The sequence below is a fragment of the Flagellimonas pelagia genome, from assembly GCF_003584135.1.
Lineage (GTDB): Bacteria > Bacteroidota > Bacteroidia > Flavobacteriales > Flavobacteriaceae > Flagellimonas > Flagellimonas pelagia.
Window position 1 is genome coordinate 115,343 of sequence record NZ_QXFI01000026.1, and the last position, 115,343, is coordinate 230,685.

Here is a 115,343-nt window from a genome sequence, read left to right on the forward strand (position 1 = left end):
GACGCTTCCTGTGGTTGAATTGATAAGATTGTTTACCATGGCAATTTTCCCTTTGTGGGGGTAAGTTTCGCCATTGATCATGACCAGTTCCACTTCTGGGGAGGCATCCGCGGAAATTCCCGTGCCGGTGGAGGCCATTTGCTTTTTCATTTCCAAAAGTTCTTTTTCGTTCATGGAGAAATAGGCACGCACACTACTGATGTCGGAAACCATGGTCAAGGGTTCCCCCATGTTACTGCTGACCAAGGCACCTACTTTGTAGGGAAGCTCCCCAATATATCCGTTGACCGGACTGATGATGTTGGAATATCCAATATTGGCGGAAATACTGTTATAATTGCTCTTGGCCTGTTCCAATTGGGCTTTTGCCGTTTCCAATTGCACATTGCTGATGATGCCCTTTTCTACCAAGGGAACCAATTTGTTAACCTCTACCTGGGCCACATTCACGGCTGCTTGGGCTGCTTTGGCATCTTGGGACAGGGTCTGTGTCTCCAGTTTAAACAATAACTGTCCCTTTTTCACCTTTTGGCCTTCTTCCACATAGATGTTTTGGACAAATCCTGAGACTTTGGGCCAAATTTCAACGTTCTGTTGTCCTTGCATGGTGGTGGAATAGGTGTTGTATATGGTGATGTCCTCTTTTTTCAGGGAGGTCACTTTTAGCGAGGGTACCGGGGCAGCGGCCTGCTGTTGGGTCTTACCACCACAGGACATGAGTACTGCCATTCCTGCTAATACAAATATTGACTTGATTGTTTTCATGTACGGTCTAACGTTGTTAGGGTTATTGTTGGGTTTTATCGTTGGGTGTTCAATTTTCTTTTAGTTCTATGGCCTCAAATTTTGCAATGGACTTTTGCAGGAGTTTTTCACTATCGGTCATATAATCCAGATAAACGCCTGTTCTTTCCTTGCCTTCTTCAAACTTTTTTGGACAATGTTTTTTATGATAGTCCATGACCAAGGTGATAACGGATTTTTCAGCCTCCAAACGTTTAAGGAATTCCTGCAGCTTGGTAAGGAAAAAAGTCTTCTTTTTGGCCAAGGTGAAATAACGCCTTCGATCTCCAGGCTTTGTGAAATAGGTAATGATGCCCATTTTGAGTAATAGGTTCAAGGAAGTGGAAGTGGAGCTTTTACTCGCCCCTCTTTTTTCCAAGCAATCCTCAAAGGTGAGCCCATCTTCATCGGACAAGACCATGATGGCATAAATACGTGCCGCCAAAGGAGGTAAGTTCTGTTGCTCTTCCAAATGGAGCCCTAAGGTCTCGATGATTTCTTCCTTCGATTTTTCCATAAAAGGATTTTTGAAGAAGCAAAATTAATTTTGGTTCGGAACAAACAAAACCAAACGAACTTAAATATTTGTTAAATAAAATTCCGTGTTCAAAATCAGTACTCGGAAAGAATACCTTCTTGACCCATAATTGGGATGTTGGTAAGCTTTTCTTCAGTTATGGTATGCTTGGGGAATAGAAATCTTTTTTCGAACAATTTGTTTTCGGCAAAAAAGGTAACAAAGAACTCATTGTTAAGTGCCAGCACATCTTCCTGGATCAATTCAACCTTTCTAAAAGTTTTCGGTTCAAGATAACCAATTCCATGCCGCATTGTGGAGGTTTTTATATCCCCATCAAAGCCTTTGGAAACTACAATGGCCATTTCAATGGCGTCATTTCTGTTATTGATCAGGTAGGCATTCCAATCTTTGGATAGAAACTCATCGTTCCACTCACGAATGATCACAATGTGGACCTCCTTAGCAACGGGAATTTCAATATCCTTTTTCATAAAGTTGGTCTACAAGGCACTTTTAAACTGCTCCAAAAAGCGAACATCGTTCTCACTGAGCAAGCGGATGTCCGAAATTTGATGCAAAAGCAAGGCAATTCGGTCGATACCCATTCCGAAGGCAAAACCGGAATACACCTCTGAATCGATACCACAATTTTTTAGCACGTTCGGGTCCACCATACCGCAGCCCATAATCTCCAACCAACCGGTTCCCTTGGTCATACGGTAATCGGTTTCAGTCTCTAGGCCCCAATACACATCTACCTCGGCACTGGGTTCCGTGAACGGAAAATAGGATGGTCGCAATCGGATTTTCGACTTGCCGAACATTTCGGAAGTGAAGTATTGTAGGGTCTGTTTCAAATCCGCAAAGGATACGTTTTTGTCCACATACAAGCCCTCAACCTGATGGAAGAAACAATGGGAACGTGCAGAAATGGCCTCATTGCGGTATACCCTTCCCGGGGAAATGGTCCGGATGGGCGGCTTATGGCTCTCCATATACCTTACCTGCACCGATGAGGTATGGGTACGCAACAGGATATCTGGATCGGTTTGAATGAAAAAAGTGTCCTGCATGTCCCTTGCCGGATGGTATTCGGGAAGGTTCAATGCGGTAAAGTTATGCCAGTCGTCCTCAATTTCGGGTCCTTCGGAAACATTGAACCCAATCCTTGAAAAAATATCGATGATTCGGTTCTTGACAATGGAGATTGGATGTCTCACCCCAATTTCCATGGGTTCACCAGGACGGGTAAGGTCTCCATATTTTCCTTCTTCAACTTGACTTTCCAAGGCTTCCTTAAGGACATTCACCTTGTCCGTGGCAGAATTCTTCAACTCATTGATGACCTGGCCAAATTCCTTCTTTTGGTCGTTCGGTACGTTCTTGAACTCCGCAAAGAAGCTATTCAACAGACCTTTCTTTCCCAAATATTTGATTCGGAAAGCTTCTATTTCTTCTTTCGAGGTTGAAGTGAATTTTTCTACTTCTGCAAGGTGTTCCTTTATGGTCTCAATCATGTTCGATGGCACTATTGGCCGACAAATTTAGCAAATTGTCCTTGAATATATAGGCCATTAGGAAATGTACCGCAATTCCACCGAAAAAATGCCACAACCAATGTGTTCCCATAGGGAACAAGGTTTGCGATTTGTCCAGGATCCTGAACGTGAGGGCAACCCCAAAAATTCCAAAGGCAAGGATGACCAAGTATAGATTCCTGCCCCGGGTCCTTACCAAGTACCATACAATGGGCAACAAGATGGTCCCCGCGCTGATGACATAGCCCAAGGAAATCCGAAGGCCCGGGGGAATGGGAAGTATCCTCAATAGGTACGAGGCACCCAAAACCAAAGCGATGAGCAAGATTCGTTTCCACCAAGTACCGACCAGTTTGAAAATAAAATAGACCACCAGTGCCACACATAGGAACAAAATGGGCATCCAATCCAACCGCAACCAAAATTCATGACTCCTTGTGGCGTGATAAACGGTGCCGCCCACGTAACTAATGGCGATTATGGGAATCATCCAAGCCAAAAACAAATGCTGCTTTGGATTTTTATAGACCTTGATTCCCCAGTAAATGATGAGGGCCAAGAAAACCAGGTTGCTGAAGGTATTGAAAGGTTCCACAGGAAAGCGACCTTCCATGGTTTCCAGATAAATGGGACCGGAGTCATTCGGAAATTTTAGTGCAAACATGGTTTTGGGGAATTCTTTTGAAAAGATAAAATAAGGGATTGGTCAGATAGGGTGCAAATTATTTGAGTAGAAAAGACTCTAAACAAAAAGGCCGGTGAACTTGTTCACCGGCCTTTTTAAGATCTTCAATTTTATAAAAAGGTGACCTTACCATCAGAAAGGTCGTACATGGCACCAACAATGGCGATTTCCCCTTTTTGTTCCATTTCTTTCAGGATTACGCTTTGGTTCCTAATATTTTCCAAGGCCATCTCCACATTCTTTACTGCTACGGCATCCACGAATTCCATATTTTTGGAGTTACGAAGCTCTTCGTCCTTGGGTTCCTTGGTGGCAAACACCGCAGGTTCAATCTTATTAATCAAGGCGGTGAGGTTACCCAACCGAGCATGATCGCAGGCGCCTTTTACCGCCCCACAACTCGTATGCCCGAGCACGACTACCAATTTGGTGCCTGCCAATTTACAGGCAAATTCCATGCTCCCCAAAATGTCTTGGTTCACAAAATTCCCTGCGATTCTAATACTAAAAATATCTCCCAAACCTTGATCGAAGACCAATTCGGCCGATACCCTAGAGTCGATACAGCTTAGGATGGTGGCAAAAGGAAATTGCCCATCCTTGGTTTCGTTCACTTGCTGTAAAAGGTTTCTGTTGGCCTTAAGATTATTTTGAAAACGCTCATTGCCCTCTTTCAAAAATTGAAGGGCTTTTTCGGGCGACATGGTCGATTGCGTTTCTTTGGTATGTGCTTTCATTTGCTATTGTTATGCTGGTTTTTTGGTTTCTTAAAAAATTGGATATAGTCTTCCGGATTGTCCACAATGCCTCTTTCCGAGACCAATTTAATGTGAATATTCCTGTTTTTTGCCTTACTCCCAAAATCTTGTAGTATTTCAATGATGTCATTGTCCAAATATTTGGTGTTGGCAACATCCAATTCAAGATATGAATTTTCCGGAATGCGATCCAATTCTTTTAGGATTGCCCCTTTATTGAAGAAAGTGACCTCCTCGGCCAAAGTCATTTTAATGCGATGCCCATCATTCCCCTTTTCTTGGATATGAAGAAAGTGGGAGTTTTGGTAGCTTTTGATCAGAATTACAATGATACCCACACCCAAGCCAAGGGTAATGCCCACCAAAAGATCCGCAAATACGATTCCGACCACGGTCACGATAAAAGGAATAAATTGTTTCCATCCTGCTTTGAACATGGTTTTGAACAAACTGGGCTTGGCCAGTTTATAACCAACAATAAAAAGTATGGCCGCCAACACAGAAAGGGGAATCATATTAAGTAGCCTCGGAATGATCAATACAGAAGCAAGAAGCAAAAAGCCATGCAGAATGGCGGAAAGTTTGGTTCTCCCTCCAGATTGGATATTGGCGGAGCTGCGCACAATTACTTGGGTAACGGGCAAACCGCCAATGAGACCGGAAAGACTGTTTCCCACTCCTTGGGCCACAAGCTCACGATTGGCAGGGGTTACTCTTTTTAGAGGGTCGAGTTTGTCCGTGGCTTCCACGCACAAAAGTGTTTCCAAACTGGCCACCAAAGCCATGGTAAAGGCCGTGATCCAAATTTCGGTATTGGTTATGGCTGAAAAATTGGGAAAACTGAACAATCCGATAAAAGATTCAAAACCTTCAGGAACAGGTACTCTTACCAAATGTTCATCTGCAATCCCCCAAATAGCCTCACCTTTGGTGAAGGTATAATAAAGTATGCCCAATACCACGGCAACCAATGGACCTTGGACTAATTCGAAAATCTTTGCTTTTTTGCTCAATACTTGGTTCCAAAGGATTAAAATGCCCAGGGCAATTATAGCTATAAGGGAAGCGCCAGGGCTTATGGAATTGATAGTATTGACAATTTCACTGAAGGTGTTTTCACCATCCACTTGAAAAAAGGCCCAGTCTCCTTCGGGATCGGCATCGTACCCAAAAAAATGGGGAATCTGTTTTAAGATAATGATGATTCCGATACCTGTGAGCATTCCCTTAATAACGGAAGAGGGGAAGTAATAAGCAATAATCCCCGCCCTTAGAACACCAAACAGTATCTGGATGAGGCCACCGATTACCACAGCGACCAAAAAGTTTTGATACCCACCCAAGGTCCCGATAGCAGTAAGTACAATGGCGGCCAAACCGGCAGCCGGTCCACTTACCCCAATCTGTGAACCACTAAGGGCGCCCACCACAATTCCTCCTATGATTCCGGCAATGAGCCCTGAGAACAGAGGTGCCCCGCTGGCCAGTGCGATGCCCAAACAAAGTGGAAGGGCCACAAAGAACACCACGATACTGGCTGGCAAGTCATTTTTAATATACTTGAACATGAATAAATAAGTTAGGTTCTCCTTGGGAGGTTGACCCTAAGAGAAGGTTAGAGATTGATTTAAATAAAGATGGGTCTTAGATCAATTTCTTGGGAGGAGGGTCAAGGATCTCCATGGAAAACTCCAGGGAGGGGAAAACATACCCTGCAGAACAGATTGTACGTTGTTGTGGGACCTGAAAAAAGGAAACATCAATATAATTCTTCAGGTAAAGGTCCAATTCATCAAAGTTCTTTTCGGCTTCTTCTTTTTTATTGCTTTTCTCCTCTTCGGATGAGCCAAAAGCCATAGTCTTGCCCAATTCTTTATCCAAAAAAGGTATCAGTGGCGATGCCAAAAGACAACCCATCAATAACATGGATAAAATAGGAAAAACCAATTTTTTTAGCACAGGACCATTTTTTGTAAAAATAAAGAAATATGAATACCAAGATACTTTTTTGACTAAAAGTCCTTGATTTTCTTAATATTATCGCTCAAAAGCCACCCGGTTTGCCCATCAGCAATCCATATTTTTTCCCACCCATCCAGCTCTTCAAGGACATTTACCTTGGTGCCTTCATGAAGGGTAAAGACAGCCTCACTGTTTTTATTGGGCTCCGAAGAGACTTTTACTTCCTTGCTGAACACAATGGCGGGGTCATCTTTTTTCTCCTGTTGCTGCTGAAGATATGCCATCAACACACAGAACACACCAAGCGTTATGGAAAATATACTCGCTATAAAAGAAATCCGCTTTTTGTTGGCACTTCTAAGAAAAAAGTAGGTTAGATAGAGGATAACGAACAGCAGGACCAACGCTACGGCAAGATATGCCCATTGGTTGCAGGAAAAAAGATTTATAATACCGTTGTAAATCTTGGAAATCTCCGTTTTGGGCATTTCCTCAATGGCGTCCAAACGCATGTTTTGGGCATAGGTCAAGTTGTTGAGGATCTCACTATCGTTTGGGGCCAATAAAAGGGCTTTTTCGTAATAGTAAATACTCGGGCCTATATTGTTCAGTTTGTAATAACAATTCCCCATATTAAAGTAGAGGGATGCAGAATGTTCGCCATTTTCCAAGATGGCCTTATAGTTTTCAATGGCCTTGGAATATTGACCATTGTTATAATATTCCGTGGCTTGTGAGAACAAGGTCTCATTTTGAGCGAACCCTGTGGACAAATAGAAAAGGGACATCCATATGAATAACGTCTTTATGCTCATAATTGCTTGTCCAATTTAGAGATTACTTCACTTGCTTTGTCATAATCGTTCTGCATCTGCACTTGTGTGTAGGGGCTGTAACGGGCCATTTCACAACTGGTGAGCAGACCAATGAACCCTTGGATATCTTCTTGGTCCACTTGTTTTCCTTTCAAAATGCCAGTAATCTTTTCTTTACTGAACTCGGTAGTCTCGATGTTCAACTTGGCTTTGAGATAGTTGTGCAAGCCTTTTTCGAGCGCTACATAAAAGGCTTCTTTGTTGCCAAGGTCTCTTTTGGCTGCAGAGAGGTATTTTTTGGCCAATCTGTTGGCCTGTTTGATCTTGTTTCCAATCACATCACTGGCCATGGCCTCCCTTTTCTTAAAAACTAAAATGGCAAGAGGAATCAATAGCAGCGGTAAGAACAACCACATATAGAAGGCCTTGGAACCAAAAAAGCAGGATATTTTCAAAGGACCTAGATTCGGGTTTAATTTTAGGAAGTGAAACTGCTTGCCCGTTGGCACCACCAATTGCTTGTTGGTCGATGAGCCAGTAGCGAGGTTGTCCGCAGAACTTACAGGGCCTTCCATCACCTCAATATTGATTTCGTCGGAATGCAAGGTCACATACTTGCCTGTTGCAGGGTTGAAATAACTGAACGGAATACTGGGAATGGGATATTTACCCCTAAACGAGGGTACTATGGTGTAGTTGTCAACCACTTTACCTTCCATTCCTGTGCTATATGTATTGATGTCCTCCTCGTGTTCTGGGTCGTAAACTTCCAACGAACTGGGTAGTTCTGGTTTAGGCAATTGGAATAGTTTCAAATTTCCTTTACCGGAAATCTCAACTTTGGCCTGAAGCGATTCCGAGGCATTCAATTGGTCCTTGCTCGTGGTCACACTGAATTCAAAATCACCTACGGCACCACTAAAATCTACTGGTTTTCCAGCTTCGGGCAGGGGCTTCACGTTGATGGTCCTATTACCTGCCGATACCGTTTTACTGGTCTGGGTATAGATTCTTCCACCAAAAAAGTCCCTTCGATTGGTGGGAACATCCACAAAAATTTCCAAGGAAAGTGGCTCGATCTCCAATTGACCCGACTTTTGTGGATATAGTACCACGCGTTTCAGCACCACATAGCGAAATGGCTTCCCTTCATAAGTGCCATTTTGCGCGGTGTGTTTGGTAACAGGTATATCTTGGCTCCAAAAATTGTTGTAAGTGGGATTGTCCAACGGGCGATAGTTGGTCACGCTGATATCCGGACTAACGTAAAGCTTGTAGACCACGGTCACGGCTTCGTTCAAATAGGGGTTGTCCTTTGAAACCTCTGCCACCAAGTGAAGGCTTTCGTCTGCGACATCGTCCACTGTCTTTTCACCATTGGGCCTATCCACCGCCGCGGTGACCTCCACAGTTTTTGGGGTTGTTTTATAGGTTTCGCCTGCAATTTCTATTGTAGCCTGTTGAATCGTAAAATTTCCCCTCGCAGTAGGTAAAAGGATGTATGTGTAGGTTTTGGAAAAAGTGCGTTTACCATTGATCCAAGAAGAACTTATGGATTGTGAAGGGCCCATGACCACCTTGAAATTTTCAAAGGCAGGCGGAGTAAAATTATCCCCGTCCTTGTTCATGGTAAAATCGACACGGAGGCGTTCATTTATCCCGAGCTTCTCCTTGCTGAGGTTCATGGTAAAGGTAACCTCATCGTCCTGGGCATGGACCATGGAACCCGATAGGAACACCATCGCCAAGAAAAGTAATATGTTGCCCCTTAGCCTCTTCATTACCAGTCTTTTTCGTTTTTAACTTTTTGTCCACGTACCTTTCTGGCCTCCATCTTTTCCTGCACCTTTTTCTCTTCGTTCTGCATGGCCTCTAGCAGGTTTTGTATCTGTTGCTTGGACAATTGGTTGGGTCTAGGCTGCTGTTTTTGGTCTTGGGGCTGATCTCCTTCGTTGGGTTTTTTCTCCTGCTCTTTCTTTTGGTCACCGTCTCCCTTTTGGTTCTCCTCGGGCTTGTCCTCCCCATTATCTCCCTGATCTCCCTTGTCCTTGTTCTCGTCCTCGTTCTGTTTGCCCTCGTCCTGCTTGTCGTTGTCGCCGCCTTCGTTTTTCTGGTCCTGCTTGTCTTGGTCCTTGTCTTTTTGGTCCTGCTTGTCCTGGTTGTCCTTGTTTTGGTCTTGGTCGTTCTTTTGCTCGTCTTGTTGTTTTTCCAACATTTTCTTGGCAAGGGCCAGGTTGTAACGGGTTTCCTCGTCGTTGGGATCGTTCCGCAAAGCTTCCTTGTAGGCCTCCACGGCTTTTTCGTATTCCTTGTTCTTCATGAACACGTTGCCCATGTTATGGAAGGCCTTATGTTTTTCGGCTTTGTCTTCTGCAGCCTCCCCTGCTTGTTTGTATCGGCCGAAAGCTTCACCATAACTTTCCCTGTTATAGTATGCATTTCCCAAATTAAAGGGTGCTGCTGCGTTTTTGTCGCTTTTGGAAATAGCCCTTCTGTATTCGGATTCAGCACCCACAAAATCATTGGCGGTAAGCTCTTGGTTGGCTTCGTATGTGAGATTCGTGGAAGCCCTCAGGGCCTTTTCGGCTTCTTTTTGTGCCTTTTCGGCTGCATCATCCTGTGCTTGTACCCACCCAAAACAAAGCAATAGTCCAAACACCAATCTTATCTTAGTCATCATCATGCTCATTAAAAAGATTTAGTTTTTTCAACCATTGGGTTTTTCTGTCCAGAACGAAGATGTCCAAAAATAGAAATAAAAATCCAGCAGCAAGGAACCATTGGAATTGATCCTTGTATTCCGCGAACTGCTTGGCCTCAAACTCGGTCTTGTCCATCCTGTTCAGTTGTTCCTTGATGTATTCCACGGCCTCGTCGGTGTTGGAACCATCAATATATTCCCCATTGCCCCTTTCGGCAATGTCGGTAAGAATGGCCTCGTTCAATTTGGTGATGACCACTTCCCCCTGATTGTCTTTTTTCAGGCTTTCCACAATACCATTTCTTTTGATGGGAATCGGTGCACCTTTCGCCTTTCCCACCCCAATGGTGAAGATCCGGATGCCATTTTGGGTAGCATTTTCAACTGCCGCCGTTGTGGAACTTTCAGAGTGATCCTCCCCATCGGAAACAATGAAAAGTACCCTATTGGTCTGTTGGGAATCATCATAATAGGTGCTTGCCAGATCAATGGCTGCATCAATGGCTGTCCCTTGGGAGGAAAGCATGTCGGTGTTCATGCTCTGCAAAAACATTTTGGCCGCCCCATAGTCCGTGGTGATCGGAAGTTGCGGATATGCTTGCCCGGCATAGGCAATGATACCGATACGGTCACTTGCCAGTTGGTTGATGATTTCGGAAACAATTCGTTTTGCTTTTTCCAATCGGTTGGGGGCAATATCCTCGGCCAACATACTTTTGGACACATCGATTGCGAAAACAATATCGACCCCTTCCCGTTTTACCGTCTCTAATTTGGTTCCTATCTTGGGGTTCACAAGTCCAAGGATCAAAAAGGAAAGCCCCGCCAAGAGGAAAGCCAATTTAACCGCTGATTTGAAACTGGAACGATTAGGTGCCAAACGCCTGAGCAATTTGGACTTGGCGAATCGTTTTTGGGTCCTTTTTTTCCAGATTTGAAGAAAAAAGAAGGCCAGAACCATTACCGGGATAATGGCCAAAAGGTAGAAATATATTTTTTCGTCGAACTGAATCATTCCTTAAATAAAACTTTTAAATATGGAATTGCGCAATCCCCATTCCAACAATAGAAAAATGCCTGCCAAAAATATCAAGGGGCGGAATTTTTCCTCGTACTTGTAATATTTGAATTCCTCTATTTCCGTTTTTTCCAATTTATTGATCTCGTCATAGATTTCTTCCAAGGATTCGTTGTCCGTTGCCCGGAAATATTTACCGCCGGTAACATTCGCAATTTCCTTGAGCAGGTCCTCGTCGATTTGCACCTCTCTCATGCCATATCGGTACGAACCATCACTGTTATAGGCGATGGGCGACAGTGCGTTTCCGTTGGTACCCAACCCAATGGTATAGGTTTTGATCCCGAATTCCACGGCAAGATCGGCTGCGGTCTTGGGTTCAATGAAACCGGAGTTGTTCACCCCATCGGTCAATAGGATGATGACCTTACTTACCGCTTTGCTTTCCTTCAATCGGTTTACTGCCGTGGCCAACCCCATTCCAATGGCCGTGCCGTCTTCCAGTTCACCATAGGTGATATCATTGAGGGCGTTCAATACGATCGTCTTGTCGCTGGTGATCGGGGTCTTGGTATAGCTTTCCCCGGCATAGCCCACAATACCGATACGATCGTTGGGACGTTCCTTGATAAAGTTGGCGGCAACTTCCTTTAAGGCAGAAAGCCTATTGGGTTTCAGGTCGCGGGCCAACATACTGGATGAAACGTCGATGGCCATCACAATATCAATACCCTTGGTGGTCTTGGTACGGGTGGAAATGTCCTCGGTCTGTGGCCGTGCAAGTGCCGTTACAATGGCAGCCAGTGCCAACAAACGCATAATGAAAAGAACCGGCTTGGCCTTGGAGGCCCAATTGTTCACCGTAAATCCCTTGATGCTCGAAATGCGAAGGGACGCCATTTCATTTTTCCGCTTGAAAAAATACCATAGCAAAGCCAGTGGCAGCAACAAAAGCAGCCAAAAGAACTCAGGATTTGCAAATTCTATATTTTCAAACATCTATGCCTGTGTTTTTACGTCCAAACTGTTCAATATTCGATCTACGATCTGTTCCGCATACTCATCGCCATCTTCCCAAGTGATTACCACTTGTTGCATAAAACCTTTGCCACCAAACGACAGAATGTTATACTTGGCCTTTTTGCCCGCCTGTTGTGCAGGGGGCTCAAAAGTTCCGGTGCCGTAGGTCTTAATACCCTTTACGCCAGATTGTGTTGTGAATTCTTCCTGTTTGGTGATGATGTTCTTCAGACCCAATTTTTCAAAATTGGACAGAATGGTACTAATGGCAGCATCAAAATTGGGATCAGATTCTTCTTTATAGGTGATGGAACTTGTGCTTACCGAAAATATACCTACATAACTACCGTATGAGAAGGCTTGGAGCTGTTTGATCAGATTCTCGGTCTCTTTTGGCAACTTCACATCCTGGCGTACCAAAACATCCGGTGTCTCCAATTGAATAGGCGGGAACCCGTACGAACTGGAAACCCATTCCCCTTCCAAAAGGTCTTTTGTGGGATAGCCAAAAACAGTGTCTTTTACCTGTTTTAATCCAAAATAGGCCACAGAGAAGGCACCTCCCAAAAAGATGATTCCTGCGAATATGGCCGCCGCCAAATAAATTCTCTTGCGTTGTTTTTTCTTGGCGAGTTCAGCCAAATATTCCTCATTGAGCATGAGGTCTTCTTCGGTGGGTTCGGGAAGTGCCTCGTGGGTCTTTACCACGATTTCCTCTACCAATTTCCGATCCTGTTCGGCAACGAATGTGGCGGGTTTGGACTTGGCAAACTTCACCAGATCCGCCGTCTGTAATATTTTTTGAAACTGATCAATGGTATTATCCTCCAACTTGAGTTCGCCCGAGTCCTTCAGCATCTCCAACTTGGCAATAAGTTCCGAGGTGGTACTTTCCATGGCGGTCAGGTGCACATCTTCCTCTAGATACATCCGAACGATATTGGTCAGTTCGGAGTAGTATTGTTTATACTCGTCTTGGATAAGGTATTTGGAATTTTCCAATTTTTTGAGTTCCAAAAGCGCCCGATCATAAGGGGGCAGCAAAGCCACTTTTTCCTCTTCGGTCAGTGGTTTTTTTCTGATGAAGAACCAATAGACCAATCCACCGACCACGATTAGTCCCAATAGGATCCATAGTGCTGTTAGCCACATGTCGGCCGTACTACGTTCCACTTGGATGAGCGGTTTGATGTCGTACATCTTTTGTTTGGTGGTATCCACGGCAACATCGGCTACCTTAACGCGGAAGGAATCCGTAAAGATTTGGCGTTCGTTGATGGTTACGATCTGTGGCGGAATGGTGTAGGCACCACTATCGAACTGGGTAAGGGCATAGATTCGTTGCAGGGTAACCCGATCCTTGTTCCTTATGGTATCGGCCATGATGGCATCCACGGTCTCCAAAGGAGAAAAGGTCTGTCCTTCCGGAAAATTCACCACCGCGGTAGAATCGGCATCCACGGTAATGGTATAATGGATTTGTTCCCCAATCTTGATGGCAAGGGTGTCCACCTTTGCTTCAACTTTTGGTTCAGTTTGGGAATGACCCATCAAAGGCAGCAGTAAAAGAACGCCAAAAAGGGCCGTCGTGAAGACGCCTAGGATCTTTCGCTTTCTGCTATGTAAAAATTCACTCTGCATTATGCCCTTCGTTTAAAGTAACCCAACAGTTTTCGTACGTAACTTTCGTCGGTACGGCAATTGATCACCCCGCAACCTGACTTGGTGAACGAATCGGTGTAATAGGCTACTTTGTCTTTATAATATTGTCCGTAAGCGTATCGAACGCGTTTGGATTGGGTGTTCACCAATTGGTATTCCCCGGTTTCCGCATCTTGCATCTGTACCATGCCCAAATTGGGGATGGACTCCTCCCTTTCATCGAACACCCGTATGCCCGTCACATCGTGTTTATTGCCCACAATACGCAGTGTGTTCTGGTAATCGTCGGCTATAAAATCGGACAGTACGAATACGATGGCTTTTTTCTTCATCACATTGGTCAGGAACTTAAGTGCCTCTGCAATGTTCGTCTTGCTGCTTTTTGGGGTGAATTCCAACAGCTCCCTAATGATACGGAGCACATGGCTCTTTCCTTTTTTCGGAGGGATGAAAAGTTCCACTTCATCGGAAAAGAGAATCAATCCCACTTTGTCGTTGTTCTGCAAGGCGGAGAAAGCAAGTGTGGCTGAAATCTCCGTAACGATCTCCTTTTTGAACTGGTTAGAAGTTCCGAACAATTCGGATCCACTGACATCGACCATCAGCATCATGGTCAATTCGCGTTCCTCCTCAAAAACCTTCACAAAAGGTTCGTTGTAGCGAGCGGTCACGTTCCAATCGATACTCCTTACATCGTCCCCGAACTGGTACTGCCTTACCTCACTGAAGGTCATACCCCTACCTTTGAACGTAGAATGGTACTCCCCACCAAAAATATGGTCGGACAGACGCCGGGTCTTTATTTCAATCTTACGTACTTTTTTTAGTAGTTCCTTTGTATCCATCTGGTTCAAGAAATAGGTTTTCGGGTTGGCTTAAAGTATGGCTACTTACACCGAGAAACATTGAACCGCTACGGCACTTCTACCTCGTTTACGATCTTGTTGATGATTTCTTCCGAAGTAATGTTTTCTGCCTCCGCTTCATAGGTAATGCCGATCCTGTGTCGCAGTACATCGTGTACCACGGCCCTAACATCCTCAGGGACCACGTAGCCCCTACGTTTGATGAAGGCATAACACTTGGAAGCATTTGCCAAGTTGATACTACCCCTTGGTGAAGCACCAAAACTGATCAGGGGCTTCAAGTTTTCCAAATTGTATTTTTCAGGGTAACGTGTGGCGAAGATCAAATCAAGAATATACTTTTCAATTTTCTCGTCCATGTACACGTCCCGTACCGTATTCTGTGCCCTTAGGATCTGCTCGATGGAAACCACCGCTTTGATGGGTTCGGTTTCGCCTTTCAGATTTTGCCTGATGATGAGTTGCTCCTCGTTGAGCTTGGGATAATCGATTACTGTTTTCAGCATAAAACGGTCTACCTGTGCCTCGGGTAGAGGGTAGGTTCCTTCCTGCTCCACGGGGTTTTGGGTGGCCATTACCAAAAAGGGCGCATCCAATTTAAAGGTTTCGTCCCCAATGGTCACCTGCTTTTCCTGCATGGCCTCCAAAAGGGCCGATTGCACTTTAGCTGGGGCCCTGTTGATCTCATCCGCCAAAACGAAATTGGCAAAAATGGGTCCCTTTTTGATGGAGAAATCGTTCTCCTTGATGTTGTAAATCAATGTACCGATCACGTCGGCAGGCAAAAGGTCGGGGGTAAACTGAATCCGGCTAAAACTTCCTTTAACGGCTTTTGCCAATGTGTTGATGGCCAATGTTTTTGCCAGTCCGGGGACACCTTCCAAAAGAATATGTCCTTTTCCCAAGAGACCGATCAACAATCGTTCGACCATGTGGTTTTGGCCAACGATGGCCTTGTTCATTTCAGTGGTAAGAAGATCGATAAAGGCACTTTCTTGGGCAATTTTCTCATTCACAGCACTAATATCGATAGTAGTGTTTTCTTCCATTATAAGCTCCTGTTGTTTGGTATTACTGTCAGTGATTTTGCTAGGGTGTGCAAAATGAAAATTTATTTAAAACCTACCTGTTAATTAATGGTTAAAAAAAACGCTAAACCCCTAGTTTTATGAAGGATTTAAGGGTTTAATTTTATACTTTCATCCGATATGCAAAAGAACAAGAATTTTTCCAGAATCATCTCTGGAACCATGACGTGGGGAAGTTGGGGAAAGAAACTTTCCAAAAAAGAAATGATCGAACTGATGCACCATTGCATCGAAAATGGATTGACCACCTTTGACCATGCCGACATTTATGGCAGTTATTCCACCGAGGCTGATTTTGGAAAGGCCTATGCAGAAAGCGGGATAAAAAGGGAGGATATCCAGTTGATTTCCAAATGTGGGATCCAATTGACCCGCGGAAGGGACAACAAGATCAACCACTATCAGTACGACAAGGAATACATCATCTGGTCCGCGGAACAAAGTTTGAAAAAACTGAATACCGAGTATTTGGATCTGCTCTTGATGCACAGGCCAAGTCCTTTGATGGAACCTTTTGAAATGGCAGAGGCCCTTCAACAGCTGCTCGATAGCGGAAAGGTTATGCAGGTCGGGGTTTCTAATTTCACCCCAACCCAAGTGGCCATGCTGGAAAAGGCGATTCCCGTTTCGGGCAATCAGGTGGAATTTTCCCTGACCCATGACGAGCCTATGTACGATGGAACTTTTGATGATTGCATCGCCAACAACCGATTGGCCATGGCATGGAGTCCGTTGGGGAGCTATTTTAGGGACAGTGACAAGCAAACCAAAAGGATCAAAAAGGCAATGGAACCTTTGGAGGAAAAGTATTCCGCCAATGAAAGCCAGTTGCTGTTGGCCTGGCTATTGAAACATCCTGCCAAAATTTATCCTGTTATTGGCACAACTGACAAGAAAAGAATAAAACAATCCGCCAAAGCTGCGGAGATAGACATGGAACTTCAGGATTGGTTTTCCCTTTTGGTGGCAAGCCAAGGCCATGATGTACCTTAAGATAGAAGGGAATGAGTAAAACAGCTTTGATCACAGGAGCCACCAGTGGCATAGGAAGAGCTACGGCAGAACTTTTTGCCAAAGAAGGATTCAAATTGATTCTTTGTGGACGAAGACAGGAACGATTGGACGAACTTAAAGAAGCACTTGGGGAGGAAACGGAAATCCTCACGCTAAACTTTGATGTCCGGGATCGGGAGGCGGTCTTTTCGGCCATTGAAAAGCTACCGGATGAATTTTCAAGGATCGATATTTTGATCAACAATGCCGGTAATGCCCACGGTCTTGACCCCATCGACAAAGGTAACCCCGATGATTGGGAAGCCATGTTGGACATCAACGTGAAGGGATTGTTGTATATGTCCAAAGCGGTACTGCCCCAAATGGTAGAGCGCAAGTCCGGGCATATCATCAACATTGGATCCACTGCAGGCAAGGAAGTTTATCCCAACGGAAATGTGTACTGCGCCAGTAAACATGCCGTGGATGCGATCAACCAAGGGATGCGCATCGACCTGAATGCCTATGGCATCCGCGTTGGGGCCGTGAACCCAGGATTGGTGGAAACAGAGTTTAGTGATGTTCGGTTCAAAGGGGACAAGGAAAGAGCCTCCAATGTTTATAAAGGGTTTCAGCCCTTAAAGCCGCAGGATATTGCAGACATCATACATTTTGTGGTCACAAGACCGTATCACGTCAACATTGCGGACTTGGTGGTCATGCCCACGGCCCAGGCCAGTAGCACAATCGTCAAGAAGGACCTATGATCAATAAACGCCTACTCGTAAAAAACTTATTGGCACACAACGACGAGAACAGTTTTTACGATAAAAAGCGTTTTATATCCATCGGGGAAAAAGAGGGCAAGGCCAAGTTCTTGAAGCACGTCTGCGCCCTGGCCAACAGTAATCCCAAGAACAACTCCTTTATTGTAATCGGTGTGGAAGATGCCGATAATGAAATTGTAGGTGTGGACTTCTTCGACGACAGCAAGATTCAAAACCTTGTGAATGCCTATTTGGAAAATCCACCGATTATTTCCTATGAAAATATCCCATTTCCCCAGTTACCTGAAGGGAAGGTAGTGGGTTTGGTCACCATCCGATCCAATGGAAAGGTTTGTGCCCTCCGTAAGAACATTTGGAAGTATTACGGTGGGTCTGTTTTCTTTCGGGAAGGAAGCATTAGTTTGCCCAAGGCCTATGGGGTGGAGTTGAAGGACATCAATTCTGAAAAGGTGGCCACTATTGAACAACACGCACGAAACAATATCGAACTTACCCTGGATGCGGTGATCAATTTCATCAATACGCGACATCCCGATCTAACCAGTGACTATAAGGTATTCAAGGAGCAGTTTGTGGTTTGCTGGGCGGGCAATAAGAAGAAGGTAAAGAGCAAGACCTATTACTCCCGTGTGGATATTGAACTCATCAACGAACAGGTAAAATTGTTTTATTCTGCATTGGACGAGATTACGATCGAATACAATGAGGATTCCTTTAGTACGGTGGAATATGTGCAGCTAGGTTTGGGGACACAACAAAAGTATTATCCGTTGGAAGAAATGATGATTACCTTTTCAGAGAACGGGAAATACACCATTAACAGCAAGCTGATATTTGAACCGCCCCAGTTTGATAAAAAAACGCTGTACCATGTCTATAATACCAACAATTCCCTATTGAAGAAATTGGAGAACAATATTCCCCTCACTGCATCGGAACATGTAGATGTGACCCACCTTCCTGCGACCTATCTTATCTGTTATCTGAACGGTTTTGAGGAGGCCAAGGAGCAAATGGACCGATCGCGGGATATCCTGAAAGAGTACGACAGAAATGTGTACCAATCCCTTAAGGAATCGCAACGTATTCTCAGAAAAGTGAAGTACAGTTAATCCCTTTTCAACCAGAGGAGTTGGTAGGGGGCAATTTCCAGAAGGCCACTTTTCATGACCAATTTATTGCCCGATACCAGATCAATGGGATCCCCTTTGGCAAAATAACCAAGTCTTTTGATCCAGCCCGTTTCAATAACCTGTGCGTTTTCGTCAAAATTGCAAACGACCAAAAGACCTTCACGACCGTTGCCTCTTTTTTCAAAGACCAGGATATGATCATTGCCCGTGTGGCAAAGCGAAAGGCTATTGTTGTCCGCAAAAACGGGATTGGTCTTTCTTATGTTGATCAATTTTTGAAGCATATGATAGATCTTGGATTGGGGCAGGTTCCCGTTATCCAATTTTGAAATGATTTCCCAATCCTGCATGGGTCGGTTTACCCATCGGCTATCATCTTTTTTGGAATTGTCATTTCGAAAGGAATAATCGTTGAGTGTTCCGATTTCGTCCCCGGCATAGATCAAGGGAATACCCCCAAAAGCCAAAATGATGCCATGCATCATAATAATCTTGTTGATGGATTCCGTAATCAATGCATCATCCTTCAGTTCCAGTGCTTTTTCCAGCCCTAACAATGATGCCGCACTACCGGTAATGCGCCCATCCCCTGTTTTGGGGTTATACATGAACATGAGCCCTTTGGATGGCGACCAATCCAAATGTTGGCAATAATAATCTAGCAGAAACTTGCGGTGCATATTAGGGTTCCATCCTAATTCTTGGATCAACTGGTTTTCGTAACCAAGGCCAATATCATCATGACAACGGATATAGTTGATCCATGTACAATCTACTGGTTTTGGTGGCACATGGTCCAAACTTTTGTAAAGCAATGATGTTCTTTTGGTGGCAATGGAATTCCAGAGCAGAGCCATCAGGGAGGCGTTATAAGCTACCTCACATTCGTTGCCCATTTTTTGGTCCTCGCCAAAATATTTGATGATATCGGTTGGTGCCACTATGGCCTCAGCCAAAAGAATCACCCCTGGAGCCACCACTTGCAGGCACATTCGGAACAAGGAAACCAGATTATGGGCCTCGGGGAGGTTTTGGGAGATGGTTCCCATTTTTTTCCAAAGGAAAGCGAGTGCATCAAAACGGACCACATCGACACCAAGATCGGTCAATTTCACCAAATTGGTCAGCATTTCCAAAAACACTTCGGGGTTGGTATAGTTGAGGTCCCACTGGTAACTGTTGAAAACGGTCATGACCCACCGATCCATTTCGGGGACATAGGTAAAACTGCCTGGGGAGGTTTCAGGAAACACTTCGGGAAGGGTTTTTTCAAATTCCGAAGGAATGGTGTAATCCTCAAAAGTGTAATAGTACCCTTGGTATTTTTTATCGCCTTTCATGGCTTTTTTGGCCCATGAAAATTCGTTGGAAGTATGGTTCACCACAAAATCCAGCATTAGGTACATGCCTTCTTTCCGAAACTCGGAAGTAAGGGCCAATAAATCTTCTTTGGTGCCGTATTTTTTATCGACCTGAAGGTAACTGTTTACGGCATATCCGCCATCACTTTCACCTTTGGGGCGAGTGGTGATGGGCATCAAATGCAAAAAGTTCACCCCCAAATCCTTAAAATAGGGCAACTTTTCCTTTAGACCGTTGAGGTCTTTGTTGAAGTGCTCCACATAGAGCTGCATGCCCATTATTTTTTCGGACTGGTACCAATTGCCCGAGTCCAATCTTTCAAGATCCTGTTTTTTTAATTCTGATGGTCTCGACGCATACAATCTGGAGAGTAGGTCCATCAACTTTTGAAAATGGTTTATGTGGTGTTCATCAGGATAAAGGGATGAAAACAATTTTTGGATTAAGGGAAGATTTGCTGCCAACCGAAGGTCGAAAAGGGCATCGGCATCCTTTTGTTTGAGCTGCGTGGCAACCAATCTATGTATATTGGCCTGGTTCATTTATGCTTCAAGCTGGTCCTTTGTGGGCAAAGCCACAATGGCCCCAAAATTGGTCGTGGTTATGGCACCTGCTTTGTTGGCCTTGGCGACCATTTTTTCAAGAAGGGCAAAGTCTTCAAAAACGGGGTCAAAGTTCCCAAGATTCGAAATCTGGTTCAATAGGCATCCGATGAAAGCATCACCGGCCCCAGTAGTATCCACAGGCCTTACCTCGATACTGGGGATGATTTTTTTCATTCCTTGGGCACTCAAAAGGGTTCCTTCGCCGCCCAAGGTTACCGTTATGATCTGTGTCCCCACTTCGTGAAGGACATTGCAGGCTTCGTGGATATCCGATTTTCCGGAAAGCAGTTGGGCCTCTTCCTTACTGAACTTGCACAAATGGGATTTTTCTATGAAGGGCATGCATTTTTTGATGAAGACTTCCTGTTCATCCTTCCAAAGGTCTTCCCGATAATTGGGATCAAAACTGATGAACATTTCCTTGGTGAGTCCATCGAACAGATATTTGCCATAGGCCTTTTCCAAAGAACCTCCCAAAAGGGCCGTAGCGGCACCCAAATGTAGAATGTTTCCTTTTAAAGTTTTTCTAAGGTCATGGTCGTATTCCAGTTCTTTATCGGCTCCTCGACTAAAGACAAAATCCCGCTCTCCATCTTCTGCCAACGAAACAAATGCCAAGGTGGTAAAGGTTCTGGACAATTGGACGAGGGAAATATCGACCCCCTCATGTTTGAGCACATCAAGAAGGAATTTTCCAAAAGGATCGTTCCCAACGCATCCTACAAATATTCCCTTTCCCCCAAGTTTGGATATGGCACAGGCCACATTGGCAGGGGCACCCCCTGCTTTTTTGGTGAATTGTACAGCTTTGGAAAGATCACTTCCCTGTTTTTCGGCAACAAAGTCGATCAATGCTTCACCAATACAGAATACCTTCTTCATTTTTTATGGAATTATCCTAAGGTACATAGAATTTTATACCACGGCCAAAAATAGGCATCGCTTTTTAAATGACCTGTAATAATCCGTTGATAAACTTTGCCGTATTTGTTTAGCATCCCGGTCATTTGTGTGTAATATTGCCAAAAACTTCTCTATGCGAACACTGGTTGTGGGCGATATCCATTCAGGGCTAAGGGCTTTGGAGCAGGTTATGGACAAAGCCAAGGTAACACCAAAAGACCATATTATTTTTTTAGGGGATTATGTGGATGCCTGGAGCACTGCTGTGGAAACGGTGGATTTTTTAATTCAGTTGAAGGATGCTTTCAACTGTACTTTTATTCGGGGCAACCATGATGAACTTTGCAGGGATTGGCTCTTGACGCAAAAAGATAACCCTCAATGGTTGGCCCACGGAGGTACTGCTACCAGACAATCCTATTTGGATGCCAATCGGGACAAGTGGGAAGCACATCTTCAATTTTATGCAAACTTGGAAAACTACCACCTCGCGGAGGACAACAGACTTTATCTGCATGCAGGTTACACCAACCTAAAAGGCATTGATTTTGAATATTTTGTGCAATCCTACTATTGGGATAGGACCTTGTGGGAACTGGCCACTGCGCTTAATCCTCAATTGGAACCCACCGACCCCAAATTCCCAAAAAGACTCACTCATTACAAAGAGGTTTTTATTGGCCATACGCCTTTGTCCAAGACCCAAGTGGTAAAACCCCAAAAAGCGGCCAATGTATGGAATGTGGATACCGGAGCGGCATTCAAGGGAGGGCTCACTATTCTGGATGTGGAGACCAAGGAATTTTGGCAAAGTGATCCCGTGCATACTTTTTATCCGGGCGAACGGGGCAGAAATTAGGATAAATCCATCCCAAAATAAATTTTAATCGAGACCTTTGTAAAAAACAAGTTTATGTCGATTAAAAATGTGCGTTTGGAGGTGATGCAGGCCATTGAACCCCAGGTAAAGGGTTTTATGGATGAGTTTCTTATACCAACCGAGAAAATTTGGCAACCCACCGATTTTTTACCCGATTCCCAATCCGATAACTTTTTTGATGAAGTGGAACAGATAAGGGAAGAAGCCAAAGAACTCGGTTACGATTTTTGGGTGACCCTTGTGGCGGATACCATTACGGAAGAGGCGTTACCTACCTATGAATCTTGGTTAATGGATGTGGAGGGAATCGACCAGCACAACGGAAAGGAAAACGGATGGAGCAAATGGGTGAGGGCTTGGACCGCCGAAGAGAACCGCCATGGCGATGTTTTGAACAAGTACCTTTACTTATCAGGAAGGGTGAACATGCGTGAAGTGGAAATCACTACCCAACACCTAATATCGGATGGATTTGATATTGGCACGGATAGAGATCCCTACAAGAATTTTGTATATACTTCCTTCCAAGAGTTGGCCACCAACATCTCGCACAAAAGGGTAGGTAAAATGGCCAGACAAAAGAGCAACGGTCTGCTGGCGAAAATGTGTACCATCATCGCTGGGGATGAAATGAGGCACCACTTGGCCTATCGTGAATTTGTGAAGACCATTATGGGACAGGATCCTGATGGTATGGTGCAGGCTTTTGCCGATATGATGAAAAGAAAAATCGTGATGCCGGCCCATTTTTTAAGGGAATCAGGTGGAAGTATTGGTGCCGCATTTGAACACTTTTCCAATTGTGCGCAGAAGTTGGGTGTGTATACCGCTCAAGACTATGTGGACATCTTGAAGAAATTGAACAGCTATTGGGAAATCGGCAATCTACGTTCCCTTACCGAACAGGGAGAAAAGGCAAGGGATTATTTGATGAAACTTCCGGAACGATTGGAGCGTATCGCGGAGCGGATGAAATTTCCCCAGACCCAACAGACCTTCAAATGGGTGGAGGCCAACGGGTCGCTTTAAGATAAGATTAGAATTTTCCGGCGCGATGTTTTTCTTGCCATTCCGCTAATTGCTTCCAGTGGCCTTCATAGGCCATTTTTGCCTGCATGGGCCATGAGGCGGGGTCGTGGATACGGTATCTCTTGCCTCCGGAATCCAATACTTCTTGACATTTGTCCGCAGAGGTTTCTGATAGTTGCTTCCATGTTCTGATGTTGAAATTGTGGAATAGGCCCTCGATTTTTGGGCCAATGCCCTCCACGATTTTAAGGTCGTTGTCCTTGACTTTGGTGCCGAATGCAAGTTTGGCTTCGTCGGCATTAAATGCCGGTACATGATTTGCGGCTATAGAAGAAGAAAGCTCTTCGGAAATTTTGGGTTGTTTTGTTGAGGACAATCTTTTTTTACAAGTATCCAGATCGGCCTTTAGCTTGGCATTTTCAATTTCCAACATGTTGAACTGTTCCGAAAAGTCAGGGGCAGATGGAGCATCTGATTTTCCAAAAAAGTAGCCTAGAATGGCGGCTATGATACCCACTAGGGCGAGTATGATCCAGTACCAAATGTTAGCGCCTTCCAAATCCATTTTGTATGAGGTTAATTTGCCGCACAACAGCCCATCCAAAATATTAAAAAAATCTTAAAATTTTGAATTTAAACACTGGAATTTGAGCAATTTAGAATCAGTTTTAAGCAATGTGCACCAATTCACGAACTGAAAAAGGAACAAAAAGAACCAACCATACACTATTTGTGACCACTTGTAAGATACTTCCTAAATTCTAGAACAATATTTGAGAAATTGCAGGCAATAAAAGACAAACAACCCTATTTCTCCCGACAAAGATCGGCATTGGAGTAGGGTTTAAGTTAAGTTTGAGTTAGTTAAGTTGGTTTTAAAGACTGCCCATCTAGTGTTCATCCTAGTTGGGCGGCTTTTTTTATAGATCAAACTTAATGCCTTGCGCCAAAGGTAGTTCCGTGGTGTAGTTTATGGTGTTGGTCTGTCGGCGCATGTATACTTTCCAAGCATCGGAACCGCTTTCACGTCCACCTCCAGTTTCTTTTTCACCACCAAAAGCACCGCCTATTTCTGCACCCGAAGTACCGATGTTCACATTGGCAATACCGCAATCACTGCCCGCAGCCGAAAGGAAACGTTCCGCCTCCCTTAGGTTGTTCGTCATGATGGCAGAAGAAAGTCCTTGGACCACGCCATTTTGTTGTTCAATGGCATTCTCGACCCCACCGGAATATTTCAAAAGATATAGGATGGGGGCAAAGGTTTCTTCCTGTACGATCCTGAAGGAATTATCAGCCTCCACAATGGCTGGCTTTACATAGCAACCCGTTTCGTAGCCTTCACCTTGGAGTACCCCACCTTCAACTAAAATATTTCCTCCTTCTTTTTTGGCCTCTTCCAAGGCTTTGAGATACATCTTTACGGCATCAGTATCGATCAATGGCCCCACGTGGTTGGATTGATCTAAAGGATTTCCGATTTTAATCTGTTTATAGGCCGCGGTCAAGGCATCTTTCACTTGATCATAAATGGATTCGTGTATGATCAATCTTCGGGTTGAGGTACAACGTTGGCCTGCGGTACCCACGGCACCGAATACAGCACCGATTACCGTCATTTTAATATCCGCATCCGGAGTTACGATGATGGCATTGTTGCCACCCAGTTCCAAAAGGGATTTGCCCAATCGGGATGCTACGGCCTGTGCTACAATCTTACCCATTCGGATGGACCCTGTTGCAGAAATCAAAGGGACTCTTTTGTCGTTGGTCATCAATTCACCGACCTTATAATCACCGTTGATAAGGCACGAAATTCCTTCGGGAAGGTTATTTTTTTTCAACACTTCGGCAATGATGTTTTGACAGGCAACCCCACAAAGCGGAACTTTTTCGGAAGGTTTCCAGATACAGACATCACCACATACCCAGGCCAAAGCCGTGTTCCAAGCCCAAACCGCCACAGGGAAGTTAAAGGCCGATATGATGCCGACCACTCCCAGCGGATGGTATTGTTCGTACATGCGGTGCCCCGGTCTTTCGGAGTGCATGGTCAATCCGTGCAATTGTCGGGAAAGGCCAACGGCAAAATCGCAGATGTCGATCATTTCCTGGACCTCGCCCAACCCTTCTTGGTACGATTTGCCCATTTCATAGGACACCAGCTTTCCTAGGGGTTCTTTAAGCTCACGCAACCTTTCGCCGAACTGCCTAACAATCTCCCCTCTTTGCGGAGCAGGAACCAATCGCCATTGCTTGAAGGCAGTTGTTGCCGTTTGCATCACTTTTTCATAGTCCTCGGGCGAGGTGGCCTTCACCTTGCCGATAAGGGTACCATCAACAGGTGAGATGGATGAAATGATCTCACCCGACCCGAAGTTTTCCGAACCGGTGGATGTTCCATTGCTTATCTCTTGAAGCCCAAGTTGTTTTAGGGCTTTATCCATTCCAAAATCTGTGGCAACTATCGACATTTATAACTTTTTAAAGGTGAATTGTTATATTTTCACAAAAATACAAATAATACTTCACAGGAAAATGAAGATTTTCTAAAGCATTTGATACGCTAGTAACAAGGCTATTCCCAAGAGGGCTGGCAATGCCTGAACGGTAAAAATTTTCTTTGACGCGGTCAGTGCCCCATAAATTCCTGCAACGGCCACACAGCCCAAAAAGAAAAGGGCCACATACACCTGCCACGTGGGGTCTTCGATTAACAAAGACCAAATCAATCCAGCAGAAAGAAACCCATTGTACAGCCCTTGATTGGCGGCCAAGGTCTTGGTAGGTTCAAACAAGTCTTCAGGAAACTGGCGGAACACTTTTTTTGCCTTTGTGGTCCATGCGAACATCTCCAGCCATAAAAAATAGAGATGGAGCAGTGCCATAATGGCCACAATGATCTTGGCTAGCAACAGTATCATTCTTCTTTGGCTACAAAACGTTCATCCACAGGCATCACAGTGCCGCACTTGTCGCAGGTGCGGAGTTCTTCCGACCCATAAAAATGTTTAAAATGGCCCAAAAAGTCCTTTTCGATATCGTTCAGGGGAAAATAGACCTCGTAAAGTTTATGATTACAGTTATCGCAGAACCAGAGCAAGCCATCTTTGGCATCAAGTTCTACCCTTTTCCGTTCCACAACCAGTCCGATGGAACCTTCCTGGCGTGCTGGGGAATGGGGTACTTTGGCGGGATGTAGGTACATATCCCCGGGCCCCAGTTTCATGGTTTTCTTCTGCCCGTCTTCTTGGATATGCACTTCAATATGGCCTTCCAGTTGATAAAAGAGTTCCTCCGTTTCGTTATAGTGATAATCCTTTCGGGCATTGGGGCCGGCAACGATCATTACGATATAGTCATCCGATTCTTTATAAAGATTTCTGTTGCCCACGGGAGGTTTAAGGGTGTCCCGGTTTTCCTCTATCCATTTATTCAAGTTGAATGGGGCCTGTATCATAGTCTAAGATTTTACGAAAGGTAAAAAAAACCTAGGTGGCAGCATAGCATACAACAAAAAAAGCCTGCAATTTTGCAGGCCTCTTTTCATAAATATTTTGGTTTGATTATTCCACTTTTATGAAAATCTGGGTAAAGTAGGGCCTACCTTCCTTGTCCAACTCAACGCTGAGGGTAGTATGGGTATAATCCCCTTCCATGGCTGCTTTGTGTGATGAACTATTGAGCCAACCCTCCAAGGTTTTTTCGGCAGTGGTGTAATAGCGTGCCACATTTTCTGAAATGCTCACTGCATTAGTCACCTCTGCAATTTTGGTTGCCCTATTTTCAAAGTTATCGTGGCTCAAAGAGTTTTTGGAAATCATATAATCGTTGTGCTCTTCAGCATATTTATAGGAAACGGTGCTGTTCTCCAATGCATTCAATCCGATATCTGAGCGATGCTGGTTCACCAAAGCCAACAAATCTGTTTCCATGGCCACAGGATCAATGGTTACTTTATCGTTGCCCAAGGTAGCCTCGGTATACTGTTCTTCTTCTTGGGTGGATGTTGTGCTGCATTCGCTTAAAGTAAACAAGAGCACTATGACCAATACTATGCCATATACTTTTTTCATTTTCGGGGTGTTTTCGGGGGTGTTCTGAACTCCCTAGTGTTCTGGTTGCTAATCTAATGGACTGTGCGGGCATTACCATAAAATATCCGCATAAAGGCAATTTCTTACGTTGAATTGCACTAACTGAATTCTACCCTTGCAAGTTGTCGAAAAATCTTGCTTTTTGTCTTTTGGTATTGCTTGCTAGATGACTTCTTGGTTCACCTCAACTTTCTCCTCTGGTTCGGCTTCATCATCGTCATCCAAAACCAATGAGAAAACAAAGGCACCTATATCCCTTACAGGTTGGTAAAACACGGAGTTCTCTCTGGTCTCTTCCTTGATCATGTTCATGGGACCCGCAAGTTTCTCCAAGAAAATGAGCAGCGCGCCCAAGATGACGGCCACTTTCAACATACCGAAAAGTCCACCGGCAATCTTGTTCAATAGCCCCAACATGGCAAAATCGGCAATTTTGGTCAAGAACTTTCCTGCGAGGTTCACCACAATGATGATGGCAAAAAAAGTGATGAGAAAAGCGGCCAGTTTCAGGTACTGCTCACTCCAATCGAACCGTTCGGCCAAATATGCACCGGTAATGTGCGAAAAGTGGATGGCCCCGTAAATTCCTGCAATAAGGGCCACCAAGGAAGCCACTTCCACAAAAAGTCCGTTCTTAAGGCCCTTGTACAGGCCCCAGACCAACAATATTCCGATGACGATATCAAAAAAGCTCATAGGCAGGTTTTAACAAATATAGAATATTGATTTGTACCTTTGGATTTCTTACAAAAACTTATGTCCAGAGACGAAAAATTAAGGGAACGCTGGGATGATTTGGTGGTAAAACTGTCCGCTCAGTTTTCCGATGGGGATCCCTTGGAGTTGGACGGCATCATCTATCTAGTAGGTGTGCAGGAACTGGGAAATTACCATCGCAGTTTCAAAAAAGATGAAAAGGTGAACTTGATGCACATTGCCATTTGTAGGTTGTTGGAACCTTATGGGTACTATGATTTCGAATTTTTTGATGACGAAGGTTGGCCCCATTACAAAGTAAAGGAGCAATTGCCACCTTTAAAGGCCGGGGAACAGACTGTACTAATGAAAGAGGCGCTTGTCAACTATTTCCTTGAAAAAGAATACATCATATAATGGAACTGCAAAAACCCTATTACGCCATTATTTTTACTAGCTTACGTACCGAGGGAGACCAAGGTTATGCCCAAATGGGTGCCGAAATGGAAGAACTGGCCCGGCAACAACCCGGTTTTTTGGATGTTGAAAGTGCCCGTGACGGACTTGGGATTACCGTGAGCTATTGGGAAAGTTTGGAAGCCATTGCCAATTGGAAGGCGAACATGGACCACAGGCAGGCCCAAAAAAATGGAATAAAAAAATGGTATTCCTGGTACAAGGTGAGGATTTGCCGTGTGGAAAGGGAATACGAATTCAATAAATAATCTATGAGCCAGGACATTGCTTTTTCCAACATTGGCCGAAAAGAAAAACTTCAAAAAATAGCCACCGACACGTATGATCTTATTGTGGTGGGAGGCGGAATAACCGGTGCGGGAATAGCTTTGGACGCCTCTTCGCGAGGATTGAAAGTCCTCTTGTTGGAAAAGAACGATTTTGCATCGGGGACCAGTAGCAAATCCACTAAGTTGATCCACGGTGGCTTGCGGTATTTGAAGCAGTTCGACTTTTGGTTGGTGAAGGAAGTAGGTTCCGAAAGGGCCATTGTGCACAAACTGGCTCCCCATTTGGTCATTCCCGAAAAAATGTTGCTCCCCTTGATCGAAGGGGGTTCCTATGGCAAATGGCTTACCTCCATCGGGTTGAAGGTGTACGATATTTTAGCCCAGGTCACCGGGGATGATAAAAGACAAATGTTGGAGAAAAAGGAGGCCATGAAATTGGAACCTCTTTTGCCCAAAAAGATATTGAACGGTGCAGGCTACTATGCCGAATACCGAACCGATGATGCCAGGCTAACGTTGGAGAACGTCAAGACCAGTCTAAAATTTGGCACCCAAGCCCTTAACTATGCAAAGGTCACCGATTTCGTGTATGAAAACGAACAAGTGGCTGGCGTTATTTTCAAGGATGAGGTTTTTAGGGAGGAATACAGTGTTTCTTCCACCTATGTGATCAATGCGGCTGGGCCTTGGGTAGATGAACTTCGAAGCGTGAACCATTCCAAAAAGGGAAAACGTTTGCATTTGACCAAAGGGGTGCATTTGGTGTTTCCAAAGGAAAAACTGCCCGTACAACAATCCGTTTATTTTGACATTCCTGATGGCCGGATGATGTTCGCCATTCCCCGTGGCAAGGTCACCTACATTGGCACAACCGATACCAATTACAATGCTGATAAGGACCATGTAACCACCGATATTGCCGATGCCATTTACTTGATTACAGCGGTAAACCATATGTTCCCAGATATCCATTTGGAGCTGGACGACATTGTTTCCTCCTGGGCCGGATTACGTCCGTTGATCCACGAAGAGGGCAAATCCGCTTCGGAACTTTCGCGTAAGGATGAAATCTTCACTTCGGATACCGGATTGATCAGTATTGCCGGAGGAAAACTGACAGGCTACCGAAAAATGGCGGAACGAACGGTTAACCGCATCGCCAAACATATGGAAGAGGACCATGACCGAAAACTGGAACCTTGCACCACGGACAAAATTCCGCTTTGTGGAAGTGATTTTAAAAAGTACAAACACGTAAAAAAATACATTGCCACGGTTTTTGATAGGCTGCATGACAATGGCTTTACGGAATACGACGCTTGGTACTTGGTGACTACGTATGGCAAGCAGACCGAGACCATTTTGGAACTGTATGCCCAAATCAAGGCGGAAAATCTACAGGAAAGAATGATCCGTGCCGAAGCCCAGTTTACCATTGCCCATGAGATGGCCTTGAACCCTCTGGACTTTTTCATAAGAAGAACAGGCAGACTTTATTTTGATATTGATAGTGTCCGGAACTTTATGGAACCCATTTTTGATGAATTCCAAAAGGCGTTTGGTTACACTTTGGAGGAAATGGATGCGTTCAAAAAAGAGTTGGAAGAAGAACTGGAAGATCATTCCAATTTTTCGTTGGATAGAGCCTAATCCAACTTCTCCGTCAGCTTTTCAAAAACCTTTTTGGGATCCTTGTTTTTGTATAGGATTTGGTACACCGCATTGATGATGGGTGTCTTGGATTTCTTCTCCAATTTTTCCATCAATAAGTGGGCGCTTTTGGTGGCATAATATCCTTCGGCCACCATGTTCATCTCCATCATGGCGCTTTTTACGGTATAACCCTTGCCGATCATATTGCCGAACATGCGGTTTCTACTAAAAACGGAATAGCCTGTTACCAAAAGGTCTCCCAAATAGGCAGAGGCATTGATGTTGCGTTTCATTTTGTAGACTTTGTCTATAAAACGTTTCATCTCCCGAATAGCATTGCTCATAAGCACACTTTGAAAATTGTCGCCATAACCTAAACCGTGGGCAATCCCTGCAGCAATGGCATAAATGTTCTTCAGCATGGCGGCATACTCGGTTCCGATGATGTCGTCAGAAATTTTGGTGCGGATGTATTCGCTCTTTAAATGTTGGGCAACCATTTTGGCCTTTTCGGCATCGGCACAGGCTATGGTCAAATAGGATAAACGCTCCAAGGCCACCTCTTCAGCATGGCAGGGTCCTGTGAGTACCCCGATGTTCTCAAAGGGGATGTTGTACTTTTCATGAAAATGCTCCCCCACGATCAACCCACTTTCGGGGACAATCCCTTTGATGGCTGAAAATATGACCTTATGCTTCAAAGAAGCCGTCAATTTTTGAAGTTCGCCCTCCAAAAAAGCGGAAGGGATGGCAAAGATCAACACATCACTGGCTTCCACAATTTCATTGATGTCATGACTCAAATGAAGTTGTTCCACCTCAAATTCCACCGAACTCAAATAATTGGGGTTATGCCCCTCTTTAATGATGTGCCTGATGGCCGAATCACTCCGCATATACCACCCAACACGGTCCCCGTTTTCCGTCAACATTTTTACAATGGCCGTTCCCCAGCTCCCTCCACCAAAAACACCGAATCGTAGTTTGTCTTGCATGCAACCAAATTAGGCTGTAAAGCTAAAAAATAAAATCATGGCTTCATTATCAATTGATTATCAAATAGTTAAAAATTTTGGCACGGTGCTTGGTTTACATGAGGTGAACTTTAAAGCCTCGATTATGAAAAATGGAAAACTACTCTTTGGAATTTTAATGATAGGCCTTTTGGCCAGTTCGTGCTACACCGAGGTCATCGTGGACGATGGATATATTGAAGAATCACCCATCAACACCGCCTTGGTTTTGGAATCCTATGATCTGTGGTATATCGATATCAATGCCACCAAAGGAAACGGGGAAGTTCCTTTCCTGCAACGGGCCTTTACCATTTCCTTTGATAGGGGAATCGTGTATGCCAACAACAATTTGGTGGGAATCGGTAAAACCGGAAATGGATTGGGTATCGATGTGGGAACCTACGGAACCTTCGTTGGACAAGTTGAGGTGGACCATGATGTGGACGGACTATGGCTCCTTGATGTATATGCCGTGAACAACAACACCTTGGAATTATACGATGCCAGGAGCAAAACTTCCTATATTCTTCGTGGCTTCCAGAGAAGCACCTTCGATTACGATCAAGTGTTCTATGATAACATCCACTATTTTCTACAGGAATACCAGGTTTGGGAGAAAACGTACACCAGTGAAGTTGGTGCAATCAACGAGTTTGACGAGGAAAATTACCTTCAGTTCTTCTCAGATGGCGGTGGATATTTTAGATCTTCCATTGATGGACAGGGCATCCCGATTTCGAACATTCAATGGGACTATGAAGGGGATTACGAAGTGTACGATGTGGCCAACGATGCAGCCCTAAAAACTTTAACACTGGATTATGACTTCCTGGGCAATGATTATTTTGAGTTGTACGTTATTAATGACAGTACAATAGAGTTGTACCATGTGTCCAGCGGAACGGTCTATGAGTTTACAGGTAGAGGATACATGCAGTTTTTGAAATCAGGAGATACGGGCAAAAAACGTTCTAAGATCATTAACCCGACCATGAACGTAACCCGACAACGAGATATGTAAGGAAGAACAGAAATGTTCGACTATACTAATAGTTTTTTTGGTTGGTTATTTAGTTAAGTGCCGCCCCAAGTATTACTACTTGGGGCGGTTCTTTTTAGGACTGTTTCTGTTTATAGGTCGATGGATTTTCCCCACTGATCTTTTTAAAGGTCCTATTAAAATAGGAAAGGCTCTCAAAACCACATTCGTAACAGGTTTCGGTGATGTTTCTTCCGGCCAACAAAAGGCGCTTGGCCTGCGTAATACGGTATTGGTTTAAAAATTGGGTGAACGTACTGCCCGTGTTCTGCTTAAAGTACCTACAAAAAGCCTCCTTGCCCAAATTTACCTGCTGGGCCATATCGTCCAATTCAATTTTTTGGGAATAATGTTCATCAATATAGGAATACACCTGCTGCAACCTTTGTTGCTGTTTGTTCGCCTTATTGTTGATGATGGGGTTGGCATGCAACAATTCAAACTCCTTGCTCTTCGCCAAAATTTTTAGCAATTTCAAGATTTCCAAAAACTGTCCGAACCGGCTCATGGGCTGTAATTGTTTCATGATCTGCCCGACGGATTTTTTCGTCTCCCCATAAAAGGCAATACCGTGTTGTGATTTTTCCAACAGTTCATAAACATCTTCCAATTCCTCGATCTCACTGAAAACTTTTTCCTTAAAAGATGCACTGATGTGCAAAACCTCCTTGTGGTATTCCGTCCGGATGCCATGATCAAAATTCAAATGGGGAATGTTGGAACCGATCAGTACGAGGTCACTTCCGGTAAAGTTGGACAAATGATGTCCCACATGACGTTTCCCGTTGGCTCCTTCAATATAGACCAGTTCAAACTCAGGATGAAAGTGCCAAAAGAACAAATCGTTCAACTTGGGATTGTGCAACAAATGGAAGGAACTCTTATCATTCGGTTGTATGTTTTCGAGTTGAATTTTCAATTTATTGTCATTTATGTTTTCAATATAAGAAATAAAAGTCAATAAAGTTCAAATATTGGTCAATGTCACGGTGGAAACCCATAAACCATCCCCCTAGTTTTGAATAATTCAATGTTGAACCTAAAAAACAGAAACGATATGATGCAACAACAAATGAAGGTGGAAATGGCGAACAAGGCCCACGAAAATATTCCGGGCAACCCTTCTACCGCTACCAGTAGTAAGATCAGATTGAACGACCGATCCAACGGAAAACCCTTAAGGGTTTTATCCGAAGAAGATTGGGCTTTTTGGATAGAGAACGGATACATCGTGATCAAAAATGCAGTGCCGAGAGAACAAGCCCGGGCAACGGCCGATTTTATTTGGGAGTTCGATGAAAAAGACCCCAACGACCCAGAAACTTGGTATGCCCCTGCCCGTGCCGAAATGAAGATGAAGGAATTGACGGGAACCGGGATGGTGGAAGTCTATAACCATCAACATTTGTGGAACAACCGACAGACCCAAAAGGTGTACGATGCCTTTGTGGACATTTGGGGCACCGAAAAATTATGGGTGACCATCGATCGGGCCAATTTGAACATTCCCCAACGACCCGGAGAAAATAGAAAAGGGTTCATCCATTGGGATTACGATCCAGAGACCCGGCCCCAAAACGTTCAGGGAGTTTTGGCCTTGGCCGACCAAACGGATGAAAACATGGGAGGCTTTCAATGTATTCCTTGGTTGTACCGAAATTACGATACCTGGAAACTGACCCAACCCGAAGACCGCGATCACTTTCAACCTGACGTTACCGGATTGGAGGATAAAATCGTAAAAGTGAAATTGGAAGCAGGGGACCTTATGATCTTCAACAGTACCCAACCCCACGGCATCCGTCCGAATAAATCAGGGGACAAAGTGCGCATTGCCCAATACATTTCCATGATGCCTGCCGAGGAGAATAACGACGAAATGCGGCAATGGCGCATCAATTCTTGGAAGAACCGAATTGCTCCAGAGGGCTACGCCTTTCCAGGGGATCCCAGAAAATGGGAGCAAACCAGGTATGAAACCGCAAAATTAAGTGCGCTTGGCGAAAAGTTATTGGGTTTGACTAACTGGTAGATTGTCAAATCCTTAAAAATGGGGAGGCCATTAGGGTCTTCCCTTTAATAACCCTATTTTTGCCGGCTTCAAGAACGAAGCCATGAAAAAGTACCTCAACCTTTTTGATTTTTCCCAAAAGGTAAACTACCGAACAGAGATCTTATCGGGCCTTACCGTGGCCTTGGCACTCGTGCCGGAAGCCATTGCATTTGCCTTCATTGCAGGTCTGTCCCCATTGACTGGATTGTACGCCGCCTTTGTGATGGGATTGGTCACCTCTATTTTGGGAGGTAGACCAGGGATGATCTCCGGGGCTACGGGGGCTGTTGCGGTGGTTATTGTGAGTCTGGCCCAGCAATATGGGGTGGAATACGTGTTTGCCACAGTGGTGTTGGCGGGAATTTTGCAGCTTTTGGCCGGATTCCTTCGGTTGGGGAAGTTGATGCGCTTGGTACCCCATCCGGTAATTTTCGGATTTGTGAACGGCCTTGCCATCATCATTTTTATGTCGCAATTGGCTCAGTTCAAAACCCCAGAAGGGGATTGGTTGACAGGCAGCACGCTGTTCATTTTCTTGGGATTGGTATTGTTGACGATGGTGATTATTTGGGGATTGCCCAAATTAACGAAAGTGGTTCCTGCATCCTTGGCCGCTATTTTGGTAGTGTTCGGGATTGTATTTTTCTTGGGATTGGACACCCGTACCATTGGCGATATCGCCTCCATTCAGGGGACATTTCCTCCATTTCATATTCCCGATCTTCCTCTTACTTGGGAGACCTTGAAAATCATTTTTCCCTTTGCGGCGGTTGTGGCCGGGGTTGGCTTGATCGAGAGTTTGTTGACGCTTAACATTGTGGATGAAATCACTGAAACCCGTGGCAGGGGCAACAAGGAAGCTGTGGCCCAGGGTACGGCCAATATCTTATCCGGATTTTTCTCCGGGATGGGCGGTTGTGCCATGATCGGGCAAAGTTTAATCAACACTTCCAATGGGGCAAGGGCCAGACTTTCAGGGATTTTTGCAGCCTTGATGCTCTTGGTATTCATCATGTTTGGTTCCAGCTTGATTGAAAAAGTACCCATGGCGGCCCTCACCGGGTTGATGATCATGGTGGCATTGGGCACCTTTGAATGGGCCAGCTTAAAAACCTTCCGCCGTATGCCCAAATCGGATGTGTTGGTGATGGTACTGGTTACCTTGGTGACCGTGTTCCTCCACAATTTGGCCTTGGCCGTGTTGGTAGGAGTGATCATTTCCGCTTTAGTGTTCGCTTGGGACAATGCAAAACGGATCAGGGCGAGAAAGTATGTGGATGAAAAAGGCATTAAACATTACGAGATCTATGGGCCGCTCTTCTTTGGTAGCACCACCCTTTTTGCGGAAAAGTTTGATGTGTTGAACGACCCCGAAGAGGTCATCATCGATTTTGCGGAAAGCCGTTTGGTGGACATGTCCGCCATTGAAGCCGTGAACAAGATTACGGAACGCTACCGCAAAGTGGGTAAAAAACTCCACCTGAAACATTTAAGCAAGGACTGTCAACGCCTTTTGGCCAATGCCGATGATATTATCGAAGTAAACGTTTTGGAAGACCCCACCTATAAGGTTGTGGTCGATAAAATTGACTGATTATCATTACCTCTTAATCAAGGAAAAGCGCATAAAAAAGGAAACCCAGAAAAACCAAAATCAGAAGGGCAATAAAGTAGTTTTGAATTTCAAGCCATCGATCCCTTTTGGCCTGTTGAATGATCTTGTCACGGATTTTCTTTTGCTCAAAAGGGGTTAGCTCCTTGAACTTTAGTTCTGTATCGTTCACATAGCCTTCGTAAGCTTCTCGAATTTCTTTGAAACTACGCCGTTTACGCAATAAAGCGCGGTTGGCCTTGACCACTAACATTGGTTGACTTGCAGAACCCATAGACCAAAACGTTTAATTATTGGTAATGGATTTTCAAGAAATGTTACAAAGAAGAGGGCTTAATCGCCTTTGGTCTGTCCCAAAAACGGGTTTACGTTGGGGTTTTGTGGGTTGCCGCTGGCCCTTCTCATTAATGTGATCTGTCCGGTGTGGTAGATGCAATCCGAGATCATGCCGTTGATGAGGTTCCAAAAGGCAAACTCCGATTCTTGCTCCCCTCTTTTAAAAATCACCTTGAATTTTTCCAGGTCCTCGGCACTTTTACCCGATACTTTACCACTTGCAGCCTGCAGGTTTTGCAAGGTTTTGGCCCGGAGTTCCTCATACGGAAGGTTGGTGGGGAACAACGCTTTTTCAAAAGGTTGGGCATCCGGAGCCAGCAAAATGTTGTTGGACATGGTATAGATATGCTCCATGGTTTCCAACACAGTCCTGCCGTCCGGAGAGGGTTTGTAGGCCAAATTTTGTTCCGTTAATCCTTCCGTGGCCCAATAAAACCGATAGCCCAGACCGTCTATCATTCTGGCAACCAAATTACCGGGTTCATATGCTTGGGGGTGGGCAGGGATTTCTTTATAGGGAAGTTCCATGGTTTGTGCTTTGATGGATGTGATGGTTAGCAATAAGCAAATTAAGGCAATGGTATTGAAGTAGGATTTTTTCATTGGGTGCAAAGGTATTATATAAAGGATTTTCAGAAGTAGCGAGTACAAGCAATTACTTATAGCTATTGTTGGCACTAGTATTTTATATTAATTTTCTTTTAGTTAAATCCGCAATTATTTGATTAATACATCTAACACAATGAGTCAATAAGTCTTGTGAATCATCAGAGCTATATATCAAATGTGGGTGCTGTGTTTTGTTTCTGTAGAATTTTCTCAATAAGTCTAGGTTAGTCATTAATTCTTCACTTGGTTTAGGTTTTATCTTATTGGCTTTTGATTCTTTATTAATCTCATCTATAAAGTTGTACCAAGTTTGTTTGTCGTTAGCAATGTTTTTCGTCAATTTCTCATAGAACAGCTTAATTACATCTTCAGTACCTCTTAAATAATGAAATGCAGCTGCAGTATACCTGTCAAATGCCAAACATTTACAGCCTTCTTCAAAATCATATCTGGCTACATCGGGCAGTTTATTAAAGCAATTTTTTGAAAAAATCTTTTCTACTGTATCTGTCAACGTTTCGTTAGAAAATCTTTTTTCTTCTAAAATAAAGGCTTGGCGAATATTCAGTTCCGCATCAAGAGTGATGTCAGCATTATTTATTTTTTCAGATATTTTATCAAGTAAGTCTTCATCTACCGTTTCTTTTTTCTTCTTATATCCTTTAGATAACTTTTCTAGTTTATGAAGGTCGTCAATGATTCCTTTCATTTTGAGAGTTTCTTTAGTCACTCTTAAATCTAATTCATTGATGAATTCAACATATTCTAAAATACTCTCAAAGTATTTCTCATTAGTTATATCAGGAGTCTGAAAACGAAGTCCACGATAGTTGTAACCAAATTGATAATATCTATATATACTTACTTTTTTCATATTAGTGCCAACGGTCTCGGCTATGATTTCGTTGTGGCTGGCGGCTGGTGAGCGACGGCGCGGGCCGGTGCGATTTTCCAGCGAACCATAGCCGCGGTACAAAATCATTCCTTTGGTTAATAGTTTTCTTAAAATTAGGGAATTTAGTTCAAGGCAGTAGGGAACAATAAATTATAGCCAGTGTTGGCAATAGTTTTTATGCAACCCAAAGGAAAAGTCTATTCACGATTCTCCATTTTCCATTTCTTATTTCAATAAAAATAAGTTCCCCATAACCGCAGTCCCCCTCGCATAAGTAAGAACTGTAAAAAACCCCTTTTGTAGAATTTGAATTGAAATAAACATTTGAAAAAAAGTAACTTCTGGCAATTTCAACCGATAAGCTTCCACTTTTTTTCTTTGGATATTTTCTCTTTATTTTTTCAAATGACAAAACTTCAATATTACCAAGGGAATTTAATGAATCCGTTTCAATAGTATAGGAGTCAGATTTCTCTCTTTTTATTAAGTTGTCCAAAGGCTCTAGGAAATCGATTGAATCTTGTTCACTTTTTAAATTATGTCCTAGATAGTTCCTAATACTTTTGATTGTTTCTAAATCTGTAGGCAATGGGTAGGCTAGATTTTTTCTATATCCAATTAACGTTTTCCTTGATAAGGAATCATTGATATTTAAATCTGCTGTGTCAACGATTTCCGAAATCAAGTCGTTAAAAATGGGCTCATTTCTAATCAACCGTTTTTTACAGTTATTTGAAATAAGAAGAACCATTAAAATTGGGAGTAAACCTCTCATTTTTAAAATTATTGCCAACTTGTTTATAGAAACGTAAAATACATCTCTATACACCCAATATGGTATACAATCAATGTATTTGATTTTATTCTAACCTGATAATACAATTCGATCAAGGTTCACAATCCGTTTTGGACAACGGCATGGAAGAACTAAAACTTAGCGCGTTTTTGTCCTTAAAGGCCGTACCGATCTCGTCCAGTTCGCCATATCCCTCGATCAATTGCCCATCCTTAAACAAAAAGGCCACCTCGCGGGTATTGCCTTGGGTCCCTTCGGACATAAAGGTGTATTTGCCAATCAGCACGCTGTCCAGCAGCTCACCGGCAAAGGTCCCGGCATTGGCATCTTTTTCAGAAAGAGCATAACTCAGGTTGCCCAGTACGGCATTGTTGATCTCTGTAATTTCCAAAACCACTTTGTTGCCGTTCGCTTCATAGGTATAGCAACCTACTTCCAATGTAGGAACCGGTTGGGGAGGGGCCACAGTTTCCGGTTCTTCGCTGTCCACTTTTTTAGTCTCCTTGGTCTTACAGGCGAATACCAAAAGCAGGACTAGGGATGTAACAACTATTTTTTTCATGATCAGTCTATTTTTTTGAAGGTGAGCAAATTGGTTTCGGAACCATTGGAAAGATATAGTCTATTGTTCTCCACCTTGTATTGGGTACTGGCTTGCAGGGCGGTCAAAAATTCAGATTCCTTTTCCATGTTGGGGCAGGCCATTCGGGTAGAGGCCACTTGGGAAAAACGTAATAGGTCCTTTTCATAAAAAAGGCTGCCGGTCATGCGGTTGCACCCTGAAAATCCAGAGAACCGGTTGCTGTTGATGTTGATTTCCATATTGGGTACCTCCTGTCCATTAAAATTGGCTTTGGACACCTTGGCCCCCTTCATTTCTTCCAATACCCAAATATCGTGCAGCCTATAATCGGTAACATAGGTGCCGCAACCTTCCAACGCTTGACTTTCATCCGATCCCGTCGATTTATAGGAGATGGTCACCGTGTAAGGGGAAACTTCGCCCGACATAGCATTGGTGCATTCCTTGTGGGCTATGATGATGTCCATATGAGTGGCCTCGGTCTGGATACGGAACATTTTAATGTTGGCATCCTGTGCCAAAATAGGGGGGGATGGCGGTGTAACGATGGTGTCTTCCATGGTTTTGAGTTCCACCTTGTTGTCATAGATCTTTAGGCCCCAAAAAGGTTCGGTGCCCGTAGCCTTAAAATAACTGCCATCGATGTCCATGGCGATGGGTTCCATTTTTCGCACCGTTGTGGAATCCATTTTTTCTTCAGTGGCGGGTTCCATTTCTGGTTTTTCTTTCTTCTTTTCCACACAACTGGAAAAGCAAACGAATGCTGCGATTACAAAAAGGATCTTTTTCATGGCTGCACTTTTTTGAATCGCATCATGGGAATTTTGCCCAATAAAAGATTTAGCTTGCCATCCTCAAACGAAAAACCATCTATTTTTTGCATCATTTGAAGGAACTGTCGCTCGCTGCCTCCACAGAACATCATGGTGGTAGGGCCGGGTTCCCCAAAGGAAATAGCGTTCTCTTCGATGACATAATCAGCGGAATAGCCATTACAGCTATCGGTTCCGGAAACTTTTTGGGTTTCCTGATCAAAGGTAATCTGAGGTTTTTTTTCAGGGAACAGGCCTTCAAAGGCAATGCGGGGCCCCGAAATGTATTCCAGTTCCCATGTAGTGCCATAAAGCTCATCGGCACTGGATGCAGACCTATTGCAGGAGTCTGCCAGTACCATGGCCAAAATGGCAATGATAATTGAGGTTTTCATTGTACGGAAATTAATGGTTAATGTTTCAGAAAAGTACTAAAAAATTGATTTTTAACCCGTAAATCCCTCTGTTAATAAATGGACAAGATTCGTGATCAAGGATTTCTAAGGCTCCACACTTCATAAATGGGATCGCCTTTGCTGCTCAGTCCGGAATGATGCCAATCCCCATCTTGTAGCTCATAATCAAATTGTAAACTTGCCCCTACCCTGGAATCGTCCCTGGAAAAGAAACCAATGTTTTCGGTATACTTTCCATCAACAGTGGTGTAGGTGCCGCCCCCAGTGCCCATAAATTGTTTGGTCTCGGTATTGTAAGCGATCCATTGAAAGCGGGTACCGGATAGGATCTTCATGGTTTTTCTCGGACCGGAAGTATCGCGTTTTACAATTTCACCATCCCGTTTTCTGCCGGAAATGAGCCAAGCGCCATGTAAATCTCCTGGGGTGCCATCGTCCAATCGTTTCCAAGTCCATTCGCCCAGTTCAAGTGCTTCACCGTTTATTTTGAAGGCAACGGCATCGGTCGTTCCGACGGATTCTGGATCAGTCGTGGAGTATTCGTAATGGAGGTCCAGTGCATCGCCGTTGGATTTGAAGCTTCCTCCTTTGGTGCCCAAAAATTTTCCTGTGGATTTCTCAAAGATGCCTTTGGAAAAGTAATCTCCTGCAAAAATGAGAACGTGTTCTATTTCAATTCCATTGCTTGACTGAGTGGTGGTCCATGCTCCCTGTATGCTTTGGGCATGGATGGCGGGTAAACATAGCAAACCCAAAAGGGTAAAAAGTATTTTTTTCATGGCTTTTGTATTTACCCTAAAATAAAAAAATGCTGTCGCTTAAGCAATTAAACAACAGCATTTCAATAATATATAAGTTCGGTTACTAGAACGTTCTCAAGTATTCGGCAACGTCCCTTGCTTCATCCTCGGTAAGGTTTTGGTTGAGCATGATCGCATTGTTGTATTCTTTCAGCAAAGCCTTGGCAATAGGATCTTCCTTCAACATACCATCAGGATTTAAGATCATGTTCATGACCCATTCAGGACTTCTTCTGTCATATACACCTTTAAGTGCTGGACCAATCATACGTTGATCGATCATATGGCAAGCCACACAGATGGACTCGAATTTTCCTTTACCCCTGTCGGCCATGGCTTGGTCAATTTCAGCACCAAATTCCACGCTCTTGATGGGACCAACTCCCTTATTGCTCAAATCCACAGGGATTTCTTGACTGGTTGGAGCTTTGGCATCCTCGGTTTTGGTTCTACTTACCTCAAAACCATCTTTCTTTTCTTCCTTTTTTCCTCCGCAACTTGCAATCATGGCGCCCAAGGCCAAGAATAGAACTACTTTTTTCATTATTTGCTCAATTGATGTTTGTTTGTGTAAAAAATGCAGCTACTAAGATAGGGATTAGACACTAATAATCGGGCAGTTTTTTGTTTTGAATCTCACAGAGAAGGCATTTCAAAGGGACTCGAAAAAATCCAAGGCCCGTTTCTCGGTATAGGTGATGTTCTTTTTACCCCAAAAACCCACATGCCCCCCATAATTTGGGGTTTCCAGATATAGGTTGTGATTTCGGTCTACTTCTTCAAAAGGATAACATTCCGGACCCAGGAAAGAATCATCCTTGGCGTTGATGATCAAGCTTGGAACAGCGATGTTAGGTAAAAATTGAAGCGAACTACATTGCATATAATAATCCAGGGCATCCTTAAAATGATGGGCCCGACTGGTGTAGATATCATCAAAATCCTTTAGGGTCTTAATCTTTTTGATGTCGGCATTGGTAATGCGCTCCGGGAACAATTGTTGCTTTTGCCTAAGCTTGTCCAACAGATTTTTTTTGAAACGTTGGGCATACAATACATTTTTAGGACTGAGCAATTGTGTACAGGAATTGTGCAGGCTACAGGGCACGGAAACCGCCACGGCACCCTTCATTTCCTTTGGAATCTGGTTGCCTTCACCCAAATATTTCAACAAAAGGTTACCGCCCAAACTGAAGCCTTTTAAATAAATCTCACTGTAGTTTCTGGTGTTGAGAATGTGGTCGATGACTTCTATCAGATCTTCCGTGGCCCCACTGTGATAGGAGCGGTACAAACGGTTTGTTTCCCCGCTACACCCTCTATAATTCACAGCACAGGCATCGTAACCATTTTCATTGAGGATTTTGGCGCTGCCGGTAATGTAGGGTCGTTGTCCGTCACCTTCCAATCCGTGTAGCAGGATGACCAGTTTTTGGGTCGATTGCGTGGCTTCGCTCCAGTCCAGATCCAAAAAATCCCCATCGGAAAGGATCAATCGCTCCCTTTTTTGCACCACTCCGTTCACGGATCGGATGATTCCCGAATAAATGGTGGCCAAATGACCATTTCGGAAAAATAAGGGTGGTTTATAATTGGAGGCGATTTGTGGCATGGGGCTGTTTAATCTTTGGCGTAGGTTTCAAGGAGTTTGGCCTGTTCTTCTATGGCCGATTTAAACTCGCTCTTCAATTTTTCTACGAGTTTGGAAACAGGAAGCACATCATCTATGGCTGTGGCCCCTTGTCCTGCGGACCAAATGGTTTTCCAAGCTTTGGCCTCGGTGTTGAGTTCTTTCCCAAAATCAATTTTGGTATCTTTCTTTAAATCCTCTTCGGTAATGCCCGCAGCTTTAAGGCTGGCAGCCAAAAAATTGGCATGTACCCCAGAAATGGCAGCCGTATAGACAATGTCACTGGCCCCGGCATCCATGATCATTTTTCGATATTCCTCCGTAGCCTGACTTTCTTCGGTATTGATAAAACGGGTACCCATATAGGCCAGATCAGCACCCATTTGCATGGCAGAGGCAATGTCCCGTCCCGTGCTGATGCATCCCGAAAGCAAAATGGTCTTATGGAAGAATTTTTTCACTTCGGTGATCAAGCTCATGGGATTGATGGTCCCGCCGTGCCCACCGGCACCAGCCGATACGAGGATCAGACCATCCACTCCAGCTTCGGCCGCTTTTTCGGCATGTCTTTTTTTGATGATATCATGGAAAACCAAACCGCCATAACTGTGAATGGCATCGACCACCATGCTTACGGCACCCAAGGAGGTAATGACCAAGGGGACTTTATGCTTCATACAGAGTCTTACATCGGCCTCTAAGCGTGGATTGGTAGGATGCACCACCAAGTTCACCCCAAAGGGAGCCGCTTTTTTGCCCGTTTCCTCCTCAAATTTTCGGAGTTCCGATTTGATTTCTACCAACCATTCCTCAAAACCTTCGCTGGTACGTTGGTTCAGTGCCGGAAAGGTGCCGACGATACCGTTCTTGCAGCATTCGATGACCAATTTAGGCCCAGAGATCAAAAACATGGGGGCGGCAACAACGGGTAAGGAAAGGTTTTGGATGAATTCGGCTTTTTGGCTCATGGTGTGATGTTAAACTATGTTTAAAAATAGGAACTATTCTGCTACTCAATGGAAACAGTATTCAAAACTATGGTATTTTTACAATTATTATGCATGCATAACAAAATAACCTGCTATGTTTTTTAAAGAGTTCGAGATTCGTTGGAGCGATTTGGATGCCAATCGCCACATGGCCAATTCGGCCTACATCAATTTTATGAGCCATACCCGGATGGCGTATTTGGGTCAGTTGGGCTTCAACCAGGTGAGCATGGCCATCCACAATATCGGCCCCGTGGTTTTCTATGAACATGTCTATTATTTTAAGGAGGCCTTCCCTGGTAGACCAGTGAAAGTTTCCTTGGAATTTGTTGGGATGAGTGAGGATGGGATGTTCTTTGAGTTCCGGCACAACTTTTACGATATTAAGGGTAAAAATTTTGCCCGTTGTGAGATGATGGGTGCTTGGATTGATTTGAAGGAGAGAAAGTTGATAGGTCTTCCCGTAGAATTTTTGGAAGCGTTCCAAGCTATGGAACAATCCAAGGATTTTAAGGTTTTGACCAAGGAGGACACCCGGAAGTTTGTTCAGGTTCCCAAAGACCTGTAACAAATCCAAAAGACCTTTTTTATAGCTACCCTATGTTGGGTTTAGGCTTTTTACTGGCGAGGTATACCCCGACCAATACAAAGGTCGTAGCCACTATTTTGATAAGGGTAAGATGGTCTTTGCCTGAAAAAAGGGCAAAAACGATGCCGACCAAAGGTTGCATGTATACAAACGCCCCTACGGTCGAGGCCTTGAGTTGGGTCAGTGCAAATACGTTGAACAAATACGTCAGGAACGTGGTTCCGATGACAACGAACGCAATGGATCCATAGGCCCAGAGCGGCATGGCACCCCAGTCCATCTCCAGCACATCGGGGAGGGTAATGGGTAGGTTGATGATAATGGCAATGGTGAACAGCCACTTCATCAAAGTAAACGGGTGGTACTTTTCAATCAGTTTTTTTACCACGATGAGGTACGCGCCGTAAGCGGTAGCATTCACTACGAACAAAAAGTTGCCCAATGGAATGTTGGGGGCATCATGGCGAATTTCGGCCCCAAAAAGAATAAGTCCAATGGCCCCAACAAACCCCAAGAACACGCCAAGCCCTTTGTTGAGGGTAATCCGTTCGCTCAAAAACAAAGCGGATAAAATCACTACAATGATAGGGGTAATGGTGACCAAGACCGCACTGTTGATCGGGGTAGATAGTTGCAGGCCCTTAAAAAAGGAGAGCATGTTCACGACCATACCCAAGATAGCACATGCCAGAATTCGGCCCCAGTCCCTTTTCTCTATTTTTTCCTTGGGACCAAAAATGGAGATGAGCCAAAAAAGGATGGCCGCTCCGGTAACCCTGAACAATATAAACCCAAAGGGTTGTACATACATGGGCATGACCCCCTTGGCTACGGTATGGTTGATGCCATAGATGGTGGTGGCCCCTATGGCAGCCAGTATGGCCAAGGTTCTTTTACTCATGGATGCAGGGCTTCCTTGGCCTCTTGGGCCGTTTTCTTGGAATTGCCCACAAAGATCTGCCCATCCACAAGGATTACCGGCCTCTTCAAAAAGGTGTAATGCTCCAAAATCAATTCCTTATAGTCTTTTTCGGAAAGTTCTTTTTCATGGAGTCCTTTTTGCCGGAACAACATGGCCCTTTTGCTGAACAACGATTCATAGCTTCCGGAAAGTGCCTTCATTTCATCAACTTGTGCGGCTGTCATGGGTTCCGATTTTATTTCTTGAAGTTGAACCCCGTCCAAAGGTTCCAATTCCTTAAGAATGCGTTGACAGGTGGAACAGCTGCCCAAGTGGTAAATTTTTTTCATGATCTAATAGTGATGAATTGCTAAAGGAAGTCAAAATTACGCCAAATCATATTAAGATAGTGCTAATTCAATGGCTTTTCGGGCATGGATCTTGGTGGTGTCAAATGTTGGGAGTGCAGCTTCATTGGCGGGAGTGAGCAAAGGAAGTTCGGTGCAGCCCAAGATGGCACCTTCCGTTCCTTCTGCCTTCATTTTTTTGATGATGTCCAAACAAACTTGTTTGGATGTGTCTTTAAAAACCCCTTTCACCAATTCATTATAGATGATGGATTGAAGGGATTCCCTGTCCACGGCATTTGGTATCAACACTTCCAAACCAAAGTCTTCTTCCAAAATCTTGGTATAAAAATCCTCCTCCATGGTAAACTTGGTCCCCAATAGAGCCACCCTTTTCATGCCTTTTTCTTGAATGGCCTCGCCAGTAGCGTTCGCGATATGTAAAAAAGGAATGTTTATGGCCTCGGTGATATAATTGCTCACCAGATGGATGGTGTTGGTACAGAGCAAGACCAAGTCCGATCCTGCGGTTTCCAACTTTTTGGCTTCTGTGGCCATAAGTTGCCCGATCTTGTCCCAATCCCCGGAAAAGGAATAACGCTCAATTTCATCAAAGTCCACAGAGGAGAGCATACATTTTGAAGAATGTGAACCTCCTAATTCTTCCCGTGTCATTTCATTAAGGTGTTGGTAATATATTTTGGAAGATTCCCAACTCATTCCCCCGATCATTCCGATTGTTTTCATGATTTATTTTTTTAAAGGTTGGCCCATGCATCGCGCAGTTTCTCCAAAGGAGATCTATTTAAAAAATTACAATTCGTTTTGTATGGCTTCGATGTATGCTTTGATTACATCCTCATTTCTTTTGTAATAGGTCCATTTGCCATGTCGGGTCGGGATGACCAGATCGGCATTCTGCATGGAGTTCAAATAGGTTGAAATGGTGGATTGGGACAACCCGGTCTTATCTTGGATGTATCCCACACAAACGCCATCGTTAAAATGGTCAATGTCCTGATGGGGCGGAAAATTTAATTCAGGGTTTTTCAACCATTTCAAAATATTAACCCTAGTTTTATTGGACAGAACCTTATTGATTTCAATGATATCCATAAGGCAAATATAATTAAATATTTACATATCTAAAAATATAGATATGTTATGGTGACTTAACCTTTTGATTGATGATATGGAAAAGTTATTTGACATTCTACTAAAGAACAGGAAAATACTACATGGCTATTTGCAGAATACCCCAAAGGAGGATTTATTCAGGATTCCTGAAGGGTTCAACAACAATATTTGGTGGAACATCGCCCATGTGGTAGTGACCCCGCAGTTATTATTGTACGGGTTGAGCGGTCGTGACTTTACCATAGAGGAGGAATTGATCAACAAATACCGAAAGGGAACTTTCCCTGATGGCGAGCCTTCCAAAACGGAAATGGAGAAAATAGACGCCTACTTGTTCAGCACGGTCAAACACATTCAACTGGACTACGACCATGGGAGGTTTAAAAACTTTCAGGAATACATGACCTCACCGAAAATCGGGTTGAGCAGTCCAGAGGATGCCATTGCGTTCAATGTCTTCCACGAAGGATTGCACCTTGGTGCCATAATGGCTTTAAAACATGCCTTGGAAAGGGACCGTTAGGATTTTATGGTCTTAAATTTCAAGTACTTGTTGATGTCATCAAAAGCAAGGGTCAATACAATAGGCCCATCGGCATAAGATGCCACCTCGTACTGGTTGTACACCATTTGGATTCCGTTTGGGGTATAGCCCACATTTTGGGCCAAATGGAACGCATCGCCTTCGAACATAAATCCCGTGGCATTGATATTCTTGTCCTGTGGAATTTTTTCTTGGTCCCGGAATTGGGCTTCAGCAAATTGGGCAAACCCTTCATAATCTTCAAACAGATCGTAGTTTTCTAACTCTTTTCCTTCCATTTTGTCAAAATTCAAAAAAGTGGTTGAGGCATAGCCGTGGGCACCGCCAGTGAAGGAATAGGAATTCAATTTGATGGTCACAATGTTGGTATCCTCATAAACCACTTCCCCATTGATTTGGGCTTCCCAGGCCACTTCCTCCGGAAAATTTTCCTTGAGCTCTTTGTAACTGTCGGTAAAAGATGCAATGGCCTTATCTACACTGTCAATGGTTTGGTCCTCGCTGAATGATAATAACGAAATGATTTCCTCCCTTAAAGACCTGTTGATGGCCGTGGCCACGGATGATTCATCCATGGCATTGGGGATGTTGATTTCTATTGTAGGACAATCGGTGCAGTTTTCTCCTGCCAATTGAAGGGTATCGAAGGTAAGTTTACTTTCAGTTTCACAACCTACAACAAAAGCAAGTATCAAGAATACACCAAGGCATTTTTTCATGTTATGGAATTTTAGGGTCATCAAAAATAACACATCGTTGAATACGCCGAAAGATAACGATACATTTGTAGCTAGAATTGACCCGTATGAGCAAAAAAGAGTTAAAATTCAACAGTAAGACCATACACGGTGGACAACAGCCAGACAAGGCCTACGGTGCCGTGATGCCTCCGATATATCAAACCTCCACCTATGCCCAATCCACCCCTGGAGGACATTTGGGATACGAATATTCCAGAAGTGCCAATCCCACCCGGACGGCTTTGGAAAAAGCCTTGGTCAGTATTGAAAATGGGGAATATGGCATGGCCTTCGCAAGTGGATTGGCAGCCATTGATGCCGTCATGAAATTATTGGAACCCGGTGATGAGGTCATTTCAACCAGTGACCTTTATGGAGGTAGTTACCGACTTTTTAAGCGGGTCTATGAAAAATTTGGCATCACTTTTCGGTTTGTGGACATGGGCCATGTGGACAACATTGCGGTGCAGATCAATGATAAGACCAAATTGGTTTGGGTAGAAACGCCAACTAATCCCATGATGAACGTTATCGACATAAAAGCCGTTTCCGAAATCACCAAAAAGCACGGTTTGTTGTTGGCTGTGGACAACACCTTCGCTACGCCGTATCTGCAAAAACCGCTGGATCTTGGAGCTGATATTGTAATGCATTCCGCCACCAAATATCTGGGCGGGCACAGTGATGTAGTCGTGGGAGCCTTGGTGGTTAGCGACAAGGAGTTGGCAGATCGATTGTATTTTATCCAGAATGCCAGCGGTGCCGTTTGTGGCCCTATGGATAGTTTTTTAACGCTACGGGGTATCAAAACGCTCCACGTCCGCATGCAGCGGCATTGCGAAAATGGAGAAGCCGTTGCTCACTTTCTCAAAAACCATCCAAAAATAGAAAAGGTGTATTGGCCAGGTTTTAAGAGCCATCCCAATCATGAAGTGGCCAAGGCTCAAATGAACGGATTTGGTGGGATGATTTCCTTTGTGCCCAAAGGTGGAAGCTATGACGATGCCATAAAAATTGTGGAGAAACTGAAAATATTTACCCTAGCGGAATCGTTAGGGGGTGTGGAAAGTTTGGCGGGCCATCCTGCCAGTATGACCCATGCGAGCATTCCCAAATCCGAACGTGAAAAAAGTGGTGTAGTGGATGCTTTGATCCGGTTGAGTGTGGGCATTGAGGATAAGGAGGATTTGATGGACGATTTGGAACAGGCGCTCGCATAAACTTTTTGAAAAATTTATAAAAAATAAATATTCAAATTATGGAAATAATATAATTTTGCCGTCAAATTCATAATTCACTAAAAATCACCCCGTAGCCAGCGCGAGGGGACAACTAATTTTAATCCGAATATGGAAGAAAAAATCAAAGCATTTATGGATGAGGTGAAGGCCAGAAACGGTCATGAACCTGAATTCATTCAAGCCGTACAGGAAGTAGCGGAAACTGTGATCCCGTACATTGTTCAGCACGACATTTATCATGGGAAGAATATCCTATTGCGTATGGTGGAGCCCGAGCGATTGATTTCGTTCCGGGTAGCATGGGTTGATGATGCAGGGGAGATCCATGTAAACCGTGGGTACCGTATCCAAATGAACTCCGCTATCGGCCCATATAAAGGGGGACTTCGTTTTCACCCAACCGTGAATGCCAGCGTATTGAAGTTCTTGGCGTTTGAACAAGTCTTCAAAAATAGTTTGACCACCCTTCCAATGGGTGGAGGTAAAGGGGGTTCCGATTTTGATCCCAAAGGAAAATCGGATGATGAGATCATGCGTTTTTGCCATGCCTTCATGACCGAGCTTTGCCGTCATATTGGTCCGAATACCGATGTTCCCGCAGGGGATATTGGGGTAGGTGCCCGTGAAATCGGGTTCCTTTTCGGGATGTACAAGAAAATCCGCAATGAGTTTACAGGGGTATTGACCGGTAAGGGTCTTTCTTGGGGTGGATCTTTGATTCGTCCAGAAGCTACCGGTTATGGAACCGTTTACTTTGCCGATAGCATGCTAAAGACCAAGGGAGAGTCATTCGAAGGAAAGAAAGTGGTCATTTCCGGATCAGGAAACGTGGCCCAGTATGCCGCCGAAAAAGTGCTTCAATTGGGAGGTAAGGTATTGACGCTATCCGATTCCAGTGGTTATATTTTTGATAAGGATGGTATAGATGCGGATAAGTTGGCCTTCGTTATGGACTTGAAGAACAACAAACGCGGTCGAATCTCCGAATATGCGGATAAATATCCTTCTGCTTCTTTCCATAAAGGGGAAACCCCATGGAAGGTGAGCTGTGATATTGCCCTTCCGTGTGCTACCCAGAACGAGTTGAATGGTGACGATGCGGCTGCATTGATCAAAAATGGTTGTATTGCCGTGGCCGAAGGAGCCAATATGCCTTCAACGCCGGAAGCCGTACATGCTTTCCATGATGCCAAAATTTTGTTTGCACCAGGTAAGGCATCCAACGCAGGTGGTGTGGCTACTTCAGGTTTGGAAATGTCACAGAACTCGCTTCGCATCAGCTGGACCCGTGAGGAAGTTGACGAACGATTGAAGGGGATCATGGCCGGAATCCATGACGCTTGTATCCAATACGGTCAAGAAGAAGGCGGATATTGTAACTATGTTAAAGGAGCCAATATTGCAGGTTTCGTAAAGGTTGCAGACGCCATGTTGGCCCAAGGGGTCATATAGTTTAGACCGTCTAGAATGGTTTTTGGTTAGCAGTTGCCGGAAGTTGTGTTTATTTTTACACTTCCGGTAACTGCTTCTTTTTTTAGCCCATGCAAGTAACAACCAAGGCCATTGTTCTCTCTTCCCTAAAATATGGGGATACCAGTTTGATCGTTCGCGCCTTTACCGAATCGGATGGGTTAAAGTCCTATTTGTTGAAAGGGGTCTTGGCCTCCAAAAAAGGGAAGTTGAAATCAGCCTATTTTCTTCCATTGATGCAATTGGAAATAGAAGCCTACCACAAGAACAAGGGCACTTTGGAAAGCATACGTGAGGTAAAGGTGGCCGTTCCCTACAAAACCCTACATACCGATATCGTAAAGAAAAGCGTGGTGCTTTTTTTGGCCGAAATGTTGGGAAACAGCATACACGAACAGGAGCAGGACCAAAGTCTGTTCAATTATTTGGAGTATAGCTTGCAATGGTTGGATGCGCATACCTTGCCACCCGATTTCCATATCCTGTTTTTGCTCAATCTGAGCAAGTATTTGGGGTTTTATCCGGACACATCCCTCCGAGATTTGCCTTTTTTTGATCTTCAGGAAGGAGAATTCTGCCCATCACCATCACTTAACCCACTGATTCATAGTGAAAACCTGTTAGATTTTAAGAAATTTTTAGGCATGAATTTTGATGCATTAAATGCGATAAAACTAACTAAGTCTAACAGGCGGGAACTCTTAAAAATGGTAATACTGTACTACCGATTGCATGTGCACGGATTCAGGGAACCGAAGTCCCTTGCCATACTAAATGCAGTGTTTAATTAAAATGTACAACCTAAAACCAACCTCAACCTTAATCCTTTTCTTTTTTTCTGTTGCCGTTTTTGCCCAAGAAGTGACTGTTTTGGATGCAGATACTGGAATCCCTATTGACAATATTGCGGTTTTCAACAAGGACCAGTCCAAGACCACGGTTTCAGATGCCAATGGAAAAATTAATCTGGACGTTTTTTCGGATGATGAAAAAATCACTTTCAGGCACATCAGTTATGAAACGTTTATCACCACCAAATCGCAGCTTGCCAAAAGAGGTAACCGAGTGTATCTTCACCAAAAAACGGAACAGCTACAAGAGGTAATCATGTCCGTTTCCAAATGGGAGCAGCAAAAAAAGCAGATTCCTCAAAAAGTCGAAACCCTCGATGACCGCAGCATAGCTTTCACTACACCACAGACCTCTGCCGACTTGTTGCAGAACAGCGGAAAAGTGTTCGTGCAAAAAAGTCAATTGGGAGGCGGTAGCCCCATGATCAGGGGGTTCTCCACAAACCGCTTGTTGTTATCAGTGGACGGTGTTCGGATGAACAACGCTATTTTTAGAGGTGGAAACCTTCAAAACGTGATTTCCATTGATCCCTTCACCGTTAAAAAGACCGAGATTACCTTCGGTCCTGGTTCTGTTATCTATGGCAGCGATGCCATTGGCGGGGTGATGAGTTTTTACACGAAACAACCCCATTTTTCCTATACCGATAGCCTGACCATCACAGGGAATGCCGATTATAGGTTTTCCACGGCCAACAATGAGAATACGGCCCACATCGATTTAAATTTTGGGCAGAAAAAATGGGCGTCCTATACCAGTTTCACTTACAACAATTTTGATGACTTGAAAATGGGCAAACACGGTCCGGATTCGTATTTGAGAAATAATTATGTCATCACCGAGAACGGGACCGATGTGCTTGTCGCCAATGACGATCCAAGGAAACAGGTAGTTACGGGTTATGACCAATTGAATTTTCTCCAAAAGTTTTCCTACAGGCCAAGCAGCACCTGGAAATATGATCTGGGACTCTATTATTCGGAAACCTCGGATTATTCCCGATATGATAGATTGATCCGTCCTTCCCGTGATGGTCTTGGACTTCGTTCCGCCGAATGGTACTATGGTCCACAGAAATGGTTCATGGGCAATTTTCAGATTACTCAAAAAGGCAAGAACAAGTTCTATGATGGGGTAAAACTTACCACGGCCTACCAATTTTTTGAAGAAAGCAGACACGACAGGGGATTTCAGGATGTGGAATTGTATTCTACCAAAGAAAAGGTGGATGCGATTTCCGTCAACCTCGATTTTGAAAACAAAAAAATAGGCAATTTCCGCTTGTACTACGGTGCCGAATATGTGTTCAATAAAGTACATTCATCAGGAAGCGTAAAAGATATTGAGACCGATGAAGTGGAGCGCACCGCTTCCCGTTATCCTGATGGGGCCACATGGCAGACCTTGGCGGGGTATGTAAACAGCGAATATCAGATAAAACCCAATTTTAGCTTGTTGTCAGGAATCCGATATAGTCAGGTTTGGGTAGATGCAGAGTTTGAAAAGACCTTTTACCCCTTCCCCTTTGATGAAGCGGATATTGTGACCGGAGCGTTAACAGGAAGTTTGGGATTCAGTTGGTTTCCGTGGTCCGATTTTCAGGTGACGTTGAATGGCTCCACTGGCTTTAGGGCCCCCAATATTGATGATATTGGCAAAATATTCGATTCCGAACCTGGCTCTGTCGTGGTGCCCAACCCCGATTTGGAACCCGAATATGCCTATAATGGCGAGTTGGGTTTGAGGAAAAATTTCAATGATGTTTTGGTACTTAAGGGAGCGGCTTATTACACCTATTTGGTGGATGCCTTGGTACGAAGGGATTTTTCCTTTAACGGTGAAACAGAAATTGAATACAATGGAGAGCCGAGCAATGTCCAGGCCATCCAAAATGCAGCCAGGGCCTATGTGTATGGGTTCGAATTTGGACTGGATGCCTACTTTACCGAGAACTTGTCCTTGACTTCCAATCTCACCATTACCGAAGGAACCGAAGAAGACGATAACGGAACCGACAGCCCGGCCAGGCATGCCCCACCACTTTTTGGTGATGCCCATGTGGTTTGGCAGAATCAAAAACTGAAAGCGGATGTTTTCTTGAATTTCAATGGTGAAGTAAGCAACGAGGATTTGGCACTTTCCGAACAGAGCAAGGATTATATTTATGCCAGTGATGCCAATGGCAATCCGTATTCCCCATCGTGGTACACTTTGAACTTTAGGTCGCAATACCAGATTACCAATGCCTTAAAGGCGAGTGTGGGATTGGAGAACATTACCAACCAAAGGTATCGGATGTATTCCTCGGGTATTGTGGCCCCGGGCACCAATTTGATTTTGGGAGTGGGATACGTATTCTAAAAATAAAGGCTCGGAATTTTCCGAGCCTTTTTCTTTATCCTTTTTTAGGGTTTAGATTTTGATGCTGTCTATGGCCTTCTTGGCCTCCTCCTTCACCTCTTTGCCCGCTTTTTTAAGACTGTCAATGGCTTGTTCCCCTAGTTCCTTCGCATCCTCGCCAGCTTCTTTCAGCGCGTCGGCTGCATCATTGGCGGCTTCCTTTAGATCTTTGCCTGTTTCCTCCAAGGCCTCACTGGCTTCTTCGGAGGCTTCTTTTGCTTTATCCGAGGCTTCCTTGCAGGATGTCAATACCGATAGGGACATGGCAAGGGACAAAACCCCGATTACTACTTTTTTCATTACAAAATGGTTTAGTGTTTAGGTGGATGAAGGTACAGAATTATGCCCTATTTCAACCCGGAAAGGGTATCATATTTAGGTTAAGGCTGTTATGTGGATTCTTAGGCGATTGGGTAGCCCATAATTCCATCTAAATTTATAATTTTGCAAACTTGAATTCGAGAAGAAGTAGCAGGTTATGAAGTTTGCGGAATATAAAGGATTGGATTTGCCTAAAGTATCGGAAGAAGTTCTGGGCTTTTGGAAGGACAAACAGATTTTTGAAAAGAGTGTTTCCACCAGGGAGGGCAAGGAAAGTTATGTGTTTTATGAAGGCCCCCCCTCCGCAAATGGTATGCCCGGGATCCACCACGTCATGGCTCGGACCATCAAGGATATCTTCCCAAGGTATAAGACTATGAAGGGGTTTCAGGTAAAAAGAAAGGCCGGTTGGGACACCCACGGACTTCCTATCGAAATTGGTGTGGAGAAAGAACTCGGCATCACCAAGGAGGATATCGGCAAAAAGATTTCAGTTGAAGAATACAATGCCGCCTGCAAAAAAGCGGTCATGCGCTATACCGATGTCTGGAATGACATGACCGAGAAAATTGGGTACTGGGTAGATATGGATGATCCCTACATCACCTACAAGCCCAAGTACATGGAGTCGGTATGGTGGTTGTTGAAACAGATTTACGACAAAGGACTTTTATACAAGGGATATACCATCCAGCCGTATTCGCCAAAAGCAGGTACTGGATTGAGCTCGCACGAGCTTAACCAACCCGGCACCTATCAAGATGTAACGGATACCACGGTTACCGCGCAGTTTAAGGCTAAAAAGGATTCGCTCCCTGATTTCTTGAAGAATGTAGAAGGTGATATCTATTTTTTGGCATGGACGACAACCCCATGGACCCTTCCCTCCAACACAGCATTGACGGTTGGACCCAAAATCGAATACGTTCTGATAAAGACTTTTAACCAATATACTTTCGAACCCATCAATGTTGTGTTGGCCAAACCTTTGGTGGGCAAACAGTTCAGTGGTAAGTTTTCTGCTGTTGAAACAGAGGCGGAACTTGCCGACTTCAAAGAAGGGGATAAAAAAATCCCATATTGGGTAGGAGATAGCTTTTTGGGTAAGGATTTGGTCGGAATCCGATACGAACAATTGATAGACTACGTGCAGCCGTATCAAAATCCTGAAAATGCCTTTAGGGTCATTGCCGGGGATTTCGTGACCACTGAAGATGGTACTGGTATTGTACACACGGCACCCACCTTTGGTGCGGACGATGCCTTGGCCGCCAAACAGGCCGAGCCTGAAGTGCCACCGATGTTGGTCTTGGACGAGAACGGCAATCCGGTTCCGTTGGTGGATCTTCAAGGAAAGTTCCGTCCCGAGTTGCGGGAGTATGCCGGCAAGTACGTTAAGAACGAATATTATGAAGATGGTGAGGCCCCTGAAAAATCAGTGGATGTTGAGATTGCCATCAAACTAAAGGAAGAGAACAAGGCATTCAAGGTGGAAAAATATGTCCACAGCTACCCAAACTGTTGGCGAACCGATAAACCCATTTTGTACTATCCTCTTAACTCATGGTTCATCAAAGTGACCGATGTAAAGGATCGCATGTTCGAACTCAACCAGACCATCAACTGGAAACCCAAGGCAACTGGGGAGGGTCGTTTTGGCAACTGGTTGGCCAATGCCAATGACTGGAACCTTTCCCGCTCCAGATATTGGGGTATTCCATTGCCTATCTGGAGAACGGAGGATGGCAAGGAAGAAATGATCATTGGCTCCGTGGAAGAATTGAAGGCTGAAATGGCCAAGGCTGTTGAAGCTGGAGTTTTGGACAAGGATGTGTTCGCAGATTTTGTGGTGGGCGATATGAGTGAGGACAATTACGACAAGATCGACCTACACAAAAACATTGTGGATGGCATCACCTTGGTTTCTCCAAGTGGTCAACCCATGAAAAGGGAATCAGATCTTATCGATGTTTGGTTCGACAGCGGCTCCATGCCCTACGCGCAATGGCACTACCCTTTTGAAAACAAAGAATTGATAGATGAGGGAATTGCTTTTCCGGCCAATTTTATTGCCGAAGGAGTGGACCAGACCCGCGGATGGTTCTATACCCTGCATGCCATTGCCACCATGGTGTTCGATAGTATTGCCTACCGAAATGTGGTCTCCAACGGATTGGTACTTGATAAGGAAGGGAAAAAAATGTCCAAAAGATTGGGTAATGCCGTGGATCCCTTTGTGGTATTGCCAGAACATGGCCCGGATGCCACCCGTTGGTACATGATCTCCAACGCCAACCCTTGGGACAACCTTAAATTTGATATTGATGGAGTGGTTGAGGTAAAGCGAAAGTTCTTCGGAACCCTTTACAACACGTATTCCTTTATGGCCCTGTATGCCAATATTGATGAATTCAGCTATGCTGAAGCCGATATTGCTTTGAAGGACAGACCCGAAATAGACCAATGGATTTTGTCCGAACTTCACACGTTGATCAAGAATGTGGATGAGGCCTATGCGGATTACGAAGCAACAAAGGCTTCGCGCATGATCTCTGATTTTGTGCAGGAGAACCTGAGCAATTGGTATGTACGTCTAAGCAGAAGACGTTTCTGGAAGGGAGATTATCAATTGGATAAGATCTCAGCCTATCAAACCTTGTACACCTGTTTGGTTACGGTCGCCAAACTTTCGGCACCAGTGGCCCCTTTCTTTATGGATCGACTGTACAAGGATCTGGATGCGGTGACCGGCAAGGAAGGTTTTGAAAGTGTCCACCTGGCAGTGTTTCCCGTTTACGAACCAACCATGGTGAATAAAAAATTGGAACGCAAGATGCAGTTGGCCCAAAAAATATCATCTTTGGTGCTTTCCATCCGTCAGAAGGAAAAAATCAAGGTACGCCAGCCGTTGCAAAAGATCATGATTCCCGTTTTGGATGCGGAACAAAAAGAGGATATAGAAGCGGTGTCCAATTTGATCAAATCCGAGGTGAATGTGAAGGAAATCCAGTTGTTGGACGATGCATCGGGAATCTTGGTAAAACAGATAAAGCCCAATTTTAAGGTCTTGGGCCCGAAATTTGGTAAGGATATGAAAGCCATTGCTGCCCAAGTATCGCAAATGGGCCAAGATGACATCCAAAAAATGGAACGTAACGGAGAATTAACACTCCAATTGGAAAATAAAAGCGTTAATTTACAGTTAACCGATGTAGAAATTAGTTCCCAGGACATTGAAGGGTGGTTGGTAGCGAGCTCCGGCCCGCTTACGGTAGCGTTGGATGTAACCATTGATGAAACCCTTAGAAAAGAGGGGATAGCAAGGGAATTGGTGAACAGGATCCAAAACCTACGGAAGGAATCAGGATTCGAGGTGACCGATAAGATCGACATCAAAATATTGAAGGACGGCTTTGTGGAAAGTGCCATTTCGAGCAATGAGGAATACATTAAGACCGAAACTTTGACCGCAGAGCTCAATTTCGAGGAAAAATTGGAAGAAGGTGTAGCAGTCGCCTTTGATGAAGTGAATACAAAATTGTTTATTCAAAAGCATTAGACCATGGCAGAAGAACTAAAAGTAAGATACTCAGACAAAGAGTTGGAGGAATTCAGGACCTTGATCGAGGAAAAAATGGAGAAGGCAAAAAGTCATTTGGAACTTTTGAAGAGCTCCTACATGAACGATGGTAATAATGGAACGGACGATACCTCCCCGACGTTCAAGGCTTTTGAGGAAGGTTCCGAGACCATGAGCAAGGAAGCCAATACCCAATTGGCCATCCGTCAGGAGAAATTCATCAGGGACCTTAAAAATGCCTTGATGCGAATCGAGAACAAAACCTATGGCATTTGCCGTGTTACCGGTAAGCTCATCAATAAGGAGCGATTGAAATTGGTTCCACATGCCACGTTGAGCATTGAGGCGAAGAACATGCAGAAATAATAAAAACGCCTTAGGGCGTTTTTTGTTTATGAAACGATCCGTTGCCATATTGTTCTTGTTTGCCATGTTGTCCATGAACGGACAGAAACTGGTGAAGAAGGCTTTTATAGACCCTAAGATCGACTTCATACAGATAGATTCTGAATATTGCTACCATATCGATTTAAAAACAGCCAAGACCGATGAGGTCAAGGTATCTGCCAGTATCGAGGGGGAATATGCCAAAGATTTATTGATTGCCATTGAGGAAACAGGTACAACGGCACTGATCAGTGCCGGGTTTCAGCCCCTGTTCATCAACCCGAATGATAAGTTGAGCGCCCATAAAGTGGTTTCCATTGCATTGGAGATCAGTGTGCCCGAATACAAAAGTGTTGCTGTTTATGGCACCAATTGCGATGTGAGGGTTTCGGGTAACTATGAAAATCTCAATGTTACCCTATCGGATGGTAGGTGTACCTTGGAGAATGTGACCGAAACCGTGGAAGTCGTCACCCAAAAAGGCGATATTTGGCTTACTGCTCCAAGTGGGGATATATTGGCCGAAAGTTCTTACGGGCAGGTGGAACAGGAAACCATTCCCTTTGGGAATGACCAATTTGTGTTAAAGACCGTTGAGGGCAATATCCATCTTAGGAAAACAAAATAATATCCATATTTTTGCAACCGCTTTATTAAAAAGATGAATCAAAGAAAATCCCTGTTAATCATTGTTCTGATTCTTTTGGTAGACCAATTGAGCAAGGTCTATATCAAGACCCATTTCATTTTGGGGGAATCCCATGATGTGCTTGGCTGGTTCAAGATTTTGTTCATTGAGAACGAAGGAGCTGCTTGGGGAACCAAATTGAGCGATTTGTTACCGATTTCGGAATCTTCGGGGAAATTGATTTTGACCATTTTTAGGATTTTTGCCGTTTTCGGCATTGGGTACTGGTTGTGGGACATCATCAAAAAACAATCGACCCGGACCTTGATATTGGCCGTGTCCCTCATTTTCGCAGGAGCAATGGGTAATATCATCGATTCCGTGTTTTACGGATTGCTCTTTGACCATAGCAACGGGCAGGTGGCCACCTTGTTTTCCAACCAGCCTTATGGCAGTCTATTCCATGGCAAAGTAGTGGACATGCTCTATTTTCCATTGATAGATACCACTTGGCCGGATTGGGTACCCTCTGTGGGAGGTCAAAGGTTCCGATTTTTTGAGCCGGTCTTCAATATTGCCGATACGGCCATCAGTACCGGGGTAGGTATTTTGATTGTTTTCAATAAAAAGGCATTTCCAAAGCATGCCGAAAAAAAGCAGGAAGTGGCAGATCAGAATGCGTAGACCTTTTCAGGAGTGATGCAGTAATCCAGTCGCACATCGTTTTCATGTACATCTGAGATGAGGTCGTTCTCGGCTGGAAAAAAGGAAAGACCGATTTTTATGGTTTCCTTTTTACATTTATGCAAAAAGGTGTCATAGAAACCTTTGCCATACCCTACACGGTTTCCTTTGGAATCAAAGGCCAATAAGGGGACAAAAACCACTTCAATTTTGTTTTCGGGGACAAGAAAGCCATCAACAGGTTCTGGAATGCCCCAACTGTTCTTTTTTAAAGTGGTACTGTCGGTAAGCAGATAGTTGTCCATGGAGGTGCTTCCCGTCATTTTGGGGACGATTACATGCTTGTCCCTTCCCTGGAGGAGGGTAATCAACGGAAGGGTATCCACCTCGTTTTTATCTTCGATACTCAAAAAGATATGGAAATAAAAAAAATCCCAGATTGGGATTTGGAGTACATGATTTGCTAAAATCAAACTAAAATCCGAAGCTTGTGTAAGATTGATTTCAGCTCTCAGATCTTTATATTTCTTTCTTAGTTCATGTTTCAACATTAAATGTTGAAGATTTAGGGGTTGTTTTGGGGAAACAAAAATTTATTCTCCTTTGTTGGTTGCAACGGAGAAAAAGATTTTGAAGAACAACATCAAAATCAGGTACATTCCCAAAACGATCACATAGTTTTCCATAGGATTGTATTTATAGTTTTAAATGTATGTAAAAGAATTGAAAAATCCACCATGAAATGCAGATTTTATCGATGAACGACACCTTTTTTAGCAACAGTTTAACAATTTAGACTGAATCTTTGTTGTGAAACCGGGGTTTTTCCATAGTTTTTCTAGGGGAAATCCACAGTTGAAAGGAATGGGTCAAAAATCGGGGTAAAAATCTGGTTGACTGCGTTTTCCAAATATGCTATAGGGAAACCTAACATATATCAATACAAAATGGGAATAGATCAAGTTTAACAGGAAACACCACATTTAAAACATAACTTTGTGTAAAGTCGAACCGGACCATTTTCAAAAGGCCATATGTCCAACCCTACATCCATTGCCGTACAACTTAGTGCTCTGCCCGATAACCCCGGAGTATATCAATTTTATGACAAGGAGGGAAAGATTTTATATGTGGGGAAGGCAAAAAATCTCAAAAAAAGGGTTTCTTCCTATTTCAATAAGACCCAGGAATATGGCAAAACCAGGGTATTGGTCAAAAAGATCCAGACCATCAATCATATTGTGGTTCCTACGGAGTCGGACGCCCTGCTCTTGGAGAACAACCTGATCAAAAAGCTGCAGCCCCGCTACAATGTAATGTTGAAGGACGACAAATCCTATCCGTGGATTTGCATCAAGAAAGAACGGTTTCCGAGAGTCTTCCCCACACGCAAACTGATCAAGGACGGATCGGAATACTACGGTCCCTATACCAGTATGAAAACCGTACGGACTCTATTGGAATTGGTAAAAAGTCTTTATCCGCTCCGTACCTGCAATTATGACCTTTCCGAAGACAAGGTTGAAGGGGGCAAATACAAGGTATGCCTGGAATATCATTTGGGAAATTGTTTGGGACCGTGTGAAGGATTTCAGACCGAACAAGAATATCACGGACAGATTGAGGACATACGGCAGATCATCAAGGGAAACTTGCGGGATTCGTTGCAATCGTTCAAAAAGCAGATGAACGAACTGGCCGAAAAAATGGAGTTTGAAAAGGCGCAGCGTGTAAAGGATAAGATCGATATCCTGGAAAACTATCAGGCAAAATCAACCGTGGTAAACCCCAAGATCAATAATGTTGACGTATTTACCATCATTTCGGATGAGACCCATGCCTATGTCAATTTCTTGCAGCTTTCCCATGGTTCCATTGTGAGATCGCATACCTTGGAGATCAAAAAGAAATTGGAAGAAACGGATGAGGAACTATTGCAGTTGGCCATTACGGAGATACGGCAACGATTTCATTCCAAATCCAAGGAAATCTATCTTCAGGTACCGGTGACCGTGGAGGAAAACGTGAAGGTGACCCTGCCCAAATTGGGAGACAAACGGAGGATTTTGGAGCTTTCGGAACGGAATGCCCGGTTTTATCGGCAAGACAAGTTAAAACAGATCAAGATAACCGATCCCGATAGGCACACCAAACGCATCATGGCCCAGATGAAGGCCGATTTAAGGCTTTCCGTGGAACCCAGACATATTGAATGCTTCGACAACTCTAACATACAAGGGAGCAATCCAGTAGCTGCCTGTGTGGTCTTTAAGGACGGCAAGCCCTCCAAAAAGGACTACAGGCACTTCAATATTAAAACAGTGGAAGGTCCGGACGATTTTGCCAGTATGGAAGAGGTGGTGCACAGAAGGTACAAACGGCTCTTGAGCGAGGATGAACCCCTGCCACAGCTTATTGTGATCGATGGGGGAAAGGGACAATTGTCGTCTGCCCTAAAAAGTTTGGAACTTTTGGACCTGCGTGGAAAAATTGCCATTGTCGGGATAGCTAAAAGACTGGAGGAAATCTATTTTCCTGAAGACCCAGTTCCTTTGTATTTGGACAAACGTTCCGAAACCTTGAAGATAATTCAACAGTTGCGGAACGAGGCCCACCGTTTTGGGATTACCCATCACAGGAACAAAAGGAGCAAGGGTGCCATTAATTCGGAGTTGGAGCGCATTGAAGGTGTTGGGGAAAAGACCGCGGAACAATTGTTGAAAAATTTCAAGTCCGTAAAACGAATCAAGGAAGCTTCGTTGGAAAGCCTTGCAGAATCTGTGGGTATGGCCAAAGCGAAGAAAATATATAAAACATTTCATTAGTCACTATGTGCATCAGGAGTACAATAACCACGATTATATTCATCTTGTTAGGGGTAATTGGGATGGCCCAGACCACAACCAATGAACCTCCACCAAAAGTAGGTCTCGTGCTCAGTGGTGGTGGGGCCAAGGGATTGGCACACATCGGTGCACTGAAAGTAATAGAGGAGGCCGGCATTAAGGTGGATTACATTGGAGGGACCAGTATGGGGGCCATCGTGGGGGCACTGTATGCATCGGGATACTCTGCCAAAGAACTAGATTCCATTTTTAGGAGCACCAATTTTACCGATCTTATCCAAGATCACGTGCCCAGAAGTGCCAAGAATTTTTATGAAAAGGAAGATTCGGAGCGCTATGCCCTCACCTTACCTTTTACCGATTTTAAAGTGAGTTTTCCCCAGGCCATTTCCGGGGGACAGAACATCTACAATATGTTGGTGCAATTGCTCTTTCATGTAAAGGATGTGCAGGATTTTAAAAAGTTGCCCATCCCATTTTTGTGTGTGGCGACCAATGTGGAGACCGGGGAGCAAGTTTTGTTGGACCATGGCTATCTGCCCGAGGCCATTGTGGCCAGTGGTACGTTTCCGTCACTTTTTGAACCATCGGAAATCGATGGGGATATTTTGATCGATGGAGGAGTGGTGAACAATTACCCCATAGACCAAGTGAGGGCCATGGGTGCAGATATTATTATTGGGGTCGACGTGCAGCACGATCTTTCCACCCGTGAATCGTTATCATCTGCCACTGAGATCTTGCTCCAGATCAACAATTACCGTACGGTGAACGACATGAAGAAGAAATCGGCCCAGACAGATGTGTACATTAGGCCAGATATAGATGAGTTTTCCGTAATCGATTTTGATCGCGGCAAGGCTATTGTGGATAGTGGTGAAAAGGCGGCGCGGACTAAAATGGGAGAACTGGAAAAAATAGCCGCAACCCAGGATTATACCCCAAGACCTAGAAAACGTGTCCGGGTGATGGACAGTTTAACCATCAACAGGATGATCATTGAGGGGAACGATCGTTATACCCGAGGGTATATCAAGGGGAAATTACGTTTTAACCTAGCCGAAAAAATAGCCTTTGAGGATTTGAAACAAGGGATCAACAACCTATCGGCTACAGGAAACTTCAAGGCGATTCGGTACGATTTGGTTTCCAATGGCTTGGGGACCGACCTGATCTTGAAAATTAAGGAGAACCCCAACAAGATGTTCATCAAAGTATCTGCCCATTATGATGACCTGTATAAAAGTGCGGCCCTGTTCAACCTTACCAAGAAGAACTTTTTGATGAAGGACGATGTAGCTTCCTTCGATTTTATCCTTGGCGACCATATCCGCTATAATATGCAATACTATCTGGACAAGGGATATTACTGGAGCTTTGGGCTTAATTCCAAGTTTACCGATTTTAATTCGGAAATTGATTTTTCCCTGATTAGAGGCAATTTTAATGTTCCGAACGACCCCAATATTAGAAGAATAAGCTTGGATGTGACCGACTTGACCAACCAGATATACCTGCAGACCGTTTTACAGGAAGAATTTGCCTTTACCATTGGGGCTGAGCACAAATTTTTACGTTACAGCACCAGAACGCTTGGTGAGGGAACCGTAACAGAGGCTACTTTGACCGATGATGATGGCAGGACCACTTTTGAGAAATCAAACTATTTCAATGCGTTTTCCAAAATAACGTTGGATACTTACGACGATAAATATTTCCCCACAAAAGGGCTCATTTTCGACAGTGATTTCCACGTGTATTTGTTCTCTTCTGACTATAATAAAAATTTTAGGGAGTTCTCTATTGCCAAGGCAAGGTTGGGTGCCGCTATTCCCATACTGCATAACCTCAGCTTTAATATAGAGGCAGAAGGAGGCGTAAAGTTGGGGACTTCCGATGTAACCTCTTTCGATTTTGTACTAGGGGGGTTCGGCAATGATTTTGTGAACAATTTTGTTCCTTTTTTTGGCTATGATTTTTTGAGCCTGCCTGGTAATAGTTATGTAAAAGCATATGGGAGGGCTGATTACCGGATCGCACCCAAGCACCACCTTATGTTTTCCGTCAATTTTGCCAATGTGGACGATGACCTTTTCCGGACGGGGGACTGGTTTACTGAGCCCAGTTTTTCAGGTTATGGTGTGGGGTATGGATTTGAATCGTTCATAGGTCCCATCCAAATTTATTACTCTTGGTCCCCAGAGATAAAAAATGACAGTATTTTCTTTAGTGTCGGGTATTGGTTCTGATTGTTCAGGATTCATCAAACCGCCTATATTTCTTAATAATTTGCCAAAAAAGCATACAAAAGACATCAATTTATAGGAGGTTAAGTTAAAGTCCGTTAAAAACTCAATTTCCTACAAAAGCATGGTGTATATTTGTCTCAGATAAGGGGTGGTTCCCTTATAACTTTAAGTATTGGTTTTTCATAATTTAAAGTTTGGTTGGTTATTTAGGAAAAGCCCAGTTTTAAGACTGGGCTTTTTTTATTTATACTATTTTGGAACAAGTTTTGTTTAAGTATATGTAAACCAAGTGCCCCCAACATCGTTTTTGCTAATTTTATACCAATAAAATTGACTATGAAAAGAATACTGCCCTTACTTCTCCTACTTTCGGTACTACCCGTAATAGGGCAAAATTCCACCCCGGCCTTTAAAAATGGGGAATGGCTTAAGTTTAGGATACATTACGGCATCCTCAACGCCAGTTATGCGACCATGCACCTTACCTCCAAGACTTTGGAAGGTGTTCCTGTGTACCATGTAGTTGGCCAGGGCAAGACCACTGGTTTTGCAAGTATCTTTTTTAAGGTGGACGATACCTATGAAAGTTATTTTGGCAGGGGAAACGGAAGACCGTATAAGTTCATCAGGAAAATTGATGAAGGAGGATATACAAAAGACATGCAGATCGAATTTGATTATGATACCCGCAAAGCGGTGTTGAAAGACCACAAAAATGGAACACAACAGGATTTTAAGATCCATGACCAGGTACAGGATTTGATATCGGCGTCCTATTTTTTGCGGAACAATTACAACTTGGATGAGTTTGTGGAAGGCCAATCCATTGATCTGGATATGCTTTTTGATGATGATGGCATGTTCAGGTTTCAGTTGAAATATTTGGGAAAAGAAATCCTTAGGACCAAGTTTGGCAAGGTGGAATGTCTTAAATTTAGGCCACTGGTACAGTCTGGCCGGGTTTTTAAGGAAAAGGAGAGTTTAACGCTTTGGGTGTCCAATGATTTGAACAAGATTCCTATCCGTATTAAGGCAGATTTGGCGGTAGGATCTTTAAAGGCAGACCTTGAGGCCTACAACGGACTAAGAAACCAGTTTAAAATTATCATGAACTAGCGTAGATCGGCATTGATGGAGCAGAATCCTAAAATTCAGTCCCAAATCAACAAACTTGAAGAAAAGTATAAAAATTCCGGTCAGGACCTGAGTTCCTATCTCGACGGCCTTCTTTACCAAAAATACCTTACCTATTGGGATTACATTCACTTGGACACACTGTTGAGCCTGCAAGTGCCCAGAACGCATTTTCCGGATGAGGAAATCTTCATCATGTACCACCAGATCACGGAGCTCTATTTCAAGTTGATCTTGCATGAACAAAAGCAGATTGTTGAGGACAAATCCCAGGACCCTGTCTTTTTTATTGAAAAGGTCAGGAGGATCAACAGTTATTTCAAGGCCCTGATCTCATCGTTTAGCATTATGATCAAAGGGATGGAAAGGGAGCAGTTCCTTAGGTATCGAATGGCATTGCTTCCGGCAAGTGGGTTTCAATCAGCACAATACAGGATGATAGAGATTTATGCCACCCCCTTGGAGAATCTGTTGCACCACAGCGAAAGAGGCCATCACTCAGGGGAGGACAGTATAGAAGAACTTTTTGAACATATCTACTGGAAGAAAGGTGCCACCGATTTGAAAACAGGTGAAAAAACCTTGACCCTGAAACAATTCGAGATCAGATATACGCCCAGATTGTTAAGGATAGCCAACCAGATAAAGGAGAGTACCGTTTACCAAAAATATCTTCAATTGCCAGACGATTCCAAGAACAATGAAGAACTGATAAATGCGTTAAAGAAATTGGACATGAATGCCAACGTGAATTGGCCGCTCATGCACATGGGTTCGGCCTACAGGTATTTGGCCAAGGAAGGCAAGGATGTGGAGGCAACCGGAGGCACCAATTGGAAACAGTATTTGCCTCCTAGTTTTCAGAAAATAATATTTTTCCCAACTTTGTATTCAGAATATGAACTGGATACATGGGGAAAGGAATGGGTAGATCATATATTTAATCCCGCAAACAAGGAATACAAGGAATAGAACAAAATGCAAAAATTTATTGGGGCAATCTTGACACTGATGGTATTGGTGTCATGTAAACAGACAAAGGAACCGGTTGATGTAGTGGCTAAAGTAGAAGTAATCGAAAAGCCTCCCGTACTGCATTATGGTTTTAACTTCGATGATTTCAATGTGGTGCACGACACCGTAAGAAGCGGGGACAGCTTTGGGGAGTTAATGCTCAAAAACAAAGTGGACTACCCAAAGATTGCTGCCATTTCAGAAAAGTTTAGAGATACTTTCGATGTACGAAGAATAATGGTTGGCAAGCCCTACCTTATATTAAAGTCAAAGGATACTTCCGAAGTGGCCAAAGTCTTCATCTATCAAAATGACAAGATCAATTATACCGTAGTGGATCTACGTGATAGCGCTGCAGTGGCCTACAAGAGCAAGAAAAAAGTAAAACTCGTGGAAAAGGAAGTGGGAGGTATTATCAACAGTAGTCTTTCCGAGGCGATGGACAATTTAGGAGTGGATTACGGAGTAACCATAGCACTTTCCGAAGTATATGCATGGAGTATCGACTTTTTTAAACTGGAAAAGGGGGACAAGTTCAAGGTCATCTTTGATGAACGCTATATCAACGACAGCATTTATGCCGGGTACGGCCCTATAAAAGCTGCACTTTTTGAGCACAAGGGTAGGACCATTTATGCCTTTCCATATGTGACAGATTCCCTTAAAAATATTTTGGACTACTACGATCAGGATGCCAACAATCTAAGGAGTACCTTTTTAAGGGCTCCCATTAAGTTTGGGTATAGGTTGTCCTCCCGCTATAATCTAAAACGTAGAATTGCCTATTACGGCTACAAGGTTAGACCTCACAAGGGAACGGATTATGCCGCGGATATTGGAACACCCATCATCGCAACTGCGGATGGGACCGTTGTGGAATCTACCCGAAGGGGAGGTAATGGGAAATATGTGAAAATCAAGCACAATAGCATATACAGTACCCAATATTTGCACATGAAGGCCCAAAAAGTGAAGAAAGGAGATTTTGTGAGACAGGGTGATGTCATCGGATGGGTCGGAATGACAGGAAATACTGGAGGTCCCCATGTATGCTACCGATTCTGGAAAAATGGTAGGCAAGTGGATCCCCTTCAAGAAAAGCTTCCAACCGCCGAACCGATTGCCGATTCGTTGCGTGCAGGATATATGTCGCATATTGAACCTTTGCGGTGGCAACTGGACTGCATAGAGTTTGTGGATCCCGCCCCGGAACCCGAAGAAACGTTAATCACTTATAACCAGTAATGGCACTACCCACAATCAACCCTACTACTACGGAAGCTTGGAAAAAGCTCCAGGAACATTATCAAGAAACAAAAGACAAACATTTAAGGGAACTGTTCGCTACCGATACCGATCGGGGCGGCAAGTTCTCATTGGCTTGGAACGACTTTTTGGTGGACTATTCAAAGAATAGGATTACCGACAAGACCATTTCCCTACTGCAGGATTTAGCTGAGGAAGTTGGTTTGGAAAGTGCCATAAAAAGCTATTTCAGTGGGGAACACATCAACCAAACTGAAGACAGGGCCGTGCTCCATACCGCTTTGCGTGCTACCAAGGATGACAAGATTTTTGTGGATGGGGAGAACATTGTGGATGAAGTATATGCCGTAAGGGAAAAGATCAAAGCTTTTTCCCATGCCGTAATCTCGGGGGAAAAGAAGGGCTATACAGGAAAAGCCTTCACGGATGTTGTCAATATTGGTATCGGAGGGTCAGATTTGGGACCTGTGATGGTCACCGAGGCACTCAAGTTCTACAAGAACCACTTGAAAACCCATTTTGTGAGCAATGTGGATGGGGATCTTGTGTATGAGGTGTTGAAGGAACTCAATCCGGAGACCACTCTTTTTGTAATCGTTTCCAAAACCTTTACTACCCAAGAAACTTTAACGAATGCCCTTACCATTAAAAAATGGTTTTTAAAAAGTGCCTCAGAAAAAGATATCGCCCATCATTTTGCAGCCGTTTCCACCAATCTTGAAAAGATTAGCGAATTTGGGATTGCTGACGAAAATGTATTCCCCATGTGGGATTGGGTCGGAGGCCGTTTTTCGCTTTGGAGCGCGGTAGGTCTCTCTATTGCCATCTCAGTAGGCTATGACCATTTTGAGGAACTGTTGGATGGCGCCCATGAAATGGATGTACATTTTAAGGAAACCCCGTTCAACAAGAATATGCCGGTGGTACTGGCCATGATCAGTGTGTGGTACAACAATTTTTATGGTGCCGAAACCGAGGCCATAATCCCCTATACCCAATACCTGCACCGTTTTTCTGCCTATTTACAACAGGGTATTATGGAAAGTAACGGAAAAAGTGTGGATCGGGCTGGTAACCGGGTGGGTCATCAAACCGGGACCATTATTTGGGGCGAGCCCGGGACCAATTCCCAACACGCCTTTTTTCAGTTGATACACCAAGGGACCAAATTAATTCCAACGGACTTTATCGGTTACAAGGAATCCCTACACGGTGATGTGGACCATCACAATAAGTTAATGGCCAATTTCTTTGCCCAGACAGAAGCTTTGATGAATGGGAAAACACCAGATGAGGTCAGGAAAGAACTGGAAAACCAAAAGCTTTCAGCCGCCGAGATAGAAGCCTTGCTTCCTTTCAAGGTATTTGAGGGCAATAAACCCACCAATACCATCTTGGTGCACAAGCTTACGCCTAAAAGTTTGGGGGCCTTGATAGCCCTTTATGAACACAAGATTTTTGTTCAGGGAGTGGTTTGGAACATCTTCAGTTTTGATCAATGGGGAGTGGAACTTGGAAAGCAATTGGCAAAAAATATTTTGACTGACATTGAAAATTCAGAAATCGGCAAACACGACACTTCTACATTGCATCTATTGCAAAATTTTAAAAAGTAAATTGATAGGTTTCTATTATTAGTTAAAAACCCTAAACAATTGTTTGTCAGGCGACTTTGTTTGTTAATTTTGTGTTAAGTATCTTAGCCTTATTTAACTTTGGCTTAATCGCAGTGTGTCAAAAATGGATCACATTTGCAGCGCTAATTAAACACTTAAACACTGAATTAAATGAAAAGAATCTACTTGGCTTTTGCGGCTATCTTCATGTCCGCAATGGCATTTTCACAAGGAACTCTTACTGGTACGGTTACCGATGGCGAGCTTGGCGGGCCACTACCAGGAGCTAGTGTCATGGTAAAGGGCACCAGCACAGGGACATCAACCGATTTTGACGGTAATTTTACACTACAGGTAAGCCAAAGTTCCGGTACTTTGGTTATTTCTTACATTGGGTTTCTTCCAAAGGAAGTATCCTTTACTTCATCCGGTAGTATAGGAACAATTGCTTTGATGCCCGATGCAGAACAATTGGGAGAAGTAGTAGTGACCGGGGTAATGGACATTGCCAAGGAAAGGGAAACCCCTGTTGCGGTTTCTACGATCAAAGCTGCTGAAATAGTTGAAAAACTAGGCTCACAGGAATTCCCTGAAATCTTGAGATCTACTCCATCTATCTACGTGACCAAGCAAGGGGGTGGTTTTGGGGATTCCAGAATCAATGTTCGTGGTTTTGACCAAAGGAACACTGCGGTAATGATCAACGGTGTGCCCGTTAACGATATGGAGAACGGATGGGTATACTGGAGTAACTGGGCCGGTCTTTCCGATGTAACTTCTGCCATGCAGGTACAACGGGGTCTTGGTTCATCCAAACTGGCCATCTCTTCTGTGGGTGGTACCATCAACGTGGTTACAAAAGCCGCTGACCTTAAAGAAGGAGGAACAATAGCAGCTTCCGTTGGTAACAATGATTACTTGAAGACTACGATGGCCTACAATACTGGCCTTATGAAAAATGGTCTTTCTGTGAGTGCTCTTTTCGGACGTACGGCAGGTGATGGTTATGTTCAAGGAACTCCATTTGAGGGGTATAACTACTTTGTGGCCATCGGGTACAAGCCAAATGACAAGCACGATTTCCAATTTATGGTAACCGGAGCCCCACAACAGCACTACCAAAGAGGTTTTGCTGAATCTATCAGCAACTATATCAAATATGGTAACAATGGTATAGATCCAAATATCCGTTACAACTCGGATTATGGATATAGAAATGGAAAAGAAGAGACTTTCTCAGGTAACTTCTACCACAAGCCAAAGGCCATGATCAACTGGGATTGGAAAATTTCCGACAAATCTACTTTGTCCTCTGTATTCTATGCATCCCTTGGTCGTGGTGGTTCCATCGGTTCTATTGGTAGGATCAATGGGGGTCGTTCTTACTACGGTCAATTTAAAGATGCCAACGGACATGTTCGTTTCGACGATATTGTTGCCTGGAACCAAGGCGCTGATATTCCAGCTTTTGGTGACCCAAGAACGGGTTACACTGGAGGAGGGGACCCAATGTACCAAGGTATGTTCGTGAACGGTGGAGATAATTCCTATGGTTTTGAGAGTGATGGTGGACACATCTTTGGTTCAGAGAACGGTATTTCACAACGTTCTTCCATGAACTCGCACAACTGGTTCGGTACCATCATCAATTTCCATAACGATGTAAACGAAAACTGGGCCTTTGATTTGGGTGTGGATGCCAGAACTTATAAAGGTATCCACTACAGAAGATTGGTGGATCTTTTGGGTGGAGATGTTTATGTGGATAACGACAACATCAACAACACCTACAATTTTACCACAAACACCTATGCTCCTACTATCGGAAACATTTGGAACGTTTTCAAGAATGTTGAAGATGAGACCAAAATTGATTATTACAATGATGGTAAGGTAAACTGGTTGGGTGCTTTCGGTCAGGTAGAATATAAGAACGATAAGATTTCTGCCTTCTTGCAAGGAGGTGTTTCCAACCAAGGGTTCAAAAGAATCGACTACTTCAACTACTTGGATTCCGATCCAGAGCAGGAAACCGATTGGATCAATATCGTAGGTGGAAACATCAAAGGTGGTTTGAACTATAATATCGATGAAAAACACAATGTGTTTGCCAATGCAGGGTATTACTTGAAGCAACCAATTTTTGATGCTATTTTCTTGAACTTCGTGAACGATGTGAACGACAACTACCAAAACGAGAAAATCCTTGGATTGGAAGTTGGATATGGTTTCAGAAGCCAATACTTCAGCACCAACGTCAACTTGTACAGAACTTCTTGGAGTGATAGGTACTTGACAAGTAGCGTAAACGTTACCGATGAGCAAGGTAATCCACTTTTCCAAGGTACTGCCAACTATGATGGTGTAGAGCAGGTGCACATGGGGGTTGAGGTTGACTTTACGGCTCGTCCAGCTTCTTTCTTGACTTTCAACGGTATGTTGTCCATAGGTGATTGGCAGTATTCAGGTAACCCACTAGGAACCGTGTTTGATGACGGGCAAAACAAAGTGGGTGAGGCTACCATTATTTTGGATGGAGTAAAAGTTAGTGATGCGGCCCAAACTACTTGGAGATTGGGAGCTACTGTTGAGCCTGTTCAGAACTTGTTCTTCGATACTAGCTGGTACCACGCGGACAACCTTTATGCCCAGTTCAACGTTTTGGATTTCCAAGATGAGAACAGCGATGGGGAGCCTGATTCAGGTGGTTACCAATTGAAATTGCCTGCTTATGATTTGATTGATGCAGGTCTTTCTTACCGATTTACTTTGGGCAAAGACAAGGACAAGTACTTGAACCTGCGTTTGAACGTGAACAACGTGTTCAATGAAATCTATATCTCTGAATCTACTTCCAACAGGGAAGCTCAGGCCGGGGACGAAACTTGGAACGGGGTGAATGTTGCCAACAACGTATTCTGGGGCTTCGGAAGAACTTGGAACATGGGTCTACGTTACAGATTCTAATCCGAACCTGAATAAATAATTAAAACCCTGCCGTTGGGCAGGGTTTTTTTATGCTTAAAATCCGTACTTTTAAAACCACAAACTATACCACATGGAAATTATAAAGAACCTACACTCCTATTTGGCCTATGTTGTTTTGGCAGTCCTGATCGTGGCTGTAATCAATGCTCTTTTGGGCTGGATGGGCAAAAAAGACTTCACCATGCATAAAGACCTTCGTATTAGCCTTTTTGCTTTGATATTGAGCCATATTCAGTTATTGGTGGGGTTGGTCCTCTATTTTGTCTCCGCTAATGGCCTAAAGGCCATCCAGGCATTGGGTATGAGCGGTTTAAATGCCCCTGCCCGACTCTTGGCTGTTGAACACCCTTTTATCAACATCATTGCCGTTGCATTGATTACTATCGGTTGGTCCAGGCACAAAAAATTTATGGAAAGCGATAAAAAGTTCAAGACCATTACCATCTTCTACGGCCTTGGCCTTTTGTTGATCTTGAGCCGTATCCCTTGGAGCCAATGGTTGGGGTAAAGTTGCCATTCCTGCTTTCGTAGGAATCTCAATCAACCTCTTTGATCAAAAACACATAAGCGGGAAAGTGATCACTATACCCTGCCGTATAGGTGCCTCCTGAATATGTCCGTAACGGATAACCTTTGTATCTCCCTTTTTCTGTTTTGAGGAAAGGAGCGGAAAAAATCCCTGCTTTCCAGAAGGTAAGGCTTTCCCTGTTTTTGGTCACCAAGTTGGGAGTCATGAAAATTTGGTCAAAAAGGTTCCATTTGTCGCCATAGGCCAAGGAACCGATGCCTTTTCGGAACAAACTTTCCATGGGATTGAACAGGCTTACACTATCTAGTTGATTTGCTTTGGCCTTGGTTTTCAATATTACTTTTAAACTATTGTCTATGGGGTCATCATTTAAATCACCCATGGCAATGATCTTGGCATCGGGATTCAAGGTTCGTACCGAGTCAATGATGCGTTTGTTCAACAAGGCGGCCCGCACCCGGAAGGGTTGACTTTTAGCGGGGCCTCCTCTTCGGGATGGCCAATGGTTCACAATAAAATAGAGTTCCTCTTCATCCATAATGCCACCCACCACCAACTGGTCTCGGGTATATTTACGCTCATCCATATCATCAAAAAGTAAGAGCCGATGACTTTTAAAGGAAGTGGGTAAAAACGAGGAGGATTTGTATAACAGTGCCACATCAATGCCCCGCTCGTCCGGCGAATCAAAGTGGATCATTTCATAGCCTTTATCCAAAAGATTGGGATGATGCACCAAATCTTCAACCACCTTTCGGTTTTCCACTTCACTTAGACCGATAATGTCTGGAGAGGTTTTGGAAGTCTCCGAACCGATTTGTGCCAATACCTTGGAGAGGTTTTCCACCTTTTTTAGATACCGTTCCTGGGTCCAATGGTAACTACCGTCCGGAGTACGGTCGTCATCAAACGTGAGCGAATCGTTCTTGGTGTCGAACAGATTTTCACAATTGTAGAACGCAATGGTTCTAAGGGTAAACGTTTTGGACTCTTGTCCATGTAGTGAGGTCGATATTAATACAAGTAGGCATATTAATAATCGCATTCTATTTTGAATTTCCTACAAAAATAAGTAAGATTGTTCGCTTTTCGCAGTTTGTACAGCAATTACAACCCCTTTTTATTTAATTAACCTACTAAAGTTATGAGGACAGCTATGCTCTTGGCTGTGCTTTGTTGTGGCCCCAATCTTTTCGGTCAGCAAGGTACAGTGATCAAGGGAAATGTTCTGGAACGGGGTATCAATGTGCCTATTCCCAACATTTCCTTGGCCTTTGAAGGCACTTCAAAAACATTTACAATCGATTCCGAAGGAAAATTCGAGATTGAAACCTTGGTTTCTGGTGAACAGGTCTTGGTGTTTACCGCCCAGGATTTTGTTCCCAAACGGTTTTCGCTCTTTTTGGATGGAAATCCCATTGATTTGGGTATCATTTATCTGGATAGGGACATTGTTCTGGAAAAAACGGACAACCTTATCACTCTTACCGATGTGGAACTTTCCGATGAGGATACTTCTATCTCCGGAGTGTCAGGATTATTACAGTCTACAAGGGATATTTATTTGAGCAGGGCCGCCTTCGATTTTGGACAAGCTTTTTTTAAGGTTCGGGGATACGATTCACAAAATGGGGTGGTGTTGATCAATGGTATTCCCATGAACAAGTTTATTGATGGTCGACCCCAATGGAACAACTGGGGCGGACTCAACGATGTGATTCGCAATCAGGAATATACCAATGCGCTCGAAAGGAATCCTTATACATTTGGAGGTATTTTAGGCAACACCAATATTGATACCCGACCGTCTGGAATGCGACCGGGATTGCGTGTTTCTTCTTCCATGTCTAACCGAACTTACCGTGGAAGGGTGATGGCCACGTATAACTCAGGGCTGGAAAAAAGCGGTCTGGCTTATTCGATGTCCGCCTCTCGAAGATGGGCCAACGAAGGGTATGTTGAGGGTACCCTATACGATGCCTATTCCTTTTTTGGAGCTTTGGAATTTCAGCCAAATTCACAGAATAGTATCTCCTTCTCCGCAATTTTGGCCCGAAACCGGAGAGGCCGTTCCGCAGCCTTGACGGAAGAGGTTTTTGAATTGATGGGAAACCAATACAACCCATACTGGGGAGAACAGGATGGCAAAATAAGGAATTCTCGGGAGCGGGATATTTTTGAGCCGCTTTTCCTTCTAAACTATACTCTGGAAACCGAAAAATTGAACTGGACTGTTGGAGCTTCCTATCAAACGGGGAAGTATTCCAGAAGTAGATTGGGGTATTATAATGCTCCAAATCCGGACCCCGCCTACTACCGATACTTACCTAGTTATCATATCAACAGTTCATTGGGGGCCGATTTTGTAAACGCCGACTTGGCGCGAGAATTGTTTTTGGATAATCCGCAATGGAAGTGGAGCCAATTGTATGAAGCGAACACTAATAACAATGGTAAAGCAGCTTACTTGCTTTATAATGATGTAGTGGAAGACAAAACCATGACCGCAGCCACTGGTTTCAACTATAACATTGGTGAACGTTTTCAATTTGGTGGGGGCGTGAATTTTAGAAAGCTGGCGTCAATAAATTACGCCGAGATTACTGATATGTTGGGTTCGGAATACTATGAAGACACGGACACCTTTTCCAATACCTTGAATGATGTCGATGGAAATCTTCAAAAAGTGGAAGGTGAAATCATCAACTACAGTTACGAATTTGATGCTGTACAATTGGAAGGATTTGGCCAGATGGCTTACTCGGCTAAAAAATGGAACGGGTTTGCAGCGGCTTCCATTACCAGTTTCAATGTGCAACGGAATGGACTTTTCACCAACGAGCGCTATTTGGAAAATTCTTTCGGACCAAGTGAAAAAGTGGCCTTTTCGGGACTTGGTCTGAAAGGTGGATTTTCCTATTTCATCACCGGCAGACATTGGCTAACGGCAAGTGCCGCCAAATTGGAACGGCCGCCTGTGGTTCAGAACATTTTCATCAATCCAAGGGAACATAACGAGGTAGTCCTCGATATACTCAAGGAAACCATTACCACCGTTGATCTCGGTTATTTTGTTCGCTTGCCCTCATTGACTGGTCGTGTGACCGCTTTTTACACGCGATTTATGAATACCACGGATATCAACTTTTTCTTTGTGGATTCTGGGCTAGGTTCCGATTTTGTGCAAGAGGTGATCACAGGATTGGATAAGCTCCACAAGGGAATCGAGTTTGGATTTCAATACGAGGCATCATCTAGTGTGAAGGTGAATCTTGCCGGGAATTTGGGGAGTTATGTGTATGCCAGCGACCCTTGGGTTCAGATTAATTTTGATACTTCTGGCGCAGAAGAAGAACTGATTGCCACCGAAGGAAACGTGGATCTGGGAATTGCCAAATTGAAGGATTTACGATTGGCTCAAGGTCCCCAAACGGCTTTGGCCTTAGGAGTGGATTACCGCTCACCTAAATATTGGTGGGTTGGAGCGACTGCCAATTTCCTCACCGAAAATTATATCAACCTTTCCACCATTGCCCGCACCCAAAGTTTTTTGCTGAATCCCGAAACTGGGGAGCCCTTCCCTGATGCCACCGATGAAAATTTGGCTAAACTGCTTCGGCAGAAAAAGATGGGGGATATCTATCTGTTGAATCTGGTGGGTGGGAAATCTTGGCTTTGGGGCAAAAAATACATCAGTGCCTTTGCCAGTGTTAGCAATCTCTTTGATTCGGTTTTTAGGACAGGCGGCTATGAACAAAGTCGTAACGGAAATTTTGGACAGATGCAAAAGGATAACCTGAGCGGGGTTCCCTCCTTCGGGCCCAAATATTGGTACAGCTACGGGCGGACCTATTTTTTAAACCTGGCAATAAGCTTTTAAATATTAAGATCATGAAAAATTTATATTTAGCCATAATAAGTGCATTGATACTTTTTGCTTATGCCTGTGTGAAAAGTTCCGATTTTGATGCTCCGAAGGAAAATTGCAATACCGATTTAAAGGCGAACATCAGTTTTGTGGAATTGGATTCTCTTTCCACAGAAGAGGTGGTTCAGATTAAAGACAGTTTAATTCTGGAAGGTTATGTGATTTCTTCGGATAAGGCGGGAAATTTTTTCAGCACCCTTTTCATTCAAGATAAGCCATCCAAACCTACTTATGGTCTTCAACTGGAAGTGGATATACGAAAATCCCATCTGGTATATCCCGAAGGAGGCAAGGTTTTTCTCAAACTGAAAGATCTCTATATGGTCAACAAGGAAGGGAACATCAGATTGGGAAGTGCTTTTTCTTCGTTTGGGAATCTTTCCATCGGCAGATTGCCCAACCAAAAAGTATTCGAGCATGTTTTGGTAGCTTGTGATGATCTGGAAAATGTAGAACCTCTTTTGACCACAATTTCAGCTTTGGACACCCTTCCGCTAAATATTTTGGTTCAGTTGGATGGTTTGGAAGTTGTGGATGAAGAACTAGGGGAACCCTTTGCCATTGCTACAGAGGAAACCGAACGACATTTTCAGGATTGCGAAGAAAACGAACTGTTGTTGCTCAACAGTGGGTATGCTGATTTTCAAGCTGAAATCCTTCCAGATCGCAATGGTTCCGTTACTGGGGTTTTGGTGAAGGATGGTAAAAATCCCCAATTGATCATTCGAGGTTTGGAGGATATAGATTTTACAAATGAACGTTGTCCGGAAATCATTACCGAATTTACCTCCACCCAAATTTTTATCTCCGAACTGGCCGACCCCGACAACAACTCAGGGGCTCGTTTTGTGGAACTGTACAACTCCGCTTCCGAACCTTTGGATTTGAACAAATGGACCCTTCGCCGCTATACCAACGACGGGATAGAAGTGAGTTCCACCATTGATTTATCGGGGTTGATTATTGGTGCCGAGAGCACTTTGGTGATTTCACCCAATGCCGAGGAATTTCAGTTGGTATATGGGTTTGCTCCGGACTTGGGGGTTTCTACCAATAGCCCGGCCGATTCCAATGGGGATGACAATTTGGAACTGGTGGACCCTTTTGGAGCCATCATCGATGTGTTTGGAATTGTCGGTGAAGACGGTTCCAATACCAATCACGAGTTTGAGGACGGAAGAGCGATTCGTAACCCAAACATTTTGGAAGGCAATCCTATTTACACCTTTTCAGAATGGACTTTATTTAACGATACCGGCGATGCGGGCACCATAAAACTGCCTCAAAACGCCCCACAGGATTTTACGCCCGGCTTGAGGGATTAACAGGGTATCATAAAAAAGAAAAGCCCCAAAGTTTGGGGCTTTTCCTCTTGGTAAAATTTTCTAAAAGGCCTTGTAACCAAACTTCTGACCGCCTACCGAGGCATCGGCCATCAGCCCAGCTTTGGGCAGGGCAAATACGGCCACCCCATCCTTGTATTTGGCATTAAAGGCAATTCCGGATTTTAGGGCCACGGCAGAGGTTTCTGCGGCAAACTCGAACTTCCCTTCGGTAAAACGTTGTAAATCCGTATCGGTCTCAAAAAAGATGACCTCAATAATGGCCTGTCCACCAGCTTGTAGGCCAATGTTCAATTTTTTAAGGTCGGCCATCCCAATGGCATTTCCATTTTCATAGACTACCCCGTTTCCGGATGCACCACCGATAATAAAGCCACCCTTGCCCACATTGGGGAAGATGACATATCCGGCAGATTTGTCAAAAAAATGTTCCAATCCAGAATCGGCTTCCAAAAGCTTGGTCTTGGCCTTTACGGCATCGTCCATTATTTTTCGGTCCTTTTTATTCTGTGCAAAGCCAACAGTCCCTATTAACAAGAGAGCAGTTAGCGCAACGGTTTTTATCATTTTCATGGTATCTTGTTTTTTAGTGTTTATCCAAAGGTAGAAAATGGTTGACCCTCATTGTGGCAAGACTTTCCCAATAAATGTTAAGGAATCCCCAAACATTGAAAATTCAAATAAGCAATGATTTAAATCATAGAAAACATTTATGTTTTAATAGTATTTTAATATGAATTATCTATGCTTTTGGCGGTCAATTTTGTATTTTTAGAAGGAGAAAAAATCTATAAACAACATACTATCATGAGTAAAGAAATGGCAAACGGGGCAGATGCAAGTCAATGTCCGTTTTTGAGCGAAGTTGCCGGAGGAGGTACACAAAATGCAGATTGGTGGCCAAACCGACTTAAGTTGGAACTTTTGAGCCAACACTCTGAAAAATCTAATCCGCTAGGGGAGCAATTCAACTATGCTGAAGAATTTAAAAAGCTGGATTACGCAGCACTTAAGAAAGATCTTTTGGATGTAATGACCGATTCACAGGATTGGTGGCCTGCCGATTTTGGCAGCTATGCCGGTTTGTTCATCCGTATGGCATGGCACAGTGCCGGTACCTATCGTGTTCAAGATGGCCGTGGTGGAGGTGGACGTGGTCAACAACGTTTTGCCCCCCTTAACTCATGGCCAGACAACGTGAGTTTGGATAAAGCCCGTCGTTTGTTATGGCCCATCAAACAAAAATATGGTCAGAAAATATCTTGGGCAGACCTTATGATCTTGGCCGGTAACGTGGCTTTGGAATCAGCTGGGTTTGAAACCTTCGGTTTTGCTGGAGGTCGTGAAGATGTTTGGGAACCAGACCAAGATGTTTATTGGGGTAATGAAACGGAATGGTTGGCTACGAGTGATACACCAAACAGCCGATATTCTCACAATAAGGAAGAACGTGATTTGGAGAATCCATTGGCAGCTGTGCAAATGGGATTGATCTATGTGAACCCAGAAGGCCCGGACGGTAACCCCGATCCAGTAGCTGCGGCACATGATATTCGCGAAACTTTCGCGCGTATGGCGATGAACGATGAAGAAACCGTAGCCTTGATTGCTGGAGGTCACACCATCGGAAAAACACACGGTAATGGAGAGGGCAATAAAGTAATGATGGATGCTGATCCTGAAGCTGCAGATTTGGCATCACAAGGCTTTGGATGGGAGAATAAAAATGGCACAGGAAAAGGTCCGGATGCCTTTACTTCTGGATTGGAAGTAATCTGGACATCCACACCTGTAAAATGGAGCAACGATTTCTTTAAGTTCTTGTTCGAATATGAATGGGAATTGACCAAATCTCCAGCAGGAGCACACCAATGGGTAGCTTCTAATGCCGAGGCCATTATCCCTGATCCATTTGGGGGACCAAACAGGAAGCCAACCATGTTGACGACTGACTTGTCCTTGCGTTTTGATCCTGCCTATGAAAAAATTTCACGTAAATTCTATGAAGACCCTGCAGCTTTTGCAGATGCTTACGCACGTGCGTGGTTTAAATTGACCCACCGTGATATGGGACCTCTTTCCCGTTACTTGGGCCCTGAAGTACCTAAAGAAGAATTGATTTGGCAAGATCCTATTCCAGCAGTGGACTACACTTTGGTGGATGCCGCCGATATAAAAGCATTGAAAGCCAAAGTTTTGGAATCCGGTCTTTCAGTTTCTGATTTGGTATACACTGCTTGGTCATCTGCCGCAACTTTCCGTGGTGGTGACAAACGTGGAGGTGCCAACGGTGCCCGTATCAACTTGGAGCCCATGAAGAGTTGGGAAGTGAACAAAGGAACCGATAAAACCATCAAGGTTCTTGAAGGAATCAAAGATGAATTCAATAGTAAAGCAAGTGGAGGCAAAAAAATCTCCTTGGCCGATATGATTGTTTTGGCCGGTAGCGCTGCTCTAGAAAAAGCTGCCAAAGATGCTGGTGTTGCTACAGAAGTACCCTTTACTCCTGGGCGTAACGATGCAAGTCAAGAGCAAACCGAGATTGAATCCGTAAATTACTTGAACACACCTTATGATGGATTCAGAAATTATGTGGTTGAAGGCGTAAAAGTGCCTGCTGAACATTTGTTGGTGGATAAAGCCCAACTGTTGACCCTTACCACACCCGAAATGACAGCCTTGGTAGGTGGTTTGCGTGTATTGGGAGCCAACTTTGGCGGTTCTAGACACGGAGTGCTTACCGATAATATCGGGGTATTGAGCAACGATTTCTTTGTAAACTTACTTGATATGTCTACCGAGTGGAAGGCAGCGAACGAGGAAAAATCACTTTATGAAGGTCGTGACCGTAAAACAGGTGATTTTAAATGGACCGGTACCCGAGTGGATTTGGTATTTGGTTCCAACTCCATCTTACGTGCCCTAGCGGAGGTTTATGCTTCTGAAGATGGCAAAGCGAAGTTCGTGAAGGATTTCGTCGCTGCTTGGACCAAAGTGATGAACTTGGATCGCTTCGATTTGGCTTAGTCAAGTCAGTTCAAAGTAGAAACTATAGTATTTTAATGAAATAAGGCTGCCATGACCCTTAGGGTTATGGCAGTTTTTTTATAACTTTCAATATCGATATGGACACTACGGAAGATTTCTTCAATTACATACGAAGTGGCAATCTAAAAGCCTTGAAAATGCTTTTGGATGAAAACCCCAAGCTTTTGGAATCCAAGGACCAACGCGGATCTACCCCACTTTTGTTGGCTGCCTATTATGGACATTTGGATATGGTGAACCTTTTGCTGGAAAAAGGGGCACAGGTAGATGCCAAGGATGGGTCGGGCAATACAGCTTTGATGGGTGTCTGCTTTAAAGGGTACGTGGAAATTGCAGCACAATTGATCCAAGCCGGTGCCGATGTGAACCACAAAAATGCAATGGGTGCCACTTGTTTGATCTATGCCGTAACTTTCAATCGGGAAGATATGGCAGCCTTACTTTTAGATCATGGTGCCGACGTAGCCATTAAGGATGCCAAAGGGAAAACCGCTTTGGACCATGCCAAGGAACAAGGAGCCCAAACTTTGGTTGCGCTTATGCAAAACAGATAAATCAGAATGGACCCAACGGAACAGCTCAATATTTTCAAACGGATCAAGTCCATCTCGGAAATAGGATTGATCTATGCCCAAGACCCCTACGATCGAGAGCGGTATGAAGAATTGAAACAGATAAGTTTCAAACTTTTGGAAGGGATCAGTGATACACCGATTGATGTTCTTGAAAAATTTTTCATGCCGCAAGAAGACTATCCAACCCCTAAGGTAGATATCAGGGGATTTGTTCTCAATGAAAAAGATGAGATTTTAATGGCAAGGGAAAGCTTGGATGGCAAATGGAGTATTCCAGGAGGTTGGGCGGACATTGGCAGTACCCCATCAGAAATTGTGGTGAAGGAAATAGAGGAAGAAACGGGCATTATAGCTGAGGTTGTTAGATTATTGGCGGTATATGATAAACGGATGCATCCACATCCGCCCGCCCCGAACTATGTTTACAAGATGATCTTCCATTGTAGGATTGTCGGGGGAGAAATGAATTCGGGTTTCGACATTCTCGATGCAAACTTCTTTTCTTTAGATAATCTTCCCGAACTTTCAGAAGAACGTATTTTGGAGAGCCAATTAAAGGATTTGTTCCAAATGGCCACATCACTGGAACCTAAAACATATTTTGATTGATACCATGTCCCAACGCATTACAATAGCATTGATCCAATCCCATCTCCATTGGGAAAATCCGGAAGACAACAGAAAAATGTTCGAGGAAAAAATAAATACGGTTTCCAAGGATACGGATTTGATCATCCTCCCTGAGATGTTCACTACCGGGTTTACCATGACTCCTCAAAAAATAGAAGCAGAGGAGGGCGATATTACGGTAGGATGGATGAAATCGATGGCCGAAAAAACCGAAAGTGCCATCATGGGAAGTATCATTTTTCAGGAAGATGACCAGTTTTTTAATCGGTTGTTCTTCGTATATCCCAACGGTGAAACAAAGACTTATGACAAGAAGCATACCTTCACCCTAGCAGGTGAGGACAAAGTGTATAAGGCAGGCGAGGAAAAATTGATTTTGGAATATAAGGGTTTCAAAATTTGTCCGCTTATTTGCTATGACCTCCGATTCCCTGTGTGGGCTAGGAATACCGAAGATTACGATGTGTTGGTTTATGTGGCCAATTGGCCTAAACCCAGAATAGAGGCTTGGAACACCTTACTTAAAGCCCGTGCCATAGAAAATATGGCCTACTGCGTTGGTGTCAACCGTATCGGCCAGGATGAATTAGGATATGATTATCCGGGGCATAGTGCCGTGTATGATGTGCTGGGGAAGCAACTTGCCTTTTCGGAAGGTGAAGAAATTCTATACGCCACTTTGGACAAGGAGCATATTGTTTCAACAAGACAAAAACTGAAATTTTTAGAGGATCGGGACGATTTTAGTTTGAAAGGATAAAATTTTCCTCTTTTTCCCAATTTGCCCGTATTTCAATCAGACCAGGGTAATAACTGATTCGTTCGGGCTGACTTTTTTGAAGGTAACTTCCCGTGTCCCATATTCCGTTTCCATTTTCGTCAAAAATAACGCGTGCCACATAATTGCCGGGTTCAAGGTTGTTGAACTCAAAAACCTGTGATTCCGTTGCCATTATCTCACGTTGCATTTCACCCTTTTCGTTGGTCAATTGTACAATCACCGGATACGTTACCTCCCCTCCAAGCCTTATTCTCAAAACTCCATAGTCGGCCAAACTTCCTGTGGAAAGATTGTAGTCCAATGTATCGTTTGCAATCCCGAAGAAATCCGTAATGGCACCGGGCAGCAAGGAAAACGAATACTTTTGATTGGGTTCCGTTTCAAAATCAAAGTCGATTTTATTTTCCAAAGAGTCCAGACTGAACGTGTAGTCTGCGGGGATGGAGTCGCTTACTTTAAAGGAGATTTTACTGGTATCCAGTTGTTGTATTGGAGTGCTGGCCAAAATACTGAATGTATCCTCCGGGTTGAACTTGCCCCTTGTACTGGAGGAAACTTTTAAGGAGTCCAAAGGTAAATTCCGGGTCTTGACGGTAAACGTGTCAATGGCCTCCAACTTTTCATTGGAAACCGTAAATATGATGGAGTCCAGATCGGTCGGGGTTATCCAAAACTTCAGGGTGTCCTTGTCGCGCTCCTTCAAAATCAAGGTCTTTACCGAATCCGGTAGTGCGGTCAATGTTTCGATCTTCATGTCCCTATAATCCCCTTGATAGCCAAAGATGATCTTGTTCTTGGCCACAAAACTGGGCACGGAAGCCTTGTAATTTGATATTTCCTTGAAGAGCGTCAACAAATAAATGGAGTCCGTGGGAATGGTCACGGTATCCTGTAAAAAACCGATCTTATCCTGGCCTTGGTTGTACATATTGTTTTTGTTGGCATCCTTCAAGGCAAAGAGAGCATAGTTGCCCGCCTTAAGGTTTTTCAGCTCAAAAAAGGGAAGGCTGTCCCCAGTATTGGTAATATAAAGGGGAGGACTTTTATAAATGGTGGAGTCGGTATAGGTGCTGTCCATTTCATACAACATCACACTGATAAATTCATCCGCTTTTCGGTTATAGGCATCTTTTACGGCTCCGGAAACCGAAAGGGAATCGATATAATCCCCAGTGGAGAACACATAGGTGAGGAAACTGTTAGGGTTGCCCTCGTTGTTGTCTTGGATACTTTGTCCAAAATTGATGGTATAGGTGGTATTTTCCCGAAGGGTATCCTTGATGACCAACTCAATATATTTGCTTGGAGTACCCTGTGGGGTTATTTCGGCCGCATTTTTAAAAGGAGGGGAAACGACCAATTGGTTTTGCACATCCTGTAGTTTGATCAACTCATCAAAATAGAGCCGTATTTTCTTTTCCTTAAAGTTGATGGTAAAATTTTCAGGCTCGGCACGAATGAGTTTTGGCGGGGTCACATCTTTGGGGCCTCCGGTTGGCGAACCCCTTTTGGCACACTGCCAAAGGGCCAGTACCATAAAGGAGATAAAAAGAAGTCCCAACATTTTTTTTATGTACACCATGCCCAAAAATCAATGTGGAACAAAGAAACAACTAATTTGAAAAATGGGACAAGCCATTAATAAAATTTAACCCTACGGGACCATGGCCATGCTCAGGACCGAAATTTCAAGATCATGTTGTTCCAAAAGCGTTCTTGCACAGATTTCAATGGTGGCACCCGTGGTGATCACATCATCGACCAAAAGTACATGCCGGAAATTGATTTCTGCATCGGGATTCAATACAAAAGCTTCTTTGGAGGTTTCCCATCGCAATTGCCGATCCTTTTTGGTCTGTGTCTTGGTGTTGATTACTTTCAACAAAACATCATCACGGTACTCGGCATGGATGTTCTCGGCAATTTTTTGGGCAAATAGCGCCACTTGGTTGTAGCCTCTCTTTTTTAGTTTTTTGGGATGAAGGGGAACGGGAATTACCACCTCAATGTTATCTAGACCGGGATTATTCTTCAATTGAGCGCCGCACCAGTCCCCTAAAAAGCCACCGATTTGCTCCTGATTTTTGTATTTTAACCAGTGCAATAGGTTTTTGATCAACCCGTTTTTTGAGAAAAAAGTGAAGGAAGCAGCCTTTTTTATGGGAATTCTACCATAAAATATACGGTCTACCGCATTTTCTTCTAGGTAGTTATGATCGGTGAGTGGCACATCATGTCGACAAACGGCACACAAGATGCTTTCTCCCCTAAATAATTGGGTATTACATCCAAAACATACCCTAGGCAATAGGATGTTGTTAATCTCGTTTATTATCTTAGCCAACCTTTTTGGTATCAAATCTTATACACGTTAAGAGTAGTCTGTCAACCCATGAACCCCCAGGATAACACCTTCAACTACAAGATTATCTTTGCTGCGCTGGTCGCGGTGATCGTGGGTATTCTGATTGCCTTCTACTATAGTTATGCCCAATCCAAGAACCAAATGGTTTTCCTAGAGCAGGAAAAATCACTTTTGGTCAAAGACCTGACCTTGATGAGGGCGGAAGTGGACAGACTTTCCGGACTCAACGAAGTCAATGAAATTGAATTGCAGACCTCGAGGTTCAAGGTCCAGCAATTATTGGATTCTGTGGGAAGGTTGAACTTCAATATTACGAAATTGAAAGAGACCCGCAAAGAACTCCGTAAATTGGAGCTGAAGTTTGATAGCCTCAAGCTGAAGAACAACTTCCTTAGGTACAACAACAGCTTGTTGGCCAGTAAGTATGACGAGACCATAAAACAGTTGGAAGATTTACGTGGCAGGACCAAAAGTATGGAACGAACGGAGTCCTTGCTTCGAGAAACCACACAGGAACTGGCCCGTGAACTTCGTATTAAAAGTTATTTGAAACTTCAGGATGCGGAGGGTAGTGGATTCCGATTAAGGGCAGGTAGGCCCATCAAGACCAATAAGGCATCCACCATTGAAAAATTACGGGGCTGTGTCACTGTTTTGAGTGACCCCAACACCAAAGGGGACATCAAGGTACTGTACCTGCAGTTCTTGGATCCTAATATGGCCGTGATCGAGGACAATGCCAATACCATTTCCGTAAGTGGGAACATCTACAGCAAAAAAGTGGAGATCGTGTACACAGGAAAGGAAATCAGTATTTGTGATGCCATTACCGTTCCCGAGGGGTCTTTGGCAGAGGGAATCTATACACTCAATGTTTTTGAGGACGAAAGATTGCTGGCCACCTCCGAATTTCAGTTGAAATAGCGCATTTCTTTTTAGGTAAAATTCTATTTTTGCCCAATGGCAAATCAAGAAGACGTTTTTAAGAAGGTTATCTCCCACGCAAAGGAATACGGGTATGTGTTCCAATCCAGTGAGATATATGATGGACTCAGTGCAGTTTATGATTACGGTCAGAACGGTGCCGAGCTGAAAAAAAATATACGCGAATATTGGTGGAAGGCCATGGTGCAGCTCAATGAGAACATCGTGGGCATCGACGCCGCCATTTTTATGCATCCAACCACTTGGAAGGCCTCCGGCCACGTGGATGCCTTCAACGATCCGCTGATCGATAATAAGGATTCCAAAAAAAGATACCGTGCCGATGTTTTGATCGAGGACTATGTGGCCAAGATCGAAGCCAAAATAGAAAAGGAAGTAGCCAAGGCCGAAAAGCGTTTTGGTGACAGTTTTGACAAAGAGCAGTTTTTGTCCACCAATCAACGTGTGATGGATTACCAGGCGCAGGCCGATACCATCCTGAAACGTATGGCCCGATCCTTGGAAAAAGAGGATTTGGCAGATGTGAAAGCTTTGATCGAGGAATTGGAGATCGTTTGTCCTATTTCAGGTTCCAAGAACTGGACGGATGTAAAGCAGTTCAACCTAATGTTCGGTACCAAATTGGGAGCCTCTGCCGAAAGTGCCATGGATCTGTACTTGAGACCCGAGACCGCCCAAGGTATCTTTGTCAACTTTTTGAACGTACAAAAAACCGGGAGGATGAAGATTCCCTTTGGGATTGCCCAGACAGGTAAGGCCTTCCGTAATGAAATCGTAGCCCGACAGTTCATTTTCCGTATGCGGGAGTTTGAACAGATGGAGATGCAGTTCTTCATCAAGCCGGGCACCCAAATGGAGTGGTATGAGGCTTGGAAGGAAAAGCGGATGAAATGGCACCTTTCTTTGGGTATGGGAGCGGACAACTATCGTTTCCACGATCATGAAAAGTTGGCACACTACGCCGATGCCGCCGCCGATATCGAATTCAAATTCCCATTCGGATTCAAGGAATTGGAGGGAATCCACTCGCGGACCGATTTTGATTTGGGTAACCACGAGAAATATTCCGGAAAAAAATTACAGTACTTCGATCCAGAATTGAATGAAAGCTACGTGCCCTACGTGCTCGAAACCTCTATTGGTTTGGACCGTATGTTCTTGGCCGTGTTCTCCAATTCATTGCAAGAGGAGGAGTTGGAAAACGGAACTACCCGTACCGTATTGAAAATTCCTGCTGTTTTGGCCCCGAACAAAGTGGCCGTTCTGCCGTTGCTCAAACGTGACGGACTTCCAGAAGTGGCCCAAAAATTGGTGGATGAGCTGAAATGGGACTTCAACGTGGATTATGATGAAAAGGATGCCGTGGGTCGACGCTACCGTCGACAAGATGCAGCAGGGACCCCTTTCTGTGTCACTATTGACCACCAAACGTTGGAAGACGATACCGTGACCATTCGCCACAGGGATACCATGGAACAAAGTCGTGTAAAAATTTCCGAAGTGAAGGACATTATCGCCAAGGAAGTGGATATGCGCTACTGGCTACAAAAAATCTAATTTTTAGAAAAGACCTGTAATTTCCCCATCATCATTAATGTCGATACCTTCCGAAGAGGGATGTGCCGGGAGACCTGGCATTCGCATGATGTCCCCCGTGATGGGAATGAGGAATCCGGCCCCAACGGCAATTTCAATTTCGCGTACCGTGATGATAAAATCCTTGGGTCTACCCAACAAGTTGGGATTATCTGATAATGATTTTTGCGTTTTGGCAATGCAGACAGGTAAAGCTTCCAGCCCTAAATCTGTAATTTTTCTAAGATTGGCCTTGGCTTTTGGCGTGTAATCTACATATTCCGCACCATAGATTTCCGTGGCAATGGTGGCAATTTTTTCCTTTACACCCATTGTCCAATCGTAAAGCGGTTTGAAATCGGATTTTTTGGATTCCACCACATCAATAACATGTTGGGCCAAATCCAGAGCTCCTGCACCGCCCTTGGCCCAAACTTCGGCCACGGCCACCCGAATGCCTTTGGAAGCAGCAAGTTCTTTTACTGCTTTGATTTCCTCATCCGTATCCGATACAAACCGGTTGATGGCGATAACGGGAACCATTCCGAATTTGGCAATGTTCTCCAAGTGCTTTTCCAGGTTGGGCAATCCTTTCTTTAAGGCTTCCACATTGGGTTCTGTCAAGGTTTTCAAATCTGCTCCCCCATGATATTTTAGGGCACGAATGGTTGTCGTGAGCACTACTGCTTTTGGTTTCAATCCGGCACTCTGGCATTTGATGTCGAAAAATTTTTCGGCACCCAAATCAAACCCAAAACCTGCTTCGGTGACCGTGTAATCAGAATGGGTCATGCCCATCAAAGTCGCTATCACAGAATTCGTCCCTTGTGCAATGTTGGCGAATGGCCCCCCATGGATGATGGCCGGATTCCCTTCAATGGTCTGCACCAAGTTGGGTTTTATGGCATCTTTCAATAAGGCGGCCATGGCACCTTCGGCCTTAAGATCTTTGGCGTAAATGGGTTTTTTGTCATACGTGTAGCCTACAAAAATATTCCCAAGGCGTTCCTTTAAATCGGTCAAGTTTTTGGCCAAACAGAGAATGGCCATGATTTCGGAGGCTGCCGTAATATCAAAACCGGTTTCGCGGGGTACTCCGGATGTGGTTCCTCCCAGCCCAACAATTACATGACGTAGCGAACGATCGTTCATGTCCATTACCCGTTTCCAGCCAATGGTCCTTGGGTCTAAAAGCAAAGAATTGGTCTTGCTCTGTATATTGTTATCGATGATGGCCGCAAGCAGGTTGTGTGCTTTTTCAATGGCGGCAAAATCGCCCGTAAAATGCAGGTTGATGTCCTCCATCGGCAACACTTGCGAATACCCCCCACCGGTGGCACCTCCTTTTATCCCGAATACGGGACCAAGAGATGGTTCCCGAAGCACCACTGTGGTCTTTTTGCCCAGTCGGTTCAACCCTTCCGATAGCCCGATGGACATCGTGGTCTTACCTTCCCCAGCCGGGGTTGGGGAAATGGCGGACACCAAGATGAGGTTGCTTTTTTCAGCCTTGGTTCTGTCTATGGCTTTCAAGGGGAGTTTGGCCTTGAATTTCCCGTACATTTCTATTTCCTGTGGGTCTATTCCAAATTTTTCGGCAATGGTGGAGATGTGTTTCAAAGAAACATCCTTGGCGATCTGCTGATCCGTCATAGTGAAGTTTTTATGTGCTGGGAGCAATAAAAATGCTCCAAAAATTATCTTACAAGATACTCAAATCGGGGGAGTAATCCCATGATAAATGTTCTTGGTCGCCTTACTCTACCCTCCTGCCTTGGGTGGTAAAGGATAGCCCTTGTTGCCCGGAAGTGGAAATCATAACCCCTTCAAAATACGGTTGGTGGGAGGAGGGTTTTGTGGCCCATTGGAATAAAAAGTTGGCCCCCGTTCCACCTGATCGGTCCTTTTCATCAATCACGATTTCCACCGTTTCCATAGGTTTAATATAGATGGGAAAATCGAAGTAAGTGCGGATGGAGGTACCTTGGGTGTTAAAATATTCTGCTTTGTTGATATAGATGGTATCCTTTAAGTTGGTGTTCCGCATGCTGATGGTGCTGGTGAGATGGTGGGTGCGATGTTCCGTTTCACTATAAATTTCGGAATACACGGAGAGGTAAGAAGTGCCCATTACCAACGAGTCGACCTTTGAAAAATCCGCTTTGCGATTGTTCCAGTTGACCGGATCTACAGAACTCACCTCTTTTGGGGCTTTTTCATTGCAGGATAGGACAAGGACGGACAAAAAAATTAAAAGAAGCTTCTTCATGGTATTATATTGCACACAGACTAAGATACGGATTAGCTCGCTATAATTTTATGCAGAATCTGTTATGATCAAACCCAAGGGTACGCAAAAAGCGGCACCTTCCGGGGAAGATAACCGCTTCAGCAACCAAGTTGGTCAAATTTTATTTATCCGTCACAATCGTTTGCCACTTCAATGGCATCATTTCTGGCATCTACCAGATTATCCAGTGTGGTGGTGCCCCGTAAGGTTATTTCAACAAAATCACTTTCCACTTTGGTGATCACCCCATTGAAATGACTAAATATAAACTGGGATTTAATTTCTTCACCGGTCAAAGCAATACCATCTTCGGTATCTGTGCCCCTTACACGAAAGCGCTGTATAAAAGGCATCTGGACGTTGGAGTAGGTTTGGTAGGCATCATACACCAAAACAGCGGAACCGGGTTGTACTTCTATGCTTCGGGTAACGGAAAAAACATTGGATTTTGTGTTCTGTGCATCTTGATATTGGGTCTGGCTGGAGGCAAATCCAGTGGTGGTACTATACTCTTTGGTCGCTTCTGCAGAAACATCGACCCCTTGGCCAAAAAAAGAAACGGAGGTACTCACCCCAACAGTGGCCGAAAAGGAAGAAGTACTTTCGGAGGTGAGTTCTATGGATTCTTCCCAAGCTACGGTGGTAGTGGTTTCAATGGTCTCCTCAAAAACGACTTCTTGCTCCAAAGTGCCCGATGTGCAGTTGGAGAGTGTACTGTTGATGCCAAAAGAAGTGTTTACCGAAGGTAGGATAGGTTCCAAATATTTGGTGGCCAAACTTTCCACTTCCCATCTGATGGTGGAGGGAATCAATCGGAATTCCCCAACGATGGCACCTTCAGGAGCACCAGTGCTTGTATGCATCAAGCTGCTTACATTGCCTTCTGAATCTTTGTGCACATGTATGTAATCTCCCAAATAGTTTTTGATGCGGATATTGCCTGATTCCTGTATTTCCATGGTAAATTCAAAATCTACGGGTAAAGAGGTTGCATCTTCTTTGTAATAGAGCCAGTAGTCTATATCCATCCAATGGCTGAAATAGAATTCGCCCCAAACTGCCTTAATGTAAAAAGTATTTTCTTTGCCCGAGACCGGTATCAACTTAAATTGCGTGTACACGTTTTCCATGTTCATGGCATTTTCCTTTGGCCCAATGGAAAAAGGGGTGCCCGAATAGTGGTAATCTTCTATTTGGCTCTGGTCGCCCGACTCCAAAATTCGGGTGGTAAATTGTCCGTTATAGACCAAATGGATGTAATACGGAAGCTCGGTGTTGATTACCAATTTGTTGTCCAGCAAGGGCAACGATTTTGCATCGATGACCACACGGGTGCCATTTTCCCGAAAGGATTCGGCGGTGAAAACCTGTTCTAAAACCGTACCCCCATCAGCATCTTTCAAAGTAATTGTCATGGGAACCCCATCACGAAGTTCGGACAGTGCATTTTCGGACAGATCGGCAACGGGGATGGCCAAACGGGCCATATTGGTAAACTCGTCAATGTCCAGGGTTGCGGAATAATCCCCTTCATTGGCATCCACGGTTACTTCGGCCACTGTGGGCACATACCCTTTTCGTACCACATTCCTTATGTCGATTAGTATGCCGATACTGCCCTGCTCCTCTCCAAGGTCTTCGGCAGCGATCCCTTCGGATTCCACCAAATGACCATTGATGGGTTCAGAAATTTCAGGGGGAGTATCTTCACCATCCTTGCTACAGGATAGGATAAAAATCAGCGACGCCACCCATGCAAGTTGTAACAGGATGCGTAGATACTTTTGTGAAAGCATTGTTTTCATGATGTTTATTTTACTTGGTTAACTGCAAGCAAAACTAGATCGGGTATCCTCCGAAGCCTAAAAACTGCTATGGACAAAACCATGGACAACCTGAAAAGTACAGTGAAAATAGGTGCTCCGAGAGCCTGCTTTAAAAAAGGAACTGTGGATATCGGGTTAGATTTCTTCCAAAAGTGAGGCCAGATCCCCTTGTTCGGACGTGGCCAGTTTTTTCCTCAACCGGTATTTGGTCTTGATGACGCTCTCCGGACTTATGCCCAACATGCCCCCAATTTCCTTATTGTTCAGGTTGAGTTTTAACATGGCAATCAACCGGATTTCTGCTTGGGTGATTTGGGGATAGTCCTGCTTCAGCATAAAGAAAAAATTGGGGTACACCTCTTCAAAAATGGACTTGAAATTATCCCAATCCGCTTCGGTTAGGATAATGGAGTTTGTCAACTGCTTGATGTACTCCTGTTTTTGCGATTGGTTGGCCTTGGATTGCTCCATCTGTGCCTCAAAGGTTTCGATCAACCGATTTTTTTCCTTGATGGAGTTGGAGAAGTTGGTCAATTGCTGTTGACTGAGTTCCAATTGCTTTTGGGCGTTCATCAATTTGATCCGCGAAGCAGTCTGCTCCTGATTGTGCAGGTAAAAAATGCCGAACAAGAAGGTAATCTTTTCCAAAGCGTTTCCGGCAAAGGAATAGAAAAAGGTCTGCGCATAGGCATTGTGGTACTGGGTAATCCAGGTAAGGGTGGCTCCCAAAATGATGAATACGGACCCTAAAAACACAAAGTATTTGAGCTTTCCAGGTATTTTGATGAGCAACAATGTGCCCACCAAAATGGAAAACAGGTTCACTTTATTGGCCAATGGCAGCAGTTTATAATAAGCCACCATGTCCGTTAGGTTGAGGTAGAACAGTATCAGGATCACAAGGCTTCCCAAAAATATATAGATCTTAAAGAGGCGACTGATTAGCTTGTTTACAGTAGAAAGACTCAGATAACTGTGGATGAACGCCAAGTACAGAATGGCTGTGATGGGTAGGAAGAGGCTGTGGGAAAACGGCCATTGAAACGAGAATAAGGTGGGGATTTGATAATATCCGGTAAAGAAAAACAGGTGGCAACTGCTATAGAGGGCATAGAACAAATAGCTCCTTTTGTAGGCAGTTACCATAAGGTAAAAGTCCCCGAACAGGATAAGCAACAATACTCCGGCATAAATCCCGATGCTCCATAGGTCGAACAATGCACGGGAATCCGCACTTTGACGATCGCTCACAGCAATAAAGTCATAATCCTTAAAGGCCAACTCCTTTAAAATTCCCTTGGTCTTTACATAATAGGTCTTGGAGCTGTGCGGCAAAATATCATCCGCAATTTTCCCATCGGCATCTTCGCCACTATACAAATGGTCATTGTAGGTTTTGACCAATACCCCTTGGGGTTGAGCAAAAATGGGGAAGTTGGTTTTGTCCAACGTAAAGTACTGGATATCCCAGTCGTTGGCATAAAAGACCAGATCTTTCCTTTGATCGGTGTTATTAATAATAGTGAAACGCAACCAAAGATTTCCTGTGCTAGCATAGTCTTTAAATTGACTACGGGGCTTAAAGTTGTTTTGAAAATTGGGATGTGCAATTGCCTCAAAGGTCAATTTACCTTCTGGATCTTGGTAAATAAACACCTGATCATCATCCAAGAATTTTTTTTGCCCAAGAGGTTCATTGCCCACTACAAAAGATTGCGAATGACCAAGTTGAAGAATGGCCAAAAAAAGGATGATCAGGGGTAAGTTCCTCATGGGATTGGGTGATGCATTTACTAAGATAAGGAATCCCCTTAAATCATTTTGGAAACAAAAATGATGGATGGTTTAAGACAACCACAATTTTAATTCCTCAAAAAGTTCTTCGTTGGCTGAATAAACACCGTTGAACTCTGAAATAAGATATAAGGGGTTTTCATGGGCAAACTTGAACCGAATGGGAGCCCAGGTGGTCCCGGAACCTCTTGTTTGAAACGTACTAAACGTTTCATCGTACCCGTGATAAAGTTGTTCAATTTCGGCTTTGGGAATGTTGAACTGCACCTCGGTATCGTGAAAAATATCAAAACCCACAAAGGAGATGCCATTGGCATCAAAAGTAACGGAGCCTTTAAAACGAAAGGGCGGTGGTGCGTACATGATGTGGGATTGTATCCAGTCCAACCAGGTACGGTGCTTGAAATCGTTCTTAAAGATCAAAAAACTGTTCTTTACAATCATAGACCCGATTTTAGGATTGGCCTACCCTAAAATTAGAACAAATTAATGGCTTTTCTATGCGGTTTGCTTTTCTTTTCGATACAACAGATAGGAATATACAATCGGGATAAGCGCAATGATGATGGTAATGGCCAAAAACACTTTGGCATTGATTTCTTTGTCCAAGAGCAAACTGCAAACAATCACCAAGAGACCGCCTACGAACCAAACCTTACCACCCAATTTGTGGGTCTCTTTCCAAATGGATTCACTTTCCAAGGTCCATGGGGTACGGATTCCAATAAAGTAATTGGCCTTGATGGTCTTAAAATAGTTGCCGAAAATAAGGTAGAGTAACCCAATGATCAAGAAAATAATGTTCGGATTGGTCAAGGTCTGGTTTTTGGCCGTGTAGATGATGAACAGGGCCAAGGCCGACATGAATGTGGTGAGGATCAATTTTAAAGTGTCGTACTTGTTGCCCATTTTTTGGATCTGTTTTTTTGGGTCGATGTAGGGTACGGCCAAGAAAATCAAGTAGATGAGTAGTGGCAACAGGATGGGGATCATGATCAGTTCCGATTTGTCTCCATAGCGGTCCACTTCGCCTTTTAGGTTATAATGCAATGGCACCTGTTCGGGCAGTTGGTTCCACACATACATCAAATAGAGAAACGGAAGTAAAACAATGCCGATCAGCGGGAGTTCCTTTTTTAGTTTCATGATTTATTTTTTAAGGTTAGTATCCAATTGAGCAGATCTTCCAAAATGGTGGTGTTGAGGGAGTATTCCACAAACTGGCCTTTTTTTTCACTAGTGACCAAGTCCGCTTGGCGCAGTATGTCCAAATGGTGCGAAATACTGGGCTTTGAAATATTGAAGCGTTCCGCGATCTCCCCCGCGTTCATGTCCTTTTCCTTGAGCAGCTCTACAATTTGCCTACGGGTTTCATCATTAAGAGCCTTGAACAGCAAATTCATTTTGATTAGTTATTTAGATAAATGTCTAAATATTAATTGAGATTTGCAAATGATTTGGGTAAAAGGTTGTGGGTGAAGGGATTTTTTGGGTAAAAGGGTTAAGGATGAAGGGTGAAAAGGTGAAGGGATTTTTGGGGTAAAAGGGTTAAGGATGAAGGGTGAAAAGGTCATGTTGTCCCGATAACTATTGGGATTGTTTCAGCATCCTATCTTTTGGTTTGGAGATGTGACCCTGAACTGAATTCAGGGTGACGTGGTAATCGATTGTTATTTGCCGTCATGTTGAACTCGTTTCAACATCTCATGTTTAAAGTTAATTGGATGAGACCCTGAACTGAATTCAGGGTGAGGGGAACCACCATCACAAAAAACCACTAATTCGTAGTAATGTGGTTAAAAATTAGAAGCTATTTTGCCCCCCATGTTAACCGAATCCCAAATCAAGGAATTAAACGCATGGATTACCGATACCTTTGGTACGACAGAAGTATTGGCCGAATATTTGGACTTGGCTGTGGAAATGCTTTTTTATGTAGAGCAAGGCACTTTTGAGCAACAAGAGTTGCAAGATGTGGTGACTGTTTTATTAGGTATGAAGAGAGTATTGAAGTGAAATTCGCCAATAGGAAGGGTTTATTTATAGTTCAATTTTTCAGGTCTTTTTTCTACATGAACTGTGAAACCAGGAAAATCAATCAAATCTTTGGTTAAATTTTCGTCATATGTTAAACATTTTTTTCGAGTGGATAATAATACGGTTGCAATATGACAATGATCTTCTTGATTAGACAGCAGGCTTTTTTCTATCTTTTTGCTGAAATTTTTCTCAATAAAATCCTTAATATCTTCCTTACTTTTCTTTAATAATCGCCCTTGTCTGGTTAACCTGTCTATTATGGATGGAATTGAATTCGGTTTTGAACAATTTCTAGAGGACTTTAAATACTCGACCAATAATTTTTGTGAAACCATTAAATGGGCAAACTCAACAATTTTGTTTGGTTCATTCTCAACCAGCTCTTGGTCAAAATCATTAATCCAAGAAATTAAATCCTTGTAGTTTTGATCAATAGGAGAAGCAAAGTTTTTTGCAATATTATTGTCGATAAAAAGATCTTTCATATTATTCAGCCTCGATTGCTATATTCATGACATCCAACATATATGTATCAAAAAAAGTTTTAGGAGCATTCTTGATTTGACCGTTTTTTAGAAAAATTAAATCATAGTATGTAGCTTTTTCTCCGTTGTTGTCTATAAAATATGTTTTGACGTCCTTTTCCTGTAATCTTTTTTTGGCAATTGCAAGCCTTATTCTGTTTAGTAGATACTCACTGTGAGTCTCAATAATATATTTTTTATTATCCTTAGATATGCGATCAACAATATAGTCTCCAAATTGAGCTTGGATTTTTGGATGCAAATGAATTTCTGGCTGGGCAATAAAAAGGGTCGACCCTTTACCTAATTGCAAATCGGCAACAATAATAGGTAGGAATTGACTTATTCCAAATCCCACATCACTTAAAGATGACCATATTCCTTTGTTCTTTGTTCTAATTAATATTTCAAATCTTCCCCCATCTAGTCTTTTAGATTTTATTTCATGTAAAAGGCCTAGATCTTTAAGAATATCGATTAACTCTTTATACTTTGGAGACTTTTTTGTTTCCCAAGATATAATTTGATCTTCATAATTTTCTCCAAATTTCCCAACCTTTAAATTAATTTTTGAAGTTTCGTAATATGTCCTCTCAGGATACAATCTGAACGAGCTTATATAGTTTATTCGATCATCATACTTAGTGAATATGCTTGTAATAGATCTTATAAATTGATGTAAATAATAATTCTCTTCTTTTTGTAGATATTTTTCTAGCTCATCGAAATCTGAAAATTTAAATTCAATTTTCGTATTTATCTTGTTGAAATTAGATATTAGGTTTCCTTTTTCAGTTGGATCTTTCTTGAAAGAAGAATCGATTAAATCCATTATTTTTTTCACCATTTCTGGAGATCTAAATTCACTTTGAGGATCTTTATCCGGGAAATATTCAAATCTTAAACTATATTTTCTAATTTTATTAATATGGAGTTGATAATATTCTGAAGAAGCAGTTAGTTCTTCTAAAACAGGTAGGTTTCTTAGTTTATCACTCTTCCAATATGTTGTGATTCTTTCATTATTTTCATCAGTTAAAAATTCTAACTTGATTAATTTGGATTTGTCATGATTGAATACAATTTCTTCAAAATCACCCATTCTGATATATTTGCCATTGGGGGAAAATTGAAAAGGAAATTCTCTGGATTGAATGGCACCTAGAATGCTATAAAGAAGTGAACTTTTACCACTACTGTTTGCTCCTGTCAAAAAAGTTATTTTTGAAGTTTCAAACTCGATTTTTTCGTAGCACTTGAAATTTTCAATGTTTATTTTGTTTATCATCTTTTTGCTTTTCTATGAGTTTGCTACAGCCAGAAATGTACATAATTAATTATAAGTAAATTCTTTAAAAACTATAAAAAGTTTTTGGGTTTAATTGTAGCTCAGCCCTTTTCAAACACATTTTTTTTGTTATAAAGCCAAATTCACTTCATCCCATACAATGCCTTACCTGCTTCCTCATATTTGTCACCTGCATTCCAAAACAATTTTTCCGGGGTGTTGGCGATCAATCGCCCAGAGAACACATATCCTTGGTAAAATTTCAATAGATATCCGTAATCCAAAGAGTCGGCCTCGTCACTGGCTTGGTGGTAGTATTTAAAAATCTCGTCGTTAAAACTGCTGAACCCGGTGGAGTAGGTAGGTGCGGGAATGCCCTTTTTGGCAAAGCTTACGTTATCACTTCGGTCAAACAGTCCCTGCTCCGGTGCGGGATCACCAATGGCCTTTAGGCCAAAAGTGGAAGCACCTTTTTCAATCAAAGATTGGGCGGAAGTGCGTTCCAACCCAATAATGGTCGCCAAAGAGGTGTCGTTATAACCCCCGCCGTCGGTATTGAAACAATAGGAAACTTGGTCCAAGGGTATCATGGGATGGTCAGCATAATATTCACTGCCCAACAATCCTTTTTCCTCCCCGGTGAATAAAATGAACAGGGCCGAACGCTTGGTGGGGTACTTGCCCAAGTTTTCCGCCATGGACAAGACCGCGGTAACACCAATGGCATTGTCGCGGGCACCGTTGTAGATGGAATCCCCTTCGGCATTCGGTTGGCCAATGCCCACATGATCGTAATGGGCGGAGTAGATCACATATTCGTTTTTGAGTTGTGGATCGGAACCTTCCATGATGGCCACCACGTTTTGGGTATGCAAGGTGGTCTTGGTCTGCCCATCGGATTTTAGACTGTAGGATAGCTTTTTGCCTTTTTCAAAACCAGGGTTGGTCGTATTCACCCAAACATGGGGCATTTCAGTGGCTTCAGCATCCTCATCGGATTCTTTAACTTCGGTGCGTCCCCCAATATAATGTTTCAAACGGCTCCACATGGCCTCCTCAAACTGTACCAATTCCAAAAGTCCTTTGGCGCCCATGGCTTTGGCCAATTCCACTTTCTCCCTACTGCTTCGGAACATTTGGCCAGGATCTTGTCCGGGCGCACTGCCCCCAAGGACCACCACCATTTTATCCTTCACATCTTTTCCTTTAAAATCCGCTTCGGTGCCATAGCCCAAAAACACGGCTTCGCCAGATTGTTCCATGGCAGGCATGGTAAAGGAAGCAAGCAATGGATAGGCAACACCATTCAGGGTCAGCTCCAAAAAGTTTGGTGCGCCCGTTTGTACCAAATCAAATTTTTGGTAGTAGGAATCGGTCCCGGGAACAGGTACGGCCCCATTTCTTCTCAATTCGTTCGAGAGGTAACTGGCGGCTATCTTATTGCCCCGTGTTCCTGCTTCGCGACCTTCCAAAAGATCATCCGCCAAAAAATAGATATGGCTTTTTATGGTGTTCACGTTTACGGTAGAAGCCGCTTTTTCTTCATCGGTCTGGGCTGAAAGGATTCCAACCAACAGAAAAGCAAAACAAAGGGTAAATAAATTTTTCATCAGTATTCGAGTTAGTTTGGTGTGCATCGATTTTTAAAGATAAACCAAATTGGGTCATTTTCCAGAGGGAACCACACCTTGTTCGTTTAAGATGCCCGCCATTTTTAAGTGGGTGATCACGGGTTTTTTGGCCATCCGAACCAAGGTCACATGGTCAAAGGCCATGGAATCCTGCGGGTTTTGGCTTCCTCCCGTAGTACCTAGCACGGTGTAACTGTGCCCTTTTCGAATACGGTTGGAAAACGAATGGAAATGCCCGTTGATCACGGTGTAATCCCGATTTGCCAACACATCTTCCAAAGGTCCAAGGCCTTTTTCGTCTTCCCGCATCCACAAAGGCTTGTGCATCAGCACGAACGTCCATTTTACATCTGGATATTTTTTCAAAACTTCGGTAAAATAACTCAACTGGGCACTGCTCATGCCGCCAATGCTACGTTCGGGCATGCTGTAGTATTCCGATTCCTCATATTTCCCCACGATTTCCCCGGCGATGATCTTGAGTGCTTTGGCACGGGCTTCATAGATTTCCATCATCCGTTTTTCCTCATAATCCTCCGAATCCATCATCAGAAAAAGGATATCGTTGTACACAAAATGATAATAACGGGGACCGAAACGATTTTTCCAGAATTCCCGCATTTTTGGGTTGGTGAGGTCGTGGTTTCCTCCCAAATGGAAAAAGGGCATGTTCAGTTTGGCCGTGCGTTCGTCAAAGGAGTCCCATTCCTTGGTCAATATGGAATCGACTTCGGTACCACCATCAATGAGATCCCCCACACTGAGCACAAAGGTGGGATCGAGTTGGTTCAATTGTTGAACGGCCGTGGCATATACGCCTTCGCGTTCACCACCATTCAAATCGGAAATAATGGCAAAGGTGAAGTCATCCTCTGTTGGCTCGAAGACTTCGCTGGTCCATGGTTTTGGCCCTTCGGAAATGTCGTGTTCAAATATGGGGGCTACAGGTTCGGGCTGTTGCTTGCAACCCACCAAGCAAAGCAGGGCTAGAATAAAAATGTGATGATTTTTCATGAAGATTATTTTTTTCGATAATCCAGTGCGGGTTCCCTATCACCCAATAAGGCTTCGTATTTAAAATCGGCACCTCTACGGTCGTTGAATTCGGTCTTGACCTGCTCTAACAATTTTGGGTTTTTGATGAGATCTATGGCGGTGAGTGCCATGGTTTTGGCGGCGACCATCATTCCCTTGTAACCGATATCGGTGCCACCGGCGGCAACGGCCTGCCAGCTGTGGGCAGGAGTTCCGGGCACCCATGTGGCGGCGGTAACGGCTCCTGTTGGGGTGTTCCAGCTTACATCACCGGTATCGGCAGAGGCCTTGCCATGGGTGAACTCCATAGGCTGCACTTGACCGGCACTCTCAATAGGTCCTGGGGTTCCCAAGGTCTTTTGGATTTCCTTGGCAAAGGCAATATCCTCGGGGGTATAGTCTACTCCACCCACTAGGGTCATGTTGGCATGCAACAAGGTTTCCAGTGCTTCATTGGGCAATCTTTCATAAGTTCCACCAATGATTTCATAGGTCATTTCAGTTTCCGTACCGATGGCCGCACCTTGGGCAGCTTTCACCACTCGATCCCAAACGGCCTTCACCTCAATACGGTTGGAATGGCGAACCACATAATATACTTCAGCTTCTTTGGGAACAATATTTGGGGCATCGCCACCTTTGGTGATGATGTAATGGATTCGGGTGGGTTCTGTGGTATGCTCGCGAAGCATGTTCACCAAATCGTTCATGCCTTCTACCCCATCAAGGGCAGAGCGACCCAATTCGGGAGCCATGGCTGCATGAGAAGACTTTCCGGTAAACCTGAATTTTCCTGAAATGGTGGCGAGGTTGGTACTGGGATTGGCTGTGTTCTTATCTCCTGCATGCCATGAAACAATGGCATCCACATCATTAAAAAGTCCGGCCCGAACCATATACACTTTTCCAGAGCCCCCTTCTTCGGCTGGGGTACCATAAAAACGAATGGTTCCCGATTTTCCGGATTCTTTTAAGTAATCCTTGGCGGCAATGGCAGCAGCAAGGGAACCTGTACCGAACAAATGGTGGCCACAGGCTTGTCCAGGGGCATCGACTACCCTAGCTTTTCTAAAGGGTATGGCTTCCTGCGACATCCCAGGTAAGGCATCAAATTCTCCCAATACCCCGATGACAGGACTACCGGAACCATAGGTGGCCGTGAATGCGGTTGGAATTCCCGCAACACCGGCTTCAATGGTAAAACCTTCTTTTTTAAGTTCTTCTTGCAAGAGCGCAGAACTTTTTTCCTCCAGATAACCCAATTCGGGATTTTCCCAAAGCGATTTGGCAATGGAGGTATAATGGTCTTTTTTGGCATCGAGGTCGGCAATCATTTTTTTCTTGTCCTTTTGTGCCATGGAAATGGAAGAGATCAGCACAAATGCGGAAGCGAGTAAAAGTTGGTTTTTCATTTTAAAAGAGTTAGTAGTTGGGTTTTGGTTATAAAGTTGGTTGGCGATGCAAAATCGCGGTTCTTCCAAAGATAATATTTAAAACCAGTGGATTGAAGATCCTTTCCAAAGGAAATGGAAGAGAAGAGTTATTTTACCGAGACACTATTTTTCACAAAAATAGATGTGTTCCTCTGGATCTAGGCCCAATTTGAATTGTTCCTCCTTGGAGAAACAGGTTACATAGTCATCAACGTGTACCTTGAATCCACGTTCTGCCAGTTTGTCCTTGTAATCCTTGGCATAATGTCGAACATGGTCGTGTTGGCCAAAAGCAATTTTTCGCTGCCATTTTTTGTTCAGGGAAAAATCCTCATAGGTTTTAATACGATTGTAATCAATGGGGACTTGAAAATACCCATGACCACCCTTTTTCATCACCCGATACAATTCATCCATAGCCTTTTTATCGTCGGGGATGTGTTCCAGAACATGGTTGCAGATGATGAGGTCAAAGGTGTCATTTTCAAAGGGGATAGCTGTAATGTCCACTTTTTGAATGGGTACAGGTTTGGCGTATTTGAATCTTTTGGGTGAAATATCACAAGGATGGTACTCAATGTGTTCGGCTTCGGAAAAAATTTGATAAAGCGCTTTTTCCGGGGCAAAATGTAGTAATGCAACGGCACCAGAATTTTCAAAAAGACCTAAATGGGCCAAATAGAGATACATCAATCGGTGACGTTCCAACGAATGGCATTCCGGACATAGGGCATTCTCCCTTTTTTTGACACCGACACTGCCAAAAATGGGAAACGAAAATCCACAGATCGGGCAAAATACCCTATCCTTGGAATCGTCATGACAGTCTTTTTCTGAGTTGGATTTTTGGTATAACCTTTTGATAACGTGCACCAAAAGGTTCCCAATGGTTCTTTCGTTCTTCATCCTTTAAAGCCTAGGGGCATGAGTTGCCTTGGTCAATTTTGGGATGAAAATACTGGGATGGGTTGTTAGGAGTTGGTCAAAATTGATGGATGCCCTGAATCAATTGATGAGATCCTGTTATTTGACTTTGGAAGCATTTTCCTGAACCCTAAAATCAACAATTCTTTTAATAAGGTCGTAGGGCATGGGTTGGTCCAATGGAAACTGTACAGAACCTTTTCCTTGTTTGTACTTCGACAATTCCGAAGCAAATTTTTCATGCCCCGAAGGGGTAGCGTAAAGTCCGATATGGTTCTTATAGCCTGCAAAATAAACCAAAGGTTTACCATGGGTTTTGTAGCCCGGCATGCCATAGGCGATTTGTTCCACGGCATCCGGGGCGGCATCCTTAACAATGATTCGAATCTTTTGCATGATTTCTTGTGCCTCTTCTGGAAACTTGGAAATGTATTCATCAATTTCATTCATACGTACTGATATTGAGATGATTGTATAAATGTAGAAAATTTAACTCATCAAAATATATAGGACAAGCGTGCCCCACCATAAAAATTACGTCCATTGCCTGGGTAAAAATAACGAGGTTGGGCACCTCCAAAACCTACCGCATTGATAAGGACGGATTGCGCATAGTTTTCGTCAAAAATATTGTTGATGCCCGTGTGCAAACCCAGTGTCATATGGTTGGACAATTGGGTACGATACCCCAGTTTGGCATTGAAAACATTATAGGAACTGCTACTCTCGGTATTTGCATCGGTAAGGGGAATGTTGTCCACATATTGATGGGTCAGGTTCCATTGTAGCCCGTTGGTATGTTGAAGATCCAACCCCGTGCTCAGGCGATGTTTGGGAACACCAGTCAATGGGTTACCAGAGTAGTCGTTGTCTCCATCCACAAAATCTACAAAACTGTGGTCGCTAAAGGTGTAGCTGACATAAGGTGTAGCGATAAGTTTATGGGTCAAATTGGCTCGGTATCGCACATCCAGTTCCAACCCTTGGTGGCGGGTTTGACCTGCATTACGGCCGATATATTGATCTTCGCCAACGCGTTGGGCCACCAAGAGGTTTTTGATGTCCATTCGATAGAGGGTCACGTTGGCGGAGAATCGATTTTGGCACAAAAGCCACTGACTGCCCAGTTCATAATTGGTGCCTGTTTCCTGTGCAATGTCGGGGTTGATTACCCCATCGGGCGTCAGGGTTTCTTCCAGACTTGGATTGGAGAACCCACGACTGATATTGGCATACAATTGTCCAAAATTGAACGAATATCTCAGGCCAAAATTGGGCATCAAAATGGCATCGAAATTCCGTTCTGCGGAAGTATTGGCATCCCCTTCATTGAACAGGTCGTTAAACGTATAATGGGTTTTGTTGAGGTTGAGTCCCAACTGTGCCGAAAAAGCTTCAGAAAATGGATAGGTGAGAGACCCGAAAAGATTGAACTGTCTCCTAAACTCGGTATTCTTGCTCAAGCGATTACCTTGCAGACTGCCATTGCCATTGTTATCGGCATATAGATTTTCAAAAGTACCCCAGTGGTATTCGTCTTTGTACAATTCACCTCCCACCACATATTGGGCCTTTGCCAGATGTCCTTCAAAGACACTTCGAAATCCAAATCCATTGGTAAATTCATCCAGTATGTCAAAGGGTCTAGGCTCATAGTGGTCCAAATAGGTATAAAATAAGCTGGTGGTATTTTTGAGCTTTTCTGAAAATCGGTAAGTATGCGACAGCCCTGTCAAAACATATTTGTTGGCCTCATACCCTTGTGCAGCCAACCAATTGGATGCTGCTCTCGTGGGGTCTTCCTCAAAATCTGTCAAGTTGATGGAACTGGCGATATGCGCGGTGTAATCAATATAATTCGTTAAAAAGGAAAGACTGCTTTTGGAACTGATTTTAAATTCGGTATTCAACAAAAAACCATCACGCTCGAACTGACTGTTCTGTCTGTACCCATCTGTTTCAAAATGGTTATAGGCAAAGGTGAGGGCAAATTTTTCTTCAGAATGTACAAAGGAAAGATTGTCCTTCAGCATGGCATACGAACCAAATGTTGAGGTATTGGTCAATCGGGTCTCGTCAATGGAAGAGGTCTTGGTCTGCAATAATATTGCTCCTCCCAAATTGGAACCATAGGCCGTTCCCTTCGGCCCTTTGATGACCTCTATGGATCCCAGATTTTCAAAATCGTAAGCCTCAATGGCTGAAAATCCCGTACCGTTGGTTACAGGAATCCCATTAAAATACAAACGCAGTTTATCTGTTCCGTAGGGCGTTCTGGCCCCAACCCCGCGAATGGTAATCCGATTGGTATTCAAGGCCCCGGAGAGCATATAGACACCTGAAATTTGATTGATGGCAGACGGAAAATCTATGGGGTTAAACCGTTCAAACGTTTGGGTGCCAATAGTGGAGGAGACCGTAATGCCTGTTGCTTTTTTGGGCACGGCATCGTCCATTAAAATAACCTCATCCAATTGGGTTATGGAATCTTTTTGGACGTCTTGAGCAAACAATGAACTGGTAGAAAAAACAAGAAATAATACAAAATGGATTCTAGGGCTGGGTAAAAAACTGGGGAACAAGGGCAATTATTTTTTTAGGGTTATGGTTTTTCCTTTTTGGGCACTTTCTTTGGCTGCTTCCAGAATTTCAACCACTGTCATGTTGTTTTCCAGGGCCGTCAGATCACTAGGGTTTAATTTTACCTTTCCTCTGATGACGGCAGCTAAAAGCGAGAAGGGATCATTATAGGGGTTGGATCGTTCTTCCAAAGTCATCTTTTCTTCCTGAAATCCGTCGTAGCCTTCTGCCATGCGAACCCGAAGTGTATTTCGGTTATCGGCAAAAATGGCCCCGGTAAGCCCATAAATTTCCATATCCTTTCTGCCGATGGGCCAGTTCCATGAAGGTTCCAAAATGGCCATGGAATCGTCATAGGTAAGCAGGATGGTGGCATCATCATCCACTTTTGGGTTGTTTTCGGATTGCAATTGTTGGGTAACGGCGGTCACCGAAATGGGTTTTTGGCCTTTCTTTAACCAGGTCATTAAATTGGCGCCATAGCATCCAAAATCAGTAATGGCACCTCCACCGTTCAGGACAGGATCTTGAAGCCAATCCAAAAATTCTTTGTTCACACCAATTTTGACAGGTCCCCTATGCCCATCGCGTACGATCACTTTTCGAAGTTCACCGATCTTTCCATCATCAAGCAGTTGTTTGGCCTTGTGATTGGTCGGGTACCAAGTAGTCTCATAATTGGTCAGCAATTGAATATGGTACTTGTCCGCAAGGGCTTTCATTTTTTTGGCATGATCCACACTAACGGCCAAAGGTTTTTCCACCATCACATGAATACCTTTGGGAGCACAGGTCTCCACCACCTTTAAATGATCGTAAATGGAACCAAAGGCGGTCACGGCTTCAGGGTGGGTGGCGGCAATCAATTCTTCCAAGCTATCATAGACCAAATCCATGGAAAAACCATGTTGATCGGCAAAGCGTTGTGCCAATTCACGATTGGGTTCGGCAATACCCACTATTTTGATGTCACCCGTATCTTCCCTACCCAATATTCCATGTACGTGGGAATGGGAAAGACCGGCGACCCCAATTTTTAGAGGTTCGGTTTGTGAAAAAAGTGTTGTAGCGGGCATCAGGGCAAAGGTCAGGCAGACCAAAATGAAACGTACCATTGGTTTAGTTGATTTATGTGCCCTATAAAAATAGGAACTAATTATCAAGTTCTGTCAAGAAATTGGAGGTATTCTGTATTAAGGCAAATTCATCCTTCAGGTTGGCTAGTTCCGTTTGGTAAATCAATTCGGCGGGGTATCGCTTGCCGTCGAATCCAATTTTGTCGAATGCGGCGGTCGCATCGGAAATCAAGGTAACATGGAACCCCAAATTGGCGGCCATGCGGACTGAGGTGGATATGCAATGTTCTATGGTAAGTCCAACAATCACCAAATCGGTAATATTTTGGGCAATCAAAGCAATCTCCAAGTCGGTTCCGATGAAGGCACTGTTCACCTTTTTTTGAAAAACAGGCTCGCCCTCAATAGGTTCCACCAAAGGATGGATACTATTTCCCTTTTTGCCAGGGTAAAGGGGTGATGCAGGGTTGGTAGAATTGTGGATCACATGAAAAACGGGAAACTTTTTGTTTCGAAATGCCTTCAAGATCTTTGCGCAGTTCTCCTCAGCATGTGGATTGTTGCGTTCGGTGCCGTAATAGGCGGTTTCCTGTAAACCGGATTGAATATCGATCAAGAGAAGGGCCTTCATACCAAAAGGGATTTGTCCATAAAAGTAAACCAAAACCATGCATTATCTACAATTCTTTTGGTTGATGGGACTATTGGAAAATTCAATTTTCACGGCCCGTTCACAATGGCTATTTTAGACGAAATTTAAAAAATGAAGATTGTTTCCTACAACGTGAACGGCATCCGGGCTGCATTGAATAAGGGGTTTGTAGACTGGTTGAAGGCTGTTGATCCCGATGTGGTCTGCTTGCAAGAAACCAAGGCCATGAAAGAACAGGTAGACACCTCAGTTTTGGAGGAGGCCGGGTATCCGTTCCATTATTGGTACAGTGCCCAAAAGAAGGGTTATAGTGGTGTGGCCTTACTTAGTAAAGAAGAGCCCGATCATGTGGAATATGGCACGGGCATCGATTATATGGATTTTGAGGGAAGAAACATCCGCGCCGATTATGGCGATCTTTCGGTCATGAGTATGTACCTGCCCTCTGGTACCAATCTGGACCGATTGGACCATAAGCTGATGTACATGGCAGATTTTCATGATTATGCCAATGACCTTCGGAAGGAGAGGCCCAACCTAATCGTTTGTGGGGATTACAATATCTGTCACGAAGCCATTGACATCCATGATCCGATCCGGAACAAAAATGTGTCCGGGTTTTTACCTGTGGAAAGGGAATGGATCGGTAATTTTATCAAAAGTGGTTTTATTGACAGTTTTCGGCATTTCAATAAAGAGCCACACAACTATACTTGGTGGACCTACCGTGCCAATGCCCGTGCCAATAACAAGGGCTGGCGTTTGGATTATGGTATGGTGGCAGAGCCTTTAAAAGATAGATTGAAGCGTTCCGTCATCTTGTCCCAGGCAGTACACAGTGACCACTGCCCCATTTTGTTGGAGATTGAAAAATAATATTTGGGTAAAGTTCGATTTATTGGTTTGAGTACCTTTACCTGTCCTAAATAATGAAACAATGAAATACACCAGAATTCCACATACCGATATCAGGATCAGTAAAATTTGTTTGGGGACCATGACTTGGGGGCGACAAAACACCCAGGATGAAGCCTTTGAGCAAATGGATTATGCCTTGGATCAAGGAGTGAATTTTTTTGATACTGCCGAATTGTATCCCATTCCACCCAAAAAGGAATTGTATGCGGTAACGGAAGAATTCATTGGGAACTGGTTCAAAAAGACGGGAAACCGGGATAAAGTGGTCTTGGCTTCCAAGATTGCGGGACCAGGACATGGAGGCAAACATATCCGTAGCACCGGTTTCAGTAAAGAATCCATCATAGGTGCCGTGGAAGGAAGCTTGAAGCGGTTGCAAACGGATTATATCGACCTATACCAATTGCATTGGCCAGAAAGGAACACCAATTATTTTGGACAACGAGGGTTCAATTCCCATGCCATTGACGTTTGGGAAGATAACATCCACCAGATTTTGGAAACCCTTCGAGACCTGATCGCCGAAGGAAAAATCAGGCACGTAGGCCTTTCAAACGAAACCCCTTGGGGGGCCATGCGCTATTTGGAGGAAAGCAAGGTACACCAATCCTTGCCCAGAATGCTCACCATACAAAACCCCTATAGTTTGTTGAACCGTTTGTTCGAGGTGGGACTTTCTGAAATTTCCACAAGGGAAAAAATAGGGTTGTTGGCCTACTCGCCCATGGCGTTTGGGGTGCTCAGCGGTAAATATTTATCGGAAATTCCACCCAGAAAGGCAAGGATTACCCTTTTCCCCAATTATAGCAGATACAGCAGTGATACGGCTACCCAGGCCACGGAGCAATACGCCCAATTGGCCAAGGAACACGGATTGAGCATGGCGCAAATGGCCTTGGCCTTTGTGAACACCCGTCCTTTTTTAACGAGCAATATCATAGGGGCCACCACCATGGAACAGCTCAAGGAAAATATTGAGAGCATTGATGTGGACCTTTCGGATGAGGTTCTGGAAGGTATTGAAGCCATCCATAACGCCATTCCGAACCCTGCTCCATAACCTTATTCCAAAGCATAAGCACGGTATTCGTCACCTGAAGCCGTACCCATTTTGCCTCCACCACAGGAAATAACAATGTACTGTTTGCCATCCACTTGATAGGTGATCGGAGTGGCATAACCACCAGCAGGTAATTGGTCTTCCCACATTTTTTGTCCAGTCTTCATGTTGAAGGCGCGGATTTTTTCATCCTTGGTGGCAGCGATGAACAGTACCCCACCTTTGGTGATTACAGGGCCACCGTAATTTTCAAGCCCTGAAACAGGGACATTGGGGTCGTCCAGGCTTTTTTCATGACCCAAAGGGATTTTCCAAAGATATTCCCCTGTGTTCAGGTCGATGGCATTCAATGTGCCCCATGGCGGTTTTACCACAGGATAACCCCTATCATCCTTAAACCGTGCAAAACTGGCCACGGAGTAGGGCACATCAACTTTGATTTTTTCCACCCGATGGTCCTTGGCCTCTTCCATTCCTGTTAAAAATTCAGCTATCACATCAATTTCATCATTGGAAAGATTAGGCATTCCAGGCATGGCGCCCCTTCCTTTTTGTATGATGGTCTTGATGGAATCAGGCTGCAAGCGTAATTTCACATTTTGAAGTTCAGGAATTCCTGCCAGTCCTTCCAGCTCGCCACCATGGCAACGAGCACAATGGATCTGGGCTAAGGACTGTCCCATATGGGTATTATTATCCCCTCCAACTGCTTTCATTTTGATGATCCAGGCCATTTCATTTCCGTTCACATACATGATTCCGTTTCGGGGATCCACTGCAGCGCCTCCCCATTCGGCACCTCCATCGGCACCGGGAAATAGGATTACACCTGTAGTATCCATCGGTATAAATTGCCCGTTGGAGGTAATGGATTTGAATTTTTCCAAAACGGTTGGGGCATCATCACTTTTGTTGCCCTTCACCAAATCATCCACAAAAGCTTTTTCGTTTGGGGCATATAGGTCCTTCTCGGTTAAAATTTGCCGGGCAAAAGGTTCGGGTTTTAAAGGGAGTGGTTGGGTTGCATAGGCTTTTTCGCCTATCAGCTTGGAACTCGGATAGGCTTTTTCCTCAATGGGGAAGAAAGGCTCGCCAGTTTCCCGGTTGAACACAAAAACATGCCCACTCTTGGTCACCTGTGCCACGGCTGGAATGATTTCCCCGTCTTTTTTCACCTCTAATAAGTTGGGTGGAGCAGGCGGATCGCGATCCCAAATATCATGGTGCACCATCTGAAAATGCCAAATGCGTTCCCCGGTTTTGGCATTCAATGCCAAAAGGGAATTCGCAAAAAGATCGGCACCTTCCCGATCTCCTCCATACCAATCAAATGCCGCCGATCCGGTGGGAATGTAAACGATACCTCGTTCAAGGTCCATGGCCATGCCGGGCCAACTGTTGGCGCCTCCTAATGTTTTGTAAGCATCTGCTGGCCAGGTGTCGTAACCAAACTCACCAGGTTGTGGAATGGTATGGAAGGTCCAAACAATCTTTCCTGTAATTACATCATAAGCACGGATATGTCCTGGAGAGGCCCCGGGTCCTTCACCAACACGGGTACCTTGGATCAGTATATTTTCAAAAATGGCTCCAGGGGTATTGGATACCACAGACTGTTTTTCGGGATCCCGACCCAGTCCTTCTCTTAGATCGATGCTTCCCTTATTTCCAAAGGAAGGAATGGGTTTGCCCGTTGCAATGTCGATGGCAAAAAGTCGTGGTCCAGAAGTAAAAAAGAGGCGACTGGGTTCATCGCTATTGGATTTCCAATAGTTCAGGCCCCGGTTCATGCCCAAGCCAGATTCGTCTTTGGAAACAGGTTTGAATTTCCAAATTTCCTTGCCGCTAGTGGCGTCGATAGCGAAGAGTTCTATGGCAGCATTTACCCCATAAAGAACTCCATCAACCACCAAAGGGCTGGTCTGAATTTGGGTGGTTCTTCCTTCTTGAAGTCCCCCACTTTTATAGCTCCAGGCCAATTTTAACTGGCCAACATTGGCGGTGTCAATTTGGTCGAGATTGGAGTAGTGGGTACGCTCCGGGTCACCTAAATAATGTTCCCAAGTGGTAAAATAGTCTTTGTTGGAAGATGTGGTTTTTTCATTTGAACAGGAAGCCAAAAGGGCAACCAGCAGGAAAAGCGAAAATCGTTTCATGTGCATTGGAAGGTTTCCTAAATATAGGTTTTAAAAAGGGAAACTTTTGAAAAGGAGGTTAAAAAAGGAAATCGACCACATCCTCAATTTTGGAAACTTTTCGGATTTGGATACCCGTGTTCTTCAAGCCGATCTTATTGTTCTTGGAAACAAAAATGGTGGAGAAACCTAGTTTTTCAGCTTCCAGAATGCGTTGGTCCACACGCTGTACCGGACGGATTTCTCCGGCAAGGCCCACTTCCGCAGCAAAACAGATGCCCTTTTCAATGGATATATCCGCATTACTGGACAATATGGCGGCCATAACAGCAAGGTCGATAGCGGGATCGTCCACCGAAATGCCCCCAGTGATATTCAAAAAAACATCCTTGGCGGCCAACTTAAAACCTGCCCGTTTTTCCAGAACGGCCAAAAGCATGTTCAAGCGTTTGGCATTGAACCCTGTAGCGGAACGCTGTGGTGTTCCATAAACCGCAGTACTTACCAACGCCTGAATTTCTATCAACAAGGGACGCATGCCTTCCACAGTAGCAGCAATGGCGGTTCCACTTAAATCTTCCTCATTTTTGGAAATCAATACTTCAGAGGGGTTGTTCACTTCCCGTAGTCCACTTCCCTGCATTTCATAAATGCCAAGTTCTGCCGTGGAACCAAATCGGTTTTTAAGCGAACGAAGGATTCTGTAGACGTAGTTACGGTCACCTTCAAACTGAAGCACCGTATCAACCATATGCTCCAAAATTTTGGGTCCGGCAATAGTGCCATCTTTAGTGATATGTCCCACCAAAATAACGGGTGTGTGACTTTCCTTGGCAAATTTGATGAGTTCTGCGGCACATTCGCGGATTTGGGAAATGCTTCCCGCAGCGGATTCAATATAATCGGTGTGCAAGGTTTGGATGGAGTCGATGACCACCAAATCGGGTTCCAGGGCTGCAATCTGTTGAAAGATATTCTGGGTCTTGGTTTCGGTTAGGATGTAGCAATTTTCACTGTTTGGTTGAATACGGTCGGCGCGCATCTTGATTTGACGCTGGCTTTCCTCTCCAGAAACATAAAGAGTTTTATAAGGCAGTTTTAAGGCAATCTGAAGCAGCAAGGTGCTTTTTCCGATGCCTGGTTCTCCTCCCAACAACGTTAAGGAACCGGGAACCAATCCACCGCCTAAAACACGATTGAACTCTTGGTCCAACGTATCCAAGCGAAGTTCTTTTTCGTGTGTGATTTCGGAAACACGAAGCGGTTTGCTGGCCTGTTTTACCGATGAGGTATCGGTTTTCCAACTCCTTTTTTCTTCCTTCTGGACCATTTCTTCCACAATGGTGTTCCATTCCTTACAAGAAGAACATTGGCCTACCCATTTGGCATATTGGGTGCCACAATTTTGGCAAAAAAAAGCTGTTTTGGTCTTGGCCATTCCTCAAATTAGGTGAAGGCTTAAAGATATGGATTTAGATGGAGGATTGGACTATCGGATTTTTGGACGACTGGATTTTTGGATAGAGATGTCTAATCATCTAAAAGTCTAACAATCCAATAACCTAATACCCAAAATCTGCTTTAAGGGCATCAATTTTTTCAAGGGCCATATCCTTGGTCAAGAAATCGATTTCCTCCATTTGGAAGGCTTTTTCAAAGGTCTTGAAAGCTTTCTTGGGCTCCCCGATCTGCTCATAATATTCCCCTTCAAAATAGAAACCCATCATGGTATCAGGATATTGTTTCTTGCAAAGTTCCGCCAACGGTTTAAGGGACTCATAATCTTCCTTTTTCCTACAAGCGGCATAAATGGCCATAATATCGTTCAGTTCCACAGGTTTGGAAAAACCGAAGAGGTCCTCGATCATGGTATATCGGTCCTCGAGATATTTAAAAGCCGGTTCGGTGGATGTAAGAATACTGGTCTTGTACTCCTTTGGACTAATGGGCCTGAAGATTTTGAACACATTGTCAAAAGCTTTGCTTATGCCATTGGCCGCAATGGAAACATGGTCCGCATGCTCATATTCATCAAAGAAATAATGCAGGGATTCCTTGGTGATGGAATTGATGCTGTGGTTCATTTGAAGTATACGTTGCCTATCGTCAGAAGGTTCCTTTTCGACGATCACATTATAAAAAATGACTTGATCTAGGGCAGATAATCTTTCAGGGACCCTATTTTCCATTTCGGGGGCAAATATGGGTGAAATGCTCACATAAGCATTGAAAAAGGACTTGTCCTTGAACAGAAAGTAATTGCCAAAATTGGCTGTAATGTCATAACCGATGAACATTTTGAAAGGTGCCACCTTGTAGGTCGTTGCTAAATAGGGAATAAGCTCCGTACCCAAAAATTCGTAGAACATTTTTCCTTTTTCAGAAGGCAGCCCCGATTGCTCATCATAGGCACAATCTTCTTGTCGGATATCATTTTTTCCTTGGTCCACACCCACAATGATCACTTCCGGCATACGGTCCATCCGGCTTTGGAATTTGGCGTTGGCAACCACAAGGTCGAACAGGTACTCGGCATCCAAAACCACCAAAAGGGGATATGTTTTTTCTTCGGAATAGTCCTCGGGAAAATAATAGGAAACATTCCTTCTTTCCTGTAGTTTGAAGGATTCAAAAATCTCCTTTTTGACTTGGGCACCTAGGTTCAGGCCCAACAAGCCTATTAAAACAACTAACAGCCGTTTTTTCATTGGTTAAGATTTAGGTGGTCGGGGTTTACCGATTTCTATTCAATAACGGTAATACTATGAAGGATATTGTACCGAAGATGACCACCATCAAGGTCTGTGCGATCCACATGATCCAGCCAAAAGCATCGCCCGAAACGGAAGAGATTCCATAAATGCCCAATGCCGCACTTACTGCAATGGGATACAGGCCGATTCCCCCATTGGTGGTGGACATGGCAAAGGCACCAAAAACGAACCCGACCAAGAGTTCGCTCAAGGAAAGTGGGATGGTTTCGGTTACGGTATACTTGATGACCCAGAACATGCCAAAATAGGCAGCCCAAATGAAGAGGGTATGAAAAATGAACGGCCATTTTTTCTTCATTTTGAAGACGCTGAGCACACCATCTAGCAAGCCGTTCAAGAAAGATTTCAATTTATTGGCAAAAGGTGATTTGGACCTTCGGATGACGTATGTTCCCAAAAAGAGACCAACGATACCCGCGGTCAAAATGCCTGCAGCACCAATCAAGTTTACCCCTTTTTCTTCCAAAAAAGACAGGATAATATCGGTCTGCAACACCAAGGTGACCATAATGATAAGCAACAACATCAAAAGATCGATGACCCTTTCCGTAACAATGGTCCCGAAACCTTTTTCAAAGGGGACTCCTTCATAAGTGGTCAGTGCCGTGGCCCTCAAAAATTCTCCCGATCTGGGAATGCCCAAATTGGCAAAATAGGAGATTAGGACTATGAACACGTTGTTGATAATCTTGGGTTTGTATCCCATGGGTTCCAAAAGATAGTTCCAACGGATGGCCCTGGAAACATGGCTCAAAATTCCGATGATCACCGATATGCTCACCCAGAAGGGGCTTGCATTGGAAATGTAATGCAGGATTTCCTT

The 115,343-nt window shown here is 43.9% G+C and carries 109 protein-coding genes (2 of these 109 running past the window's edge); 40 read left to right on the forward strand and 69 right to left on the reverse strand.

Going from position 1 to position 115,343, the window contains the following annotated elements:
- From D2V05_RS10545 to D2V05_RS10620, 16 genes are all read right to left on the reverse strand, one after another.
- Positions 1-765 carry the 5' portion of an efflux RND transporter periplasmic adaptor subunit gene (locus D2V05_RS10545; protein WP_119647543.1) on the reverse strand. The gene continues 306 nt to the left of window position 1, outside the view, so the window shows 765 of its 1,071 coding nt (coding positions 1-765); its start codon is at positions 763-765; its stop codon lies beyond the left edge, outside the window.
- A 49-nt stretch (positions 766-814) separates the two neighbouring features.
- Positions 815-1,300 carry a GbsR/MarR family transcriptional regulator gene (locus D2V05_RS10550; RefSeq protein ID WP_119647544.1) on the reverse strand — a complete coding sequence of 162 codons (486 nt, stop codon included), beginning with the start codon at positions 1,298-1,300 and terminating at the stop codon, positions 815-817.
- Positions 1,301-1,395: 95 nt separating this feature from the next.
- Positions 1,396-1,794 (reverse strand): hypothetical protein, encoded by a 399-nt coding sequence (locus D2V05_RS10555; RefSeq protein ID WP_119647545.1) that lies wholly within the window; start codon positions 1,792-1,794, stop codon positions 1,396-1,398.
- 9 nt (positions 1,795-1,803) lie between these two features.
- Positions 1,804-2,820, reverse strand: coding sequence for a phenylalanine--tRNA ligase subunit alpha (pheS, locus tag D2V05_RS10560; RefSeq protein ID WP_119647546.1), 1,017 nt, complete (start codon positions 2,818-2,820; stop codon positions 1,804-1,806).
- Positions 2,813-3,505 (reverse strand): hypothetical protein, encoded by a 693-nt coding sequence (locus D2V05_RS10565; RefSeq protein ID WP_119647547.1) that lies wholly within the window; start codon positions 3,503-3,505, stop codon positions 2,813-2,815. Before D2V05_RS10565 ends, pheS begins: the two co-directional genes overlap by 8 nt.
- A gap of 131 nt (positions 3,506-3,636) precedes the next feature.
- Complete coding sequence (locus D2V05_RS10570; protein WP_119647548.1) at positions 3,637-4,263, reverse strand: carbonic anhydrase family protein; 627 nt, start codon at positions 4,261-4,263, stop codon at positions 3,637-3,639.
- Positions 4,260-5,852, reverse strand: a complete 1,593-nt coding sequence (locus D2V05_RS10575; RefSeq protein WP_119647549.1) for a SulP family inorganic anion transporter — start codon at positions 5,850-5,852, stop codon at positions 4,260-4,262. Before D2V05_RS10575 ends, D2V05_RS10570 begins: the two co-directional genes overlap by 4 nt.
- Positions 5,853-5,928: 76 nt before the next feature.
- Entirely contained in the window at positions 5,929-6,243 is a 315-nt protein-coding gene (locus tag D2V05_RS10580; protein ID WP_147378271.1) for a hypothetical protein, read from the reverse strand.
- 53 nt (positions 6,244-6,296) lie between these two features.
- Positions 6,297-7,061, reverse strand: coding sequence for a tetratricopeptide repeat protein (locus D2V05_RS10585; protein WP_119647551.1), 765 nt, complete (start codon positions 7,059-7,061; stop codon positions 6,297-6,299).
- Positions 7,058-8,842 (reverse strand): BatD family protein, encoded by a 1,785-nt coding sequence (locus D2V05_RS10590; protein WP_119647552.1) that lies wholly within the window; start codon positions 8,840-8,842, stop codon positions 7,058-7,060. The genes D2V05_RS10585 and D2V05_RS10590 overlap by 4 nt, the downstream gene beginning before the upstream one ends.
- A complete protein-coding gene (locus D2V05_RS10595; RefSeq protein WP_119647553.1) occupies positions 8,842-9,738 on the reverse strand; it encodes a tetratricopeptide repeat protein in 897 nt (298 codons plus the stop codon). The genes D2V05_RS10590 and D2V05_RS10595 overlap by 1 nt, the downstream gene beginning before the upstream one ends.
- Positions 9,731-10,777 (reverse strand): VWA domain-containing protein, encoded by a 1,047-nt coding sequence (locus D2V05_RS10600; RefSeq protein WP_119647554.1) that lies wholly within the window; start codon positions 10,775-10,777, stop codon positions 9,731-9,733. The genes D2V05_RS10595 and D2V05_RS10600 overlap by 8 nt, the downstream gene beginning before the upstream one ends.
- 3 nt (positions 10,778-10,780) lie before the next feature.
- Positions 10,781-11,779: a vWA domain-containing protein gene (locus D2V05_RS10605; RefSeq protein ID WP_119647555.1), complete on the reverse strand. Its 999-nt coding sequence runs from the start codon at positions 11,777-11,779 to the stop codon at positions 10,781-10,783.
- Complete coding sequence (locus D2V05_RS10610) at positions 11,780-13,441, reverse strand: BatD family protein (protein WP_235855433.1); 1,662 nt, start codon at positions 13,439-13,441, stop codon at positions 11,780-11,782.
- Positions 13,441-14,307 (reverse strand): DUF58 domain-containing protein, encoded by an 867-nt coding sequence (locus D2V05_RS10615; RefSeq protein ID WP_119647556.1) that lies wholly within the window; start codon positions 14,305-14,307, stop codon positions 13,441-13,443. Before D2V05_RS10615 ends, D2V05_RS10610 begins: the two co-directional genes overlap by 1 nt.
- Before the next feature lie 68 nt (positions 14,308-14,375).
- Positions 14,376-15,377, reverse strand: coding sequence for an AAA family ATPase (locus D2V05_RS10620; RefSeq protein WP_119647557.1), 1,002 nt, complete (start codon positions 15,375-15,377; stop codon positions 14,376-14,378).
- 159 nt (positions 15,378-15,536) lie between these two features.
- Between D2V05_RS10620 and D2V05_RS10625 the strand changes: the two genes are divergently transcribed.
- From D2V05_RS10625 to D2V05_RS10635, 3 genes are read left to right on the forward strand one after another with little or no spacing between them, the layout of a single operon-like run.
- Positions 15,537-16,409: an aldo/keto reductase gene (locus D2V05_RS10625; RefSeq protein ID WP_119647558.1), complete on the forward strand. Its 873-nt coding sequence runs from the start codon at positions 15,537-15,539 to the stop codon at positions 16,407-16,409.
- An 11-nt stretch (positions 16,410-16,420) separates the two neighbouring features.
- A complete protein-coding gene (locus tag D2V05_RS10630; RefSeq protein WP_119647559.1) occupies positions 16,421-17,176 on the forward strand; it encodes an SDR family oxidoreductase in 756 nt (251 codons plus the stop codon).
- A complete protein-coding gene (locus tag D2V05_RS10635) occupies positions 17,173-18,309 on the forward strand; it encodes an ATP-binding protein (RefSeq protein WP_119640593.1) in 1,137 nt (378 codons plus the stop codon). Before D2V05_RS10630 ends, D2V05_RS10635 begins: the two co-directional genes overlap by 4 nt.
- Here the strand turns inward: D2V05_RS10635 and D2V05_RS10640 are convergent.
- Positions 18,306-20,234: an amylosucrase gene (locus D2V05_RS10640; RefSeq protein WP_119647560.1), complete on the reverse strand. Its 1,929-nt coding sequence runs from the start codon at positions 20,232-20,234 to the stop codon at positions 18,306-18,308. The genes D2V05_RS10635 and D2V05_RS10640 overlap by 4 nt on opposite strands.
- On the reverse strand, positions 20,235-21,179 hold the full coding sequence (locus tag D2V05_RS10645) for a carbohydrate kinase family protein (protein ID WP_119647561.1): 945 nt from the start codon (positions 21,177-21,179) through the stop codon (positions 20,235-20,237).
- Positions 21,180-21,333: 154 nt separating this feature from the next.
- Here D2V05_RS10645 and D2V05_RS10650 point away from each other — a divergent pair, with 154 nt between their 5' ends.
- Positions 21,334-22,059: a metallophosphoesterase family protein gene (locus tag D2V05_RS10650; protein ID WP_119647562.1), complete on the forward strand. Its 726-nt coding sequence runs from the start codon at positions 21,334-21,336 to the stop codon at positions 22,057-22,059.
- A 54-nt stretch (positions 22,060-22,113) separates the two neighbouring features.
- Positions 22,114-23,109, forward strand: coding sequence for an acyl-ACP desaturase (locus D2V05_RS10655; protein ID WP_119647563.1), 996 nt, complete (start codon positions 22,114-22,116; stop codon positions 23,107-23,109).
- 7 nt (positions 23,110-23,116) lie between these two features.
- Here the strand turns inward: D2V05_RS10655 and D2V05_RS10660 are convergent, their stop codons facing one another.
- The 6 genes from D2V05_RS10660 to D2V05_RS10685 all read right to left on the reverse strand — a co-directional run bounded on the left by D2V05_RS10660 (position 23,117) and on the right by D2V05_RS10685 (position 27,902).
- A complete protein-coding gene (locus D2V05_RS10660; RefSeq protein ID WP_183114823.1) occupies positions 23,117-23,674 on the reverse strand; it encodes a hypothetical protein in 558 nt (185 codons plus the stop codon).
- Between the two features lie 355 nt (positions 23,675-24,029).
- Positions 24,030-25,583, reverse strand: coding sequence for an L-piperidine-6-carboxylate dehydrogenase (amaB, locus tag D2V05_RS10665; RefSeq protein ID WP_119647564.1), 1,554 nt, complete (start codon positions 25,581-25,583; stop codon positions 24,030-24,032).
- Positions 25,584-25,658: 75 nt separating this feature from the next.
- Positions 25,659-26,033 carry a DUF1304 domain-containing protein gene (locus D2V05_RS10670; protein WP_119647565.1) on the reverse strand — a complete coding sequence of 125 codons (375 nt, stop codon included), beginning with the start codon at positions 26,031-26,033 and terminating at the stop codon, positions 25,659-25,661.
- On the reverse strand, positions 26,030-26,569 hold the full coding sequence (locus tag D2V05_RS10675; RefSeq protein ID WP_119647566.1) for a 3-hydroxyanthranilate 3,4-dioxygenase: 540 nt from the start codon (positions 26,567-26,569) through the stop codon (positions 26,030-26,032). The genes D2V05_RS10670 and D2V05_RS10675 overlap by 4 nt, the downstream gene beginning before the upstream one ends.
- 106 nt (positions 26,570-26,675) lie before the next feature.
- Entirely contained in the window at positions 26,676-27,185 is a 510-nt protein-coding gene (locus D2V05_RS10680; protein ID WP_119647567.1) for a CAP domain-containing protein, read from the reverse strand.
- A gap of 183 nt (positions 27,186-27,368) precedes the next feature.
- Entirely contained in the window at positions 27,369-27,902 is a 534-nt protein-coding gene (locus D2V05_RS10685; protein WP_119647568.1) for a CvpA family protein, read from the reverse strand.
- Positions 27,903-27,962: 60 nt separating this feature from the next.
- Between D2V05_RS10685 and D2V05_RS10690 the strand changes: the two genes are divergently transcribed.
- The 3 genes from D2V05_RS10690 to D2V05_RS10700 are packed head-to-tail and all read left to right on the forward strand — an operon-like array spanning position 27,963 to position 30,298.
- Positions 27,963-28,319 carry a hypothetical protein gene (locus tag D2V05_RS10690; protein ID WP_119647569.1) on the forward strand — a complete coding sequence of 119 codons (357 nt, stop codon included), beginning with the start codon at positions 27,963-27,965 and terminating at the stop codon, positions 28,317-28,319.
- On the forward strand, positions 28,319-28,627 hold the full coding sequence (locus D2V05_RS10695; RefSeq protein ID WP_119647570.1) for an antibiotic biosynthesis monooxygenase family protein: 309 nt from the start codon (positions 28,319-28,321) through the stop codon (positions 28,625-28,627). The genes D2V05_RS10690 and D2V05_RS10695 overlap by 1 nt, the downstream gene beginning before the upstream one ends.
- A gap of 3 nt (positions 28,628-28,630) precedes the next feature.
- Positions 28,631-30,298, forward strand: a complete 1,668-nt coding sequence (locus D2V05_RS10700; protein ID WP_119647571.1) for a glycerol-3-phosphate dehydrogenase/oxidase — start codon at positions 28,631-28,633, stop codon at positions 30,296-30,298.
- Here D2V05_RS10700 and D2V05_RS10705 read toward each other — a convergent pair.
- Positions 30,295-31,296, reverse strand: coding sequence for an NAD(P)H-dependent glycerol-3-phosphate dehydrogenase (locus D2V05_RS10705; protein WP_119647572.1), 1,002 nt, complete (start codon positions 31,294-31,296; stop codon positions 30,295-30,297). The genes D2V05_RS10700 and D2V05_RS10705 overlap by 4 nt on opposite strands.
- Positions 31,297-31,420: 124 nt before the next feature.
- Between D2V05_RS10705 and D2V05_RS10710 the strand changes: the two genes are divergently transcribed.
- Entirely contained in the window at positions 31,421-32,338 is a 918-nt protein-coding gene (locus D2V05_RS10710) for a nicotinic acid mononucleotide adenyltransferase (RefSeq protein WP_119647982.1), read from the forward strand.
- 94 nt (positions 32,339-32,432) lie between these two features.
- Here the strand turns inward: D2V05_RS10710 and D2V05_RS10715 are convergent, their stop codons facing one another.
- Positions 32,433-33,275, reverse strand: coding sequence for a helix-turn-helix domain-containing protein (locus tag D2V05_RS10715; protein WP_119647983.1), 843 nt, complete (start codon positions 33,273-33,275; stop codon positions 32,433-32,435).
- Between the two features lie 141 nt (positions 33,276-33,416).
- Between D2V05_RS10715 and D2V05_RS10720 the strand changes: the two genes are divergently transcribed.
- Positions 33,417-34,388, forward strand: a complete 972-nt coding sequence (locus D2V05_RS10720; RefSeq protein WP_119647984.1) for a phytanoyl-CoA dioxygenase family protein — start codon at positions 33,417-33,419, stop codon at positions 34,386-34,388.
- An 82-nt stretch (positions 34,389-34,470) separates the two neighbouring features.
- Complete coding sequence (locus D2V05_RS10725; protein WP_119647574.1) at positions 34,471-36,003, forward strand: SulP family inorganic anion transporter; 1,533 nt, start codon at positions 34,471-34,473, stop codon at positions 36,001-36,003.
- A 13-nt stretch (positions 36,004-36,016) separates the two neighbouring features.
- Here the strand turns inward: D2V05_RS10725 and D2V05_RS10730 are convergent, their stop codons facing one another.
- From D2V05_RS10730 to D2V05_RS10780, 11 genes are all read right to left on the reverse strand, one after another.
- Positions 36,017-36,295, reverse strand: a complete 279-nt coding sequence (locus tag D2V05_RS10730) for a hypothetical protein (protein WP_147378272.1) — start codon at positions 36,293-36,295, stop codon at positions 36,017-36,019.
- Between the two features lie 59 nt (positions 36,296-36,354).
- Positions 36,355-36,960, reverse strand: coding sequence for a DinB family protein (locus D2V05_RS10735; RefSeq protein WP_119647577.1), 606 nt, complete (start codon positions 36,958-36,960; stop codon positions 36,355-36,357).
- 82 nt (positions 36,961-37,042) lie between these two features.
- Positions 37,043-37,948 (reverse strand): hypothetical protein, encoded by a 906-nt coding sequence (locus D2V05_RS10740; protein ID WP_119647579.1) that lies wholly within the window; start codon positions 37,946-37,948, stop codon positions 37,043-37,045.
- Positions 37,949-38,036: 88 nt separating this feature from the next.
- On the reverse strand, positions 38,037-38,636 hold the full coding sequence (locus D2V05_RS10745) for a hypothetical protein (RefSeq protein WP_147378273.1): 600 nt from the start codon (positions 38,634-38,636) through the stop codon (positions 38,037-38,039).
- 112 nt (positions 38,637-38,748) lie between these two features.
- Positions 38,749-39,219 (reverse strand): hypothetical protein, encoded by a 471-nt coding sequence (locus D2V05_RS10750; RefSeq protein WP_119647584.1) that lies wholly within the window; start codon positions 39,217-39,219, stop codon positions 38,749-38,751.
- Between the two features lie 2 nt (positions 39,220-39,221).
- Positions 39,222-40,031: an META domain-containing protein gene (locus D2V05_RS10755; protein WP_119647586.1), complete on the reverse strand. Its 810-nt coding sequence runs from the start codon at positions 40,029-40,031 to the stop codon at positions 39,222-39,224.
- On the reverse strand, positions 40,028-40,447 hold the full coding sequence (locus D2V05_RS10760; RefSeq protein WP_119647588.1) for an META domain-containing protein: 420 nt from the start codon (positions 40,445-40,447) through the stop codon (positions 40,028-40,030). The genes D2V05_RS10755 and D2V05_RS10760 overlap by 4 nt, the downstream gene beginning before the upstream one ends.
- Positions 40,448-40,542: 95 nt before the next feature.
- Positions 40,543-41,247: a membrane or secreted protein gene (locus D2V05_RS10765; protein WP_119647591.1), complete on the reverse strand. Its 705-nt coding sequence runs from the start codon at positions 41,245-41,247 to the stop codon at positions 40,543-40,545.
- Between the two features lie 85 nt (positions 41,248-41,332).
- Positions 41,333-41,812, reverse strand: a complete 480-nt coding sequence (locus D2V05_RS10770; protein ID WP_119640559.1) for a c-type cytochrome — start codon at positions 41,810-41,812, stop codon at positions 41,333-41,335.
- Positions 41,813-41,920: 108 nt separating this feature from the next.
- A complete protein-coding gene (locus D2V05_RS10775) occupies positions 41,921-42,880 on the reverse strand; it encodes a YheT family hydrolase (protein WP_119647592.1) in 960 nt (319 codons plus the stop codon).
- 8 nt (positions 42,881-42,888) lie between these two features.
- Positions 42,889-43,866 (reverse strand): NAD(P)H-dependent flavin oxidoreductase, encoded by a 978-nt coding sequence (locus D2V05_RS10780; protein WP_119647594.1) that lies wholly within the window; start codon positions 43,864-43,866, stop codon positions 42,889-42,891.
- 115 nt (positions 43,867-43,981) lie between these two features.
- Between D2V05_RS10780 and D2V05_RS10785 the strand changes: the two genes are divergently transcribed.
- Positions 43,982-44,455, forward strand: a complete 474-nt coding sequence (locus D2V05_RS10785) for an acyl-CoA thioesterase (protein ID WP_119647596.1) — start codon at positions 43,982-43,984, stop codon at positions 44,453-44,455.
- A gap of 25 nt (positions 44,456-44,480) precedes the next feature.
- Here the strand turns inward: D2V05_RS10785 and D2V05_RS10790 are convergent, their stop codons facing one another.
- The 4 genes from D2V05_RS10790 to D2V05_RS10805 all read right to left on the reverse strand — a co-directional run bounded on the left by D2V05_RS10790 (position 44,481) and on the right by D2V05_RS10805 (position 46,840).
- The gene (locus D2V05_RS10790; protein ID WP_119647598.1) at positions 44,481-45,377 is read right to left on the reverse strand and encodes a DMT family transporter; all 897 of its coding nucleotides are present in this window, start codon (positions 45,375-45,377) and stop codon (positions 44,481-44,483) included.
- Positions 45,374-45,727, reverse strand: coding sequence for an arsenate reductase family protein (locus tag D2V05_RS10795; RefSeq protein WP_119647601.1), 354 nt, complete (start codon positions 45,725-45,727; stop codon positions 45,374-45,376). Before D2V05_RS10795 ends, D2V05_RS10790 begins: the two co-directional genes overlap by 4 nt.
- A gap of 51 nt (positions 45,728-45,778) precedes the next feature.
- A complete protein-coding gene (locus tag D2V05_RS10800; RefSeq protein ID WP_119647603.1) occupies positions 45,779-46,471 on the reverse strand; it encodes an aspartate/glutamate racemase family protein in 693 nt (230 codons plus the stop codon).
- Positions 46,472-46,537: 66 nt separating this feature from the next.
- A complete protein-coding gene (locus D2V05_RS10805) occupies positions 46,538-46,840 on the reverse strand; it encodes an ArsR/SmtB family transcription factor (RefSeq protein WP_119647606.1) in 303 nt (100 codons plus the stop codon).
- A gap of 76 nt (positions 46,841-46,916) precedes the next feature.
- Between D2V05_RS10805 and D2V05_RS10810 the strand changes: the two genes are divergently transcribed.
- Entirely contained in the window at positions 46,917-47,384 is a 468-nt protein-coding gene (locus D2V05_RS10810; RefSeq protein WP_119647607.1) for a DinB family protein, read from the forward strand.
- On the opposite strand, the gene D2V05_RS10815 is transcribed toward D2V05_RS10810, so the two are convergent.
- Positions 47,381-48,124 (reverse strand): DUF3298 and DUF4163 domain-containing protein, encoded by a 744-nt coding sequence (locus D2V05_RS10815; RefSeq protein ID WP_119647609.1) that lies wholly within the window; start codon positions 48,122-48,124, stop codon positions 47,381-47,383. The genes D2V05_RS10810 and D2V05_RS10815 overlap by 4 nt on opposite strands.
- A gap of 86 nt (positions 48,125-48,210) precedes the next feature.
- Here D2V05_RS10815 and D2V05_RS10820 point away from each other — a divergent pair, with 86 nt between their 5' ends.
- The 4 genes from D2V05_RS10820 (at position 48,211) to D2V05_RS10835 (ending at position 54,069) form a co-directional block, all read left to right on the forward strand.
- Positions 48,211-49,365 carry a cystathionine gamma-synthase gene (locus tag D2V05_RS10820; protein WP_119647612.1) on the forward strand — a complete coding sequence of 385 codons (1,155 nt, stop codon included), beginning with the start codon at positions 48,211-48,213 and terminating at the stop codon, positions 49,363-49,365.
- 129 nt (positions 49,366-49,494) lie between these two features.
- On the forward strand, positions 49,495-50,838 hold the full coding sequence (gdhA, locus tag D2V05_RS10825) for an NADP-specific glutamate dehydrogenase (protein WP_119647615.1): 1,344 nt from the start codon (positions 49,495-49,497) through the stop codon (positions 50,836-50,838).
- 89 nt (positions 50,839-50,927) lie between these two features.
- Positions 50,928-51,647, forward strand: coding sequence for a DNA repair protein RecO (gene recO, locus D2V05_RS10830; protein WP_119647617.1), 720 nt, complete (start codon positions 50,928-50,930; stop codon positions 51,645-51,647).
- Position 51,648: 1 nt separating this feature from the next.
- Positions 51,649-54,069 (forward strand): TonB-dependent receptor, encoded by a 2,421-nt coding sequence (locus D2V05_RS10835; RefSeq protein WP_119647620.1) that lies wholly within the window; start codon positions 51,649-51,651, stop codon positions 54,067-54,069.
- A 51-nt stretch (positions 54,070-54,120) separates the two neighbouring features.
- On the opposite strand, the gene D2V05_RS10840 is transcribed toward D2V05_RS10835, so the two are convergent.
- On the reverse strand, positions 54,121-54,408 hold the full coding sequence (locus D2V05_RS10840) for a hypothetical protein (protein WP_119647623.1): 288 nt from the start codon (positions 54,406-54,408) through the stop codon (positions 54,121-54,123).
- A gap of 178 nt (positions 54,409-54,586) precedes the next feature.
- Between D2V05_RS10840 and ileS the strand changes: the two genes are divergently transcribed.
- The 4 genes from ileS to D2V05_RS10860 are packed head-to-tail and all read left to right on the forward strand — an operon-like array spanning position 54,587 to position 59,708.
- The gene (gene ileS, locus D2V05_RS10845; RefSeq protein WP_119647625.1) at positions 54,587-57,988 is read left to right on the forward strand and encodes an isoleucine--tRNA ligase; all 3,402 of its coding nucleotides are present in this window, start codon (positions 54,587-54,589) and stop codon (positions 57,986-57,988) included.
- A gap of 3 nt (positions 57,989-57,991) precedes the next feature.
- The gene (locus tag D2V05_RS10850; protein ID WP_119640543.1) at positions 57,992-58,375 is read left to right on the forward strand and encodes a TraR/DksA family transcriptional regulator; all 384 of its coding nucleotides are present in this window, start codon (positions 57,992-57,994) and stop codon (positions 58,373-58,375) included.
- Between the two features lie 28 nt (positions 58,376-58,403).
- Complete coding sequence (locus D2V05_RS10855) at positions 58,404-59,024, forward strand: DUF4097 family beta strand repeat-containing protein (protein ID WP_119640542.1); 621 nt, start codon at positions 58,404-58,406, stop codon at positions 59,022-59,024.
- 33 nt (positions 59,025-59,057) lie between these two features.
- Positions 59,058-59,708 carry a lipoprotein signal peptidase gene (locus D2V05_RS10860; protein WP_119647627.1) on the forward strand — a complete coding sequence of 217 codons (651 nt, stop codon included), beginning with the start codon at positions 59,058-59,060 and terminating at the stop codon, positions 59,706-59,708.
- Here the strand turns inward: D2V05_RS10860 and D2V05_RS10865 are convergent.
- On the reverse strand, positions 59,696-60,259 hold the full coding sequence (locus D2V05_RS10865) for a 5-formyltetrahydrofolate cyclo-ligase (RefSeq protein ID WP_119647629.1): 564 nt from the start codon (positions 60,257-60,259) through the stop codon (positions 59,696-59,698). The genes D2V05_RS10860 and D2V05_RS10865 overlap by 13 nt on opposite strands.
- Positions 60,260-60,742: 483 nt before the next feature.
- Here D2V05_RS10865 and uvrC point away from each other — a divergent pair, with 483 nt between their 5' ends.
- From uvrC to D2V05_RS10905, 8 genes are all read left to right on the forward strand, one after another.
- A complete protein-coding gene (uvrC, locus tag D2V05_RS10870) occupies positions 60,743-62,533 on the forward strand; it encodes an excinuclease ABC subunit UvrC (protein ID WP_119647632.1) in 1,791 nt (596 codons plus the stop codon).
- Positions 62,534-62,595: 62 nt separating this feature from the next.
- Complete coding sequence (locus D2V05_RS10875) at positions 62,596-64,803, forward strand: patatin-like phospholipase family protein (protein ID WP_235855435.1); 2,208 nt, start codon at positions 62,596-62,598, stop codon at positions 64,801-64,803.
- Between the two features lie 336 nt (positions 64,804-65,139).
- The gene (locus D2V05_RS10880; protein WP_119647635.1) at positions 65,140-65,919 is read left to right on the forward strand and encodes a DUF3108 domain-containing protein; all 780 of its coding nucleotides are present in this window, start codon (positions 65,140-65,142) and stop codon (positions 65,917-65,919) included.
- A 15-nt stretch (positions 65,920-65,934) separates the two neighbouring features.
- On the forward strand, positions 65,935-66,909 hold the full coding sequence (locus tag D2V05_RS10885; protein WP_119647637.1) for a tryptophan 2,3-dioxygenase family protein: 975 nt from the start codon (positions 65,935-65,937) through the stop codon (positions 66,907-66,909).
- A gap of 6 nt (positions 66,910-66,915) precedes the next feature.
- Positions 66,916-68,196: a M23 family metallopeptidase gene (locus tag D2V05_RS10890; RefSeq protein ID WP_119647639.1), complete on the forward strand. Its 1,281-nt coding sequence runs from the start codon at positions 66,916-66,918 to the stop codon at positions 68,194-68,196.
- Positions 68,196-69,833 carry a glucose-6-phosphate isomerase gene (gene pgi, locus D2V05_RS10895; RefSeq protein ID WP_119647641.1) on the forward strand — a complete coding sequence of 546 codons (1,638 nt, stop codon included), beginning with the start codon at positions 68,196-68,198 and terminating at the stop codon, positions 69,831-69,833. Before D2V05_RS10890 ends, pgi begins: the two co-directional genes overlap by 1 nt.
- 171 nt (positions 69,834-70,004) lie before the next feature.
- Complete coding sequence (locus D2V05_RS10900) at positions 70,005-72,800, forward strand: TonB-dependent receptor (RefSeq protein WP_119647643.1); 2,796 nt, start codon at positions 70,005-70,007, stop codon at positions 72,798-72,800.
- 91 nt (positions 72,801-72,891) lie between these two features.
- Positions 72,892-73,329, forward strand: coding sequence for a hypothetical protein (locus D2V05_RS10905; RefSeq protein WP_119647645.1), 438 nt, complete (start codon positions 72,892-72,894; stop codon positions 73,327-73,329).
- Positions 73,330-73,357: 28 nt separating this feature from the next.
- On the opposite strand, the gene D2V05_RS10910 is transcribed toward D2V05_RS10905, so the two are convergent.
- On the reverse strand, positions 73,358-74,395 hold the full coding sequence (locus D2V05_RS10910) for an endonuclease/exonuclease/phosphatase family protein (RefSeq protein ID WP_119647647.1): 1,038 nt from the start codon (positions 74,393-74,395) through the stop codon (positions 73,358-73,360).
- Between the two features lie 99 nt (positions 74,396-74,494).
- On the opposite strand from D2V05_RS10910, the gene D2V05_RS10915 reads away from it, so the two are divergent.
- On the forward strand, positions 74,495-77,230 hold the full coding sequence (locus D2V05_RS10915) for a peptidase associated domain and porin domain-containing protein (RefSeq protein WP_119647649.1): 2,736 nt from the start codon (positions 74,495-74,497) through the stop codon (positions 77,228-77,230).
- Between the two features lie 11 nt (positions 77,231-77,241).
- On the forward strand, positions 77,242-78,603 hold the full coding sequence (locus tag D2V05_RS10920) for a DUF5689 domain-containing protein (protein WP_119647650.1): 1,362 nt from the start codon (positions 77,242-77,244) through the stop codon (positions 78,601-78,603).
- A gap of 60 nt (positions 78,604-78,663) precedes the next feature.
- Here D2V05_RS10920 and D2V05_RS10925 read toward each other — a convergent pair whose 3' ends face one another.
- Complete coding sequence (locus tag D2V05_RS10925) at positions 78,664-79,194, reverse strand: lipid-binding SYLF domain-containing protein (protein WP_119647652.1); 531 nt, start codon at positions 79,192-79,194, stop codon at positions 78,664-78,666.
- Positions 79,195-79,428: 234 nt separating this feature from the next.
- Here D2V05_RS10925 and katG point away from each other — a divergent pair, with 234 nt between their 5' ends.
- From katG to D2V05_RS10945, 4 genes are all read left to right on the forward strand, one after another.
- Positions 79,429-81,648, forward strand: a complete 2,220-nt coding sequence (gene katG, locus D2V05_RS10930) for a catalase/peroxidase HPI (RefSeq protein WP_417935673.1) — start codon at positions 79,429-79,431, stop codon at positions 81,646-81,648.
- A gap of 98 nt (positions 81,649-81,746) precedes the next feature.
- Complete coding sequence (locus D2V05_RS10935) at positions 81,747-82,223, forward strand: ankyrin repeat domain-containing protein (protein ID WP_119647655.1); 477 nt, start codon at positions 81,747-81,749, stop codon at positions 82,221-82,223.
- 6 nt (positions 82,224-82,229) lie between these two features.
- Positions 82,230-82,853: an NUDIX hydrolase gene (locus tag D2V05_RS10940; RefSeq protein WP_119647658.1), complete on the forward strand. Its 624-nt coding sequence runs from the start codon at positions 82,230-82,232 to the stop codon at positions 82,851-82,853.
- 4 nt (positions 82,854-82,857) lie between these two features.
- Positions 82,858-83,634: an amidohydrolase gene (locus tag D2V05_RS10945; RefSeq protein WP_119647661.1), complete on the forward strand. Its 777-nt coding sequence runs from the start codon at positions 82,858-82,860 to the stop codon at positions 83,632-83,634.
- Here D2V05_RS10945 and D2V05_RS10950 read toward each other — a convergent pair.
- Together D2V05_RS10950 and D2V05_RS10955 are read right to left on the reverse strand one after the other, a co-directional pair.
- Positions 83,618-85,219, reverse strand: a complete 1,602-nt coding sequence (locus D2V05_RS10950) for an Ig-like domain-containing protein (protein WP_235855436.1) — start codon at positions 85,217-85,219, stop codon at positions 83,618-83,620. The genes D2V05_RS10945 and D2V05_RS10950 overlap by 17 nt on opposite strands.
- A 90-nt stretch (positions 85,220-85,309) precedes the next feature.
- Positions 85,310-85,999, reverse strand: coding sequence for a ComF family protein (locus D2V05_RS10955; protein ID WP_235855437.1), 690 nt, complete (start codon positions 85,997-85,999; stop codon positions 85,310-85,312).
- Positions 86,000-86,047: 48 nt separating this feature from the next.
- Between D2V05_RS10955 and D2V05_RS10960 the strand changes: the two genes are divergently transcribed.
- Positions 86,048-86,944 (forward strand): hypothetical protein, encoded by an 897-nt coding sequence (locus tag D2V05_RS10960; protein ID WP_119640522.1) that lies wholly within the window; start codon positions 86,048-86,050, stop codon positions 86,942-86,944.
- A gap of 36 nt (positions 86,945-86,980) precedes the next feature.
- Positions 86,981-88,522: a glycine--tRNA ligase gene (locus tag D2V05_RS10965; RefSeq protein ID WP_119647667.1), complete on the forward strand. Its 1,542-nt coding sequence runs from the start codon at positions 86,981-86,983 to the stop codon at positions 88,520-88,522.
- Positions 88,523-88,525: 3 nt separating this feature from the next.
- On the opposite strand, the gene D2V05_RS10970 is transcribed toward D2V05_RS10965, so the two are convergent.
- The 7 genes from D2V05_RS10970 to D2V05_RS11000 form a co-directional block, all read right to left on the reverse strand.
- Positions 88,526-90,193, reverse strand: coding sequence for a formate--tetrahydrofolate ligase (locus tag D2V05_RS10970; RefSeq protein ID WP_119647668.1), 1,668 nt, complete (start codon positions 90,191-90,193; stop codon positions 88,526-88,528).
- A gap of 103 nt (positions 90,194-90,296) precedes the next feature.
- Complete coding sequence (locus D2V05_RS10975) at positions 90,297-90,809, reverse strand: DUF3124 domain-containing protein (protein ID WP_119647670.1); 513 nt, start codon at positions 90,807-90,809, stop codon at positions 90,297-90,299.
- Between the two features lie 146 nt (positions 90,810-90,955).
- Positions 90,956-92,635: a hypothetical protein gene (locus tag D2V05_RS10980; protein WP_119647672.1), complete on the reverse strand. Its 1,680-nt coding sequence runs from the start codon at positions 92,633-92,635 to the stop codon at positions 90,956-90,958.
- 156 nt (positions 92,636-92,791) lie between these two features.
- Entirely contained in the window at positions 92,792-94,429 is a 1,638-nt protein-coding gene (locus D2V05_RS10985) for a 7TM-DISM domain-containing protein (RefSeq protein ID WP_119647674.1), read from the reverse strand.
- A gap of 72 nt (positions 94,430-94,501) precedes the next feature.
- On the reverse strand, positions 94,502-94,894 hold the full coding sequence (locus D2V05_RS10990) for a hypothetical protein (protein ID WP_119647676.1): 393 nt from the start codon (positions 94,892-94,894) through the stop codon (positions 94,502-94,504).
- Between the two features lie 54 nt (positions 94,895-94,948).
- Complete coding sequence (locus D2V05_RS10995; RefSeq protein WP_119647679.1) at positions 94,949-95,596, reverse strand: SdpI family protein; 648 nt, start codon at positions 95,594-95,596, stop codon at positions 94,949-94,951.
- A complete protein-coding gene (locus D2V05_RS11000; protein ID WP_119647681.1) occupies positions 95,593-95,853 on the reverse strand; it encodes an autorepressor SdpR family transcription factor in 261 nt (86 codons plus the stop codon). Before D2V05_RS11000 ends, D2V05_RS10995 begins: the two co-directional genes overlap by 4 nt.
- A 421-nt stretch (positions 95,854-96,274) precedes the next feature.
- Between D2V05_RS11000 and D2V05_RS11005 the strand changes: the two genes are divergently transcribed.
- Positions 96,275-96,466, forward strand: coding sequence for a hypothetical protein (locus D2V05_RS11005; protein WP_119647683.1), 192 nt, complete (start codon positions 96,275-96,277; stop codon positions 96,464-96,466).
- A 20-nt stretch (positions 96,467-96,486) separates the two neighbouring features.
- Here D2V05_RS11005 and D2V05_RS11010 read toward each other — a convergent pair whose 3' ends face one another.
- The 10 genes from D2V05_RS11010 to D2V05_RS11055 all read right to left on the reverse strand — a co-directional run bounded on the left by D2V05_RS11010 (position 96,487) and on the right by D2V05_RS11055 (position 107,612).
- On the reverse strand, positions 96,487-96,975 hold the full coding sequence (locus tag D2V05_RS11010; RefSeq protein WP_119647685.1) for a hypothetical protein: 489 nt from the start codon (positions 96,973-96,975) through the stop codon (positions 96,487-96,489).
- 1 nt (position 96,976) lies between these two features.
- Positions 96,977-98,302, reverse strand: coding sequence for an AAA family ATPase (locus tag D2V05_RS11015; RefSeq protein ID WP_119647687.1), 1,326 nt, complete (start codon positions 98,300-98,302; stop codon positions 96,977-96,979).
- Positions 98,303-98,445: 143 nt separating this feature from the next.
- On the reverse strand, positions 98,446-99,912 hold the full coding sequence (locus tag D2V05_RS11020; RefSeq protein ID WP_119647689.1) for a M28 family peptidase: 1,467 nt from the start codon (positions 99,910-99,912) through the stop codon (positions 98,446-98,448).
- A 54-nt stretch (positions 99,913-99,966) separates the two neighbouring features.
- Complete coding sequence (locus D2V05_RS11025) at positions 99,967-100,947, reverse strand: metallophosphoesterase family protein (RefSeq protein WP_119647691.1); 981 nt, start codon at positions 100,945-100,947, stop codon at positions 99,967-99,969.
- A 5-nt stretch (positions 100,948-100,952) separates the two neighbouring features.
- The gene (locus tag D2V05_RS11030; protein ID WP_119647693.1) at positions 100,953-102,380 is read right to left on the reverse strand and encodes an amidohydrolase; all 1,428 of its coding nucleotides are present in this window, start codon (positions 102,378-102,380) and stop codon (positions 100,953-100,955) included.
- A 144-nt stretch (positions 102,381-102,524) separates the two neighbouring features.
- The gene (locus tag D2V05_RS11035; protein ID WP_119647695.1) at positions 102,525-103,307 is read right to left on the reverse strand and encodes a class I SAM-dependent methyltransferase; all 783 of its coding nucleotides are present in this window, start codon (positions 103,305-103,307) and stop codon (positions 102,525-102,527) included.
- A 117-nt stretch (positions 103,308-103,424) separates the two neighbouring features.
- The gene (locus D2V05_RS11040) at positions 103,425-103,775 is read right to left on the reverse strand and encodes an iron chaperone (RefSeq protein ID WP_119647697.1); all 351 of its coding nucleotides are present in this window, start codon (positions 103,773-103,775) and stop codon (positions 103,425-103,427) included.
- A gap of 47 nt (positions 103,776-103,822) precedes the next feature.
- Positions 103,823-105,838 (reverse strand): TonB-dependent receptor family protein, encoded by a 2,016-nt coding sequence (locus D2V05_RS11045; RefSeq protein ID WP_235855438.1) that lies wholly within the window; start codon positions 105,836-105,838, stop codon positions 103,823-103,825.
- A 75-nt stretch (positions 105,839-105,913) separates the two neighbouring features.
- Complete coding sequence (locus tag D2V05_RS11050) at positions 105,914-107,020, reverse strand: Gfo/Idh/MocA family protein (protein WP_119647699.1); 1,107 nt, start codon at positions 107,018-107,020, stop codon at positions 105,914-105,916.
- Between the two features lie 37 nt (positions 107,021-107,057).
- A complete protein-coding gene (locus tag D2V05_RS11055) occupies positions 107,058-107,612 on the reverse strand; it encodes a cysteine hydrolase family protein (RefSeq protein WP_119647987.1) in 555 nt (184 codons plus the stop codon).
- Between the two features lie 132 nt (positions 107,613-107,744).
- On the opposite strand from D2V05_RS11055, the gene D2V05_RS11060 reads away from it, so the two are divergent.
- On the forward strand, positions 107,745-108,509 hold the full coding sequence (locus D2V05_RS11060) for an exodeoxyribonuclease III (protein WP_119647701.1): 765 nt from the start codon (positions 107,745-107,747) through the stop codon (positions 108,507-108,509).
- Positions 108,510-108,570: 61 nt separating this feature from the next.
- Positions 108,571-109,611, forward strand: a complete 1,041-nt coding sequence (locus D2V05_RS11065) for an NADP(H)-dependent aldo-keto reductase (protein WP_119647703.1) — start codon at positions 108,571-108,573, stop codon at positions 109,609-109,611.
- Positions 109,612-109,613: 2 nt separating this feature from the next.
- Here the strand turns inward: D2V05_RS11065 and D2V05_RS11070 are convergent, their stop codons facing one another.
- The 4 genes from D2V05_RS11070 to D2V05_RS11085 form a co-directional block, all read right to left on the reverse strand.
- On the reverse strand, positions 109,614-111,767 hold the full coding sequence (locus D2V05_RS11070; protein ID WP_119647705.1) for an outer membrane protein assembly factor BamB family protein: 2,154 nt from the start codon (positions 111,765-111,767) through the stop codon (positions 109,614-109,616).
- 58 nt (positions 111,768-111,825) lie between these two features.
- Complete coding sequence (gene radA / locus D2V05_RS11075; protein WP_119647707.1) at positions 111,826-113,184, reverse strand: DNA repair protein RadA; 1,359 nt, start codon at positions 113,182-113,184, stop codon at positions 111,826-111,828.
- Between the two features lie 124 nt (positions 113,185-113,308).
- On the reverse strand, positions 113,309-114,454 hold the full coding sequence (locus D2V05_RS11080; RefSeq protein WP_119647710.1) for an alpha/beta hydrolase: 1,146 nt from the start codon (positions 114,452-114,454) through the stop codon (positions 113,309-113,311).
- A gap of 25 nt (positions 114,455-114,479) precedes the next feature.
- Positions 114,480-115,343, reverse strand: the 3' portion of a protein-coding gene (locus tag D2V05_RS11085; protein WP_119647712.1) for a lysylphosphatidylglycerol synthase transmembrane domain-containing protein. The gene runs 102 nt beyond the window's last position; the window shows 864 of its 966 coding nt (coding positions 103-966); its start codon lies beyond the right edge, outside the window — the gene reads right to left on this strand; its stop codon occupies positions 114,480-114,482.

What these genes read in the sequence shown, in the direction of transcription:
- D2V05_RS10940 (WP_119647658.1), top strand. Translation starts at nt 82,230, where the DNA reads ATGGACCCAACGGAACAGCTCAATATTTTCAAACGGATCAAGTCCATC.
- gdhA (WP_119647615.1), top strand. Translation starts at nt 49,495, where the DNA reads ATGGAAGAAAAAATCAAAGCATTTATGGATGAGGTGAAGGCCAGAAAC.
- D2V05_RS11025 (WP_119647691.1), bottom strand. Translation starts at nt 100,947, where the DNA reads ATGAAAAATCATCACATTTTTATTCTAGCCCTGCTTTGCTTGGTGGGT.
- D2V05_RS10685 (WP_119647568.1), bottom strand. Translation starts at nt 27,902, where the DNA reads ATGAGCTTTTTTGATATCGTCATCGGAATATTGTTGGTCTGGGGCCTG.
- D2V05_RS10745 (WP_147378273.1), bottom strand. Translation starts at nt 38,636, where the DNA reads ATGAGAGGTTTACTCCCAATTTTAATGGTTCTTCTTATTTCAAATAAC.
- D2V05_RS10910 (WP_119647647.1), bottom strand. Translation starts at nt 74,395, where the DNA reads ATGCGATTATTAATATGCCTACTTGTATTAATATCGACCTCACTACAT.
- D2V05_RS10650 (WP_119647562.1), top strand. Translation starts at nt 21,334, where the DNA reads ATGCGAACACTGGTTGTGGGCGATATCCATTCAGGGCTAAGGGCTTTG.
- D2V05_RS10575 (WP_119647549.1), bottom strand. Translation starts at nt 5,852, where the DNA reads ATGTTCAAGTATATTAAAAATGACTTGCCAGCCAGTATCGTGGTGTTC.
- D2V05_RS11010 (WP_119647685.1), bottom strand. Translation starts at nt 96,975, where the DNA reads ATGAAAGATCTTTTTATCGACAATAATATTGCAAAAAACTTTGCTTCT.
- D2V05_RS10725 (WP_119647574.1), top strand. Translation starts at nt 34,471, where the DNA reads ATGAAAAAGTACCTCAACCTTTTTGATTTTTCCCAAAAGGTAAACTAC.
- D2V05_RS10920 (WP_119647650.1), top strand. Translation starts at nt 77,242, where the DNA reads ATGAAAAATTTATATTTAGCCATAATAAGTGCATTGATACTTTTTGCT.
- D2V05_RS11080 (WP_119647710.1), bottom strand. Translation starts at nt 114,454, where the DNA reads ATGAAAAAACGGCTGTTAGTTGTTTTAATAGGCTTGTTGGGCCTGAAC.
- D2V05_RS10975 (WP_119647670.1), bottom strand. Translation starts at nt 90,809, where the DNA reads ATGAAGAAGCTTCTTTTAATTTTTTTGTCCGTCCTTGTCCTATCCTGC.
- radA (WP_119647707.1), bottom strand. Translation starts at nt 113,184, where the DNA reads ATGGCCAAGACCAAAACAGCTTTTTTTTGCCAAAATTGTGGCACCCAA.
- D2V05_RS10765 (WP_119647591.1), bottom strand. Translation starts at nt 41,247, where the DNA reads ATGAAAAAAATACTTTTTACCCTTTTGGGTTTGCTATGTTTACCCGCC.
- D2V05_RS10610 (WP_235855433.1), bottom strand. Translation starts at nt 13,441, where the DNA reads ATGCAGAGTGAATTTTTACATAGCAGAAAGCGAAAGATCCTAGGCGTC.
- D2V05_RS11035 (WP_119647695.1), bottom strand. Translation starts at nt 103,307, where the DNA reads ATGAAGAACGAAAGAACCATTGGGAACCTTTTGGTGCACGTTATCAAA.
- D2V05_RS10835 (WP_119647620.1), top strand. Translation starts at nt 51,649, where the DNA reads ATGTACAACCTAAAACCAACCTCAACCTTAATCCTTTTCTTTTTTTCT.
- pheS (WP_119647546.1), bottom strand. Translation starts at nt 2,820, where the DNA reads ATGATTGAGACCATAAAGGAACACCTTGCAGAAGTAGAAAAATTCACT.
- D2V05_RS10950 (WP_235855436.1), bottom strand. Translation starts at nt 85,219, where the DNA reads ATGTTGGGACTTCTTTTTATCTCCTTTATGGTACTGGCCCTTTGGCAG.
- D2V05_RS10785 (WP_119647596.1), top strand. Translation starts at nt 43,982, where the DNA reads ATGTTTTTTAAAGAGTTCGAGATTCGTTGGAGCGATTTGGATGCCAAT.
- D2V05_RS10760 (WP_119647588.1), bottom strand. Translation starts at nt 40,447, where the DNA reads ATGAAAACCTCAATTATCATTGCCATTTTGGCCATGGTACTGGCAGAC.
- D2V05_RS11065 (WP_119647703.1), top strand. Translation starts at nt 108,571, where the DNA reads ATGAAATACACCAGAATTCCACATACCGATATCAGGATCAGTAAAATT.
- D2V05_RS10885 (WP_119647637.1), top strand. Translation starts at nt 65,935, where the DNA reads ATGGAGCAGAATCCTAAAATTCAGTCCCAAATCAACAAACTTGAAGAA.
- D2V05_RS10790 (WP_119647598.1), bottom strand. Translation starts at nt 45,377, where the DNA reads ATGAGTAAAAGAACCTTGGCCATACTGGCTGCCATAGGGGCCACCACC.
- D2V05_RS10600 (WP_119647554.1), bottom strand. Translation starts at nt 10,777, where the DNA reads ATGATTCAGTTCGACGAAAAAATATATTTCTACCTTTTGGCCATTATC.
- D2V05_RS10590 (WP_119647552.1), bottom strand. Translation starts at nt 8,842, where the DNA reads ATGAAGAGGCTAAGGGGCAACATATTACTTTTCTTGGCGATGGTGTTC.
- uvrC (WP_119647632.1), top strand. Translation starts at nt 60,743, where the DNA reads ATGTCCAACCCTACATCCATTGCCGTACAACTTAGTGCTCTGCCCGAT.
- D2V05_RS10655 (WP_119647563.1), top strand. Translation starts at nt 22,114, where the DNA reads ATGTCGATTAAAAATGTGCGTTTGGAGGTGATGCAGGCCATTGAACCC.
- D2V05_RS10755 (WP_119647586.1), bottom strand. Translation starts at nt 40,031, where the DNA reads ATGAAAAAGATCCTTTTTGTAATCGCAGCATTCGTTTGCTTTTCCAGT.
- D2V05_RS10855 (WP_119640542.1), top strand. Translation starts at nt 58,404, where the DNA reads ATGAAACGATCCGTTGCCATATTGTTCTTGTTTGCCATGTTGTCCATG.
- D2V05_RS10645 (WP_119647561.1), bottom strand. Translation starts at nt 21,179, where the DNA reads ATGAAGAAGGTATTCTGTATTGGTGAAGCATTGATCGACTTTGTTGCC.
- D2V05_RS10675 (WP_119647566.1), bottom strand. Translation starts at nt 26,569, where the DNA reads ATGATACAGGCCCCATTCAACTTGAATAAATGGATAGAGGAAAACCGG.
- D2V05_RS10865 (WP_119647629.1), bottom strand. Translation starts at nt 60,259, where the DNA reads ATGTTGAAACATGAACTAAGAAAGAAATATAAAGATCTGAGAGCTGAA.
- D2V05_RS10935 (WP_119647655.1), top strand. Translation starts at nt 81,747, where the DNA reads ATGGACACTACGGAAGATTTCTTCAATTACATACGAAGTGGCAATCTA.
- D2V05_RS10670 (WP_119647565.1), bottom strand. Translation starts at nt 26,033, where the DNA reads ATGATACTGTTGCTAGCCAAGATCATTGTGGCCATTATGGCACTGCTC.
- ileS (WP_119647625.1), top strand. Translation starts at nt 54,587, where the DNA reads ATGAAGTTTGCGGAATATAAAGGATTGGATTTGCCTAAAGTATCGGAA.
- D2V05_RS10970 (WP_119647668.1), bottom strand. Translation starts at nt 90,193, where the DNA reads ATGACGGATCAGCAGATCGCCAAGGATGTTTCTTTGAAACACATCTCC.
- D2V05_RS10585 (WP_119647551.1), bottom strand. Translation starts at nt 7,061, where the DNA reads ATGAGCATAAAGACGTTATTCATATGGATGTCCCTTTTCTATTTGTCC.
- D2V05_RS10990 (WP_119647676.1), bottom strand. Translation starts at nt 94,894, where the DNA reads ATGATTGTAAAGAACAGTTTTTTGATCTTTAAGAACGATTTCAAGCAC.
- D2V05_RS10960 (WP_119640522.1), top strand. Translation starts at nt 86,048, where the DNA reads ATGAACCCCCAGGATAACACCTTCAACTACAAGATTATCTTTGCTGCG.
- D2V05_RS10915 (WP_119647649.1), top strand. Translation starts at nt 74,495, where the DNA reads ATGAGGACAGCTATGCTCTTGGCTGTGCTTTGTTGTGGCCCCAATCTT.
- D2V05_RS10620 (WP_119647557.1), bottom strand. Translation starts at nt 15,377, where the DNA reads ATGGAAGAAAACACTACTATCGATATTAGTGCTGTGAATGAGAAAATT.
- D2V05_RS10660 (WP_183114823.1), bottom strand. Translation starts at nt 23,674, where the DNA reads ATGGATTTGGAAGGCGCTAACATTTGGTACTGGATCATACTCGCCCTA.
- D2V05_RS10875 (WP_235855435.1), top strand. Translation starts at nt 62,596, where the DNA reads ATGGCCCAGACCACAACCAATGAACCTCCACCAAAAGTAGGTCTCGTG.
- D2V05_RS11000 (WP_119647681.1), bottom strand. Translation starts at nt 95,853, where the DNA reads ATGAATTTGCTGTTCAAGGCTCTTAATGATGAAACCCGTAGGCAAATT.
- D2V05_RS10710 (WP_119647982.1), top strand. Translation starts at nt 31,421, where the DNA reads ATGAAAAATGGAAAACTACTCTTTGGAATTTTAATGATAGGCCTTTTG.
- D2V05_RS10900 (WP_119647643.1), top strand. Translation starts at nt 70,005, where the DNA reads ATGAAAAGAATCTACTTGGCTTTTGCGGCTATCTTCATGTCCGCAATG.
- D2V05_RS10680 (WP_119647567.1), bottom strand. Translation starts at nt 27,185, where the DNA reads ATGAAAAAAGTATATGGCATAGTATTGGTCATAGTGCTCTTGTTTACT.
- D2V05_RS10735 (WP_119647577.1), bottom strand. Translation starts at nt 36,960, where the DNA reads ATGAAAAAATCCTACTTCAATACCATTGCCTTAATTTGCTTATTGCTA.
- D2V05_RS10995 (WP_119647679.1), bottom strand. Translation starts at nt 95,596, where the DNA reads ATGAAACTAAAAAAGGAACTCCCGCTGATCGGCATTGTTTTACTTCCG.
- D2V05_RS10690 (WP_119647569.1), top strand. Translation starts at nt 27,963, where the DNA reads ATGTCCAGAGACGAAAAATTAAGGGAACGCTGGGATGATTTGGTGGTA.
- D2V05_RS11060 (WP_119647701.1), top strand. Translation starts at nt 107,745, where the DNA reads ATGAAGATTGTTTCCTACAACGTGAACGGCATCCGGGCTGCATTGAAT.
- D2V05_RS10775 (WP_119647592.1), bottom strand. Translation starts at nt 42,880, where the DNA reads ATGCCACAAATCGCCTCCAATTATAAACCACCCTTATTTTTCCGAAAT.
- amaB (WP_119647564.1), bottom strand. Translation starts at nt 25,583, where the DNA reads ATGTCGATAGTTGCCACAGATTTTGGAATGGATAAAGCCCTAAAACAA.
- D2V05_RS11040 (WP_119647697.1), bottom strand. Translation starts at nt 103,775, where the DNA reads ATGAATGAAATTGATGAATACATTTCCAAGTTTCCAGAAGAGGCACAA.
- D2V05_RS10730 (WP_147378272.1), bottom strand. Translation starts at nt 36,295, where the DNA reads ATGGGTTCTGCAAGTCAACCAATGTTAGTGGTCAAGGCCAACCGCGCT.
- D2V05_RS10905 (WP_119647645.1), top strand. Translation starts at nt 72,892, where the DNA reads ATGGAAATTATAAAGAACCTACACTCCTATTTGGCCTATGTTGTTTTG.
- D2V05_RS10565 (WP_119647547.1), bottom strand. Translation starts at nt 3,505, where the DNA reads ATGTTTGCACTAAAATTTCCGAATGACTCCGGTCCCATTTATCTGGAA.
- D2V05_RS10880 (WP_119647635.1), top strand. Translation starts at nt 65,140, where the DNA reads ATGAAAAGAATACTGCCCTTACTTCTCCTACTTTCGGTACTACCCGTA.
- katG (WP_417935673.1), top strand. Translation starts at nt 79,429, where the DNA reads ATGAGTAAAGAAATGGCAAACGGGGCAGATGCAAGTCAATGTCCGTTT.
- D2V05_RS11005 (WP_119647683.1), top strand. Translation starts at nt 96,275, where the DNA reads ATGTTAACCGAATCCCAAATCAAGGAATTAAACGCATGGATTACCGAT.
- D2V05_RS10890 (WP_119647639.1), top strand. Translation starts at nt 66,916, where the DNA reads ATGCAAAAATTTATTGGGGCAATCTTGACACTGATGGTATTGGTGTCA.
- D2V05_RS10700 (WP_119647571.1), top strand. Translation starts at nt 28,631, where the DNA reads ATGAGCCAGGACATTGCTTTTTCCAACATTGGCCGAAAAGAAAAACTT.
- D2V05_RS10795 (WP_119647601.1), bottom strand. Translation starts at nt 45,727, where the DNA reads ATGAAAAAAATTTACCACTTGGGCAGCTGTTCCACCTGTCAACGCATT.
- D2V05_RS10810 (WP_119647607.1), top strand. Translation starts at nt 46,917, where the DNA reads ATGGAAAAGTTATTTGACATTCTACTAAAGAACAGGAAAATACTACAT.
- D2V05_RS10550 (WP_119647544.1), bottom strand. Translation starts at nt 1,300, where the DNA reads ATGGAAAAATCGAAGGAAGAAATCATCGAGACCTTAGGGCTCCATTTG.
- D2V05_RS10770 (WP_119640559.1), bottom strand. Translation starts at nt 41,812, where the DNA reads ATGAAAAAAGTAGTTCTATTCTTGGCCTTGGGCGCCATGATTGCAAGT.
- D2V05_RS10625 (WP_119647558.1), top strand. Translation starts at nt 15,537, where the DNA reads ATGCAAAAGAACAAGAATTTTTCCAGAATCATCTCTGGAACCATGACG.
- D2V05_RS11015 (WP_119647687.1), bottom strand. Translation starts at nt 98,302, where the DNA reads ATGATAAACAAAATAAACATTGAAAATTTCAAGTGCTACGAAAAAATC.
- D2V05_RS10800 (WP_119647603.1), bottom strand. Translation starts at nt 46,471, where the DNA reads ATGAAAACAATCGGAATGATCGGGGGAATGAGTTGGGAATCTTCCAAA.
- D2V05_RS10595 (WP_119647553.1), bottom strand. Translation starts at nt 9,738, where the DNA reads ATGACTAAGATAAGATTGGTGTTTGGACTATTGCTTTGTTTTGGGTGG.
- D2V05_RS10860 (WP_119647627.1), top strand. Translation starts at nt 59,058, where the DNA reads ATGAATCAAAGAAAATCCCTGTTAATCATTGTTCTGATTCTTTTGGTA.
- D2V05_RS10840 (WP_119647623.1), bottom strand. Translation starts at nt 54,408, where the DNA reads ATGAAAAAAGTAGTAATCGGGGTTTTGTCCCTTGCCATGTCCCTATCG.
- D2V05_RS10980 (WP_119647672.1), bottom strand. Translation starts at nt 92,635, where the DNA reads ATGAAAACAATGCTTTCACAAAAGTATCTACGCATCCTGTTACAACTT.
- D2V05_RS11070 (WP_119647705.1), bottom strand. Translation starts at nt 111,767, where the DNA reads ATGAAACGATTTTCGCTTTTCCTGCTGGTTGCCCTTTTGGCTTCCTGT.
- D2V05_RS10720 (WP_119647984.1), top strand. Translation starts at nt 33,417, where the DNA reads ATGCAACAACAAATGAAGGTGGAAATGGCGAACAAGGCCCACGAAAAT.
- D2V05_RS10635 (WP_119640593.1), top strand. Translation starts at nt 17,173, where the DNA reads ATGATCAATAAACGCCTACTCGTAAAAAACTTATTGGCACACAACGAC.
- D2V05_RS10705 (WP_119647572.1), bottom strand. Translation starts at nt 31,296, where the DNA reads ATGCAAGACAAACTACGATTCGGTGTTTTTGGTGGAGGGAGCTGGGGA.
- recO (WP_119647617.1), top strand. Translation starts at nt 50,928, where the DNA reads ATGCAAGTAACAACCAAGGCCATTGTTCTCTCTTCCCTAAAATATGGG.
- D2V05_RS10555 (WP_119647545.1), bottom strand. Translation starts at nt 1,794, where the DNA reads ATGAAAAAGGATATTGAAATTCCCGTTGCTAAGGAGGTCCACATTGTG.
- D2V05_RS10965 (WP_119647667.1), top strand. Translation starts at nt 86,981, where the DNA reads ATGGCAAATCAAGAAGACGTTTTTAAGAAGGTTATCTCCCACGCAAAG.
- D2V05_RS11050 (WP_119647699.1), bottom strand. Translation starts at nt 107,020, where the DNA reads ATGGTACGTTTCATTTTGGTCTGCCTGACCTTTGCCCTGATGCCCGCT.
- D2V05_RS10945 (WP_119647661.1), top strand. Translation starts at nt 82,858, where the DNA reads ATGTCCCAACGCATTACAATAGCATTGATCCAATCCCATCTCCATTGG.
- D2V05_RS10750 (WP_119647584.1), bottom strand. Translation starts at nt 39,219, where the DNA reads ATGAAAAAAATAGTTGTTACATCCCTAGTCCTGCTTTTGGTATTCGCC.
- D2V05_RS11030 (WP_119647693.1), bottom strand. Translation starts at nt 102,380, where the DNA reads ATGAAAAACCAACTTTTACTCGCTTCCGCATTTGTGCTGATCTCTTCC.
- D2V05_RS10850 (WP_119640543.1), top strand. Translation starts at nt 57,992, where the DNA reads ATGGCAGAAGAACTAAAAGTAAGATACTCAGACAAAGAGTTGGAGGAA.
- D2V05_RS10815 (WP_119647609.1), bottom strand. Translation starts at nt 48,124, where the DNA reads ATGAAAAAATGCCTTGGTGTATTCTTGATACTTGCTTTTGTTGTAGGT.
- D2V05_RS10630 (WP_119647559.1), top strand. Translation starts at nt 16,421, where the DNA reads ATGAGTAAAACAGCTTTGATCACAGGAGCCACCAGTGGCATAGGAAGA.
- D2V05_RS11020 (WP_119647689.1), bottom strand. Translation starts at nt 99,912, where the DNA reads ATGAAAAATTTATTTACCCTTTGTTTTGCTTTTCTGTTGGTTGGAATC.
- D2V05_RS10780 (WP_119647594.1), bottom strand. Translation starts at nt 43,866, where the DNA reads ATGAGCCAAAAAGCCGAATTCATCCAAAACCTTTCCTTACCCGTTGTT.
- pgi (WP_119647641.1), top strand. Translation starts at nt 68,196, where the DNA reads ATGGCACTACCCACAATCAACCCTACTACTACGGAAGCTTGGAAAAAG.
- D2V05_RS10615 (WP_119647556.1), bottom strand. Translation starts at nt 14,307, where the DNA reads ATGGATACAAAGGAACTACTAAAAAAAGTACGTAAGATTGAAATAAAG.
- D2V05_RS11055 (WP_119647987.1), bottom strand. Translation starts at nt 107,612, where the DNA reads ATGAAGGCCCTTCTCTTGATCGATATTCAATCCGGTTTACAGGAAACC.
- D2V05_RS10925 (WP_119647652.1), bottom strand. Translation starts at nt 79,194, where the DNA reads ATGAAAATGATAAAAACCGTTGCGCTAACTGCTCTCTTGTTAATAGGG.
- D2V05_RS10605 (WP_119647555.1), bottom strand. Translation starts at nt 11,779, where the DNA reads ATGTTTGAAAATATAGAATTTGCAAATCCTGAGTTCTTTTGGCTGCTT.
- D2V05_RS10740 (WP_119647579.1), bottom strand. Translation starts at nt 37,948, where the DNA reads ATGATTTTGTACCGCGGCTATGGTTCGCTGGAAAATCGCACCGGCCCG.
- D2V05_RS10695 (WP_119647570.1), top strand. Translation starts at nt 28,319, where the DNA reads ATGGAACTGCAAAAACCCTATTACGCCATTATTTTTACTAGCTTACGT.
- D2V05_RS10640 (WP_119647560.1), bottom strand. Translation starts at nt 20,234, where the DNA reads ATGAACCAGGCCAATATACATAGATTGGTTGCCACGCAGCTCAAACAA.
- D2V05_RS10805 (WP_119647606.1), bottom strand. Translation starts at nt 46,840, where the DNA reads ATGGATATCATTGAAATCAATAAGGTTCTGTCCAATAAAACTAGGGTT.
- D2V05_RS10820 (WP_119647612.1), top strand. Translation starts at nt 48,211, where the DNA reads ATGAGCAAAAAAGAGTTAAAATTCAACAGTAAGACCATACACGGTGGA.
- D2V05_RS10570 (WP_119647548.1), bottom strand. Translation starts at nt 4,263, where the DNA reads ATGAAAGCACATACCAAAGAAACGCAATCGACCATGTCGCCCGAAAAA.
- D2V05_RS10985 (WP_119647674.1), bottom strand. Translation starts at nt 94,429, where the DNA reads ATGAGGAACTTACCCCTGATCATCCTTTTTTTGGCCATTCTTCAACTT.